We start from the raw sequence: 115343 nt of genomic DNA on the forward strand, positions 1-115343 counted from the left end.
CACAAACGGCGAACGGCAATCCCTTTCAAATTGAAGAGAGCCGTTTAGTGGATAAAGCGGTAGGTGATAATCGAACTAACAAAACTCTACCTCCTAACTGACCGAAATAACGGGACGCTTACAATCATTCAACTAATCCATCTGGACAACTATTTTTAATAAATTCACAGTCTAATGGAGTTATCTTAAATGTAAATGAATTAAAAAGAATAATTTGTAAAACATTTGATAGCATTTTAGCTGAACCTAATATTAATTTTTATAAGAATATGGAAGAGCATTATTTATACATCGAATCAGTATACAATAATGAAGTAGGAATTTTAATTAAAAATGTCAAAGAATCATTGTAAATCCGATATCCCATCACCAATATTATGTACTAAAGCTTATATGAGGATAGGTAAGGGACATTGCGGCTGTGGAGTGAAGAGCATGTCTATATCATCAGAGGAGTTCACTTATCCCGCCCAGCCTTCTCTATCCAGACTTCGATATTGAATGGCTTCTGCCAGGTGCTCTACCTTAATGTTTTCACTGCCGGCAAGGTCGGCAATGGTGCGGCTTACTTTTAAGATTCTGTCATAAGCACGGGCACTTAAGTTCAGGCGTTCCATTGCACGTTTCAGCAACGTTTCACCGGCTTGATTGATGACACATATTTCGCGCAGTTGCTTACTGCTCATTTGTGCATTGGCATACATGCCGGCAGCGCCTTTGTATCGTTCTGTTTGTATTTCCCGCGCTTTGATTACCCGCTCGCGAATGGCAGATGATGGCTCGCCTTTGCTTTGCGAGTTGCTCAGTTCACTAAAAGCAACCGGCGTTACTTCTACGTGCAAATCAATTCGGTCGAGCAGCGGACCGGAGACTTTGTTTAAATATTTCTGTACAGCGCCGGGCGGGCAGGTACATTCCTTTTCGGGGTGGTTGTAAAATCCACATGGGCAAGGATTCATAGAAGCAATCAACATAAAATTGGCTGGAAAATCCAGTGCTACTTTTGCACGCGAAATCGTAACGCGACGCTCTTCCATCGGCTGGCGCATCACCTCCAAAACCGTGCGCTTAAACTCTGGTAATTCATCTAAAAACAACACCCCGTTGTGTGATAAAGATATTTCGCCGGGCTGCGGCACATTGCCACCACCCACCAGCGCTACGTCACTAATCGTATGGTGGGGCGAGCGAAACGGTCGCTTGCTTACCAGCGAGCTGCCTTCGGGCAACTTGCCTGCCACACTGTGTATTTTGGTGGTTTCTAATGCTTCATGCAAACTCAACGGCGGAAGAATCGTGGGCAACCGTTTTGCCAGCATCGTTTTACCGGCGCCGGGCGGGCCAATCAGTATGGCATTATGACCGCCGGCAGCAGCAATCTCCAATGCCCGCTTTATATTTTCCTGACCCTTTACATCATTAAAATCTATATCAAACTCGTATTGCGAGTCATAAAATTCTTCGCGGGTATTTACTACAGTTGGTTCTAAAGAATTTTCATTTTTGAAAAATTCAACTACATCATTCAAATGTTTTACACCATATACTTTCAGGTTATTGACCATGCCTGCTTCACGGGCGTTGGCGGTAGGTACAATCAATCCTTTAAAACCTTCTTTGCGGGCTTGTATGGCAATGGGTAAAGCACCTTTGATGGGTTGTATAGCACCATCTAAACTCAGCTCGCCCATCATCACATACTGGCTTAAACGCTCTGGTTGTTCTATTTGTTCGGTAGCGCCGAGTACGCCCACTGCAATAGGCAGATCGAAAGCGGAGCCGCTCTTCTTAATATCTGCCGGCGCTAAGTTGACTACCAATTTGGAGCGCGGCATGTAATAGTTGTTATTCTTAATCGCACTTTCTATACGCTGCAGGCTTTCTTTTACTGCACTATCAGGTAGTCCAACAATAAAATAATGCAGTCCTGCACTTACATTCACTTCAATGGTTATAGTAATGGCTTCTACGCCGTACACTGCACTGCCAAAAGTTTTTACAAGCATGTTATGTTCCGTTCAGATACTAAGTAAGGGCTCAATCCGCGCAATATACTGATAAATTATAGTACTTATTTATAAACTGTGTAATTGATTTACTTTTAATTAGTTAGTTTTTTATAAAACGCTATCAGCTTTTTTTCTTCACTTTCCCAGTTCAATACTTTCCGTGCTTTGAGGCAATTGGCCTTTAGCTTTTGATATAATGCTTTATCGTTTAATAAAGTGGTGAATGCATCTGCAATCGTTTCGGGCTTTGTGTCTTCTATCATGTATGCCACACCATATATATCGTTGATAGCTTTGTACTCGGGATAATTGATGCACACCTGGGGAACGCCTGCCATGATGTAATCGAAAAAGCGGTTGGCAAGTGAATGGTATTGGTTCAATCCGGTTTGCTCAAAAAGCATAATGGCGATGGTGGCTGTAGGTGTTATCTTTTTCAGTTCATCGGGCGACACCAAGCCTTTCAACTCTACTTTATTGCCCACCATGTATTCTTCTATAAGTGCTTTTGTTTGAGCAAAAAAGTTGCCATCGCCACATATCAACAATTTTGCCTGTACAAATTTCATTGCAGGTATCAGCGTTTCAAAACTGCGCCCTTCATTCACGGCACCCTGATAAATAATAGTATTTTCTTTGGATGATGGTAGTGCCGGGAAAACAGTTTTTACGGGCATATTCTTAATGGTGATGTAGTGTACGCCATAGCGACGGTTGAGTTCTTTTACAATAAAATCATTTACTGTATAGCCATGCTGAAAGTGAGGTACAGCATACTTTTCCAACATCAGCCACAACTTATAAACAAGGGGTCTCGACATGATTTCTTTTTGCTCGGTAAACAGCTCATGTGCATCATATACCCGTTTCCATCTTTTTATCTTTGAAGCAAAATAGCAAGCCAGTATCGTGTCTAAATCTATAGCACATACAATATCAGCTTTTTCTGTTAGCAGCCAGGAAAATAAGCGGATATTGAAGAATGCATAAAATATAATAGACCTATTGACAAGACAGGACAATCTTCTTTGGCGATAGGGCTGTGTAATAATTGGTTTTGAGTTCTTAAGCTTTCTGCCGGCAAGTGTTACTTCAAAGCCATGCTTAGCAAGCGATGTGCAGATGCGTTGCATACGCTGGTCGTAAGTAAGATCGTTGGTAACTGTAAAAATAATACGTGGCAAATGAGAAAGGGTTTAATAATCAGAATAGAATTTGGTCAACTAAAAACGCAATAGTATATAGTATAATGCCGGCTTACTTTTTTTCTTTTTATATTTCAATATTACTGGCGCTACACCTTGCCGTAAAATACCCAGCTTTTGTGCAGCTTTTTTACTTAAATCTATGGTGCGCCCCTGCACAAAAGGACCACGATCGTTAATAACAACTTTTACTGTTTGTCCATTACTTAGATTTTTTACTTTCACCTTTGTGCCGAACGGTAAAGTGCGGTGTGCCGCAGTTAGTTTGTTTTGCCTGAAAACTGCGCCACTGGCAGTTTTGCGGCCATTAAACTTATCGGCATAAAAAGAAGCAACGCCATTTTCTTTTACCGTTTTGCAGGCAGTAAACAACAGGCATACAAGGAGTAATAAATGTACTGTTTTCATGTATCTAATGGTGTTGGTAAAACAGATTTCCAGCCTTCTGTTTCTGCATATTCTTTAATCGTTGCATTGCGCTTTACCAACAATTGTTTCATATAATATTTAAGGAAAAAAGTATCTACAATATTACCAATCACTCCATAAGGAGATTTAAAATTGAACACATCTGTCATTATTGTTTCTTCAGCCTTTTGATCGAAATAATGTTCGTGCCTCATCATTTTAAAATCACCTTTTTGCATTTCATCAATGAATAAAGAGTAGAGTTGCATATGGGTGATTGCTACTGTTAAATATCTTTTCTTCAGCAAATGCCTTGCTTCCCAGGTTACCCATTCTCCTTGTTCAATTAAGCCGTTTGTTTTACCGGCAATTGCACATTCATTAGTATGTGCCATGCTCTCTTTATGCAGGTCTATGCTTCTGCTTAGATTAAATACACGTTGTGCAGGTGCATTAATAATTGTAGTTAAATGAATGACAGGCATACTATTACCTGAAAGGAAACTTTACTACCCTGGCTTTTACCGGATTGTTGCGGATGTCAATAAAAATTTCACTGTCCAATGCCGCATGATTAATATTTACATAACCCAATCCAATTGCTTTATTAAGCGAAGGTGCTTGTGTGCCGCTGGTTACATGACCTATTATATTACCTTCTTTATCTTTTATGTTGTAATGGCTTCTTGGTATGCCGCGCTCTATCATTTCAAAGCCTACAAGTTTTCTTTTAATGCCTTCTTTTTTTTGCTCCGTCAAAATATTTTTAGCAGTAAAATCTTCATTCTTATTCAGCTTGGTTATCCAGCCAAGACCTGCTTCCAATGGTGTTGTAGTATCGTCTATATCGTTGCCGTATAAACAATAACCCATTTCCAAACGCAAGGTGTCACGTGCACCTAACCCAATGGGTTTTATGCCATGCGACTCACCTGCGGCAAAGATGGCATCCCATATCTTATCGGCATGGTTCTCTTTGTCTTCAAAGTATATTTCCACGCCACCCGAACCAGTATAGCCGGTAGCACTGATGAGCACATTGTCCACACCGGCAAAGTTGCCTTTTACAAACGTGTAGTACTTCAGGTTCATAATATCTATGTCAGTTAGGGGTTGCAATATTTTAGTGGCATTAGGGCCTTGCACAGCCAATAAGCATGTTTTTTCGCTAATATTTTGCAGCGTGGTATTATAAGTATTATTCTGCTCCAGCCATGCAAAATCTTTCTCGATATTCGAAGCATTCACCACCATCATATACACTGCGTTTTCTTCTATGCAATACACAATTAAGTCGTCTATAATGCCGCCATCAGGATTGGTAAAGCAAGAGTATTGCGCTTCACCTTTTTTTAGTTTGGATGCATCGTTGGTAGTAGTGCTTTGTATAAGTTCAAGCACGCCATTGCCCTTTATAATAAACTCGCCCATGTGGCTTACATCAAACACACCAGCATTGCTACGCACGGCATTATGCTCATCATTGATGCCGGTATAACTAATAGGCATAGTATAACCTGCAAATGGCGCCATTTTAGCACCCAATGCCAGATGTTTTTGTATAAACGGCGTTTCCTTTATCATGATTTTTACCTGATTTTTATTGGTGAAGGTTATAGTTATATCCGCAATGCAATATCAAACTTTTTGTATAACCCGATTGGTAAAATATTACCGTTGTTGCTGATAAATATGCACACCATCTTTAGTAAGTACATATAATTTGCCAGACTGCCATTTCACCTTTTGAATGTTGGCTACAGCAATATTGCTTTGCATTGTTTGATAGTCTATGTCGTTTTGTGTAGCAAACAAAAAATGGTTATCAGTGCGGCCACTTAGCTTTTTATCATTCACTTCTACATCTTTCCAGTTAGTAAAAGGCAGCCGCTTTTTAAAAGCAGTATAATAGTCAAAAATGAGCCAGCCAAATTGGCTATCGTATAGGTATAATTGGCTACTATTATCGATAATTTTTTCCGGATTTAATGCATCATCAAATACCAGTCGTAAGTCGGCAGATGCTATCAAAACATTGCCGTTTTCGTCTATCTTCTTCAGCTTTCCTTCACCTTCATCATACAGCCAGATGTTGCCATCGTAGCTCAATGCAACAGCTTTTACCTGCGTAATGCCCAGCTTGCGCAGATCAATAGTGGCACGCGTTGCAAGAAAACGATCCAGCAGCACAACCGTTGTAAAATCTTTGTAGTACACCAGTATTTTCAAAGGGTTACTTACATCTAGCAAATATATTCTGCCATAGCGTGTAACATTATTAAAAACCGCTACCGAATCGCCGTTGCTATTAAGCTTTTTTACGCCGTTGTTTTGAGCAGCAACGAGGTAAATATTTTGCAGATTATCTGTATAAAAATTGCTGTAATTGCCCGGTATAGTTTTAATTAACTGTAGCTGCAAAGCCGTATCGCCTGCGGCAAAGGATTGCAGCGATGTAAACAGTATTAAAGCAAAGATTAATCTTTCCATTCTTTCAATTCTACAGTACTACCATCAAATACAGCGTAGGTAAAATAATGCAGCCAATCGCCTAAGTTAATATAATGGCTGGTATCAGTCAGCTTATAATCTATAGGATAATGCCGGTGACCAAAAATGAAGAAGTCGAAGTGCTCTTTTGCCAGTATTTGCCTGCAAAAGATAATGAGCCATTCGCCCTCTTCACCCAAAAAATGCTTGTCTTTATAGCCTGTTTTTGCACGGCTTTTCCGGCTGAAATAATTTGCCAGCCCAATGCCCCATGAAGGATGCACCGCGCCAAACAGCCATTGGCTAAAGCGATTGCGAAAAACAGATTTTATAAACTTATAGCCGTGATCGCCAGGACCTAAACCATCGCCATGCGCAATGAAAAATTTCTTGCCATTCCGTTCAAAAGTCTTTGGATGAAAATAAACGGGAATATTTAATTCCTGCTCAAAATAGCCGCTCATCCACATATCGTGGTTGCCTACAAAAAAATGAATTTTTATGCCTAAATCGGTGAGTTCTGCAAGTTTACCAAGGAGCCGTACATAGCCTTTGGGAACGGTGGTTTTGTATTCAAACCAAAAGTCAAACATATCGCCCACAATAAAAATTTCGGCTGCCTTTGCTTTGATACTTTCAAGGAAAGCCACTACTTTTTTTTCGCGTTGCAGGCTTTCGGTGTAAGAAGGCGTACCTAAATGAAAGTCGGAAAGGAAGTAAATATGCGTGCGGAGGTTATCCATGCTTTAAAATTACCATTTAGCTGAGACTATCGTTCATCTAAACATTTGTAAAAGGCTGCTAAATTAAATCAAGTTAGGTATTTGAACCACAGTGGTACGGAGTTGTGATACAGAGGAGTACAGCGGAACAAAAAGTTTGGAACTTTTAGATGATCTGTAGCCGGGCATATGATCCATTTTATTGCTCTATCAGGTTAATCAGAGCGAATCATCAGGAGTGTCTTTATTCAAAATAAATCAAAACTGCTTCATTGCATGTGTAATTGCCACAAAAGCACTTAATATATAAATGCTTCCACTAAGCATGAGCAATGCTATGGAGTAAGGAAATAAATCGAGGTATTCAAATTCCTTAATAAGCCGGAGCTTCCTGCGTTTTGGAGCAGCAATTCTTCTGTCCATAGCAATGCTGTTTTGTTGTATAAATATAAAATAACAAACCAATACATTGCCAGATTTTATACCAGTGGTAAAAAACTACTCCTGCACCAGTAAACAAAATACTTCTTTCGGTCCATGTATGCCCACTACCAGGGTTTTTTCTATATCAGCAGTGCGGCTTGGGCCTGTTGCCAATGTGATAAGCGACGGCAGTTGCGGATATTTAAGCTGAATATTTTTTAACGCATCACTAATATCGTACACCAACTGACTGGTGTACGCAATGCAAATGTGCACCGGCGCATATACGCTTACGGTGCGGCCACTTTGCTGTGCGGCACTCATTACAATACTACCCGCACGGGCAATCAACTGCTCACAGGTAGTAATAGCCGCATCGCAATTAGCAAGGTCAGCAGTAAAAGTTTGGGCAAAGCCATGCTGCTGTAACGTGCTGATGAGCGCTTCTTCGCGACAGTAAATGGCTGTCCAGCCGCGCGCCCGGATAAGCGTTTGCAATTGCACCACTACTTCGTCCACACTGCCGGCAAAGGAAAAACGCCCTTGCAGCTTGGTGAAGTTTTCGGCAAATTCTACTTCAATATCCTGCTGTGGCGGCGTAAAAACGCTGCTATTTTCGTCTGTTTGCGGAAACGGAACAGGCACTGATTGCTTCAGTGCCTGCCGTATTTTGTTCAATATACTTGTTCTGCTTTGTTGTTGATCCATTATGCAAGGTTTGGCGCTTTTAAACTACTATCATAAGGTGGTACACCTTCGTCTATAGTACCTTTTTCGTGCTCATTGCCATTCAAATCTACATCCAGTAGCTTTTTCTCTTCGTAAGGACGCTTACCTATCAATGCTTCTACATCGCTCTTAAACAATACTTCTTTTGTAAGCAATTCCTTGGCAAGTTTTTCCAACTGCTCTCTTTTTTCTATCAGCAGCGCTTTTGTCCTTTCGTAAGCTATATCAATCATTTTTCTCACTTCCTCATCAATCATTTTACCGGTTTCTTCGCTGAACGGTTTGGTAAATGTATTTTCTGCCTGTGGGTCGTAATAACTGATATTGCCAATTTTATCATTCATACCATAAACGGTAATCATAGAATAGGCAGTTTTTGTAATCTGCTGCAAATCATTGGAGGCGCCGGTAGATATTTTTCCAAAGAAAATTTCCTCTGCTGCACGTCCGCCCAGCGTCATACAAATCTGATCGTTCAACTGGTCGGTATTATATAAATACTGCTCTTTGGGCGTATACTGCGCATAGCCCAAAGCGGCCGTGCCACGTGGTACAATGGTTACTTTCAGTAGTGGATAAGCATGCTCTAAGTACCAGCCGCAAATAGCATGGCCAGCTTCGTGGTAAGCAATAATTTCCTTTTCTTCGGGAGAAATGATTTTGTTCTTTTTCTCCAAACCACCAATCACACGGTCTATCGCGTCCTGAAAATCGCTCATATCCACCGCATCTTTACCCTTACGGGCAGCTATCAAAGCCGCTTCGTTACACACATTAGCAATATCAGCGCCGGCGAAGCCAGGTGTTTGCTCTGCCAGTTTATTAATATCCAGTGTTTGAGAAATTTTGATAGGTTTCAGATGCACTTTAAAAATCTGCTCTCTGCCTTTTACATCCGGGCGGTCAATAGAAATTTGCCTGTCGAACCTGCCGGGGCGGAGCAAGGCGCTATCAAGTACATCGGGACGGTTAGTTGCTGCCAAGATGATAATACCGCTTTCGCCGCCAAAACCATCCATTTCTACCAGCAACTGGTTCAACGTATTCTCACGCTCGTCGTTACTCATCATAGCGTTTCTTCCGCGGGCACGACCAATTGCATCTATTTCATCTATAAAAATAACGCAAGGAGCTTTTTCGCGGGCTTGCTTAAACAGGTCTCTTACACGGCTGGCGCCTACACCTACAAACAACTCCACAAAATCGGAGCCACTCATGCTAAAGAAAGGCACTTGTGCTTCGCCGGCCATTGCTTTTGCCAGCAAGGTTTTACCCGTACCGGGAGGTCCAACCAATAGTGCACCTTTGGGTATTTTACCACCTAAAGCCGTGTATTTTTTAGGGTTTTTAAGGAAATCAACAATTTCCATTACTTCCACTTTGGCTTCATCCAGCCCGGCTACATCGGCAAACGTGATGTTTACTTTTGTGCCTTTTTCAAATAGCTGTGCTTTGGATTTACCGATATTGAAAATGCCGCCGGGACCGCCACCTGCTGGCCCACCAACTTTGCGCATCAGCAAAATCCATAAACCTGCAATAAGCAAGAAAGTAAACATGAAATTAGCCAATGGCCCAAACCATTGTATTTCATCATCCACCGGCTGCGGTACCTGCTCTACGTTAGGATGACTTTTATAAAAATCATTCATCGCATTGTTAAAGCTTTCCCAGTCGGTTACTTTAAATTCAAACAGCGGGTTAGCTGCTTTGGATGCATCAGGAATTTGTCCGCTCCATTTACTTGCATAATAGGGCTTACGCAGGCTGTCTGGTTTTATAAACACCCTTACCTCATCTTTATTTCTTATGAGATAAATTTGTTTTACATCACCCTGCAACAGCATATCCTGCTGAAACTCCTGCATGGTGATAGGCTTTAAGTCGGGGCCGTTTTCTTTTAGTAAGCTATAGCCGAGTATAATAGCAGCAATGATTGCATATAGCCAGTAGATATTTAAACGCGGTCCTTTTTTAAGATTCCGGTCATCCCCACCATTACCGTTCCTGTCATACAAATCGGGACGGTTATTTTTATCTTCTTGTTGTGCCATGTTTTTGTTTCCGCAAAAAATTTATAATGATTGTATTGTACGTTTATTCTTCGTGGCCTTTTACTACTGCATCGCTCCACATGTCTTCGAGCTTGTAAAACTTACGGGTATCCGGCTGCATAATGTGGACTACAATATTTACATAATCAATAAGTACCCATTGCAATGCCTGATAGCCTTCCTGCTTGTAAGGGTTTTCGCCACATTCTTTCTTTACCTGCTCCTCCACATAATCGCTGATGGCTTTTACCTGGGTACTGCTGGTGGCCTGGCAAATGATAAAAAAATCTGCCACTGCCTCAGGTATTTTGCGAAGGTCGAGCGAAATAATGTGCTCGCCCTTCTTTGCCTGGATGGCTTTAATAATGGTTTTATACAATCGGGAATTAGTAGTAAGCTTTACTGCTTTACGCTTTGGACGTGCATCTAAAACAGATAATGGTGCCAATAAAATATCTAATTTTTAATTTTACAATTCTTAATATGCTCCGCTACAATTTTGCCTTCCTTTTAAGCAAGCGCGGGTAATATTAAGCTATCTTAGCAAAAATAAGTAATTCTTTGCCTTCTTCAATTTCTGCTTTAAGTATTGGTAATCCTTTCACAGAATTAGCCGAAGTGGACAGCACCAACAACTATGCCATGGCACAGGCACTGCAAGGCACTGCCAATCACGGTCATGCATGGTTTGCATGGCGGCAAACGGCCGGTAAAGGCAGCCGGGGTAAAAGCTGGAATGCTGCTGATGGACAAAATATCATTTTATCTGTTTTATTGTCGCCATCTCCTTTAATATCAGCCTATTCGTTTTACCTGAGTGCAGCGGTCGCTTTGGCGGTGTACGATTTTTTTAAAAGTTTTGCCGGAGACGAAACAACCATTAAATGGCCAAACGACATTTATTGGCGTGACAGAAAGGCAGCAGGCATACTCGTAGAAAACAATATACGTGGCAATACCTGGCAGTGGGCAGTTGCCGGAATGGGCGTAAATATCAATCAAACAGCATTTAATCCTTCACTTTCTAATCCTGTTTCCTTAAAGCAAATAACCGGCAAAACGTATGATGTTATTGCTATGGCAAAAATACTGTGCGGATGCCTCCAAATTCGCTACCAACAAATGCAGCAGAATAAAGAAAGCATTTTAGAAGATTATAATGCGGCATTGTATAAAAAGGGCGAAATGGTGAAACTAAAAAAGAACAATGCGGTATTTAGTTGCACCATAAAAGGAGTGAATGCTTTTGGCCAGCTCGAAATAGTGGATGCACCACTATCACAAGTTGAATTTGGAGAGGTGGAATGGGTAATTAAATAAACTGAATGTTTTCCAAAATACTCAGATCCTCTTCTTTACTTCGTGCCTCTGCTTCAAAGCGATTGTTGTAATATCCGGTGTGTGCGGTTTCTAACAGGTACAACAAAATAAACCGTATAAAGCCGTATTTTTTATACTGGTACACATGCGCTACTTCGTGCCTTGTCCAGGAGCGGTTTTGCAGAAATGCATCTTTACTAATGCCCCATAAATGAATAACATTGTTGAAAACAATAGCGGCCTGTGTCCCCTTCAACTGCCGCGCCGCTACTCGCGCCCGCCAACTGTTTTCTTTGATGGTAATATTCATAATCAATATACAATTGCAATATAATAATAGCCGGCGAGCATATTTTTGCATTTACTTATAAAAGTGCTGTATGCAAAAGTTGCTTATCCTTGTTGCCTTAATGAACTGCATAGCTGTTTGTGCCCAAAAAAAGCCGGAAGCTTTTAATGCGGCTAACCGCCTCAAAAATTTGTCCGATTCTGCATTGTTAGATTTGGTACAAAAACAAACCTTCCACTATTTCTGGGATTTTGCCCATCCGGTAAGCGGCCTGGCGCGTGAACGAAGTAATGTAGCATATGACTATGGCAATGAAGTGGTAACAACTGGTGGCAGCGGCTTTGGAATTATGTCTATTATTGTAGCAGTTAATCGCCATTGGATTGACCGCGACACAGCCGTAAAGCACCTGCTGAAAACGGTGAAGTTTTTGGCAAAAGCTAATGCCTATCATGGTGTTTTCCCGCATTGGTTGGATGGTGCTACCGGCAAAACCATTCCGTTTGGCAGAAAAGATGATGGCGGCGACCTTGTAGAGACTTCTTTCCTCTTTGAAGGCTTGCTGTGCGCCCGGCAATATTTCGATGCCAATAATCCGCAGGAAGCCGAATTGCGTAGCCGCATTACCTGGCTTTGGAACGAAGTGGAATGGAACTGGCACACCCGTGGCGGACTGGACTTGTTATACTGGCACTGGAGCCCCAACAATGGCTGGGCTATGAATTTTGAGTTGCGTGGCTACAACGAAACACTTATTACTTATATTTTGGCTGCCTCTTCGCCTACGTATGGTATTGACAGAAAAGTATATTCCAACTGCTGGGCACAAAGCAATCATTTTATCAATGGCAAGAAATATTATGGCATCACGCTGCCACTCGGATTTGATTATGGCGGTCCGTTGTTTTTTGAACATTACACCTATCTGGGCTTAGACCCGCATGGGCTTAAAGACCAATATGCCGATTACTGGCAGCAAACCACTGCACACACACATATCAATTACAAGTATTGCGTAGAAAATCCCAAACATTTTAAGGGCTATGGCGAAAACTGCTGGGGCTTAACCGCAAGCGATACTTACGATGGCTACAATGCACATTCGCCTACCAACGACTTTGGCACTATCTCACCAACAGCAGCACTGTCTTCTTTTCCTTATTCACCCGAATATTCAATGGCTGCTTTGAAGCATTTTTATTACGATTTGGGCGATAAGATCTGGGGCGAATATGGCTTTGTGGATGCATTTAATGAAACGAAAGACTGGTATGCAAAATCTTACCTTGCCATTGACCAGGGGCCACAAATTGTAATGATAGAAAATTACCGCACCGGCTTACTGTGGAAATTGTTTATGAACATTCCGGAAATACAAATGGGCTTGCAGAAATTGGGTTTCGAAAGTCCGTATTTAAATGGCAGGTAATAATTTTTTTAGTTATAGATAAACTGTATAATTGGGTAGTTTTCTTCTAATGCGGAGAGGTAAGGAGCGGAGATGACGCAGCATAATATCTTTCTGCAGAATTGCAATTAACCCTTGTTCCCTGCCTGACAGGCAGGCTGTTGGTGGCGAAAATTATCTGTTAGTTGATCGAAACTATAACTTTACAATTGCAGTTATTAAAAACAAGTAATTCATGAAACACCTTTTTCTCTTTCTCCTAACTTTAGTAGCCTTTCCCTTTTCGTACGCACAGCAGGCACCTTTTCAGGATGAAATTAATCAATTCAAACAGCAGGATGAGCAGCATTTTCCGCCAAAGAACGCCATTTTATTTGTAGGCAGTTCTTCTTTTCGTATGTGGAATGATGTGCAAAGTTACTTTCCCGGTTATACCATTATCAACCGCGGCTTTGGCGGCAGCACGCTGCCGGATGTAATTCGGTATGCACCGGATATTATTTTTCCTTATCACCCCAAACAAATTGTCATTTATTGTGGCGACAACGACCTGGCTTCTTCCGATACGGTAACTGCCAAAACGGTATTTGAGCGGTTTAAAACATTATTTACAATGATTCGTCAAAAGCAGCCCAATGTTTCCGTTGTTTTTGTGGCTATAAAGCCCAGTCCCAGCCGCGAGCAACTAATGCCAAAGATGAAACAAGCCAATATTTTAATACAGCAATTTCTTAAAACAAAGCCGCATACCGCCTTTGCAGATGTATTTACGCCCATGCTGAATGACGCCGGCAAACCAAGAAAAGAATTGTTTAGAGAGGATATGCTGCACATGAAACCGGCTGGCTATGCCATCTGGCAAAAAGCATTGCAGCCGTATTTACTGAAGTAGAACGTTGAATAAAACTGGCATATATACAAGCCTGCTTTGAGTTGCAGGTGAGCAATTCTACTTGCAACTCACTCATCCACAATTGACAACTCACCATTCACAAACTTATTTCTGCAACAGCTTAAAGGCATGTCCGGCCCAATCGTTCTTTGTAAAGCCAGGAATGCACCATAAAATGCAAAGTGGCTCAATGGCACGGGCTGCTTCTGCTTTACCCATATCGGCAGTTTCCCAGCCAAAAGCATCTAAAATGTTGGTGACGGTGGCTTTGGCTTCATCATTATTGCCGGCAATAAACATAGTAGGTTTGGTACCTCCAAAATCGGGCTTGTACATTAATAGACTTCCCACACTGCTAAACGCTTTTACAAACCTTGCCTCCGGTGCCAGTTGCTGGAGTTTTTCCATCAAAGAAAAATTGATGTCGGTAAAAAATTTCAGCACGCCATTTACCGGTGCCTCTTTTGCAATTGGGTTAGTTACGTCAATTACTACTTTGTTACTGACGTTTTCCAAACCGGATTCGTTTATGGCTTCTTCGGCTACATTGCCACCAACTGCCAGTACCAGTATGTCGCCAAAGGCGGCTGTTTCTGTAAAAGTACCGGTCTTAATGTTGGAATTCTCTTTTGCAAATTGTACTACTTCGGGCTTGGAGGTGTTTCTGGTGCCGAGCATTACCTCGTAGCCTTCTTGTGCAAATGCTTTTGCCAGTGTTTGTCCAACAATGGCAGAGCCAATGATTCCTGTTTTCATAATATTGGTTTTATAAATGAAGAATACTTGTAGATACAGATGAGCCTGAGTTTATTATCAACAGCAAATTATTTACTAGACAAATCGCAGTAATTTATTTGTACATCGGTAATTCGTAAATTTAGTAATCGGAGCCATTATTCCGCAAGCCTGTGGCGTCTTTAGCGCCATGCGGCGCTTAGAATGTGCAATTATTTACAAATTACGGGCGCTTTCCCGGTAAATAAAGACAAGTAGCACTGAATCTATGAACTGTAATAAGCTAAAGATACATCTATGTGCATACTTACAATCATTTCATAAAATAGTATTTATGTACTGCTTTTGCTAATACATTTAGTAACTTTACACATAGCAAAAATTATGGCAAATCCTAATTTACAAACGGATAAAAACGTACTCACTCCGGCAGAAAAGGAGTTTGAAAATACGATACGTCCAACCGAGATTAACGACTTTAGCGGGCAGCCTGCTTTGATAGAAAATCTGCGGATTTTTATAAAAGCAGCCAAAATCCGCGGCGAGGCACTGGACCATGTTTTATTTCATGGACCTCCGGGATTGGGCAAAACCACGCTTAGCCGTATTGTGGCGAATGAGTTAGGTGTAAATATCAGGGAAACATCGGGGCCGGTAATAGAAAAGCCGGGTGATTTAGCCGGGTTACTTACAAACCTGGAGAAAAATGATGTGTTATTTATTGATGAAATACACCGCCTCAGTACCGTAGTAGAAGAGTATTTGTATGCCGCAATGGAAGATTATAAGATTGATATCATGATTGATAGTGGACCCAACGCGCGTAGCATTCAGCTTACCTTGCAGCCGTTTACGCTCATTGGTGCTACTACCCGCAGCGGCTTGCTTACGGCGCCTTTACTATCACGTTTTGGCATCAAATCGAGACTGCAATATTATAATGCAGAAACCTTGCAAAAGATTGTAATAAGAAGTGCCGGCATCTTGCAGACAAATATTACGGCTGAAGCAGCTATGGAAATAGCTGGCCGCAGTCGTGGCACACCACGTATCGCTAATGGTTTGCTGCGCCGTGTTCGCGATTTTGCACAGGTACTCAACGATGGACAAATAGATATAGGTATTACCCAACATGCTTTACGTGCCTTGAATGTAGATGAATATGGGCTGGATGAAATGGACAACCGCATATTAAGCACCATTATAGAAAAATTCAAAGGAGGCCCGGTAGGTATTACCACCATTGCCACCGCAGTAGGCGAGGAGCCCGGTACGCTGGAAGAGGTGTATGAGCCTTTTTTAATACAGGAAGGATTTATACAACGCACCCCACGCGGCAGAGAAGTAACATACAAAGCATATGAGCACCTAAAGAAAGACGGCTATAAAGGCGGCAGCCAGCAAAATATGCTGTTTGGCGCTTAAACGTGTTAATGGCAGGTAGGGATTATAAAAATGCAGCAGGATTGTCCTGCTGCAAATGGCAAATAGATAAAGCTATCAGATAGAGATGATCAATAAATAATCGAAAGAATTTACTGATAAAATAATTTTAGTCTTTGTATATTGGAATCAGATTCAGGAGGTTTTGGCAAATTTACGGGTCATAGTCAGTTTGGCTGCGGCCCCATAGTGTTGCTCTCTATTTCTCCTCTTATTAGTCCGGTTGCGGCCCTTTTTGAATTAGTTTAGTTACGGCCCCCAACGTCGTGCGATTGTACCTGGGATACAAAGGAATTGTGAAAAAAACCTGTACAAATGTAAAGGGAAAATTTTTGCATTTTATTAAAGATTGTTTAAAGAACCTTAAAATAAAATAAAGAAAAAGTTAATGCAACCCCCTTCTTGAAGCCTTAGATGTTATAAATCAAATGATTAGAAAGAATAATTTATTTGGGTTTTATTTACAGCTATCAAAGCTATTTTGAAGAGAATAAAGTAAACTTTGAGTGGGATTAAAAACGCATATCCAAACAATACCGCTTATCACTATATTAATACGTTAGTGATTTAATATCTTCATCGTCCTCAATATTATTCATCTGGCGCAGTATCCAGTTACTTTTCCAGCTTACAAAGCGGCTTATCGGCTTTACAGTATAAATCTTTGGATTAGGCAGGCAGGCAATAATCATAGCTGCTTCCTTGCGGGTAAGCGATTCGGCATGTTTACCAAAGTAAGCCTCCGCTGCTGCTTCGGCGCCATAAATGCCTTTGCCCATTTCTATTACATTCAGGTACACTTCCAGTATGCGCTGCTTGCCCCATATCCATTCTATCATTTTGGTGAAATAAAACTCGGGTACTTTGCGTACATAGCGCATAAAGCCTTCGCCCTGCCACAAAAAAACATTCTTGGCAACTTGCTGGCTGATAGTACTGGCTGCGCCGCCGCGTATGCGCCCTTTCTTTTTAGGATTGCTGTTTAAGCTTTTTTCTAAAGCTTTCCAGTCAAAGCCATTGTGGTTAGGGAAAAGCTGGTCTTCGCTTGCCATAGCTGCCAGCCGCAGGTTAGGCGAAATGTCTTCCTTACTTACATAATCGCGCTTTAACCCATCACCCTCTATCAGCGAGCTTAGCTGTGTAATGGTAACAGGTGGCATTATCCATTTGCAAATAATAATGTATAAAAAAGAAGAAATAAAGCAGAACAGAAAAATACGCTTGATCCAGCGCCAGATAAAAGCGCCTGCCGAAGTAGCCATTTGCAAAAAAATTAGTTCAATTGTTTACCAGCTATGTGGCCGGTAAAGATACCGTACAGGAGCACAATACCAAATATGGTAAGGATAAGTCCTGAAATGCGGTCAATAATATGAATATTGTGCGGCGTGAGCTTGGTGCGTATTTTGCCGGCAAGAAATACCTTACAGATATCTGCACTTAATACAAACAACAGGCAGGTAAAAAAAACAACAAACCGGTACTGGTCAGGATGAGTAGCTGTTTCGGAATCATCCAATATGGTAGCAGAAGCAGCAAACCAAAACAGGAGTACGCCAGGATTGAGTAAATTCATGAAAAAACCCTGAAAAAAAGAAGCTGCCACATCGCGTTTACGAAATACCTGCACCGCTTTTACTTCGCCGGGCTGAGGTACTTTTTTAAAGAAGATATTATACAAGCCCATGAGAATTAAAAAAATACTGCCCGCAATTCCAATGAATTTTTCATGGCTCATAGCCGCTTTGAATAATTGCGAAAAGATATTGCAGATAAGCACCAGCCCTATATCGCTCGCCGAAACACCGGCTACAAAGGCAAACCCGCCTTTGTGCCCATTGTTAAGACTTTGCCTGATAATAGCAAAAACCACGGGACCCACAGAAATACTAAGTAATACACCCAGTGCCAAACCTTTTAACAGGGCTGCAATCATTCAATCCGATTGAGTAGTGAAATGAATAAACCAAAGAAACGAAAATAAGGATATAGAATTGGTAATGGATAATAAAAATATCTGATAAAAAGCTTTGAGCTATAAGCTGCGAGCTACCGGCTTAAAATAATATACTGCTCATAATTTAAAATGACAAACAACTTTACACCAACTCACCCACCAAAAACTTTTGCCAGTCTTCGAGCATCTTGCCTTTAAGCACGCGGGGAAACTTGTGCTGGCCGCCTACTTTACCTTTCAGTTTCATAAACTGCATAAACTGTTCTTCGGGCAACACATCCAAAAAGACTTCTTTTAAAGCACTGGTGCGCTCTACGCGATAATCATCATTCAGCATTTTCAGCTTTTCATCTATCTTAGTGCGCAGCACTTCCGCATTCACCACATCATCGCAGGCTACATACCAGTGGTGCGCAAAAAACAGACCGTAAGGCTCGCCTGCAACTGTATATTCAGGTATGCAAATGTTCAGGTCTTCGGCTACCAGTTCAATGGCCTTGTTCATATTGTCCACGCTCAGGTGTTCACCCACGAGGCTCAGGAAATGTTTAGTGCGGCCGGTAATTACAATTTCACAGCGCTCTTTGTTGGTAAAGCGAATGGTATCGCCCAGCAGATAACGCCATGCACCGGCGCAGGTGCTTAGCAGCAACGCATAATCTTTCCCTTCTTCCACCTCATGCACCATCAGGGCTTTGTGCCCATTCAACAGATTGCCATCCGCATCAAAATTATGCTGGTCAAAAGGAACAAACTCAAAGAAAATATGTTCGTTGGTAACGAGGTGCATACCAGTAGCATACTGCCGGTCCTGGTAGGCTATAAAGCCTTCGCTGGCTAAGTAAGTTTCTATATAATTAATAGGCTTACCCAGCAATTTTTTGAAACCTTTTTTATAAGGCTCAAAACTTACGCCGCCATGCACAAAAAAAGCAAGGTTAGGCCACAGTTCGTGTATGTTATTCAGCTTGTAGCGCTCAATAATCATTTCCAAACACATTTGTATCCAGGCAGGTACGCCTACAATAAAGCCGATATCCCATTCGGGCGCTTTGGATACAATTTCTTCCAGTTTTTTATTCCAGTCTTTTTCTTTGGCTATTTTTCGTCCCGGCTTGTAAAATGGCTGAAACCAGAAAGGCGATTTTTTGGCAGTAATGCCGCTCAGATCGCCGGCGTAGTAACCAGGGCCTTTTTCCAGGTCGGTACTGCCGCCAAGGGTGAGCCAGCCCTTGCCCAACGATTTTACCGGAATATCCACATAATTGCGCAGACTAAGCAAATGCTTAATCATAGCTGTTTTGTTGCCCTGCAATAAATCGTTGGTGATAGGAATGTATTTGCTGGAAGCTTCGCTGGTACCGCTGCTGAGTGCGTAATATTTTATTTTGCCAGGCCAGCATACATCAGGCTTGCCCTCCAGCGTTTTGTACCACCACTCGTTGTAGATAGTATTATAATTATAAACCGGTACCAGTTCCTGAAACTTTTTGCCAATATGTTTATTCAATAATATCTCGTCAAATCTATATTTCTGTCCAAACTCTGTAAAGCGCGCTTTGCGCAGCAATTTCCGCAATACACGTAGTTGCTGGTTACGTGGATTGTTTTCGGGCAAGCGCAACGCTCTCGCAATACGTTTAGGCAGATGAATATCAAAAATCGCCATTCGCAAGAATAAAGGTTATGTACGAAGCTACACCAATTGTATGATATGTACCAATGTTGGAATGTTGGTTTAAGGAATTTTAAAGGAATTGAGGTGTATAAGTGCTTGGATTATATCATTTTTAATAAGTTGCCCTGTAAAAGCTACAAGCCTCAGAGTGCAAGCGGTGACCCTTAAACTGTAGCAGAAACACAGTAGCTACTTGATTAAAAATAATACAAAGTAAAAGGTGCTGGTGCAAGCCCTGCTGAAGGACGCACAGGTGTTGAAAAGAGTGATCACCGCTGATAGATATGGTACACTAATATAAATCCTTAATGGCTGCCCCGCAGCCAGTTATACAAAAACAAAAGCCTTACTGTGTTTAATGTAAGGCTTTTGTGATTTGGATTTGTATAAGAATGTTATGGCGCTACCAGACGGAAGCCATTGCCATGAATATTTACAATTTCGATGTTGGGATCTTCTTTCAAATACTTGCGCAGCTTGGCTATATACACATCCATGCTACGGCCATTGAAATACGTATCGCTGCCCCATATTTTTTTGAGTGCGCGTTCGCGTGGCAGCAAATCGTTTTTGTGCTCTGCCAGCATTTTCAATAATTCATTTTCCTTAGGCGAAAGCGTTTGTGTTTTGCCTTCGGTAATCAACTGACGGAGTTTGGGATTGAAATGATAACTGCCCAAATCAAACTCTATATTTTCGCTTTCTTTATTCAGCTCTTCGTTGCGCTTGAGGATAGCTTTTATTTTTGCCAGCAACACTTCGCTGTCAAAAGGCTTGGTTATATAATCGTCGGCGCCTAATTTATACCCATTTAAAATATCTTCTTTCATGGTTTTTGCGCTTATGAAAAAGAGCGGAACATCTGGATCTATATCACGGATTTCTTCAGCCAATGTAAAGCCATCTACGTTAGGCATCATTACATCGAGCAGGCAAACATCATAACGCTCACGCTGAAAGGCCGCCAGCCCAAGGCGTCCATCACGCTCCAGTGTTACATCATAATCATGCAGTTCGAGAAAGTTTTTGGTCACCATGCCTAAGTTCGTATCGTCTTCGCATAGCAGAATTTTATACTTTTTATCCATGATATTCAGGTTTTTAAGAAGTTACAAGATGTTAATTCATCCATTTTTATGCCATGGACAAAGTGGCAGGTCTTTTTTTGATGAATGCAGGTCGTAATTTTGATGTAAAATATACAACATGGGAATTTTAAGACAAATTGCCGAGTATCTCTATATTAAAAAGCGCGACCCGAATGCACCACGCAATATAAATATTAAATTGATGCACGGCATGAACCGTATTTCGCTACTAATGTTTATTGTGGCATTATTGATTATGCTCTTCAAGTTTGTAATACTGCCGATGTTTAGATGACAGTTGTTGATGACCGTTGACAGAAAGAAAGTTCAGATAATGATTTTTCTATTCACAATCTACAATTCACCATTCACAAAGTTACAGTCCCGCATAATAATCATACCCTCTTTCTGCCCAATAATCGGGTGGCTTTTGATTGCTGAAATACATAGTGCCAATACATTTAAGATTTTTAATCCCGTATTTTACAGGAATAATCAGTCGTAACGGATAACCGTGTGCTTGTGTGAGCGGCTGTCCGTTCATTTCGTAGCACAGCATCGTTTGCGGATGCAGTGCACTGGGCATATCCAAACCAACATAATATTTTTGATCGGGCGTTTGCAAACCCATGTACTTCATTTTTGTTTCATCCTGCAAGCCGTTTGCCACAATAAAATCTTTTAGTGGAATGCCGCTCCAATATTGAACCTGGCTCCAGCCTTCCACACATTTGAAATCAAAAACAATATCCTTTTCAGGCAGCTTTTTTATATCCTCTAAACTAAACAATAGTGTACTGCCATTGTTCTTTTTTACATTCAACCGCCAGGTATTTACGTCAATATTCTGTCTCGTTCCAATCAGGCTGTTTACACGTACATTCTTGGCTGCTGCCGATTTTGGATACGTTTTTACCAGCCGGTGTTCGCTGAACGCAGACGTCAGTATTTCTTCGTTTGTTTCTAATGTTTTCCGCAGTGGCTGTAAGGCGCCGCCCTGCCGTGGCTGCCGGTTCAGCCATTTCCAGCCTGCAATACCTGTTGCACCTGCCAAAGCAAAAGCCATAAAAGAAAAGAAAGTACGGCGGCGGATTTTTTTATCCGATTCCCACGCAGTACGGTCAAAGAATTCATGCTTTTTCATTGGGATTATTTTGAATGGCAGTATTAGGATACCTATCGTTAGGAATTACTTCAACACCAGTAATCATTGCCTGAAAGTTTTGCCAGCCGGTTTTGATGACTTGTACAATATGGATAATAAAGAAAAGGACATAACCAATTGTTAGTACAAAATGTTCTAAGCGTGCAGCTTCGTAGCCGCCGCAAAACGCACACAGCCAGCCGAACTGTACTGGTTTGTAAATGGATAAACCGGTAATGACCGAACCTATACCCATAATGATGATAGCTGTGTAAGCAATACGTTGCGCTGCATTATATTTATTTGGCGGAAGCTGATATTTGCGGATGTGCAAATCGTGCAGTAAGACTTGCCCCGCTTCTTTAAAAGATTTTTTGTTGGGTAAAAGATACCGCCATTCGCCCGAAAAAATCGTGTATGATACATACAACAATCCATTAAAAATAAACAACCACGCGAAAGCAAAGTGAAAGCTCATGCCTTCTGCCAAGTGATAAGGAATATGTAATGTGTTGTAAAAACTTTTAGGAAAAAAATGAAAATATTCTTTACCGGCAATATTGATTGTATAAGGATCGTACGCCCAATAAATAAGTAGTCCGCTCCATATCATTACTGCCAGCACCGGAAAATTAATCCAATGAAACCAGCGAATGGCAAGCGGATGCTTTTTTAAAATCCTTTTCATGCAGAAAATATACGATAAAAACGATTCCCCAGTATTGGATATAAGCTGACAAATAATTGTTAATCATTACAATAATAAAGGAGAATAAAAAAACGCGGAGACGCAAAGCCGCGGAGCTGATGTATTCAAATACGCTTGGTATCTTAGCGTCTCCGCGATGAAATTGTATTTACACCGCCCCGGTAAACTGCCTCAAAAAGCGTACATCATTTTGCGAGTACAACCGCAGATCATTTATCCTATACTTCAACTGGCATACGCGCTCTACGCCCATACCAAATGCAAAACCGGTATATTTTTCGGGGTCAATATCAAAGTTTTGAAGCACTTTAGGATGCACCATACCACTGCCTAAAATTTCTACCCAGCCCGTATGCTTGCACACGGTACAACCACTGCCACCACAAATAAGACAGCTAATATCCATCTCGGCGCTTGGCTCGGTAAAAGGAAAATAAGAAGGACGAAAACGCACTTTTACCTCTTTCCCAAACATTTCCTGTACAAAGAAATAGAGTGTTTGCTTCAGGTCGGCAAAGGACACATTTTCATCTATATATAAACCTTCTATCTGGTGGAAAAAGCAATGTGCCCGCGCACTGATGGTTTCATTACGATACACACGACCAGGACAGATAACGCGGATAGGCGGACGCTGTGCTTCCATCACGCGCGCCTGCACGCTGCTGGTATGCGTGCGCAACAGCCACGCCGGATGCTGATTGATGTAAAAAGTATCCTGCATGTCGCGCGCCGGGTGGTCTTCGGGCAGGTTCATTGCGCCGAAGTTGTGCCAGTCGTCTTCTATCTCCGGACCTTCGGCTACTGCAAAACCTAATCTTTTAAAAATAGATACAATTTGGTTGCGTACAATGCTGAGCGGGTGACGTGTACCTATTGCTACAGGTGTGCCGGGCAAGCTAATGTCTATGCTATTAACTGTTGACGGTTGACCGTTGACAGTTGACTCTTTAAGCACTTCATACCGTGCTTCAGCAAACTGCTTGAATTCATTTAAGATTTGACCGAATGCTTTTTTCTGATCATTAGGTACATTTTTTATCTCGCCCATCACTGCTTTCACAATGCCTTTTGTGCCCAGGTATTTTATGCGGAATGCCTCTGCAGCTTCGGCGGTCGTTGCTTCAAATGCAGTCATTTCCTGTTTGTAATTGTCTATTTGTTGCATCAGTGCTTCCATGCGGCGAAGATAAATGAAAGATGCGAGTGGCAAGTTATGAGCCGTGAACTGCGTTAAAAGCTAATCTTCCTGAACCATAATTTACTAATAACTGTTAGTTTTGCCTCTGATTATTTTGCCATGCAATAATATTTCCATACTGCTTTACCTATACGTAACTACATTGGCAAAGCATCGAATAAACCGGATAAATTGTAAAGATGAACCCATCATTTCAATATGGCGCTGAAATGCTGAATATACCCGCAGCTATTGCCATCAGCAAAGGCTACGTAAAAGGTATAATAAACAACGAGGCACGCGAAAAAATACACCGCAGCAGCGCGGTTGTAGAAGGGATAGTTGCTGCCGATGTAGCTGTGTATGGCATCAATACCGGCTTTGGTCCGTTGTGCACCACCAGAATTTCTGCAGAAGATACTAAAAAACTACAGGAAAATATATTAAAAAGCCATGCCGTAGGTTTGGGGGCACCTATCAGTGAAGCCCTTTCGCGCCTGATGCTCGTACTCAAGCTGCAGGCGCTGGCGCAAGGCTATTCCGGCATTCGCGAAGCCACATTAGACCGCATCATCTGGCATTTGGAAGAAGGTATTATTCCGGTAGTGCCCAGCCAGGGTTCTGTAGGTGCTTCCGGCGATTTGGCACCGCTTGCACATTTATTCCTGCCGCTTATCGGCTTGGGTAAAGTCTATTATCAAAATAAAATAATGCCTGCTGCCGAAGTGTTGCAGCAAAAAGGAATAGCACCGCTACATTTAGCTGCTAAAGAAGGTTTGGCGTTGATAAACGGAACGCAGTTTATTGCTGCACATGCAGTAGAAATGGTCGCCCGTTTTCAAAATAGGCTTGCCAATGCCGACATTACAAGTGCTTTAATGCTGGAAGGGCTGAAAGGTTCTGCCAAACCATTTCTCCCCCAACTGCACGAATTACGTCCCTTTAAAGGTTGCCAGCATGTAGCTGCTACTATTCACAACCTGTTGAGCGATTCGGAAATTGTACCTTCTCATGCCAATTGTACGCGGGTGCAGGACCCTTATTCGCTGCGTTGCATTCCGCAGGTGCATGGTGCTGCCCGCAATGCCTGGCTGCATCTTAAAGAGCTGGTGGAAATTGAAATCAATGCCGTTACTGATAATCCGGTTATCATTAATGAAAACCTCACCATCAGCGGCGGCAATTTTCATGGCGAGCCGTTGGCTATTCCGCTCGATTATGCCTGTATAGCTGCTTCCGAAATGGGTAATATTGCCGACCGCCGCATTTATCTTTCGCTCGAAGGGGGTGTGCCGGGCGTGCCTAAATTGCTGGTAAAAGAAACCGGCTTAAACTCCGGCTTTATGATTTTGCAATATGCCTCAGCGGCTTTGGTCAGCGAAAATAAAAGCCTTTGTTTTCCGGCAAGCGCCGATAGTATTCCCACCTCGCTGGGGCAGGAAGACCATGTAAGCATGGGTTCCATCAGCGGGCGCAAGGCATTGCAGGTGATGGAGAATGCAGAAAAAATTATAGGTATTGAACTAATGTGTGCAGCCCAGGCATTAGATTTTCTTGCACCGCTCAAACCCGGTAAAATTTTGCAGGCTATTCATGCCTGCGTCCGCCAGCAAATACCGCATATTGAGCAGGATGAAATATTGTATGAATACATGCAAAAAGCAATAGCCATTGTTCAAAGCGGTGAGCTGCCAAAGCTGGCGTATGCCGTTGCAGCAAAAGAAGGCGTGCCTTACACTACATCGTTCACCCAACTGTTTGATTCGTTTTAGCATATAGCATATGAAAGAAAATACTTTCTTATTGATCGGACCTTTCCGGCAATTAATTACCATGGCAGATTTGCCGGATAAAGGTGCGCTTACAGATGACTTGTTGCAACCTGTTATCGAAGCCGGAATATTGATGGAAGATGAAAAAATTTATAAGGTGGGTATTTTTAGTGAATTGATAAAAGAAGCTCAAACGTTACATGCAGCCATTATCCAATTGAATGAAGATGTTGTTGCAATTCCCGGTTTTATTGATGCGCACACGCATATTTGTTTTGCTGGCTCAAGAGCCAATGATTATGCAATGCGCAATGCGGGGAAAAGCTATTTGGAAATAGCAGCCGCCGGCGGTGGCATTTGGGATACGGTGCAGCACACCCGCAAAGCCTCAATGGAGGAATTAGCAGCACTTACTTTACAACATGCAAATCGTCATTTACAGGAAGGTATCACTACAATAGAAGTAAAAAGCGGTTACGGACTTTCGGCAGCAGCAGAATTAAAGATTTTAAAAGCTATTAAAAAAGCGGCTGAGCAAACACCGGCTGACCTGATTCCTACTTGCCTGGCTGCACATATCTTACCCAAAGATTATAACGGCACGCATGAGGATTATTTGCAGGAAATAAGCCATCAATTATTTCCCATGATTATAGAAGAGCAACTTACTACACGCATTGATGCGTTTATAGAAGAAGGTGCATTTGCTGCTGAACAAATTACACCCTATTTTACCAAAGCAAAAGAACTTGGTTTTCATCTTACTGTTCATGCCGACCAGTTTCATCCTTCCGGCAGCGCGGTAGCAGTGCAGTTTGCAGCCGTAAGCGCCGACCACCTGGAAGCAAGTGGAGAAAAAGAAATACAGTTATTAGCCAAAAGCAATGTGGTGCCCATTGCGCTGCCCGGCGCTTCTATTGGGTTGGGCGTTGCTTTTGCACCTGCGCGCCGCCTGCTGGATGCTGGTGCCAGCCTGGCTATCGCCAGCGACTGGAATCCCGGCTCGGCGCCCATGGGCGATTTACTTACACAGGCTGCTATTTTAGGTACTTTTGAAAAGCTTTCCAATGCAGAAGTATTGGCTGGCATTACTTATCGCGCCGCTAATGCTTTGCAATGTAGTGATAGAGGAAAAATACAGCAAGGTTTATTAGCCGATTTTATTGTATTCCCCACCAATAATTACCAGGAAATTTTGTACCAGCAAGGTCGTTTAAAACCAACGCAGGTATGGAAAAGAGGAAAATTAATTAATGATTATTTGAACCCCAGCAGCACAGAGAATAATAGAGCATACTTTGCTTCTTCGCGTCTTAGCGGTAACTATTCTTCTAACAATAACTCACTCATTCAACCATGACCTTCCAGGAAGAAATATTACAAGGCATCCCTGCACAACTACCACCAAAGTTGCCGTATGATGCAGGTGTAAGTCATGCACCCAAACGAAAAGATATTCTTTCACCCGAAGAAAAAAAATTAGCTATCCGCAATGCACTACGCTATTTTCCTGTGAAATGGCACGAAGAACTGGCGCAGGAATTTTTGGAAGAATTGAATAACTACGGACGCATTTACATGTACCGTTTTCGTCCTGCTTATCCTATGTATGCACGGCCGGTAAATGAATATCCGGCAAAGAGCCAACATGCTGCCTGCATTATGCTGATGATACAGAACAACTTAAACCCCGTAGTAGCACAGCATCCGCACGAATTGATTACGTACGGCGGCAACGGAGCCGTATTTCAAAACTGGGCGCAGTACCTGCTCACCATGCAATACTTAGCCACGATGACCGATGAGCAAACATTGCACATGTATAGTGGGCATCCAATGGGTTTGTTTCCTTCTTCGCCTGCTGCACCACGCGTTGTTGTTGCCAATGGCATGATGGTTCCCAACTATTCCAGGCAGGATGATTGGGAGCGGTATAATGCATTGGGCGTAACGCAATATGGACAAATGACTGCCGGCTCGTACATGTATATTGGCCCGCAAGGTATTGTACACGGCACTACCATAACAGTGATGAACGCCTTGCGCAAACAACTGGCAGGAGCAAGCGTGGCTGGTAACCTCTTTCTTACTTCCGGCTTAGGTGGCATGAGCGGTGCGCAGCCCAAAGCAGGTACTATTGCAGGTTGCATTACCGTGTGTGCCGAAGTCAACCCGGCTGCTGCATACAAGCGCCACCAGCAGGGCTGGGTGGATGAGTTGTGGGAAAATTTAGATGCATTGGTTGCACGTGTGAAAAAAGCAGTAGCAGTCAAAGAAATTGTTTCGTTGGCTTATGTGGGCAATGTGGTAGATGTGTGGGAACGCTTTTACGAAGAAGGTTTATTTGTAACCATTGGCTCCGACCAAACCTCGCTGCACAACCCCTGGTCGGGTGGTTATTATCCTGCCGGATTGTCGTTTGAAGAATCGAATGGCTTAATTGCTGATAATCCTGAATTATTCAAAACTAAAGTACAGGAATCGTTGCGCCGCCATGCGGCAGCCATTAATAAGCATACGGCAAAAGGCACTTATTTTTTCGATTATGGCAATGCTTTTTTGCTGGAATGCAGCCGTGCCGGAGCCGATGTGATGGCGGCTAATGGTATTGATTTTAAATATCCTTCTTATGTGCAGGATATTGTGGGACCCATGTGTTTTGATTACGGTTTTGGACCGTTCCGTTGGGTGTGTACTTCCGGCGATGCTAATGATTTGCAACTGACCGATAATATTGCCCTGGAAGTAATGGAAAGCATCAAAATATCAGCGCCGGATGAAATAAAACAGCAATTACAGGATAATATTACCTGGATTGGCGAAGCAGCAAAAAACTGCCTGGTGGTAGGTTCACAAGCGCGTATTTTGTATGCAGATGCGGAAGGCAGAATAAAAATAGCACAGCGTTTCAATGAGGCGGTAAGAAATGGTTCTTTGAAGGCGCCCATTGTTCTGGGACGCGACCACCATGATGTAAGTGGTACGGATTCGCCTTTCAGGGAAACAAGCAATATTTACGATGGTAGCCGTTTTACAGCAGATATGGCAATACAAAATGTAATTGGCGATAGTTTTCGTGGTGCTACCTGGGTTTCTATTCATAACGGTGGTGGCGTAGGCTGGGGCGAAGTAATGAACGGCGGCTTTGGTCTGGTGCTGGATGGAACAGCCGAAGCAGACCGCAAACTGCAAAGCATGTTGTTTTTTGATGTGAACAATGGCATTGCGCGCCGTAGCTGGGCACGCAACAAAGAAGCAAGGTTTGCAATAGAAAGAGAACTGAACCGCACACCAAATCTCAAGGTTACATTACCGAATTTGGTGGATGATGATTTGTTGGATAAGGTTTGTGGGTAGGTGAAAATTGATATTAATGAACTTAAGCAAGGTTAATAGCTGCAGCACGTGTAAAGAATAATAATGCAAAGCTTTAATCTTGTATTAATTAGTTATCATAATGGCTTTTTAAAACAACATATCACCCGGAGGCTAATAGATGTTGTGCTGGTAAAATCCTAAAATCATTTTATCCGCTTTGCGGCTTTAAAGGCCTGGAAGGACTACAGGATTATAGCAGCTAATCAACAACAAAAAGTATCTAAACCCCGAAGGGGAGATATGTTATATTCTAAATATCGCATCGAGGTAAAATTTTAATACAATCTCACGTAGCATATTCATTCCTGATGAAATACTTCCAATTTCATTCTTTATTATTAAAAGAAGGCTGGTTAAGCCCGGCGTTTGTTGGCGTTGATGATAAAGGCATTATTCAATATTTATTAAGTAATAAACCATCAAACATTGAAGCAGTAGAGATGGTGCATGGCACTGCATTGCCGGGTTTTCAAAATGCACATTCACATGCTTTTCAATACAGCATGGCGGGTATGGCAGAGCAACATGCAACAGATGCATCTGATGATTTCTGGAGCTGGCGCGAAGCGATGTATGCTTGTGCCGGTAGTTTTTCACCGGAAGGGATGGAAAAAGTAGCTACTACTTTGTATAGTCATTTGCTGCGCAATGGTTATACCTCGGTAGCGGAATTTCACTACCTGCATCATGATGGGCAAGGCAAACAATATAGTAATCCTGCAGAGATGGGCGAGCGATTAGTAGCTGCCGCAAAAACAGCAGGTATTAAAATAACGCTGATTCCTATATTTTATCAAAGAGGAGATTTTGGAAAGGAACCGCAGCTAAGGCAGCGCCGCTTTATTGCTGCTACTGTTGATGATTACTTTAAACTGCTCGACAAAAGCAAACAAGCAATTACATATTATGAACATGCAAAGCTGGGCTTTGGCGTACATTCTTTGCGGGCAGTGGATGCAAAAAATATTATTACTACTTATGAAGAAGGACCTAAGAAATTACCTTTTCACCTTCATGCTGCCGAGCAGTTGGGCGAAGTAGAACGCTGCATAGAATATTTAGGCAAACGTCCGGTTGAGTGGTTGCTGGACAATTTGCCTTTAAACAGCCGCTTTCACTTAGTGCATTGCACGCACATGACGTCTTTGGAAACAGAGCAATTGGCAAAGAGCGGCGCTAATGCTGTACTTTGTCCCGGCACAGAAGCTAATTTGGGAGACGGTATTTTTCCTTTAAAGTTATTTGCCGGGCATGGTGGCAACTGGTCTATTGGCAGCGACAGTCATATCAGCCTTAATCCTTTGGAAGACCTGCGCTGGCTGGACTATGCACAGCGTTTAACCACATACAAGCGCAATACGTTTGCAGATGGCGCATCGGTGCTTACAGAAAAGGCCTTTTTTTCGGGTATAAAGGCTATGGGCAGCCATGCTCAAAATTACTTTGCCATCGGGCAGCCGTTGGATGCGGTGGTGTATGATATAATGCAACCACTACTTGCCCAGGCAGAAATGAAGCATTTACTTTCTGCTATTGTTTATACCGCTGATACTTCGGCTGTATTGGGTACTTTGGTAAATGGTAATTGGATGTATAAAAAGCAATATTGAACCACAGAGGCACAGAGGACACAAAGGTGCACGAAGGAAAAGAGAATAATACCTGGTGAATCTTCTTCCTTTTGTGTCTTTGTGATTCCTTCTCCGAGAATAGGTAAACAACCGATAAGCTACTATTCCTGCAACAGCAATGGATGCAAAGCAGTGAGTGTTTGTTTTAATAATGTTTGCACCTGAATGGCTCTTTCCTCATCATACATTCGTTCACTATCATCCATGTATAGCTGCTTTGCCATTTCTAATTGCAGCGCATGTTGGTTTTCGTGAGGTTTGCCAAAATGCCTGGTGATGTAACCTCCTTTAAAAGGATAATTATGGCTGAATGAATAATGTGCATTACCCAATAATTTTACTGCTTTGTCAATGATGGCAGGAGATGCCGAAGTGCCGTCTGCACTGCCCAAAATAAGATCGGGAAAAGGTTGCGGATGAATAGCAGGCACAGAGCGGCGGATGGAATGGCAATCCCATAGCAAAGCTTTTCCAAAGTGGTTCTTGGCTGCATTTACCAGTTCCTGTATTTTGTTATGATATGGTTCAAAGTACAATTCCTTTCTCCTTTGTATTTCTCCGGGTGCCACGCTGTGCCTTTCATCTTTATAAATGGCTTGTCCCAAAAAATTAGTAGTGGGACAAAGTGCTGTAATTAACCGTCCATCGTTGTATAAAGATTGTCCATCGGGGTTGCGGTTAAGGTCAATCACCCAGCGGCTGCAGGTGGCAGCAATGATGGTTATGTTGTATTCCGAAGCAAAAGAATAAAGCCGGTCCACAAACCAATCGGTATCATCGGGCGGCAGCATTTCCTGTTTATACTCCTGTACAATATCATCGGGGAAAGCAGTACCACAATGCGGAATGCTGAGGATAAGGGGAGAGGTGCCGCCAACAGGTTGTATTACTCTAAAATTGTCCATGTAGTTGAATATGGTAATCTTCGGTTAGTAATCTTTATAGGAGTTTCAGGGCTTATGCCAAAACCTGAATAATGTAAATATGACGGCGCCTCATTGCGTCTTTCATTATTATACATTCGCTGATTCAATCATCAAACATCAATGCCCCGGCGCAAAAGGAAACTCCAGGCTTTCGTAATACGCGAGCAAATGCTCCGGCTGTTCATACCCTTCAGGTATAGGTTGATGTGAAAATGTTTGGAAGTATAACACACACGCATTGCGCCACCATACTGCTTCTTTATGCTGAATAGCTAACAGCATTTTTACATGCTCAAAACGTTCCTCATCTATCTTGCCTTTCATGTTATTCCATGCGTGCTGCATCCAGCTTACCGAATCTGCGCCGGTATAATATTTATAGCACAATTCTTCCCACAATGTTCTTCCCGAATGCATCTTGTGGTTCCAGCTTACATGATGAAACCATAATAAGTATTTGTCCGGGCAGGTATTTGAATCTTTATACATTGCCTGCACTTCCGGCGCATATTGTGCCAGCGCATTGCTGCCAGTAGCCGTTCTGTTAAAGCCAATACCCATAGCGTCTGCACGGTGAAAATATACCGGGTTCCAGTCGGCACGTGCTCCTTTATCGTACCACGGCGCAGGCCCATAATGATGACCATAGCCCATAATATGATGCAACCCAAGCGGCGTCATATAATCCACTAAAATTTCGTGCGAAAGAAGCATCATTGTTTTTACTGTGTCCAAAAAAGCAGGGTTGTTAGTGAATGTTTGTTGTATCCATTCATCTGCAATTTGAGCAGAATTTAACTCATGGTTCCATGCCAGTCTTCCAAACGCATACCAGTTGGCCTGCCCAAACGGATGACCTGTCCAATTAATACTGTTGCCAATATTGGCTACGCCTGCCATTCCCGAAAGTGCATGATTTTCCACAGAACCATCTACTATTGTAGCCACTGTAGAGCCGGCACCTTTTTCGTAGGTATCTGCTGTAAGACATTCTTTGAATAGAGTAGAAAGAAATACAAGATGCGTAGCAAACCCAAGATATTCCTGTGTTAGCTGAAACTCGAGCATCAAAGGCGTTTGCGGCATGGCACCGAACAGGGGATGGAAGGGTTCGCGCGGCTGAAAATCTATAGGTCCATTTTTTACCTGCACCAATACATTGCTCCTGAATTTTCCGTCTAATGGTTTAAACTCGTTATATGCCTGCTTAAAACGGTCTTCATCGCTTTCGCTATATACAAAAGCCCGCCACATTACCACACCGTTATGCGGCGTTAAGGCATCGGCGAGCATATTGGCACCATCGGCATGGGTGCGGCCATAATTCTGCGGGCCGGGCTGCCCTTCGGAATTGGCTTTTACCAAAAAACCACCAAAATCAGGAATGTACTGGTAAATCGTATCTGCCTTTTTCTTCCACCATTCCTGCACCGCTTTGTCCAGCGGATCGGCGGTTTTAAGTCCGCCGGTTTCAATAGGTGAACTGAACTTTATGGAGAGATACACCTTTATGCCATACGGACGAAATACATTGGCCAGTGCCGCTGCTTTTTCCAGGTAAGCAGGTGTAAGAATGAGCGCACTGGCATTTACATTATTCAATACCGAACCATTGATGCCGATAGATGCATTGGCGCGGGCATAATCGGTATAGTGTTTATCCAGATAATCGGGCAAAGTTTGCCAGTCGAAAATAGAAATGCCGGCATAGCCACGTTCTACAGTCCTGTTCAAATTATCCCAGTGGTCCAGCACCCGCAATTTTACTTTTGGAACACTTGTAATATTGAGATCCTGTATATGTTGATGTGTTTGCAGCAACCGTAAAAAATGATAGCCACCATACAAAACCGCTACATCGGTATTACCGGCAATAACAATGATATTTTTGTTATTAAAATGCACTGTTTTTATTATAAAACCTTCGCTGCCACATGTGTTAAGTGCATCAGCACCAACCATTGCTTTTATGTCTTTCATAGTAGCAGGTGTGCCGGCAACAATACTGTTATTTGCAGGCTGAGAAATATTAGAAATACTTTCTCCCAATAAACCTTGCAGTCCGGTGTTCAATTCTTTTTGCAATGCAGCAACCGTTGAAGTGTTTCCGTTTATATTAATTGCCTGAATGGAAGAACGATATTGTTTTAATAAAGCATTGTCGTTTACTAAATCGTAGCGAAGCCACAATCTGTATCCGTCTTCAGCCTTAGCCAATGAAATAACGAATAGGAAATACAGCAAAAAATAGCCTGTTTTTTTATAGGGCAATAGCCTGTTTAGCAATAACAGTTTCGGTTGCTTGTACAGCAGGTAATTTTTCTTGAGCAATTTGCCGTTGCATATATTCATGCCTTTCCTTTTTGTTTTTTCAAGTAGTTACGCAGGAAGTAAAGCTATTTAAATATTCATTCAAAATAAATAATGAGAGCAGTTTCATTATCCTGTTTTTCTTTATACTTTAGTCTTCTGTAGCATTGTTTGCCTTTACAATTATATAGCAGTTTGTATAGATGAAAACAACAGTAAAAAAGATGCTGTAAAATGTTTATGATAAAATCGTGTTATCGGAAATTGATATGCCTGCTGCTGATGGCAGGAATTGTTGGTGTAAACGCTATTGCGCAGAACACTACTACCTGGCAGGGCAGGCAATGCGCCGTGGTGCTTACTTATGACGATGCTTTGAATGTGGATTTGGATAATGCTATTCCTGCTTTGGATTCCTTAGGGTTAAAAGCCACCTTTTACTTATCCGGTTATTCAGGTACACTTGATACAAGATTGAAAGACTGGCGGGCTGCTGCAGCAAATGGCCACGAGCTGGCCAATCATACGTTATTTCATCCCTGTACAGGCAGCTTGCCAGGCAGAGGCTTTGTTACATCAGATTATGATTTAGATAATTATTCTGTTAGAAAAATAACGGATGAAATAAGAATGACTAATGCCTTTTTGAAAGCTATGGATGGTAAAACGGAACGCACATTTGCCTACCCATGCGGCGATACAAAAATTCATGATACTGCTTACATTGAATGGGTAAAAAATGATTTTGTAGCAGCAAGAGGCACACAACCCGAAATGCCTGCTATTGATACAATTGATTTATACAATATAGGTTGTTATGCCATCAATGGACAAACAGGTGCTGAACTGATTGCCCTGGTAAAACAAGCAATGGAAAAGCATACTTTATTGGTGTTTCTTTTTCATGGTGTGGGCGGAGGGCATTCTTTAAATGTGTCACTGCCGGCACACAGTGAGTTGCTGCATTTTTTGAAGCAAAATGAAAAGAACATCTGGATTGCACCCATGCTACAGGTAGCTGAATATATAAAGCAATTTCAAACCGGTTTGAAGTAAGAACAGAAAACAAAGTGTTTGTTTTTATGCAATACTAATCCGGATTTTTATATCTCCTCAACAGTAATCTGATATGATATTAACCGGCTGAATAATTAATTTTAAAAGGTAAAAAGAAATGCCGCAGGGAAACATTATTTTATATTTCCCCTTACTGCTCATATTCCCCTTGCAATACCCAACTCCAATCCTCTTAATTCTGCCAGGCCCCTTAATCTTCCTATTGCCGAATAGCCAGGGTAGGTTCTTTTATCCAAATCATCCAGCATCTGATGTCCATGATCGGGGCGCACAGGAATGGAAGTATTTTTTCGCTTCATTAATAAAGTAATTTCTTTTACAATAGCATACATATCTGCATCGCCGGCTAAATGATCTGCTTCATAAAAGTTGCCATCTGCATCACGCTTCGTATTGCGCAGGTGCAGGAAGTGTATGTGATCGCCCAACCGTTGTATCATGCCTACCAAATCATTGTCTTTTCTTACACCATAAGAGCCGGTGCAAAAGCATAAACCATTAGCTGGCGAAGGTACTGCCTGTAGCAACTCTTTAGCATCTTGCTCGGTGCTTACAATGCGTGGTAAGCCCAATATATTATATGGCGGATCATCGGGATGAATAGCCATTTGCAAGCCCGCTTCTTCTGCTACCGGAACTATTTGTTGTAAAAAGTAAAACAGGTGTTCTTTTAATTTTTGAGCATCAATATTTTCATAGGTTTTTAGTGCTGCTAAAATTTGTTCGGTTGTAAACCGTTCCTCACTGCCAGGCAAGCCAAGTAAAGCATTGGTGTATAATACTTCCTTTTCTCTGTCTGTCATTACTTCCAATCGTTGCCTTGCTTTTTGTATCTCTTCCGCATTGTAATCTTTTTCGGCACCGGGACGTTGCAGTAAAAACAAATCAAATGCAATAAATGCACTTTTTTCAAAGTATAATGCTTTACTGCCATCAGGTAATGTATAAGCTATATCAGTACGCATCCAATCGAGTATTGGCATAAAGTTGTACGTCACTACTTTCAATCCACATGCCGCTACATTGCGCAGGCTTTGCTTGTAATTTTCGATGTAGTGTTTATAGTTGCCGGTTTGTTTTTTGATGTCTTCATGCACGGGCAGGCTTTCAATTACAGTCCAGGTCATACCTGCATCTTCCACTTCTTTTTTACGTTTGTTTATCTCATCAATTTCCCAAATATCACCTACGGGAATGTGGTGCAATGCGGTAACCACACCTGTGCAGCCTGCCTGGCGTATATCTGCTAAACTCACCGGATCGGCAGGTCCAAACCAGCGCATCGTTTGTTCCATCAATTTCATAATCTTCTATATTTCTGTTTATATGTATGTATATGTTTGCTGCAAAGATGATTATTCTGAAGTGAAAGGTGATTTATAAGTTTAAATTGGAAGTAGTAAGATGTTGTTATTTGCATAGATTGTGTTTAAGTAAATGGGCAAATTAATTTGATGTTTATGTAGCAAATGCAACGCTGCCTGTTATTCCGGAATTGCCGCCGATTAGGACTTGCATTCAATTCGATGCATCGGGAAAACCTCTGCCACCTACAGGTAAGGCAAATTTGCATCGGGCCACAATTCCGGAATAATGTGGCAAAATGCATTTTCGGTATTGGTATTGGCATAAGCTCATTCGTACTAACTTTTTCACTGCGGCTTCTTTTCATAATTCAACATTTTATTTGCCCATGGTATAAAGTATTTAAAATTAGGTGCATCGGTATGTCCGCCTTCATGCTGCCGCCAGGCAAGTTCGCCGTTGAGTAAGCTGGTTAATGCAGGCGGCATTTTTTCCTTCATATAATCATTAGAAATACCTAAATCTTTTGAACCTAACAATTTATACGCTGCTCCCGCGGCTACAGTCGCCATATAACTGCCTTCCTGGTCCAGCCACTTTGCATCACCCTTTTCCGGTATGCCATAACTGATAAATGTTGGACGTGGAGCAGCCAATGCAATTAGTTCGTGCGAATCTACCGGCAGGTCGCAGCCGGTTTTACTGCCAAAGCTTGCTTCCGATGCGCCGTATCTCATAAAGTTACCCGCCATCCAGTAATACTCACCACCGGTTAAACTTTCCACTGCTTCTCCAAAATTGCGGCGAAGCAACGTAGTGCCGCCTTTACCGGATGAACCAATTAATCCAACTGCAAAACGCGGCTCAAAAGCAAGGGTAATCAATGCTGCCTTGCCATATCGTGATACGCCTTCAATACCTACTTTTTTGGCAGCTACAAGGTTGTCCGTTTCTAAATAATCCAATGCGCATGCGGCACCCCACGACCAGGCACGTAAAGCGCCCCAATCCTCCGGTTTGCGTGGCTGCCCTTTATTCACCAGGCCAATAATACCTCTTGTTATGCCTGCACCATTATCTGCCTGTATGCTGTTTGGGTCAATGGTAGCATAGCCCCAACCCGCTGCCAGCAACTGTTCGGCAGGTGGAGGATCGCCTGCCGGTGGTGCTGCAAAAAAGTTGAAGCCGGGCAGCCTTGTAATGGGTGTATAAGCAGGATATTTATTAAAAATATCTTTTATTGCAGGGTTGGTTTTTATCAGCAGCTCTTTAAAGGTGGCGTTTAGCTTTTCCATATCATCGGGCGACGGTTGGGCAGGTGCGGGAAACTGAGGCGTACCAAACATCATCAGTACTGGCACCGGACCTTTTACATTCATTGGCACCACCAGTATCATTTTAATATCTACATTAATCAACGGGTATTCGCTATTATCCACGTGGCCAATCAGTTGCTTTGCAATAACGGGTATAAAGCCAACAAATTCACGGTCGGTTACCTTTACCGACCATGTTACTTTAGGTATATTTTTAGGTAATCTTCCATATACCTCCCTTTCTAAATCTTCCACAATCTCAGGGCGGCGTTGCTGCCACCACATAGCTGGCGTAGTTACTTTTTTGCCACTTTTTGTTGTTAATATATCCGGTAGGTGTGGGCAAGGGTTGGCTAATGCAATATCGTAATTGGCATGATTAGGAGCAGATTCATTGCCGCTGGGACCAGGACGCAAAGCTTTAATGCCTAATTGCTGCATCATATTATCATGGTCCTGATCGGCAGTAAAGATTACAGGATGTGGATATTTGTTGCTATCTATCTCAGCAGATTGTGCCGTTGCCATGTATGAAATACCCGTAGCCAATAAGAAACAAACAAATGTTTTCATCCATTTGGGTTTTATGTGGTTAAAATTTCTAAAGCATGGTTGATGATAAGGGGGAACCCGGCTTGCGGCAAGTGATTATTAGTCCCGCATCTGTGATTAATAGTAAAATCAATAGTCATGGTTGAGAATTACACTTTTTACAAATAATTTCAGCCCACAGATTCCATACTACTTGTCCCGATGCATCGGGAAAGCCGCCGCTGATTACATCTATGTATTAGTCTCTGTTGGCGGCAATTCCGGAATGGCGAGGCGACTTGCATCTTTTACACGAACGGAAGCTAAATCACCCAATTTGCTTACTTATACCTATACAATTTCACCTTCTGAATATCCCATTCATTTAGCGGAATACGCAAGTGCCTGCCTTGATGGTCTTCGTCCCCGTTTAATCTTAAATTTGGCTGCCAGTTGCCGTTATTAAAAGTTCCGTTTTCTATAGCCAGAATACCGGTATTGTAAGCAGTATCAGTATAATAAAAATTGATGATAATGCCGGTGCCGCCTACTATGAATTCATCCGGTGCAGTTTGTATAATGATAGCGCCGGTGGCATCCCAAAGTGAATCGCCTTTATGCCCATTCCAACCAATTGTATTATCGTGCGATATTTTGAAAATGTAATTGCCAAAAGAGAGGGTGTCTGTTTCATTTTGTTTATCCAATAAAACACCGTCCATTTGCGAAGGGGTGCTTTGCATTATAAAAGGAGTCAGTTGTTGTAAAACGGAATAGCTTTTTTGCAAATTTTGAACAGCCTCTTCACTGCCTCTTTCAACAGCAAAAGGAGAGAAGCCAAGCGAATGATAATGACCAATGGTAAAGAATGCTTTTGCGGCATCCGAAGAATCGAAGCGTATCTCGGGAATGAATAAAGTATTGTTGCGCCTTGTGTACAAATCGCACCAGTATTTCGTATCGGGGTTATAAAAATCGGGCGATAAAAAATCAATATGCGGTGCTGCCATTTTCCAGATATCCATTACCTGTGGCAACGGACCAGCACTCGGATAATCGCCAGGTAACACGCCCGGGCGATTGAGTGCTGCATTTACATACATGGGAATATTGTATTCCTGCTTGCCTGCAGCGGCAACTTTATCTACATACGAAGCGTATAAGTATGCCTGGAATATTTCATCTGTTGCTAAGCCGTTTCCAAATACTTCTTTCCAGGTGCCTTTAGTTTTATAACTGCCTTTACTCCATCTTTCTTTTAACTCCGGAACAATGTTGTTTTGATGGTGCTGTAAATATTGCATAAGTGCTGCAGGTACTTGTCTATTAAATAACTGCAGGGCATCTTGCTGCGTTTCTTTTGCGGTGCTAAGCATGCCTACTTCGTTTTCTACTTGCACCATAATGACGGTTTGCCTGCCGCCATCTGTTGCCTTGATGTGTTTCATTAATGTAGCAAATGCTTTGCAATCCGCATCCAATGCTTCTTTGCTTAAGGCAGAAATAATCTCCATGCTTCTGCTTTCTTTACTAATGGTACGCTTAAAGCGTTTTGTATCTTTTTTCACCCATTCAGGAACATACACGCTCATGCTGTTTTTCCACGTACCAAACCAGAGTAAAACAAGGTGTATATTGTTGTTTGCAGCATCTGAAACCAGGCTATCTATCAGGGTAAAGTCAAATTTATTTTCTTCCGGTTCTATCAGCTCCCAATATACCGGCATTAGTACTGTATTTATATGCATTGCCTGCAGCTTACCCCATACCGGTTGCATAAATGCACGGCTGGAAGCACTGGAATTGCCTAACTCTCCACCGAGCATAAGAAAGGGCTTGTTATTTACAATCAATTGCCTGGTATTGCCATTCATTTGCAGGTGCGGTATGGAGGATTGCGCAATAGATGTAAGCGATAATCCAAAGGCAAAACATAGGAGTGATGACATCTTCCATTGGTGAAAAAGCACCCTTTTATAACAAGGTAATTTCCTGTTGATTATTGTATTTACTGCCATTGAAATCATAACAATGATTAAGGAATACCGGAGAAATTAAAACCACTTTTATTTGACGGATGCTTCAAATGGTGATGCAGGCAACCCTTCTTTATTATATAAATTGGCACCTTCAGGATTATCTGCCCATGCATACCTCACATATACAGGGTTAGTTACCAAATCATTCCATACCACTACTTTATCACCTTGAATAATAGCTTTTGCCCACACAAAATGTTTGTCTTTACCTGCAATGGAAAAATAGTGCAGTGAATCGCTTCCTTTTGCCATTAAACCACTGCCCATATTAGTAAAAGAAAGTATTAATTTATTGCCTTCCGTCTTTGCAGATTGCAACACAGGTCCTGAATAAACAATGTGCTTTTCACCATACGCAAGATGTGCTGCCTGCAACGCCAACCGCTTGCCTGCATCCTGCTTATCGAGTGGATGAATATCATTCCATTCTCCCAGATCTATTGCTACTGCCATGCCGGTGCCAGGTACAGCTAAAGTGTTGAGTTGTGCCTGCCGCAATGCAGCCCAGTTACTTTCTGCAGGTGTTCTTTTTGCTTCCATAAAGTTGGGAAGCTGTACATAAATAAATGGAATGTTGGCTTTGTTCCAATGTGTACGCCAGTCTGCAATCAGTGTTTTCATCAAAGCTTCATAATCGGCTGGATGACCTGCATTGGACTCGCCCTGGTACCACAATATACCTTTGATGGTGTACTTGGTTAATGGGGCTATCATCGCATTGTACAAGCCTTCCGGCTTCCAGCGAATAAAAGTTTGCGAAGGCAGTGCATTCATCGTAGCACCTAATTTATATTTCCATGTACCATCTATATCAAGGGTATCTTTACCGGCAATCAGTGCATACGTTTTATCCGGCACAAAGCCACCTTTGTCGGCATTGCTGATAACCCTTACTACTATTTCATTCCTGCCTTCTTTCAACACACCTGCCGGTATTACATAACGGCGTGGTGGATATTGATAACTCGTTGTACCTGCAAATTGTCCATTTACAAAAACAGAATCGGCATCTACAATTCTACCTACAATCAATCGCACAGGTTCACCAATAAAAGCGGCAGGCACTTCCTCTGCTTTTCTAAACCATACAACCCCATTTACATTGCCTAAAGGTCCATCTGCCCAATAGCCGGGAATATTCATTGTTTGCCAGTCAGCATCATTCATATCAGGACTTTGCCAGTTGTTTTTGATGCCTTCATCTTTTTGATGCAGTGTGTTATACCAATTGCTGCTTACGCTTCTATCATGTGCTTCTATTTTATGAATTAAGCTGCTATCTTTAAATTTTTGCGCTTCGTTGTAATAGGCAGGGAATTTTTTCAATCCTTCTTCACTTATCCACGCTTCGGCTGGCGAGCCACCAAGTGCTGTGTTAACGATGCCTACAGGTACCTTGTATTTGTTATAAATATCCCTGGCAAAAAAATAAGCAACGGCAGAAAATTTTAAAATGTTCTCCTTAGTTGCCGGAAGCCATTGTCCGTATGCTACATCCTCGTTGGGATGATTAAAGTTGTATTGGTCGGGGACTTCAAATTGGCGGATATTGGTATTATTGGCGTTCTCTATCACATCAGGATATTTATCTTTTACCCGCTCCATCGTTAGTTCCATATTAGACTGGCCGGAGCATACCCATACATCTCCAAACAGCACATTTTTTATGGTAACGGAGTTATTGCCATTGAATGTAATATCGTACGGGCCGCCGGCTTGCTGTGGCGGCAATTGCAGCAGCCATTTGCTATCTTTACCGGCAGTAGTTTGGTATTGTTTTCCATTAAAATTAACTGTTACCTTTTCATTTGGCGAAGCCCGGCCCCACAGCTTTATTTTGATATCCCGTTGCAATATCATGCCATCACTTATAAGTTTTGGCAATTTTATTTGGCTATAAGTGAATGAGTAACCGCTAACAAGCAACAATAAGAGCAAGTACAAACGTTGGTAATACATACAATCCGTTAGTAGTTTGAGGAACTAAAGTAAAGAAAATTTATAGATTGTAACCGATTGCAAATCTTTTCCAAAAAAAAGCTATTTTCGTTTACCACAATTGTATTGCTACGCCAACATGCTGCAAAAAGAAGTTACGATATACGATATTGCTCAAAAGCTCAATATTTCCAGTGCCACCGTAAGCCGGGCATTGAACGATGACCCGGTAGTGAGTAAAAAAACAAGGAAACGTATTTTTGATGCAGCAGATGAAATGGGCTACCGCCTCAACCATTTTGCCCGTAATCTCCGTAGTCAAAAAACAAATATCATTGGCGTAATTGTGCCGCGGCTCAACAGTTATTTTATGTCTGCTGTCATTTCGGGTATAGAGCAGGTGGCTAATAGTGAAGGGTATAATATCATCATCAGCCAATCGGCAGAACAGTGGGATAAAGAAATTGCTAATGCTAAGACGATGTTCAACAACCGCGTGGATGGTTTATTGGTTTCATTAGCATACGATACTAAAAATATTGCGCACTTTGAGCCGTTTTTCAAACGAAATATCCCGGTGATATTTTTCGATCGTGTGGAAGAACATAATAGCAGCACCAATGTGCTGATTGATAATAAACGCGCAGCTTACGAAGCTACTAAGCATTTAATTGAGGAAGGCTGTAAACGCATTGTACACATTACTGCAATACCCAAACGAAATGTATATACCGACCGGCTTGCCGGCTACAAACTGGCGCTTGCGGAACATAAGATAAAGTTTAAAGAAGAATACGTAGTTATCAGCAACCTGGGGCAGGAAGATGGCGCGAAAGCCGCAGAAAAAATACTTCATATGCAGCCACTGCCCGATGGTGTTTTTGTTGCGAATGACAACTGTGCAGTTGGGTGTATGGTAGCATTGAAAAAAGCAGGCATCCGCATACCGCAAGACATTGCTTTTGTTGGGTTTAATAACGATCCGGTGGCTACGGTGGTAGAACCTAACCTTACCACGGTTAATTATCCCGGCTACCAGATAGGCGCAGTGGCTGCCCGCAATTTAATTAATCATTTAAAAGGAGCGCCTATGTACACCACCGATAGTATTATTCTTAAATCGGAACTGATTATAAGGAATTCTTCTAAGAAAAGTGCTTCATAAAACATTTACAATAAAAAACCAAATACAACATGCTGGCTTCTTCCATTGGTAAATGCTTCTTTTATCCGGCTTTATTCATTGCTGCCGTTGCATCAACGGGTTGCAATGGTAACAATGCTGTAACTAATAGTAGTGATACTGCGCAGGCAAAAAGTGCTGCTGATTCTACCACTTATTTATCACAGCCGTTAGTCACCAATATGTACATCGCAGATCCGTCGGCGCATGTGTTTAACGGTACCGTTTACATTTATCCATCGCACGATACCGATACTGGTGCGCCCGAAAAAGATGATGGTTCACACTTCGACATGCGGGATTATCATATCTACTCTATGGATAGTATTCCCGGACCGGCAATTGACCATGGTGTTGCTTTGGATATAAAAAATATTCCCTGGGCAAAAAGGCAACTGTGGGCACCTGATGCTGCCTTTAAAGAAGGCACCTATTATTTGTACTTCCCGGTAAAGGATAAGCAGGATGTGTTTCGCATTGGCGTGGCAACGGGTAGTTCGCCGATTAGTCCTTTCAAAGCGCAGCCCAACCCTATTGAAGGGAGCTTTAGTATAGACCCTGCTGTGTTTATGGATGATGACAACAATGCGTATATGTATTTTGGTGGTATCTGGGGCGGGCAATTGCAGCGCTGGCAAAGTGGCAAATACGACTCCACTGCAGGGCAGGAACCAACAGACACAAACGCTGATGCATTAACTGCAAAAGTGGCAAAAATGAGCAAAGACATGCTGCATTTTGATGGTCCGGTGCGCGATGTGGTGATTGTAGATGAAAACGGCAAGCCTTTGAAAGCCGGCGACCACAACCGCCGCTTTTTCGAAGCTTCCTGGATGCATAAATACAACGGTAAATATTACTTCTCTTACTCCACCGGCGATACACATAATATCTGCTATGCTATTGGTGATAATCCATATGGTCCATTTACTTACAAAGGCATTATTTTATATCCCGTGCAAGGCTGGACCAACCATGAATCTATTATATCCTTTAAAGGCAAATGGTACATCTTTTATCATGATACGCAGCTTTCGGGCAAAACGCACCTGCGCAATGTGAAAGTGGCAGAGTTGCACTACAATCCGGATGGAACAATTGTGCCGGTAAGGACTTATACGGGTGGAAAATAGTGGATGAATAGCACACGCCTGCCTGTCGGCAGACAGAGAGGACAGGGATTGAAAGTATGGAAAGGATTTATTTTATGTAAAGCCTGTTGGATTATTAAGCCTGCATAGACTACACATACTTACTCACAGGAAAGCACATAAAAGTTATTATCAGCAGCATCAGTTTTTATCAGGTAATACATTGTTTCAGTTTTATATTGTAACCGATTGTAATAATTATCCTGCTTTTAAAATAAATAAACATGGCAGCGAATGAGAATAAAATAGCTATTGTAACGGGCGGTGGCTCGGGTATTGGGCTGGCAATTGCAGAAAAATTTGTGGCAAATAACATTACCACCGTCGTTATTGGAAGAGATGAACAAAAGTTACACGCTGCCAGGGAAAAACTCGGTGATTTATGCGTGCCAATGCCGTGCGATTTAAATGATTTAACTGCTATACTTCCTTTGGTAAAAAAGATTGTTGAACAATTTGGCAGGATTGATATTCTGGTAAACAATGCCGGCATCAACCAGAAAAAAGATTTTACTGAAGTAACGAACGAAGAGTTTCAGCGCATTTTATTAACGAATGTAACGGCTGTGTTTGTCCTTTCAAGAGAAGTAGTGAAATGTATGTTGGAAAAGGGGAGTGGCGTTATCATCAACATCAGTTCCATGGCATCGCAATACGGCATACCTAAAGTGATTGCTTACACCGCTTCTAAATCTGCTATTGAAGGCATGACGAAAGCTATGGCAACAGAGTTATCGCCCAAAGGCATCCGCGTAAATTGCATTGCACCCGGTTTTATTGCTACCGCCATGTCGGCTAAAGCCTTAAATACCGACCCAGAAAGAAGAGACAAGGCACTGGGAAGAACACCGATAGGCTTTTTAGGCGAGCCATCCGACATTGGCGATGCAGCCCTTTTTTTAGCAACCGATGCCTCCAGATATATTACCGGAACCGTGTTGCGCGTGGATGGTGGCAATGCCATTGGTTTTTGATACTCTTTCAACTTAAAACATCACAAAATGCTGCTTATTTCACATTGATTTTAAACACCTGCAAATAATCATTATTCACAGCAACCAATACCATTTTTTCGTTTTTGGCATTTATAATCATCTTCATATCTTTTACATCGCCATTAATGATAAAGCCGCTTTGCGCAGGTGGTACATAAGTAAAAGTTTTATCCTTGTTGCCTTTTAAAAAACAGCCGTAAGAAGCATCGTATCTGCCGGTCATTACTTCTGTCTGGTATTCGTTGCCGGCAAGCAACAGATCATTGATGCCATCGCCATCTGCATCGGTACATACAATAGCGTTCACCGGTGCAAACTGTGCTTCTATGGGCAGTGCGTGCATCACAAATTTGCCATTACCGGTATTCTCTATCCAGCAGCTTCGCGCTTCGGTACAAGTATAGGTTTGCAGGTCTTTTTTATCATTAAAAAGGTTATCTACTGTTGCTGCTGCATAGTCTTTATTCAGCAAAAAAGCTTTCTTTACACCAGGCACCTGCTCGGCAAGCTGGTCGCGGCTGAGCGATGGAAACAAAGCTCTTTTGCCTTCTTCATTTTTGATGTAGTAAAAGAGCACCGGGTCAATGCTGCCATTGTTATCTATATCTTTTGCATACAATTGCATCGGGTATTGCGGTGTGATATGATAATGATTGTTTAACCCTAAATTACCGGCAACAAAATCTATGTCGCCATCCTTATCTATATCCGTGGCCATAAGACTTCGCCACATACCATCCATATTTTGCAAGCTGCTTTTGTCTGTTACTTCTGTGAGTTTTGCACCCACATTTTTAAAGAAGCGTACCGGCATATATTCGCCTGCAATCACCAGGTCTGGGCGCTTATCATTATCAAAGTCGGCCCATGTTGCGGCTGTTATCATTCCAGCTTGTTGCAATGCAGGGCAAACACTGCTGGTAACATTGGTAAAGATGCCTTTGTTGTTTTGTAAAATATAACTGTGCGGCGATAATGGATATTTTTTAGACACTCTGCCACCAATAAAAATGTCTTCATCACCATCGCCGTCGTAATCGCCGGCAGTAATGCATCCGGCTATCGTTCTTACAGCATCAGGAATGGCATGGGGATTAAAACTGTAATTCCCTTTACCATCATTCAAATATAAGCGTGGCTTGTAATACACCGATGTATCGGCATACCGCATATCGCCATAAGTAACTAATAAATCGAGGTCGTCATCACCATCTGCGTCAAACAATATACTGCCTTCATCTTCCTGCATTTTGATGCTGTCGGTTAATTTCTTTGCAGCAAAAGTGCCATTGCCTTGCTGTGTAAATAATTGTCCTGAAAAATTGAAAGCGCCACCAATGTAAAAGTCTGTTGCACCATCCTTATTAATATCGCCGGTGGAGATAAAAGGTCCTAATTGTGAAAACTTTTGTGGCAACAAACGCTGGTTGCCATAATCGTAATAAGATACATCGGTATGCTTGTATTGAATGTTTGCTGCGGTTGTAGCGCTGGTAAATAATAAGTTTGCTGGTTTTGGAGTAACGGGCTGCGGCTGCATAGCATTGCGCTGGTATAATGTATACACCGAATCGGCTTTTACCTGGCGTATTACCTGTTGCAGGTTATTGGACCAGACAACTATTACGGAATCGGGCATTGCATTTTTGCCTGTTCCAAACAACAGTTTTTTATCTACAGAAGATAGATAGCCCCGCACCGGAAATGCTTCCTGCACCTGCGCCTTACCTCCTGCATACACATATACTTTTGCCCCAAAACCGTCTTTGTTTAAGCTATCGCCCTGTAGCATAAAACTGATGCTATGGTTAGTAAGCGGTTTGTTTTTTTCAATCGTATGATTAATAAAAACAAATGCTTCTTTATTAATATTGTTTACTACCATATCGAGATCGCCATCATTATCCAGATCGGCATACGCTGCACCGTTGGAAATAGAAGACTCGTTGATGCCTGCTGAGTCAGAAATATCTGTAAAAGTGTAATTGCCATTGTTGAGATATAAATAATTGGGCAACGCCACATGCTTCAGCGATACTAACTTTTCTTTCATCAGCCTTTTTGCTTCCTCCATATTGGAGGTACTGTTGCCCAGGTTTTGGTTGAACTGCACAAAATCGGCATTAATGAAATCGCGGCCAATGCCATTGGTGATGTGTATGTCTTTATAGCCATCGTTATTAAAATCTGCCAATAGCACACTCCAGCTCCAGTCGGTTTCGCTGATGCCGGCTAGTTGCCCTATCTCACTAAAAAAGGGTATTATGGTATCGCTTGCAGTGTAAGTGCCATTGTTAAGCTGCAACATATTGCGGGCAAACTCCGGCGAATATCCTAAATTTCTTTCTGCCTCGTAGCGGTCATAATTCATGAACGAAAAGGTCAGTTTTTTGCGCGTATTGTCTTCCGGCATCATATCCAGCGTAGCAAAATCAATGAGGCTATCGTTGTTAATATCTGCCGCATCGCAGCCCATGCTGCTGTAGCTCTGGTGTTTGGTAGAGAGGTCAAGGGTGTTGGTAAAAGTGCCGTTTTTGTTATTCAGCCATAGCTCATCATTCGATACAAAATCGTTGGCTATATACATATCGGGCCATCCATCGTTATTAAAATCACTTACCGTAACACCCAATCCATATCCGTCTTCTTTAATGCCGGCTGCCATAGAAACATCTGTAAAAGTAGGATGTCTCCCACCTTTTGCATCGCCATCGTTGCGGTACAATTTATCGTTGGCAGGCGAGCGGCCGCTTAAGTTTTTGGGTAAAATATAATTAGCAGAATACGAGGCATTCAGGAGGTAGTTCACCAAAAACATATCCAGATCGCCATCCTTATCATAATCAAAAAATACCGCCTGCGTTGAATAACTGGTATCTGCCAATCCATAAGCGGCAGCCTCTTCTTTAAACGTGTTGTTGTGTTGATTAATAAAGAGCAGGTTGGCGGTACGCACACTTAAATTTTTACCATACGTGCATACATACATATCTTCGTAGCCATCGTTGTTAATGTCGGCTACACTTACGCCGGTTGCCCATGTGTTGGTAGCTACGCCTGCTTGTTGTGTAATGTCTTCAAAATGGTTGTTGCCTTTATTCATATACAACTTGCTGCTCACCTGGTTGCCGCAAAAGAAAATATCTTTCAAGCCATCATTGTTTATATCAATGATTCCCACGCCACCGCCCATGTAGGCAAACTCATTCAATGCCTCACCGGGCATTTTAGCTTCATTAATAGTGTTGTTGAAGGTGATACCGCTTTCACTGCTCGGTAGCGCAGTAAACATTTCAGCAGTACGATGTTGACGGCAGGCGCACAGCACAATCAACATAATACATATCAGAAAGGGGTAGGCAACACTTGTTTTCATCAGATCGTGTTCTATAAAATGGCTGTTTAACCCTTTCCTTTTTTTAAAGAAGAGGCTCTTATAATGAGTTCCGATTTAAGGGTAATCGTGCTGGTGATATTCAGGTCTGTAACGCCATTCAGGTGGTCAATCAATTTTTGCCCGGCTACTTCACCCATTGTAAAACCATTATAATTAATGGTAGTTAGCTTAGGATCGGTTACACGGCTTACCGCATCGTTGTTAAACCCGGCCACTGCTATGTCTTGCGGTATGCGTATGCCGGCATCTTTAAGTGTTTGCATACAAAGGGCAGCACTGATGTCTTTTGCTACAAAGATTCCATCCGGCAACGGATGCATATGTAGTATCTTTTTTGCTGCCTGTACGCTTGCTTCTTCGCTCAGGTCGTTGGTGATAACATAATCCTCATGTAAAGTTATGTTGTTGTCAGCCAATGCCTGCTGGTAGCCGGCAAGCCGCTCGGCATATACATTTCTGATAAGATTGCCGGTAACATGCACAATGCGTTTGCAGCCCTGCTCTATTAAATGCTGGGTAGCGGTGTAGCCGGCTTTGTAGTTATTAATAATCACCTTGGTGCTATTGCTTCTTTCATCTACGCGGTCAAAGAAAATAACAGGGATATTCTTTTCGATGAATGAATTGAAATGTGATAAATCGGTAGTATCGTACGCCAATGAGGCGATGAGCCCATCCACTCTCTTATGGAAGAGGTTCTTGGCTGCGGCTACTTCTTTTACTGCCGATTCGGAAGAGTGTCCGATAATGATGGTGTAGTTGGCTTTAGTAGCGGCTTTTTCTATGCCTGCAATCGCCGATGTAATGAAATTACTGTTCAGTTCATGCACAATCACACCAATGATATTCGTGCGCTGCGTTCTTAAATTAGAAGCAAAAGTGTTATGCCGGTAGCCAAGTTCTGCTGCAAGATTCACCACCTTACTTCTGGTAAAAGCACTGATGGAAGGATTGTTCTTGAGTGCCCGGCTAACGGTAGCAGGAGAGACACCCAACTGCCCTGCAATGTCGTAAATAGTAATTTCTCTGTCTTGGTTCAAACAATTGAATTGAGGTAATAAAAGTAATAAAAAACTTTTTTGAAAAAAATGACGTAATCGGTTGTTATAAACGGAAAGCTTTTCTACACTAGCAAAATAGGTAGATAAATATTGAATATTGCTTGCTTAAGGATGGATCAGGTGTGGAATTACGGCTGTGTTTGCCTGTTGAATATTTTGCAGTACTGCTAATACCATTTAGGTTACATTTTGCGAGATGTTGTATCTTATTCTTTATATGTATGGATGAGTAAAAGCAGTTAATAAAACCCCGGTAACTTTTCTCCAAATTATTTCTATTCCCATTCCTGCGAAAGCCTGTACTGTCAGATTAAATACTGACTATTATATATAAACAGCAATCAAACAAGTAATCAATCATTCCTCACTGTAGCCATTATTTCCTGTTTTTCTTTTCACTCAAACTAAACTCCGCCAAAGATGTACAAAGGCTACAAATATTTTTAAAACAACAGCGGCTATGAAAATAGCCGCTGTTGTTTAGAATAAGATCTGGCTATTACTTAAGCAACGGATTAGCTGCAATTTCGCTCGCCGGAATCGGGAAAAAATCAACCTGACTTGGTTTGGGATCAGGCCTGATAGATGGATAATAGCCTCTTTTCCTCCATCTTAAAATATCAATATTATTAATTTCTTCACCAGCCAACTCTACTGCACGTTCATGCATTACAGCGGCTATTGCCTGCTCTTTAGTATTCAGTGTAACAGGCGGCATATTCACATCGGGGCGTGCACGCACTTCGTCAATATATTTTGCTGCATTCGCCGGCGTGCCAACTTCAGCTTCACACTCTGCAAGCATCAGTAACACATCGGCATAGCGAATCACTCGCTGGTTGATGCCACTACCAAGGTTAGAAGGGTCATTAATCCAATCTAATTTTGAATATTTGCGATATACTCTTCGCTTAGATATGCCATTCTTTGTACTGGGTGCAACATTCATATCGGTTTCGGTAAGTATATGTCCTGGTACTGTGCCTTCCATAGTTAAAATAGCATCTCCCGATTCATAAAAAGTATATTTATATCGCGGATCGTTCGCTTCAAATTCATTGAGTGTTTGATCCGAAGGAATTACATTACCCCAAACTATGCCATACTCCTGGCTACGCACGGTGCTCGCATCTGCTGTAGGGCCTTCGCCGGTATAACCCCAATTAAAACCGCCGGTTCCTTTATCATAAAAAGCAACTTCAAAAACAGATTCTGAATTAAACTCATGTCCAGTAGTTGCTTGTACTCCACCAACCATAATATCCCCATCAAAATTGTCGGAAAAATGAGGTGCCAGGCTATATTTACCATACACTTGCATAAGCGCAGTTTTGGCAGCCGCATAATCGCCATTCTGCATCTGTACCCTCCCCAGCAGCGCATTGGCTGCACCTTTGGTGGCACGTCCTTGTTGTGCCTGAGTATCGGGTAGTTTTGCAACAGCGTCAGTGAGATCGCTAATGATTAATGTATACACATCAGCAGCAGGTGATTGGGCTTTATAGCCATCGGCAGTGGAGATAGGTTCTGTGTACACTGGCACATCGCCCCACTGGGATACCAGTTCAAAATATGCCCATGCTCTTAAGAACTCAGCCTCTCCAAGCGTTACATCTCTTAAAGCCGTATTATCGGTTACGTTGGGTGCCTGGGAAATAACAAGATTAGCACGGTTAATCATTTGATAACAGCCGTTCCAAACACTCGTCATCACTGAATTGGACGGGGCAGGAGAGGCTTGTTTCAACAACTCGGCTCTTGGTGCTTCTAATTGAGCGCCACCGGGTGCGGTTTCGCTCCCTCTCATATCGTGGGTAAAAAACCATTCGCGTCCCATCAGGTTGCCGCCACGCAGGCTGGAATATACTGCATTAACGCCCTGTTGTAATTCTGTAGCCGTCTTAAAATAGCTGTCAGTAGTCGGATTGTTTTGATCCGTTACTTCCAGCTTTTTATTACAGGCAACAATAACCGCTACCGCCAGTGTTGTTCCGGCAAGCATCAGGCTTATATTTCGCTTTATACTATTTGGTTTCATCTGTTTAATTTTTATTTGTTATGTTTAAATGGAATTCACCAATAAACATCTATTCCTATAAATAGAGGTTTATTTTCTTTTCATAACATTATTAGCTTTCGTTTTTAAAAATTTACATTAATACCTACCTGATAGCCTTTTGGCTGTGGATACACCGCATAATCGATACCGTTGGTTAAATTTGACCCGGTGCTGAATGTTCTGTTACCTACTTCCGGATCGTAGCCAGAGTATTTGGTGAATGTAAGTATATTCTGAGCCGATACATAAATGTTGAGGTTCTTTACCGTTCCTTTTGTAAGCGATTGTAAAGCGCTGTTTGGCACATTATAGCTAAGTATCACATTCTTCAGGCGCAGATACGAGCCGTCTTCAATAAAACGTGTGGATGGGCGCGCGTTGTGGTTCGGGTCCGAAGATGCTGCACGTGGAATATTCGTATTTGTATTATCAGGCGTCCATGCATTCAGCACCTGTGTGCCGGCATTAAAGAAACGGATCATACCTTCCGTAGCAGTGCGGGTGGCATTATAAATCTTATTGCCTTGCACGCCCTGAAAGAATACAGTAAGGCCAAAACCCTTATAGTTTGCGCCCAGGTTAAGAGAATAGGAAAACTTAGGGATAAAGCTGCCTAAAAACACACGATCTTTTGAGTCGATAACTCCATCTGCATTCTGATCTTTGAATTTAAGATCACCGGGAGAGGTTTGTGGTTTAGTAGGGTCCGGATCATAAACCTGTGTTGCATGTTTCTGAATTTCCTCCTGGCTCTGGAAAATACCCTCTACCTCCCAGCCGTAAAATGATTGAACCGCATATCCTGGCGCCGTGTTGGTAGCATTCTCTCCTTCTGTAAAATCAGCATCCGATCCGGCTTCAATATTAGAAACACCCGGTGCTAAGCTTAATACTTTGTTCCTGATAATGCTGAGGTTACCCATCGCATTCCATGTAAAATCGCCCTGCCTGTCGTTATAACCTAATTGCATTTCAAATCCATTGTTTCTCATGGAGCCGGCATTGGTGATTACACTACTGTTTATATAACCCATTGACGGAGGCAACGGTACTGCCAATATCAGGTTATCTGTTTTACGTTGGTAATATTCTAAAGAAAGTGTAATCGCATTCTTGAGCAATCCAAGGTCCAATCCAATATTTAACTGTTTGGTCGTTTCCCATTCCAGGTCTTTGTTTCCCAGGCTTTGTATAGAAGAAGCCGGACCACTGGTTATCACATTGCCAAATGGGTAATAGGCACTGTTGGCACTTACACTTGCCAGCCACGGCGTAGCACCTAACACCGCTCCGTTAAGACCCGTAATTCCGTAGCCTGCGCGCACTTTCAACTCGGAAATTTTGGATTGGTTTTTCATGAAATCTTCCTGGTCTATCCTCCAGCCTACAGAAGCCGATGGAAAGGTCTGCCATTTGTTGCCCGGTGCCCAGTATGAACCACCATCACGACGAACAGCGCCGTTCAACAGATATTTGCCTTTATAATCGTAAGTTAAGCGACCAATATAAGATACAATGTTGAGGTTTGTTACCAGTGTTTGAACAGATACATTACTTGCATTGTTCAACGTCTTCAAATCATTGGAAGCCTGGTTTCCGCTTGCGTTCTCGGTTTTTATTTTTTGTCCCTGATATTCATATACAGCAGTCGCGTTCAAATGATGATCGCCAAACGTCTTATCAAAAGTAAGTTGCTCGGTGTACAACTGTACAGCAGAAATGCTCCTGTTATTGGTGATGGTAGCCAGTATGGAACTGGAACCGGCAACAGTACCGCTGTCATTGAATATGGGTGCAAAGCGATAGTCTAATCCGTTGGAATAATCCATACCGAAGGTGGAGCGGAAACGTAACCATTTTGTGAAATTAATATCTAAATAAGCCGTTCCCAATACTTTAACGGTGGTTCTGTTTCCTGCATTTTTTACAACTGCATCTTCTACCGGGTTGGTGGGGTCGCCGCCATCCAGCACAGAGTTTACGCCCCTGAACCCATCAGAAGTAGTAGGATCATATACCGGCATGTAAGGCATCATCCTGATGACATTTAATAAGTTCGTCCGTGAGCCGGTTGCATTATTGTCGTAATCCTGGTCTCCGTAAGCAATGTAGAGGTTTTCTCCAAAGGTGAATGCCTTGCTGATATTGTGTTCTGAATTAATACGGAAATTATAACGCTTGTATCCTACAGTAGGCGCCGTACCTGTTTGATCTAAAAATCCGGCAGAGGCATAGAAATGGGAAATATCATTTCCGCCGCTCACGCCTATGTTTGTTTGGGTCATATTGCCTTGTTTAAAATAGGCATCCTGCCAATCGGTTACATTGTTGCCATAGGTAGTAGCAGCGCCCTGGTATATAGGTGTGTTAACCCACGGAACATCGCGCCTGCCTACTTTGCTTCCACGGTAAGCGATTGCATACTGATCGAATTGTTCGGGATTTAACAGGCTTAATCGCTCATTAACATTCTGAATACCATAATAAGAGCTTAAGCTGACATTCATTTTTCCATCTCTTCTGCCTTTTTTGGTAGTAATCATGATTACACCATTGGTCGCCCTTGAACCATAAATAGCGGCAGTAGAAGCATCTTTCAAAACATCTACCGATTCTATATCCCTGGTATCAATGGCTGAAAGATCACCAGTAGGAAATCCATCTACAACATATAACGGATTGGAGGCATAAGAGATAGAACTGATACCTCTGATGGTAACAATCGGTTCTGTTCCAGGGCTGCCGTTGTTAGTTACCTGCAAGCCTGCCACACGACCTTGCAATGCCTGCTGTACACTTACAGAAGGAAGCTCATTCAGGGTTTTGTTGTTAACAGACGAAACGGCACCGGTAACAGCTGTACGTTTTTGCGTACCATAACCTACCACAATTACCTGGTCAAGCTGGGAGTTGGAGGCAGCTAACGTAACCGTTATGTTGCTCTCGTTGCCTACCGTAACTTCTTTATTTACATAACCTACATAGCTGATAACCAATACCTTTCCTGATGAAACAGAAATACTGAACAGACCGTTTTCATCGGTAGTCGTTCCTGTATTTGTTCCTTTTATAGTTACGGAAGCAGCGGAAATCGGTTTCCCTGCTTCATCTGTGACCTTTCCGCGTACCATGGAAGTTTGGGCATTGGCAACCATTACCCATAAAAGCAGTAAGCAGCAAATAGCCAGTTTTTGTATGGTGGCCATATACCTGGCTTTTCGTTTTTTAGTTTTTTCGATCATTATAATCATAAGATTGGTTTTTGAGGTTTTTATTGAGATAAACGGGAAAATATTAGCGGAAAAGGCTGTACGCACTTCTCCGTAAAGCAGTGATTTTAGGATGTATTCATGTGGTTGTTTTGGGATTGTGTATCAATTTTATTTTACTAATGCTTTTTGCCCTGCATCTTCAGGCACGGTTTGCTACGGATATATTCCCGGTAAATACAGTAAAAACCAAGTGCTATTCAAACAAATCAAATAAAACAATGCAGAACCAAATTCCTAAGCAGCTATATTCTTAAAAAACAGTAGCAATCGCACAAGCAACAATTGTCAATCGGATGCTAAAGATAGAAAACTATTTAACATTTATGCAATCGGTTACGAAATTTTTTAAAACTCCATCTGTTTCGGAAAATAAACAGTTGGAAGTTTTTAAAAAAGGAATGAACAAGTAATGGTGGTACTTTCCCCGGAAGTAAAAAAGGGTAGCGGGAAATATAAACAGGCAGATAGATGTATAAAGGCGCCGCCCGCAAACAATTATTATCGCCCCGTAGCCTGGTGTAATCGAATGCTGCTGATTGTTTCATGTTTGAATTGCAAATGCAGCTTCCGATCAACAAAAACAGGTAAGCGGCTATTTTATCAGGGTTATGGAGCGGGTACATTTTATTGATGTCAGCCCGCTTTATCATAATCATACTTTCTTTATCAACCGCTGGAAGCCCAGGCGTTAGAGAATAAAAGTCTTTCTCTTGTAAAGCAAAAATGAATTATAACTGCAACGTATTTGCCTGATAGTAAATGCAGGGAAAAGGGAAATAGTCCTGCTCTATCTGAAAGAATAACTATCCCATTAAACTAAGCCAATGCCGGATGTCGTGCTTGCTTTTATTCACTTTTGCTTGCAAGCGCTCCAACCATTCTTCTTCCTTGCCTGCTTCATAATATAAATCTTCGGCAGTGAGGTGCGGGTATTCTTTTTTCAGGTGTTCTTTGGCTGCCTGCCAATTAATTTGTTTATTATTGTCTTCCATAATTTTTGCTTTTATAAGTAGATGAAACAATCTTTATTCAAGTGTATTAAGCTTCATTTATACTTTAATAGTTTATATTGTTTTGTTTTAGTTCTGCATACGTTACGCTATTATTATTTGCAGTTTTCAAACCAATATCTTGCCTGTTTTTAGCTTTATAATATGTTCAAAAATAAAAGGGAAGCACAGCTTCCCTTTTATTTATACTAATGCTTCTGCTTTAAATCCTGCTTTTTGCACTGCTTTTATTACTTCCTCCTGTCCTGCTTTATCTATATATACAGTAAGTATTTTCTTTGGGCTAGCAGTATCCACCTGCCAGTTGCCTTCACCAACGGCGGCATTCAATGCCGGTGTAACTTTTGCCACACAGCCGCCGCAATTGATATTTGTCTTTAGTGCTATCGTACTCATCTTTTCTATGTTTTACTTGTTATAAAATGTCTTTAATAAATGACTCGTTTTCACTATTATTTATGCTCCTTCGTGTTCTTTGTGCCTCCGTAGTTCATCAAAGAACCTTACAACTTCTTTGTTCTTAACCGCAAACTGTTGGTGACCACACTTACAGAGCTCAATGCCATTGCGGCTCCTGCAATCATAGGATTTAATAAGAAGCCATTTACCGGATATAATACACCTGCTGCAATGGGTATGCCGATGAGGTTGTAAATAAATGCCCAGAACAGGTTTTGCCGGATGGCAGCAACGGTATATCTGGATAATTGTATCGCTTTTGGAATCTTGGTAAGATCGGAAGAAATGATGGTCATTTTTGCTACATCCATGGCTATATCGCTGCCCTTACCCATCGCGATGCTAATGTCGGCCTGCGCCAGTGCATTGCTATCGTTAATGCCATCACCCACCATCGCTACTACTTTTCCTTGCTGCTGTAGTTCCTTTACAAAATCGGCTTTATGTGCCGGCAACACTTCTGCTTTGTAATGTGGAATGCCTGCTTTAGCTGCAACCGCTTTGGCAGTGCGCTCGTTATCGCCGGTAAGCATATACACTTCAATACCTGCGTGTTGCAACTGTTGTACGGCTTGTATAGAAGTATCTTTAATGGTATCTGCAATGGCTATGGCAGCCAGCGCATTTTCTTTATCGGCAAACCATACAACCGTATATGCTTCTTCCAGCCATTGTGCTGCCTGCTGTTTTAATTCATCCTGAATGTGAATATGGTGCGACTGCATCATTTTAGGACTGCCTACAAAATAATTGTTGCCCTGGTATTGTACCGCTACGCCTTCTCCGGTGATGCTTTCAAAAGCATCCAGCGTTACTTTTTGGGGTGCGGCGGTAGCCAAATATTTCACTATTGCTTCTGCCAGCGGATGCTCTGATGGAGATTCTATACTGTACAACAGGTGCGATAATTCTTTTTGTGCAGCATCTTTTTTCCATGCAACGTCCGCTACAGCAGGTTTTCCTTCAGTAATAGTACCGGTTTTATCGAGCACAATGGCATTTACCTTTTTTGCCAGTTCCAGACTTTCCGCATCTTTTATCAAAATACCATTTTCGGCACCTTTGCCCACGCCCGCCATGATGGCTGTTGGTGTAGCCAGCCCCAAAGCACACGGACAAGCTATTACCAACACCGTAACCATTGCCAGCAAGCCTTGTGTGAAGCCACTTTCGCCACCCAGTATCACCCATGCAATAAGGCTGGCAACTGCAATTAAGATGACTATCGGAACAAAAACAGCGGCAATTTTATCAACCAGCTTTTGTACCGGTGCTTTGCTGCCTTGCGCCTGTTGTACCATTTTGATGATTTGGGCTAACACGGTATCGCCGCCTACTTTATCGGCTGTAAACTGAAAGCTGCCTTTTTGGTTGATAGTGCCTGCAAATACTTTATTACCCTTTGCTTTTTCTACGGGTATCGGCTCGCCGCTGATCATGCTTTCATCTACAAAGGAATTGCCGGTTGTTACTGTCCCGTCCACGGCTATTTTTTCACCTGGTTTTACTAAAATCGTATCGCCGATTTTTACGCTGGCTATCGGCATCTCCATTTGATGACCACCGGCATGAACAATCGTTACTGTTTTAGGCTGCAAACCCATCAGTTTTTTAATGGCCGATGAGGTATTGCCTTTTGCTTTTTCTTCCAGCATTTTGCCCAATAATATAAAAGCAATCACTACTGCCGATGCTTCGAAATATACATGCGCATGTAAGCCTTTGCTTTGCCAATAGTCGGGGAAAAGTGTATTAAAAACACTAAATAAATAAGCCACGCCGGTACTTAATGCCACCAGTGTATCCATGTTGGCAGAGCGATGTTTTAACTGCTTCCAGGCGCCTGTAAAAAATTGCTGTCCAAATAGTAATACTACAGGTGTAGCCAATGCCCACATGATGTAATTGGCATAAGGCATGTTCATTAAAAACATACCGATAATAACAAGCGGCACTGATAATATGATGGAACTAACAGTTCGCTTTCTTAACTGTTCATACTTTTTGCGATGCAGTGCTTCCAGTGTGTCTTTCGCAGCTTCGCTTTCATCAATCATCAGGTCGTAGCCTATGCTTTGCAAGGCTTCCTTTAGTTTTTGTGCATTGATAATAGTAGGAATATATTCCACCTGTGCCGTAGCATTGGCATAGTTAACGGCTACGTTTACTACGCCGGGCTGATTCTCCAGAATGCTTTGTGAAGAAGAGGCGCACGATGCACAACTCATATTGAGTACCGGAAAAATTTTCTTTACCGTATCTACATCATAGCCTACATCGCGGATGGCTTTTACTGCCTTTGGGAGCACTTGGGCAGCATCATCTGTGCTGATGACTGCACGGTTATTATTCAGTTCTACTGTATGCTTTTTAATGCCTTTTATCTTACCTAATTCCTTATCCACAATCAGGGCGCAATGCTCGCTTTCCACACCCTCTAAAGGGATAGTAACGGCGTTATCATATTCATTCGCCATAACCATTCTATTTAATAACGCAAAGCTACGATTGTGCTAGTCCGTTATTATTACACAATTATGGATAAGATTTACAGATGTTTTGGATTATTTTATAGCACATGCCGGCAGATACAGGAATTATACGGCTTGTATGAACGTATAAACAGGAGGTGGGGAATAAAAGCTTTAATTAACAGCTGGTATGCAAAACTGTTCACGCTTTTAGAATGAGGGCTATTAGGATTGTAAGGAAAAGAAGTATAAATAGGTTACTGTTCTTCTTTGTGTCTTTGTGCCGCCGGGTTCAACATCTATTCAGATTTTATCCAGCGGCCTGCGGCGTACGCCACCCATCTTCTTGAAGTGGCTTGGCGTAAGCCCGGTTATTTTTTTAAACTGCCCCGATAAATGGGCTACGCTGCTGTAGCCTGATTGATATGCAATTTCGCTCAGGCTCAATTCATCATACACCAGCAGTTCTTTTACTCTTTCTATCTTTTGGTTAATAACATATTTTTCAATCGTAATACTTTCTACTTCGGAGAATAAAGCGCTCAGGTAACTGTAATCTTTATGCAGTGCTTTGGAGAGTATGTCGGAGAAGTTGTGTTTATTATCCGCATCATCATGATGAACATGTTCAATGATAATGGTTTTCATTTTTTCAATGATTTTTTTCCTGTTGTCGTCTAATAATTCAAAGCCTACGCCGGCCAGGTTTTTATGTAGCTCTTGCAACTGTATTGCTGTTGTATCATCGGGAATTTCTGCTTCGCCCAGCACTACAAAAGAAGGTACAATATGTAGTTTTTCCAGCTCTTGCTTTACCACCAGAATACAACGGTCGCAAACCATATTTTTTATAAAGAGATGCATATAACAAAGGTAGGCTGAACGGAGATTGTATGTGATGGGGTAGAGGAGATGGAACGGGAAATATAATATTGTTCCATTTTAAATGGCGTTGAACCAATTATTGTAATAATATGTTTTGAGAATGCCCGGATGCTTCTCTTAACCTAAGCCATTGCGCAGCGAATAGCACAATAAGTACAACACTTTTTGCTGTGGCAACCTGTGAATAGCGGAGGTTAAAGTATGCCGGCAATAAAACATTTGCTTGCCTACATTTTGCCCTGTTCATCCCGCCAATACCATACAATCCCGGTTCGGATTATGTGCTTCTGATAAACGCCTCTGCCAGTGCGTGCCACTGCAATTTTGATAAACCATGCTTGGCGCTTAATCCAACCACTGCATTGCGTGCTTTATCAATCAGCGATGCTGCTGCTTCGTTAGGTTCAATATTACGGTCGTACACCGAAGCGGTTACCGTTGTTCCTTCGCGTGTTATTACAAAGGTGCTGGTAGATTGGGCTGAATAAAAGTGAGCAGTATGGTCGTTAGCCGTTTTCGGATTAGCAGCCGGGCGTACCCTCAGGGCAATACTGTCCACATCGTTTTCATGTACTTCTTTTATGGCTTCCACACTTGCCCAGTCGTAACCTTCACCAGCACTGCTGCCCGGGCCGGTGATATCAATTCTAAAATGGTCGCCAGGTTGTGCAAAACGGTCCACTTCATTGCCGTTTTCATCCGTAAGTTGAAAATCGGTGCTCAGCTTGCCGGTTATGTTGCCCCAGTTATGCACATACAGCAGCCGCTCGCGGGCTATAGTGTACAATGCACGGGCTTCCTGCACGTTATTCATTACGGCCACTGCTTCGGCAGTAATGGCTTTGCCGTCGGTATTATCTGGTATCAGTCCGGTGTAGTTCTTTTCTTGCATAGGCTATCTGCCGTAAAGTTTGTGCCACTATTAGCCGGGCAGCAGTTTTTTTGTAAAAAGCAACAGGTGGCTTCTTCAGAAATTGTACATCTACAAGGCGTTAATAGCTGTGCGATTAGAATTTTTTTCAAATGCTGAACAAACCGGGTAAGTGTACGAGTTTCAATTCCTTCATGGTACAATTAAAAGCAATTAGACTACGCAAATACACTCGTTGGCAGTCATGGCAGCGTGAATTTATAAGATTTGTAACTTCAGACTCTATGGCAACAGCAAACATTATACGTGAACTTGAACGGTTGCCACTGACAGACAGACTTCTGGTTATTGAGCGGACAGTAAAATCAATCCGAACTGAAAAGGAAAAAGTACTAAAACATGCAGTTGACAGCCTCTATGACGACTACAAGACAGACAAAGGGCTAACTGCATTTACTCAACTTGACACAGAACCATTCTATGAAACAAGGTGAAATCTGGCTTGTTTCGCTTGCCCGACGGTTGGTGCAGAAATAAAAAAGACCAGACCTGCTATTGTTGTAAACGACAATACACTTGGCAGACTACCTCTGAAAATTATTGTTCCGGTAACGGATTGGAAAGACAGATATGCTGTTGCGCCTTGGATGGTAAAAATAATTCCTGACCGACAGAACAAGCCTACGAAGGACTCATCAGCGGACTGTTTTCAAATCCATTCAGTTGCTGAAGAAAGATGCGTAAAAAGGCTTGGTCAGGTGGCAATGACACTATGGACAAAATTCGTAAAGCCTTAACCACAGTTCTCAATATTGAATAGCCACGAACTGCCACTAACATGAACTGTGTAAAAAACGAAATTAATTTGATGGTTTAGCAGAGCAATAATTTGGTTGATACAAGGTATTGGTTTTTACAACGGCAAATACCTGTTTGAGCAGTTTGTTACATACTGCTATTAAAGCTGGTTTACCCGGCTTTCCTTTTGCTCTCCATCACTCATACAAGGCTTTACAAGCTACATTGGTTTTGATAGCGCTCATGGCACACATGTACAGAATATCACACATAGGCTTGCCTCCCTTTTTACAGATTTTAGTTCTACCGTTTATGCTGGTGCCACTGCTGTATTCTCCTGGACTTAAACCGGCAAAACTTATCAACTGCCTATAGTTATGGCTATAGCGAAAGCCTTGTGTAAAGATGATGAGCATGGCGGCAGCTCTTTTTCTAATGGCAGGATGGTTTCAAAGCCTTTGTTGTTATTGCCCACCCGGACATGGAAGATATTACCCGGATTATTCTGACAGGCAACATCAAGTGTGTTTTGTGATACATCAATGCCACAGCATAGTTTTTCGTTTTTCATACCAGTTAGATTTTAATTGATGAAAAGTTGTAGTTTTAAAGTACAGGAATAAAGGAAGAACAAGCTCTTATACTGTGCTATCTATCCTGATACACACTTTTGAACAAAGTATAGTGAACTGTTCAGCATCGGGTAAGAAAAGGAGCGGTGGTAATCATGTTGTGAAGGCTTACATGCCTATAAGGGTTGAGCATCTTATTCCGCTCCCTTGTTCTTTCAATTATCTCTTCACTTTCTATTATTGACTTTACTGAAATGTAAACATAGGATAGGGTTTGCTGCCATAGCAGGGCGACGAACTTGTGCTGAACAATAGAATATTATTAAACAACATATCTTTATCCAAGCTGACGTGCAAGCCTGCCGCTCCGGCAGCAAGCCCTCAACGTTGGCGGTATTTTTTCAGCAACACACCTCAATTCAAAGTTTTGACCTACTTTTTGGAAGTTTTTGATTTTTGTAATTACTTTGTAATAACAATTGAATATTTATGGAACTTTCGGTTATAAACATTGGAAACTCAAAAGGAATTCGACTTTCTAAGACAATCCTTGAAAAATATAGCATCGGCGACAAAGTTGAATTAATCCTGGAAAAAGGTTATATCATCCTTAAACCTAAAGCTGAACCGAGAAAAGGTTGGGACAAAGCATTCAAAAAAATGCACGAAAATGGTGACGACCAACTTTTAATGGATGATGTTTTTGAAGATGAAAATTTTGAGGAATGGAGCAAGTAAACCAGTACGACATTGTGTTGGTTAACCTTGACCCAACGATTGGGAGTGAAATGAAAAAGACGAGGCCTTGTGTTGTCTTGTCGCCAAATGAAATGAATACATATCTGCAGACAATTGTCATTGCACCAATGACAAGCAGTTCAAAACCTTATCCGACAAGGATAGAAGTAAGACATAAAACAACAAAAGGTTGGATTGCAATTGACCAGATACGAACAATTGACAGGATGCGGATTGTGAAACGTTTTGAGACACTGACCGACAAAGAGATTGAAAAAGTAAAAAACATAATTCAAGAAACGTTCGTGGACTAATCTGCCGCCAACAAAGGGTTTGGCAAAAAGCTGGCTGACGAAACGCTACATCAACTTTTGTTTCGCTATTTAGCTTCAGTAATCGGCACGACATTATAAATTTGGCAACAGTAATAACAATGTTCAACATAGTAACGTCGCGTGCGTTTCAATTCCATTATGGTACAATTAAAAGCCAAAGGTGGCTTCCCGATAAGTTTCAATAACCCCCGTTTCAATTCCATCATGGTACAATTAAAAGCTATCCATAAGATTTTTCCAACCAAACCAAAACATGTTTCAATTCCATCATGGTACAATTAAAAGTGGCTGCCAGTGCAGTCGTATTACTGCTTACATTACTATGTTTCAATTCCATCATGGTACAATTAAAAGTTCGATAAAGGAACGGAGTTTGACCGCCGCCCCGCTGTTTCAATTCCATCATGGTACAATTAAAAGATAATTTCAGCATCGGCTTTGATTTTATCTGGGATAGTTTCAATTCCATCATGGTACAATTAAAAGTTTGTTGAGTGGTTGGCATCGTATGATTAAAATAAGTTTCAATTCCATCATGGTACAATTAAAAGCAGGGAAGTAAACAGGGTGCGGTGACCTCTCATATGTTTCAATTCCATCATGGTACAATTAAAAGTAACCCATTTGCGTGCATCCACTACATTTTCCACGAGTTTCAATTCCATCATGGTACAATTAAAAGTTCACTAATGGAGCCAGCACAGCTACCGGAACTGCATGTTTCAATTCCATCATGGTACAATTAAAAGCATCATATCCGGAATAACCTGCATTGCCGCTTTGGTGTTTCAATTCCATCATGGTACAATTAAAAGTGCTGTACTCATATTTGAAGATGATGCTGTACTGCAGTTTCAATTCCATCATGGTACAATTAAAAGTACGAACAACAGCACGTATCGTTATGTGTTTTATAAGTTTCAATTCCATCATGGTACAATTAAAAGAAGAATAGCATGAGAACGCCTTATAAGTTCAACATGGTTTCAATTCCATCATGGTACAATTAAAAGACATGCAAGAACAACTACACCTGCTGCTGTAGATGTGTTTCAATTCCATCATGGTACAATTAAAAGCAGCTTGCATTATTTTAGAAATTACAGCATCACTAATGTTTCAATTCCATCATGGTACAATTAAAAGTATGCCTGCGGGAAGGACGATGGCGCCTACAAGGATGTTTCAATTCCATCATGGTACAATTAAAAGTAAGTCCGATGGCTTATTTACGAATACCGCCCACGTGTTTCAATTCCATCATGGTACAATTAAAAGAGTTTCTAATCTCCACGCCATCGCTGGACAATATGGTTTCAATTCCATCATGGTACAATTAAAAGCGAACGGGTTTTTTATTCTCTTCCCACCCATATTGTTTCAATTCCATCATGGTACAATTAAAAGGGAAAGCTGAAGTAGCAAATCTTACCAGGAACATTGGTTTCAATTCCATCATGGTACAATTAAAAGTCTGTAAAGGGTTGTTCCGTGAAGTACGATCATGAGCGTTTCAATTCCATCATGGTACAATTAAAAGACTTTATAGCAGTCAATAAGCCCCTGTTACCCAATGGTTTCAATTCCATCATGGTACAATTAAAAGAGTAGCTATAATAGCCGGTATTGTTTACGGCATTATGGTTTCAATTCCATCATGGTACAATTAAAAGAAATCAGAAACAGGACTAAAGCAGTCCGCAATTCGTTTCAATTCCATCATGGTACAATTAAAAGAAAATCAGAAACAGGACTAAAGCAGTCCGCAATTCGTTTCAATTCCATCATGGTACAATTAAAAGAGAAACCCGATAGAAGCGGCACGCATGAAAGCCACGTTTCAATTCCATCATGGTACAATTAAAAGTTGCTGTACCCATGCTATTCTGTTCCACCAATCGAGGTAGTTTCAATTCCATCATGGTACAATTAAAAGAACAAAAGCTGCATGAAGCACATGCAGTGCAGTTGAGTTTCAATTCCATCATGGTACAATTAAAAGTCTTTCAGCAGGGTAAAGAACTGTTCGCTTTCCTTATGTTTCAATTCCATCATGGTACAATTAAAAGGAATTGGCGCTGGACAGGAACTTGTCAGGCTGTTCAGTTTCAATTCCATCATGGTACAATTAAAAGTATTTAGGCATAGATAATATTACGACCTTTAATAAAGTTTCAATTCCATCATGGTACAATTAAAAGTCCCACACTGACAGCAACACCCGTCCGTTGTGTGCAGTTTCAATTCCATCATGGTACAATTAAAAGACCCAAAGATGCAACTTGGATTTGAAGTAATGAAAGCAGTTTCAATTCCATCATGGTACAATTAAAAGGGTCGTGGCGGTGCTGTCAAAACCATCGAACTGTACAGTTTCAATTCCATCATGGTACAATTAAAAGCTTCGCCCTTTAGCCGTATATCCATCTCAAAAGCTAGTTTCAATTCCATCATGGTACAATTAAAAGTCGCCTTTAGCCGTCAGTTGCGACACCATATTGATAAGTTTCAATTCCATCATGGTACAATTAAAAGCTGTACGGTGTCGGTAGCTGTACCCGTAGCGGTAATAGGTTTCAATTCCATCATGGTACAATTAAAAGGCACTGACCGCTACCGCGTTGGGTGGTTCACTCAAGTTTCAATTCCATCATGGTACAATTAAAAGATTTAATGACGGTGAGTAAGCCGCGATTGCCTACCGAGTTTCAATTCCATCATGGTACAATTAAAAGGCTGTTGCAAAATTGCCGGTAGCACGTTTAACCACGTTTCAATTCCATCATGGTACAATTAAAAGGTTTCGTTGGCTACGTCGTTCCAGTTAATCGTATTGGGTTTCAATTCCATCATGGTACAATTAAAAGACCAGACCTCTTATTTTAAGGTCAGAAGTGAAGTGTTTCAATTCCATCATGGTACAATTAAAAGCCCGGCACTTCAAACGTACCGTCAAAATGGAAGGCTTGTTTCAATTCAATCATGGTACAATTAAAAGGATGATATGCGGATGTGAAAGGGCAAGTATAAGTATGTTTCAATTCAATCATGGTACAATTAAAAGCCGTTTATGCACGGCATGTATTTCCGCTGATTATCAGTGTAATAATTTCAGTTCAAAGCTACATTTTTTCGCTTAGTAGCAGTCCACCTGTAATGCTACGATTGCAAGTGGGCACCGACGACTACACTAACGGTAAGAAAATCAGCTAGTTAGCTGTTAACAGCATTAACACACTGTTGATTTTTGTATTCTTATTCCTTCTCCGACAACTTACAACATATTATCTAACTCATTTTTTTCTTTTCCTACCACCATCTTCTCCAGCCATTTTTCCTGCCGGCTTTTAAACACAATAATGCTATCCTTTTCTATCTGCATGATCGCTTTTGCTTCGTGCAATAACTCCTGTAGCTTTACATCGGTCAGTTCGCCTTCAAATACACTGTTCTGTACCCGGTTCAAATAGCGTCTGCACAGCTTCAGCATCTTGCCCACGCGCTTTTCTTCTATATCATATACCAGTATTACATACATACGCTACTCCTTACCATCTGTTTGCTATTAACTTTTCTCACCACCAGGCTTTAAACGCATTATACGCTTCCATGCCCAGCACGTGCTTTGCCAGCTTGTAGCACTCCAGCTTTACCAGGTGTTTATAGCTTACGCTGCGTTTAAGCGAGCGGTGCTTAATGGTTTCATTCAGCTTTTCATCCCATGCCCTTACTACTGTTTTCCTGCCATTTTCTTTCAACAGGCAACTATTCAGCCCGGTATCGAAGTCCTGGGCGCTGATTTGTTTTTTATTCAGTAAAGAAAAGATAAGCCGGTCGGCAAGCATAGGCTTAAACACCTCCGCAATATCGAGTGCCAAGGAATAACGCCGTTCGCCGGGCTGATGTAAAAAAGAAATGGTGGGATTGAGCTGCGTATGATAGATGGCATCTAAACACAGCGTATAACACAGGCTGTTTACAAACGAAATCATGCAGTTTACTTCATTGCTTGGCGGCTGTTTGGTGCGTCCGTTCATTTCAAAATCGTTGATGATAGTGGCAAACGCTTCGTAATAGCACATTCGGATGTTGCCTTCTATGCCCATCAGTTCGTCAATATCAATAGCATTGCCAATGGAGGCTCTAAGTACCTCTATACGTTCAATATACCCTGAGGTATCTTTGTCCCGGTTGTTGTAATACCGCAGGTTCTTGAGCATGTTAAAAGCAGCACCATCCACCAGTTGTTGGGCAATAAGGATACGCTTCCTGGGTTTGCCGTACGCATCTGCCTGCGCTATGAGCATTCTGCCTGCCAGCAGGTAATCTTTGGGCATGAACGATCCGGTGTAATGCTCATAATAATCAAAGAAATGCACGCTCACCTGCTCCTTACCTAAAAAGTTGTACAAAGCGCTGTTGGCATCCAGGCTGCCAAAAGTGTAGAGGTTATCTACCGTTTCAATGGGGATATATTTGGGCGTGCCCTCGTTTCCGGCTTCGTCAACAGGCGTAAACTTCAGGGTATTGTCTTTGCGGCTCATACGCCCGGGATTGAACAGATAGTAACTCTTTTTCATAGCAGTAGTAAGTAATAAGGAAGTGTTGTTTTAAGCAGGTTGAATGGATTACTAAGGTTATATACTTCCAAATGATCGAAAATAATAAACGCATTTTAATAAAAGAATTAGACTATTGTTGCTATATGTTAGTTGCTTATACAACAAAACACAATCAGGATAATTCGTTTGCTTTTTGAAGAGCGAGTCGATAGATATGTTCTGACAACCTGAATTGAAGATTTTTGATTAAATCATCTAATAAGGGCTTTAATAATGGTATCAGTCCTTTTTGTTTGGCCTCAATCAGTACACCTACAACGCCCTTGCAGGTAATATGTTCCTGCCCTGCAAACTGTTTTCCTATTCTCTCATCAATCAGCAGCAGATCTGCTTTTAGTTCTTTAGCAAGTGTGCAATAGCTTCTACTTCGCCTGCATCTAAATACCTGCTCAATGCCTGCATAAGCGATTGGTCTGTTGCTTTACGGATAATGTACGTTTCTGTATTTTTCAAGAAAGAAATATCATATCCAAATTGTACAAGAGTTTGTAATTCTTCAGCCACTGTAGCAGGGATGTAGATTTGTCCATACAGGCTTTCCAGCAGCAACAATTTATTTAAATGCAGCAATGCGGTTAGTGGAGAAGTATCAGCTACAACAATCATGAATGGCAGGGATTACAAAAGTGACTCATCATAATGCAAAGCAATCTCTCGTTTGTCCAGTTCCTTCATAAAGTAGAGCCAGTGCATGCCGGCCAGTGCTGCCGCTTTGCGGAGCGATAACTTTTCCTTTTCAAACAGCATTACTGCAATTTCCAGCTTTAGTTCCTGCTCCGTGTAACCACTTGCAGTAATAAAACTATCTTCAATGACCAGCATAATAGAATGTTTTGAATAAAGGTAAAAATAAGAACATACAATAGCTAAATAAATAACCACCAGTAAAACGATGCAGCAATTTTATTTCATTGTTGTTTTATTGGCTGATAAGCACACTCCGTGCATGCAAATCCCATGCAACGCTTTGTTTCTTATTCATGTAACTGTCTTACAATGTAACTGGCATGTTTCGCATTCAACAGCCTGCCTGTACTTACAACTCTTCTACATAACAAAATTCAAAGTACGAGCAGCTTTTACATATTTTACTGTTGATACGTGGTGGACAGCGTTCATCTTCCACGAGTGCTTTTATATCCTTTATAATTTGTTGCAGGTGTTCGCTATCCTTTTCTGTCAACTCCACTATACTGGTATGTTTTATTTTCGGATATTCCAGTATGCCGGTCACCCCCTCGATGCCGTTTTGCTGCAACAGCCAGATATAGTATTTTACCTGCCACTCATGCGCTGCTTCTATGCTGTCGCTTTTCTTTATTTCATGAATCACCTTATTACGCGCATCATAGAAATCTATTTTACTGCCACCTATTTCAATTTCGGTGTATTTTGCTGCCCGTTGCGGATAAGTAGTTTCACCAATGAGTTTGCCTTCTGCCACCGTATCGCTGGTATGCTCCATAGTGATGCCGTTGGCAAACAACCATAGCTTGCGATGACAGATAAAATAATAGTTGATATGGGTGGCAGTGAGTTGCATAATAAGCGTATAGGAAAATGGATTAACTTAGTTAGTCGCTAACGATCCTATTGTGCAAACAGGTATGGGCAAGTAAGAGGTTACAGTTACAGGATTTGGTGGATGTTATTGACTTAAGAACCTGCCTTTACAAACCACTTTTCTGCGTCAGCAGCATAAGCCAAACAAGCCTGAATATCCTTACGGGTAAGCATCGGAAAATCTTCCAATATTTCTTCAGTAGTTTCACCTGCAGCAAAATAGATAGCTCAGCATATCATACACCATTATCCGTATGCCGTTGATGCAAGGCTGCCCGCTATGCTTACCCGGCGCTATGGTGATGTATTGCGTGTAATCAGTCACGTTATAAGGTTAAATAATTAATTGCTGTGCACTCTTGAAAAAGGTTGCTGCCGGTGTTATTTTTCATCTTTAGAAATTACACTTCGTGCACCTTACTCACACACAACGAACTGCCCATTATTATTCTTATCCTGTTTATCTGTTCAAAAAATACGTTCTGAATTGCTGCATTTCTTCCAGTTCCGCTTCTATATATTTCCGGAATATCACATCGCTTACCTGCGAGCGCAAAGCAGAAATACCTACATCAATCAAGCGCAAACCGGCAGTGGTGAGCAGCACATTGTCGAAGTATTGTCCTTCCAGTCCCGATGGACGTTTTAGATCCCGATGTACAAAACCCTGGCTATGCAGTTGTCTCAGTTCATCTTCAAATACTTCCAGCCATAATTCGCGCTTTTCTATTTCATACGCCCGGTAGTCTATCGGGTACAGCCGTTCCATCACCAGCATTTCTGCCTCCAGTTCCTCATTATAGTCAAGGCGGATAAATTGCACTACCAGCCCGTTGATGCTATTGGCATATTGCATTTTTGCTGCTTCGGAGCCAATATCGCTGCGGGTATCTCCGGTAAACAACTTGGCAGCCTCTGTTTCAGACAGTGCAATTACTTTGTTGTTGGCACCGGCGGATAGTTGGCGGGGATATTTCATTTAGGCTTTTGTTTAAGTTGCTCGATGATACAATCAAATGCATATTATGATTTGCTATTTAAGCAAGGGTCTTGGTCTTTCAATTCCTTCATGGTACAATTAAAAGCAACCAGTACAATCAAATTTGGCCTGGCAATCCGCAGTTTCAATTCCTTCATGGTACAATTAAGCTTTCTTAAAGGTATGTGTACACCAATTCAAATATTATTGTTGTTTTTCCGATTTTCATAATCAAACGCTTTCATCATTTCAATCAACTTTTGTTCTGCTTTGTCTAAGGCATCTGCTTTTTCTCCTGCTGTTTGAATGTATCCGCCTGCATTAAGTGTAATGAATATTTCTACTCCTTTTAAAGTTTCATCAATTATCGGATTTGCTTTGTTTGAATCTTCTTCTGAAAGTTTTGCACGAATACTACCAGCTATAAGATTGGCGTTACCACTAATAGCAAGTGCCAAAGTATCCATTAAGCTAAATGTCCTTGCCTGATTTGATGTAATTTTCCAATTAACAATAGCTTTCGCTAATGCTTTTATCCAACTTTCCCGAAGCTCTACAGGTGCTACCAGACATGGTCCAAAGACATTTTTACCTGCTACCCAACCTTCTGCTTTTAGCTTCTCGATTGTTGCATCTGTCATTTCTGGCTCAAGAGAATTAAGGCTTACTGTAAACAATCTTCTCAGGTCTATTGCAATATCCATTACAAAAAGTCCTGTTGCTCTATCTGCGGGATTCAACCATTTTCTTGTTAAACTTCTGTCTGCATTTCCTTCAATTTGAAGCAAAGTTTCTATTTCAGTTTCATTTAGCTGTTTGCCGCTTGCATCTCTTATTATTACTTTATTATTAGGTCTATCACTCCTATCAAAAGATCCAGCTTCTCCTTTGTTAGAATCCATACCTGCTAAAAGTGGATGTAATGCTCTCATTGCCGAAATAGATAAAGGGCTTCTTCTTTTTAATGTTCTTTCTTTACCGCCTTTACCGGCTTTCATCCAGCCGCCGAACAATTGGTCAGGATAAGAAGGATCACAAGTACCAAATACTTCAGCTTCCTTTATATTTTTTTTGTTTTCTACATCAAAAATAAAAGTAGTAGGAGAAGGTATTAGATTCAGCTCTTCACACAAACTTTCAAGCAAAGACCTCTTAACTTGTTGACCACTTGAAAAAGGAATTCTTCGGTTAAACTGTGCGTCATAGTAAGATTTCTGGCCATCTGCTACACAGAAGACAGTATGCTCTGCTCTTTTTAAAGTACGAACATAAATTGTGTTGTTCATGTTGATTTAGTTTTGCCGTTTTAAGTAAGAATAATCGAATTTTAATAATGTACAGAAGTAAGTAAATTCCTCATTTGTCATCAAGTGTATTTCGTCTTTAAGATTTTTAAAATAAACCAAGTCTTCCTGATCAACATCATCAATCATTGTAGTCAATGACTGAATAAAATCCTTTTTTGACTTGGATTCAAAAAGCTCTTTTTCAACAAGTGTTATACGAGAATTCCCTTTACCAGTATTTCTATACTTTAATACTGCTCTTGCAAGCTCAATAGTATAATCTTTTATTTCTTCTTTGTTTTTTGATAACATAGTTACTAACCAGGTTTTGAAGGCGTGATATAATAAAGTATCTTCTTCTTTTTTGAAGCTTAGATTAGATGAGTTTCCGAAAAAACTTTTTAGCCTTTCCGGCCTTAATGCCTGTAAACCAATGCTGCCTAATTCACAAGCTCGTTTTATATGGATTCCAAAAAGTGACTCAAAGTCAGAAGCTTTGATCTGGTGATCGGAGCTAAATATTTTTCGATAAACATATTTTAGCTCTGTACCAGACTTAAACTGAAAAGGTACAAAACCAATTGTTTTATTAGTTTGGCCCAATGAATAAATGTACCCTGTAAATGATTCATTAGGGAACTTTTGAGAGATGCTGAAAAAAAGCTTAGCCCAGTTAACCGTGTTTACTTCAACCCCATCGCCATCCGACTGAAAAATTCTAAGTCCTTGTAAACGAGCAAAGTCAAAGTTTTCTCTAAAATCATTTCCATAGGCGAAAGTTAACCATTGTCCATTCCAGGTATTTATTTGATTGCCACGCAGTTTATCTAAAGTTGGTTCATTTAGATATTCTCTATAGACAGACCAGCCGTCAAAAATTCTAAGTAATATATCTGGCTGATCGAAGAAAATAGAATAACCTCCTGCCACACCAATTCCTAACCCACTTCCAATCCAAGATAAATAAATATCTTCTTCGTCTGAAGGAATAACGATATCGGAAACCAAACCGGAAGTGCTAGCAAACTCACTTTCTTCGGAAGCCGGGAAACCAATAGCAATACTTGCTTCTGGCTTTCCGGAAATTACTTTATTATGAAGATTTAAAAGCTTTTCATATCGTTCTTCCGTGTTAAGCAAATGCGGTTTTTGACCTGCTTTCATTTGTACAAAAGGAGAATTAGTTATCCATTGCATGTATTTGGAATGATTAAAAAACATTTTGAAATAATGTTCATTAAAAAACTCTTTTGCAGTAAGCGCCAAGTCATATTTCTCATTAAAAGCCTCCAAGAAAGTTCGTCCTATTACAGATGCAATCATGGCTTATAAAATTTGATAATTAACATCCAAATTTTGTTGTTTTATTTTTTCTACAATCAAACCTAGATCAGGATTGTAAGCTTTATCTGGTACAATAAAAGGCTTATTCCCTTTATCTTTCAATTGCGGCATATCTTTTACAGACCAGTATCTTACAGGTATTTCCATGTTCATACGCTCTTCGTAATTGGCATTTATATATGCATCTTTACCAACTTCTGTAATACACACCACAGAATCTATTTCTAGTAAATCGAGCAGGTAAGATTTCTTTCTATGCGTAAGCATATCAATGGTTATGCTTCCATCTTTCTTAAATACAGCATGTTCTTCTATCCTTAAGAACTCTATTTCAGGAAAAACAAAATCAATTTTCGCCTGTAGCTCCCTTTCATGTAAAACAGCTTTTTCTGGCAATATTTCAAAAGTTCGTTTTAGTATTGCCAAGTCATAAGGCTTGGCATCAGATTCTTTTTCTGGTGGCTGAATTACATAAACACATTTTAAAGTTTTATTGGCAGTTCGTTTACGGTTGATGCGTCCAAACCGTTGAATAAGTGCATCTATCGGTGCGCATTCAGTAATCATTAAATCAAAGCTTATATCAAGACTTACTTCTACAATTTGCGTAGATACTACTATACAAGCTTTGTTAGAAGTATTAAATGCATTTATGGAATTACCGTTTTCATCAAGCCCAATTAAAAGTTTTTCCTTGTTATTTCTTTCGCCCCTTTTAAATCGACTATGAATCAAAAGTTTGTCAACATCAATATAAATTTCCTGTAAACGTTCAAAAGTTTTTTGAGCTTTCTCTACTTGGTTACATACAATCAACACTTTCTCTTTTTTCGCAATTGCTTCATCAATAATTTGCCAGCTATCTTCCAAATTCTTGAGTTTGTAAACAATGTGCCGATCATAAGAGTCTAATTCATCCTTATTTAAATTAGTCTCCTGCACATTGTTTTCACCTAAAATTTCTTTTATACGACTGTACAAGACAGACGGCATAGTAGCTGTTCCTATATGCACACTACAATTTAATTGGACCAATATTTCAATCAGCTTTAAAACAATAGCCTGAGATACTCCTGTATAAGTATGAATTTCGTCGAGAATAACATCGCATCCCTTAATGTCAAGTAGAATTGCTTCATATCCCTTTATACCAAAAGCAATAGCTGCCAGTTGATGTGGGGTAAGCACCTTAATTGCAGAACCAAATAATGGCTGCAATACAGTTTCCTGTTCATCTTTCCCTAATTTAACTAACGAGGATGATGCATGTAGAACTCTTATGTCTAGTTCAGGATTATCGTTTGATAAATCCTTGAACAATCTTTTAAACATTGCATTGATAGATGCCTGAAATGGTAATGTATAAAATACTCGCCCCTTACATTTACGAAATAAAAAGTCAGTTTTACCGGCTCCTGTACAAGCTACAACTATACTATGCTTCCTTTCTGATGCAGCATTTATTTCAGATAATGGATAAAGTTTATTTCGCCTGTTAAAAAAATTTAAATTAGGAGGAATAAAGGTGTGAGATAATTGACTATCAGTTTGATTTATAAGAGCTGAAGCGTAATGGTCTGCTCCCATTAAAAGTCCCCGCCAAATAGAATAGCCATTCCTTTTTACTGCAACTTTACAATAATCAGTTACTTTATCAAAGTTTGATAATGCTTCTTTTCGGCTAATTGTTTTGGTCAAAATTCCAAACTCATCCAGAATAGCTAAAGCTTTAGGTGACCAATTTTCCCATTCTCCTAAATGATAATCTTCGATGTCGTCATCACTTATTAAATCTAAAAGTCCTTTATTACCAGCATCATACTTTACTGATTTATGATGCCCAATCACCATCTCAATTAATTGAGGATGTATATTCTGCTCAAAGATGGAAAGAAAGAAAATTGAACCAATTTCATGGCGATAAATTCGCTTACTACCTCTGCCAAGTAAAGTTGCTTGAAATGCATGATGGGCTTTCCCTAAATCATGTAATATGGCACCTTTACGAGCAGTTTCTATATCTAATTGCAAATAATCTGCAAAACGCATAGTTGCTGCAACTACATGTTCTGTATGCTTTATTAGCGGTGTCCAATCAGGAGCTGACTTTGCAAATAGCTTTTCCATTTTAAAATTCTTTTACTGGAGTGCCAACTATCTTAAGCCAGCCGTACATTGGATTGTTATTATCAAATCTGTTATAACCTACTAAAAAAGATTTGTCTGTCTTTTCAAATACAAGTTCAAAACCTGCAAATTTTTCATCGTCAGAATTAAATGCTCGCTTGTCAGTTTCTATTATTTCCTCTGGATAAAGTATGTCTTCATTACGACATAAACATATATGCTGCTTGAAAGCTGCTTCAGCAAATTGTTGTTCTTCAAAAGCTAAAAGCAGAGTTGGGTTAATTAATATTCCTCTGATTATTATTGCAGTGTTCCTTTCAAAAAGAATCGTTTTATTGCCCTTTTGCTTAGTAGAGTTCCAACCCCTTGTTTGTATCTGCTCTTGTTGTGAACTTACCTGTTCATATGATAATCTGTTAGATTTAATTCTATATATTCCGAAAGGCTCGTTGAGCAGTTCGGGGAATAGCTTTCGTTCAATACCAGCTAATATACTTTGAGTTAGAAATTGCTGGCTAAAAGTTTCGCTATCTCTTACCGCCGTCCAAGGTTTGATAAAACCAAACGGACCTGAATATTTTACTACATAATAGTTCATAAACAATTATTTTAAAGCGCCAAAGCCAATTCCCGTGCTATTCCCAATGCCTACGTTCCATGCAAAGGCAATTTGTTCGGGTGTTCCCTTAACAATGACCGGACATATATTCACCCGATTGCCAACGTTGTTATAATGGATGATTTTTATTTGAGGATTAGAATAGCTTTCATCAAATCTTATACTGATACCTTCGGTCGGCAGAGAGCTTGCACTCAATTTCTTCTTTATCGTCTCTGTAAGGAACTTATTGGATTCGCTGCTATCGTAAGTGAAATGCTTTTCCTTATTATTCAATCTTCTCTTTATAAAAACCGGACTTGCAACCGTAAACCTTTCTTCATTTCCAAAAGCCCTATTTTCAGCAATTTGTATATCATATATACTCGCTCCAAAGCAAACACTTGGATCGTCTAAAATGCCTTTGACAATTTGTTTAATTAGAGATTCGTCATAAGCACTTACAAAAAAATAAGAATCTCTTGTCAGATTAATGCCTTTTGGTTTAGCTTCCACATTTTGTAGCCACGAAAAAGAATAAAGGCTTAAAGCCTCATGTTCATCATTATTTGCACCTATCCATTTATGTAATGCACCTGTTAGAAAAGGCTGGTAGTTGAACGGAATAAGCTCTTTGTTTCTCGTTAGTTTTAAATATAATCTCATATTATCGGTTATTAAGCCAGTTGTTCCTTATTTCTTAAGTTAGAGTTGCTATCTGTGTATGCGCCGAATCGCATGGACAGGTAGGTTGGTTCCTATAAAAATTTTATCTTCGTTTTCAAATATATGCCAATATTAAAAATAGTAAAAGAACTTGCCCGATTATGGAATTGAAAAATATTTAAAATCGTTAAGCTTCAATTGACCCATTTTCGGGCATTTTATAATTCCGACTGTATATGAATCAACCTTTTTACACCTTTTATTCTTCCAATCAAGCTTTACTGTTCGACTTTTCAAGTATTGGTAAAAACATTATTTCCAAAGCCGTAATTTATACAAGGACAGATATACCAGACCTTTATACTCTTGCCTTAGTTGATGTTTATAATGATGGCACATTTGATGATATTGTCGTTAGTGATAATGGCGATATGGTGAAAATTTTAGTTACAGTTTTTAAAACACTTTCTGTTTTCTTCACTCATTATCCAAATGCGGCTGTTGCTTTTTCAGGAAGCACACCTGCCAGAACGCGCTTATATCGTATAGCTATCTCGCATGAATTAGATAACATAACTAAAGTATATGATATTTGGGGAATTAACAATAATAGCTTTCAGCCTTTTCGAAGAAATACGCCCTATACGGGTTTCCTGATTTCACTCAAAAACATTAATATTGCATAAAGCAGCATAAGTATGTCTAACTTGATTAAATCAAACAAAAAAACATCACCCAAAACCTCTGGCCGTTTCTCTACGGCGGAAGAAGCTGCATTGGCAAAAAATAAAGAGTTGGTGGAGCATATAAAAAAGATTGGTTTACAAATTAAAAGAGCTGACTCCTCAGCTAAATAAATTCATTTAATTCCATTATCTCCTGAGATTTTGATTTATAATTATCAAAAGGCATTTGTATATCCGAAAAAGTAAACAGTTTAAAATGCTTATTGCCAGTAGTATAGCCTTCATTGTGCAGGAAATGCGCAAACTGGCTATCCGCACGCTCAATAATTTTATAAATAGCTGCTGACAGTGGATAGCTATAATTGAAAGTGAGCAACGGTCTTTTTTCCAGTGTATGTAGTGCAAGCTTAAAACACATTAGGGTTGTGCTTTGGTTTTCTGATTCGCTAATATAGTTAGTAAATGAATATAGCCAACTTTTTTTCTTTTTTATAAACAACATCGAGTCGTTCATCTGCGCCTTATTAAACCCGTAGGTCTGTTTCAAAGGCGCTGCTGCAAATAGATTAGTTAGCATGCTCCTGTTGCTACCACCCGCATGCCCGTAGCTTTAAACTGTTCAATTGTATTACCACCTTTCCCTGCCTGCATCTTGAGCAATAGTAAATAGCTCGATGCCCATGTAGGTGGGGTGTATAGCAGTTCAAAGCTGAAAGCATCACCGTTTAAAGGTATCCACTCAGTTGCCTGTGAAGCGGTTTCCTGTCGGTTGCCGTCCTTGTTTAGCCATATTGCCGTCAGTTCCATAAAATAGCTGTCTGCATGGAGGCTGTCAGTAAATTGTACGGTTGCTGCGGTTTGCAAAACAACCATTAATTGCCTCCTTTTAAAGGTGGTAGTGAACAACGGTATGGTAGTTAGTTGCTGTAGCGGGTAAGCGGCATTCATCTCCAGCCCGTTTAAGCACGCTATTAGATAGGGGATCGTCATAACTTCCGCCTTGAACATCCTGCTCAGCATTACCTGCCACAAATCTTTTTGCTTAAAAGGTCCGCATAGCTTTTTAAACGCCTGGTGCAGGCAGCGGGCTGTTTGAGTTACCGTAGCGGCATTGGCCGCATTTTGTTTCAGAATATTATTGATGGTAGCTTTGGTATGTGTACCTCTGGGCAGTCGTACATGCGTGCCGTAAGTCTTACTGTTTACAAACACGAGGTTGCCGATTTTACCCTGCAGTTCTACAAGATTAAATTTAATTTTTGCCATACACGGCAGTATTTATTATTTATTGTATCTTAATGCCGCTAATACAAGCAGTGCCTGCACTTCGCCACAAATTACAACTTTTATAACCGCTGCAATCAGGCATATAGCTACCTTATAGGAACCTTACAGGCACCTTACAGGAATGTTACGCTGTAGTACATGCAATAAGAAGCCGGCTAATAAGTAAGAAGCTCTTTAGGATGTTAAGAACAGGATGCCATTACATGATGAAGAGCTAAGCGATGTAAGGTTTACCCGGTGCGCTGTATTCTTCTGTGACTAACGCTAATGATGCTGTGGTTCCGTTATTTATTTTTTAATCAGCCTGTGGCTAAAACGTATATAGACATGCTGATACAGCAGCAATCTTTAAATAGTGAAAGGTTTTACCTGTTTAAGCAAAATGGCTTACTCCTGCTCCCACGAGGTGAGTTGATAGTAAGTGGGCCGTGCTTTTCTCTTGCTGCCAAAGACCTTCTCTGTGAGTAGGTTGAAGGCTAAAACGGTTAATACCACCACGAAGAATATAGGCAGCAGGATTAAATAGAGTAACGATTTGCCGTATCGGTTAACATAAAGCTGCATAGGAGTAGTGTATATCGTTTAATAGCAATCCGTTGTTATACAATTGTATTATACTATAGGTAAAAAGAGTTTAATAAAACAATACATAAACCAATAATAGTGTGAAGAAAGAAAGCTAAAGTACTAAATAATTTAATACAACTGCAACATTATCGTGAGGTTGCATAACCCTATAAATGCTGGTGTTTGAGTAGAAGAAAAAAAGAGAGGTCCAGTATCAATATACTCATCCCCGTTATCCAATATCAAGTCGGTTATGGATTTACCAACTATAATGCCAGTTTTGGCAACGCCGGTTTTTACTTTAATCAATTATTGAAATGCAACGGTTGCTTACTTACATTTGGCTACGCTAAATATTGCCGCATGAAATATATTATAACCCTTATTGTGCTTGCATTTGTACTGCTCCATACGGCCAAAGCACAACGCAGCGAAACGTTGTTTGATGAGGATTGGAAATTTAACAAAGGGGACGTTGCCAACGCTGAGGAGGACACTTTTAACGATGCCGGCTGGCGTACCATACGCCTGCCGCACGATTGGAGTGTGGAAGATTTACCCAATTCAGTTTCCGACAGCGTAACGGTAACGGGGCCTTTTTTGCAGAGTAGTGTTGGTGCTACAGCTACCGGTTATACCGTGGGCGGCACTGCCTGGTATCGCAGGCATTTTACGGTAAACAACAGCGGCGGCAGGCAGGTATCTGTCCTCTTTGATGGTGTATATATGAACAGCGACGTGTGGGTGAACGGGCATTTTTTGGGCAACCATCCGTATGGCTATACGCCCTTTTATTATAATATTACCTCTTACCTGAAGCCTTCCGGTAAACAAAACACCATTGCGGTACGCGTTCGCAACGAAGGACGCAACAGCCGCTGGTACAGCGGTTCGGGTATTTATCGGCATGTATGGCTCATTACCACCCATCCTGCACACATTCAGCAATGGGGTGTTTATATTACTACACCTGAAGTATCGGCTAAGGCTGCAACGGCCAGTATCCAAACAACTGTTGAAAACGGGCAGAATAATATGCCGCTCACTATTAAAACATACATCGTTGATGCTGCCGGCAAAACGGTAGCTGCAGCACAGCAGCAGGCAGGTAATAGCAGTGAAGTAAAAACTACTATACAGCTTAATAAGCCGCACCTTTGGTCGCCCGAAACGCCTTACCTCTACACTGCTAACACCGAACTGTGGCAAAACAATCATTTGGTGGATAAAGTAGCAACACAATTTGGGGTGCGCTCTATAGAGTGGAGTGCAGTGAAAGGTTTTTTACTGAATGGGCAAAAGGTATTGCTGCGCGGCGGCTGCGTGCACCACGATAATGGCCCGTTAGGTGCTGCAACGATTGACAGGGCGGAAGAGCGTAAAATAGAACTCCTGAAATCGGTTGGTTACAATGCGGTGCGCACCAGCCACAACCCGCCATCGCGCCAGTTTTTAGATGCCTGCGACCGGCTTGGAATGATAGTGATAGACGAAGCATTTGACCAATGGGAACGTCCCAAAAACCCGCAGGATTATCACCTTTATTTTGATACAAGCTGGCAAAAAGATATAGCTGCAATGGTGCTGCGCGATCGTAATCATCCATCCGTTATTTTCTGGAGTATTGGTAATGAAGTGAACGAACGTGCAGATTCATCGGGCTTACGGATTGCTAAGCAACTACGCGATGCGGTAAAACGCCTCGATGCTACGCGTCCCGTTACCGAAGCTATTTGCGCTTTCTGGGATCATCCGGGCTATAAATGGGATACTACCGCTGCCGCCTTTGCACTGTTGGATGTGGGCGGCTACAACTATCAATGGAAAGAATATGAAAGCGACCATGCCAAATATCCTGAACGCATTATGATGGGCACAGAATCCTTTCCTGCAGAAGCGTACGAAAACTGGCAGCAGGTACAAAAGCATCCGTATGTGATTGGCGATTTTGTGTGGACCGCTATGGATTATATAGGTGAGACCGGCATTGGTCATACAGCATTGGACAGTTTGGATGCTTTTGCTAAAGCATGGCCGTGGTTTAATGCATGGTGCGGTGATATTGACCTGATCGGTGGCAAAAAACCGCAGTCCTATTACCGCGATATAGTATGGGGCAGAAGCAAAATAGAAATGCTGGTGCATGCACCTGTGCCCGAAGGACACAAGGAAGTTATCAGTTATTGGGGCTGGCCCGATGAATATCCTGCTTACACATTTACCGGCAGGGAGGGCAAGCCATTGCAGGTGCACGTATATACCCAATATCCCGCAGTACGTTTAGCGCTTAATGGTAAAATCATTGGTGAACAAACGGTTGCTACGCAAGCCCGGCATTCCGGTATATCATCATCTTCTTTTCAGCCGCCATTGACTGCCACCTTTACTATTCCGTATCAGCCGGGCACACTAATAGCGTATGGCTTGGTAAACGGCAAAATAGCCGATTCTGTTATTTTAAAGACCGCCGGTAAGCCCGCGCAAATACAATTAACGGCCGATAGAAAACAAATTGGTGCAAATAAGAACGATGTAAGTTATATAACTGCAACAGTGCTGGATGCAGATGGCAATGTTGTTCCCGACACCACTTTCACGCTGCATTTTAGTGTTGCGGGCAATGGCTCCATCATAGCAACTGCCAATGCCAACCCTGCCGGTATGGAAAGTTTTCAGCAGCCGGTGCACCGTACATTCCGGGGCAAATGCCTGGCTATTGTGCAGCCTGCCAACGCAAAAGGAAATATAGTAGTAAAAGCCGGGGCGGCAGGCTTAAAGAGCGGAGCAATAACCATTGAAGTGCAGTGATTGATTGTATTGTCATTTTTAATGGTTTTTTCTCCCCGGTACGTGTCTCAGCCAATACTGTTTGGAAGCTTACCTGATAGAGAAATGATTATCTAAGCATTAGAAATCCATCCTGGAGTAAGTGGTAGCGTAGGCCTGGACGAACTTTCTCACTGGGACCTGTAAAAAACATTATTCACGAAGTAATGCACGGAGCGATCATGCCGTCCTTGAACCCACAAAGTGGCTCATTGAGGCAAAAGAAGATAATAGTTTCCGAAATAATTAAGCGAAGCGTTCTCATGAATACCATTGAAAAAACATCAATACATTCATAACTTTTTGTTCCTTTTTTCTTTCAGGAGAAAAAAGGAAGAGTGAATATATAGGTAAGTAATCAGACTCCAACACTCTACTCATTTAATCAGCACCTTCGCCCCGGTGCGTGTCCCCACGCACCGGTATAGCATGAGTTGAACAGCCGCAGCGCATAAAGACATGCACCACGATAGCAAGCAATAAATGGATAAATCTATTACAAAGTAAACCTGTTCTTTATAGCCTACGGTTTAAACCGCGAGCTATTAGCATTAGTAATAAACTGATTAACCGTTTAACGTTAAACCTTCTCTGTGCGTTGCTCCGATGGTTCCGTAGTACTCTTCGCCCCGGTGCGTGTCCCCACGCACCGGTATAGCCGGTGGTTCCGTAGTGCAAACAAATTTGTCATAAAACCGTTATTATTATATCCGGCACATATTTAGACAATGCTAATCATAGTAAAAGTGCTATTTTTGATGTCTTGAATATCAATTGCTGGTACCAGTTTCTTTCTGCAGCAATAATACTTGGCCGGCACACTTCCGGTGCAGTATTTAGCAATCAGCAGTTTTTTTCAATTATTAATTAATCAATCAGTTCCTGATGTCAAAAGTAGCCGTTTGTAGGGTAGAGCATTTTAATGCGGCGCATCGCTTGCATGTGCCCGAATGGTCAGACGCCGTTAATACAACGGTGTTTGGCAAATGCAACAATCCCAACTATCACGGCCATAATTACCAGTTGATTGTAAGAGTAACGGGCGAACCCAATGCAACAACCGGTTATGTGATGGATATGAAAGTGCTGAGCGATATAATAAAAGCGGAAGTATTGCAACGGTTTGACCATAAGAATTTAAACCTTGATACACAGGAATTTAAAAATCTGAACCCAACGGCAGAAAACATAGCTATCACTATTTATAATTTATTGAGAGCACGTATAGAGCCGGCATTGGAACTTAAAATAACCTTGTATGAAACAGAACGAAACTTCGTGGAATATCCAGCATCCTGAGGATAACGACAATATAGAATGGAGCAATGTATTGATTGACGAAATAGGCGACAACCACATAGCGGCATCCACCGATACGCCTATGAAAGCCGATGCGTTCAAACTAACGGATGATGAAAAGATAGCTATAATAGAAAAGCATTTTGCCGCTATTATGGATACGCTGGGTTTAAACCTTGCCGATGACAGTCTGCGTGGCACACCCAAGCGGGTGGCAAAAATGTATGTGCAGGAGATCTTCAGCGGCTTGAACCCGGCAAACCGCCCGGCTGTAACGCTGTTTGAAAACAAGTATAAGTACAACCAGATGCTGGTGGAAAAAAATATTACCTTTTACAGCAACTGCGAGCACCATTTTGTACCTATTTATGGCAAAGCACACATAGCTTATATCAGCAGCGGCAAAGTGATTGGATTGAGCAAACTCAACCGTTTTGTACAATACTTTGCCAGGCGCCCGCAGGTGCAGGAGCGCCTGAGTATGCAGATAGGTAAAGAGTTGCAGCAGATATTGCAGACCGAAGACGTAGCGGTGGTAATAGATGCTTTGCATTTGTGCGTATCCAGCCGCGGTGTAAACGATACAAGCGCCTCTACCGTTACTGCTTTTTACGGTGGTAAGTTTAAGGAAGAAACTACCAGGCAGGAATTTTTAAGATATTTAGAGTTAAAACCCGATGCTTAAAGTGCGGGTGCCATATAAGCTGCTCCTTTTTTTGCTGTAGTACTGTTTACGCTATTTTATTTAGGCTTTTGCTGTTGCAAAAGCCTTTTGTTTTGTATTGTTATTTCTTTAAAAAAGGTGGTCGCCTTTACCGCTGTGGCACAATTATTGGCAAGGTGCAGGCCTTATTTCACAACTTAATTTTTTACCTATGAGCAAGATCATCATTGCAGCCGCTTTATTGTTGTCGGTAGCAGTTATTAGTGCCACCAGCGGCGACAGAACAAAACAGTTTAGCGACATGGCTTATGTATCGCCCACACACTACGATACAGTGCCTGGAGACACTACCAAGCCAGATACTACCAGCAGCTTTGGTTTACTGAGCTACAATGTGTTGGATACAGTTCCGTCTGATACTACCAAGCCAGATACTACGTCTTCTATGTTGGCGTACAATATTGTAAGAGATACTGTACCTACAGATACCAGCAAAAAAGACACTTCTGCTTTTCAGTACATGGCCCGTATCATAAGGGATACAGTGCCTACAGATACTTCAAAGAAGGATACTTCTTCTTTCCAGTACATGGCGCTGGTAAGATAAGCCACTTTACTTAGCTTTTGCCACAATTTGTTGTGGCAAAAGCTTGTATTTTTTATCAGCTTTTATCAGGCTACAGGCGCAAAGTCCTCATTTTTTCCACCCTTAATTATAAGAATAGTTGGGTAGCAAGCCTATCTTTGCGCTCCGATGAGCAAACCTTCGATTACTACTATTCTCTCTCCGCGTTTATTACAACTCTACGATATTTCCAATAGTATTGTTGTTATTATAGATGTTTTCAGGGCTACTTCTACCATTGCTACGGCATTATACAACGGCGCTGCCAAAGTAATTCCGGTGGATAGCGTGGAGCAGTGTATTGCCACCGGCAGAAACCTCAATGCCATTACTGCCGGCGAGCGTGATGGAAAAATTATTCCTGGATTGCAATACGGCAATTCTCCGGCAGAGTATTACCGCGATTTTATACATGGCAAAACGCTGGTGCTTACTACTACCAATGGCACACGGCTGCTGCATATGGCATTATCTAAAGGAGCATCGGAAGTTGTTACCGGCTCTTTTCCTAATATTTCGGCTGTTTGCAATCATTTACTGCAAATGAATAAAAATGTGATACTGGGCTGCTCGGGCTGGAAAGACCGTTTTAACCTGGAAGATACCTTGTTTGCAGGCGCCATTATTCAGCGGTTGCAGGAGCATTTTACCATTAATGGTTGCGACAGCAGCCTGATGGCTGAAAATATGTACGGTTTGCATAAGCACCACCTGTATAGCTTTATACAAAAAACCTCGCACTGGCACCGGCTGGCAGCTTATGGGCTGGAGAAAGATTTGGAATATTGCATTACCGAAGATGGCGCCAATGTATTGCCGGTATATACCAATAATGCGCTGATAGCGGCTAAGTAAGCACAAACTAAAAACGCTTTCATTTTGCAATGAAAGCGTTTTTAGTTTATATGTTTAATAGCCGATTATTTTTCTGAAAGTGTCTTTTTGCCTTCCAGCAGTTTTTGCTGTACAGCTTCGAGCCTTCTTTTTTTCGTATCAGCTCTTTTTGCATCCTCTATCCAGTTTACATATTCTTTCTGGCTTATCTCGGGCAACGATTTAAAGAAATCCTTTGCTTTTTTATACTTAATAAAAAATATCTCCAGCTCTGCCGGCAACTTAATCAATCGTTTATCAAAATCATCATTGGCTCTTTCCTCTTCTGCCGAAACCTGATCCTGTGCAACATCCAGCTTCTTAAAACAGATAGCCGACCATACATGATCCAATACCGTCTGGTCGCCTGTTTCGTAATCATGATCCTGCAACACCTGCCAACTGCAATCCCGGTTAAGGTCGCTTGCAATCTTGCTTGCTGCTTTTGGATAAGCAATCCACAATTTGCTGTCGACATGTAAAGCAGGAAAAACGTCGTTGAGTATAGTACACATCTGGTTTTGATTAATGGCAAATACCAGTGCGAAATCTATTTTTCTGCTTCTCAGCAGCGGCGTAACGTTTTTAGCGTAAGAAAGCTTGGCAAACTGTTTTTCTATGGAAGAAGGAAGGCCTTGAATAAGAATATTTTTTTCATCTTTTAGGTTTAGCTTTTCTAACATGCTTTGCATAAACGTGCCTTATTCATTAAAAGTTTATAAAAAAAATGAGAATGCAAAGTTATATAAATGATTTTTAATAGAAAGCCAACTATTTTATTTTTTATCGAAAAGAAACCCTAAAAAATACAGTAATTACCTGCTTTTTACCGGTTTATAGTACTTTAAAGCTTCAGGCATCCACTCCTGTAAATGCTGTATGCGGTCTGCTTCGGCAGGGTGATCGCTCAAAAATACAGGGGTGGAAGAGCCGCCCGCAAGGCTTTGCATCCTTTGCCAAAACGGAATAGCCTCCTCTGGGTTGTAACCTGCCAAGGCTGCGAATATCAAACCATAATGGTCAGCTTCCAGTTCCTGATTGCGCGAATTGGGCAGTAATACACCAATCTGTGCGGTAGGTGCATATACCGCATTAAAAATGTTCAGCGCCTTGGAATTGCCCAAAAGGCCTTGTCCAAGCTGCTGTATTCCGGCTGCCAGCAACCCCTGGCTCATCCGTTCTCTGCCATGTCCTGCTACCGCATGGGTTATTTCGTGACCAAGCACAATAGCTAAAGCGGCTTCATTCTGCGTTACCGGCAAAATGCCTGTATATACCACTACTTTGCCGCCCGGCATGCACCACGCGTTGATCTCATTGCTTTGAACAAGATTAAATTCCCATTTATAGCCCTTTAATGCATCCCCCTGTCCTTTCGACCTGTAATACTCCGTAATAGCGCTGGCAATACGGGAACCAACGCGCTTTACCATTTCGGCATCTTTATTATTGCTGGCACTTACTACATTATGTTGTGCCAAAAATTGCCTGTACTGTGTTTTGGCAGTAGTCTGCAGTTCGCTTTCAGACACAAGAGATAACTGGTTCCTGCCCGTAATGGCATTGCGGGTACAGGCATACGCAAACAGAGCTGTTAAGGCAATAAGTACATAATATTTCCACTTCATAATAACGGTTTAATTTCATTTCAATCAGTCAATATCTATACCAATTGTAATATGATAGGTATTGACGGGCTATGGACTATAAGATTAAAAACGTGTTTTTGAGTTTAACAAAAGCATTCTTAAAACAGCATTGGATAGTACATTTTTACTGGCTGCAAAGTAATGTTAAGTCTTGTTTGCGGGTTAATCCTGGTACACGAGTTTGGGTCTATATACGTTGTTATTAATAAAAGGTGAGTTATGAAAAAGATACTATTGATTGGCATTCCGCTGCTGATGCTGCTATTTGCAGGCTGCAGCACTTCTAAGATTACAGACAGCTACACTACACAGCAAGGCATTAGTACAAGTACTTCCAAAAAGATTTTGGTGTTAGGCTTATTCAGTGATAAAAACCGCAACGCCAAACGTGCCATGGAAGAGCAGCTGGCTGTTGACCTGCAAAAGTTTGGCTACAATGCAGTTGCTGCTACCGATGAGTTTGGTCCTACCGCTTTCCGCGGCATGACCGAAAAGGAGGCGCTTCAAAAGCTGAACGATGAAGGTATTGAGCAGGTAGTGACTATTACGCTGGTAGATAAAAATCAGGAAAAACGCCATGTGTCTGGCAACTATGGTTATCGTCCGGGTTTCTGGGGGTATTATTCGTATTATTCTCCCTGGGCGCACCGCCCTTATTACCGTCCGGGCTATACAACAACAAGCACTAAATACATGTTTGAGACCAACCTGTACGATGTGACCAGCAACCAGTTGCTGTATTCGGCACAATCGCAAACTGTAGATGCCAGCACCATGGGCTCTTTGGCAAACGATTATGCAAGGGATATAGTAAAGGATATGCGCAAGAAAAATGTGTTAGGATAAGTGTCTGTGAGTGTGAAGGTTTGAGAGCTGCCCTTTGTGGGCAGCTTTTTTGTTTTGTGTACAGTCTGTTTTGTGTACAGTCTGTTTTTCTACAGCTTTTTTACAGACAGCAATAAATTCTTAAAATATTTTTTCTAAAAGTTTTGTTAATTGAAAACTCACTCTATCTTTGCACCCGCAAATAAATAATTAGCTATGCAACTTAACATATTTACACCTATAAAAAGCCGGGGAGGCGTACTGCCACTACATTCGGGCTGCGGGGCATGCAACATTTATAACTAAGTTCAATCAACTTGTTTTATACAGTAGCCCCGCAATTTGCGGGGCTTTTTATTTGTGTTTTAAAGGAAAGAAAATGCCGGAACAACAAAACATATCATCAGCATATCATCAACGGATACATAGCTGTGAGTGGCAGCTACGAGGTAATAGTATGCCCGGCCAAAGTGTAATTTGTTTTGATGTGTTTAGAGGAAAATTATATCCCTACCTACGACCGCGATGTTGTAAGCAATATTGATTGTACAATCAGTATATAAGCAAGCCCGGTCAGGATATAATACCAGACCGGGTTTTTTATTTGGACATATTTTGAAGAACAGGAGGTAGGTATGATACCATTTGTAATAATAGCTGTTGTAATTGTAAGAGTCATTATTTCGGCTTGTAAAATTGCAGAAAGCAATAAAACGGTAGCCAGGCGCTTTCGTAAACTCCGCATCAGCAGCGGAAAGAGCTTGATAGCAAACAACTTTGTTGATAGCAAGCATTTGTTTATAAAGCTTAACAAGCAGTTACCAAATGTGATGCTGATCAATGGTATTGACGTTAGCCAGGCAGTAAAGCTGCTGGAAGCAAAATTGAATAGCAGCATTAAAACAGTTTACAAGCACAAGCAGTTTGACTTTGACGAACAGCAAATTGTATTCAACATGATGATTATAGTAACCAGCGATAACCGGATTATAGAAGTTGGCAACAGCTATGTTGAATTGCTATATACTGCTGAACATGCATTATGGGCTGATTATTTAGCAAATGAACTGGCTGCTTTTCAGTTATGTAGTACTGCAACCTCTTTTTCTAAGACAGTTTGTGTAAGAGGTTTGCCGGCCGGACGAACTAAAAATTGAGAACGGTTTGTTGTCTTATAATTATGGGCCATTCAGTTAACAGAAATAAAATATAGAGATTGTATCAACAGCTCTTTCCCTAAAACTAAAAGGTGTTGCTGCCAAAAGCAACACCTTTCAACAACATTAAAAACTTACTGATGAATGAGTAATAAATAAGTTTTACCATACTATATGCCCCTTGGTGCTTTGGCAGAGGTGGTCTATGCACCGGACTGAAAATCCGGCTAATGAGGTTCAATTCCTCAAGGCACCACATGTATTCATATATAAAAACAAAATTGATGAAAAAGAATAACCGGTTCATATCCATCCGATTTAAATCCGCATCCAGCGGCGGTTTACCGCTGCAACGAAAATGTAAACGATATGAACCTCCATTATGTAAACAGCTCAACTGCATTATTGCAGTTCCGGCTTCGTTCAGCACACCATAAAAAAAGAGCGCAGTATGAAGATTGGGATAAGCAGTTATTAGCACTTCAGCGGGAAAGAAATGTCTTGTATAAACAGCAGCGTAACTTAGGTTGGGTAGAATTGAATTCACCCATCGTGCGGGGCTGGAAGCGTTATTTTGTGCTGCGCGATGATGTAGCCAAAAGTAAACAAGCGTCCTTCTTTGAAAGTATTTTAAGCAAAATAAATACCACGCAATACAGCTACCGCAAAGACTTTAGAGTAAAGAAGCGTAAATGGGGCAAAAAAGTATATGTAGTAAAAGAGCTGCATTTATTACGACCACAGGCATTTTGCTTCAATAAAATGAAATTTACGGAAGCAGAAAAACAATTCTTTGAAGAGCGGCTGGTGCAGGATAAATGGACAAGTAAACCCTTTAAAATATATGTCTTTAAAGAATCATGGCGCTTTGTATTGCGCGTGCGTCCCAATATTATTACCAAAACACGTGCAAGAGATGAAGTAATTGAAAGCCGTATTCAGCAGATTAACAATTACCTGGAAAATGGAGCGCTGATTGGAAGACTGGCACATCTTTCAAACGGACGTCGCAACTCCTGGTACGACGAAGAAAAAAGGAAAGAGAAGAATCCATTAAAAAACAAGCCGCTCGCCACCACTTTGGATGAATATTATGTAAAAGAGCATGATACTTGAGCATTGTATGGGAGGCTATTAACAATAACACAGCATGGCAAAACTACATTTAACCGGCAAAGAATTAAGAGCCATCGGCTACCCCGAAGGCCCGGTAATAAGCGTGGCAATGAATGTGATGGAAAAGCAATATAAACACCGTAGAAAAGAAGAAGCATTAACGGCATTGAAAAACATCCTTGCCGAGCCTGCTATGTTTATAGAAGACGAAACATTAAGTCCCATTGCAAAACTGTTATTGCCCAAAGAAAAAACAGCAGGCGATGAAATAGCACTCTTAAACAATGGCGTGCATTTTAATGTGTTTGGTGCCGAATATATAGAAGAGAGTGCTTTGCAGCAAATGCATGCTGCCGCAAAGCTGCCGGTAAGCATCGCCGGTGCCTTAATGCCCGATGCCCACAGCGGCTACGGCTTACCTATTGGCGGCGTACTGGCAACCGAAAATTCGGTCATTCCTTACGGCGTAGGCGTGGACATTGGCTGCCGTATGTGCCTCAGTGTGTTTGACATTAACCCCAAAGAATTAACTAACCGTGAGGCTTACTTTACAAGAGAATTAAATGAAGCTACATTGTTTGGTGCCGGTAAGGAGTTTTCCAAAACATCTTATGATGAAGTGCTGGACAGCCCCGTGTTTAACGAAATACCTTTCGTAAAGGGGCTGCAAAGCAAGGCAGAAAAGCAATTAGGCTCGTCGGGCTCCGGTAATCATTTTGTAGAGTTTGGCATAGTGGAAATACCGCATAAAGATGAGGCACTAGGTTTGGAAGCGGGTGTGTATCTTGGCTTACTGTCGCACTCCGGTTCACGCGGATTAGGTGCAAACATTGCTAACCATTTTACAAAAATGGCTAAGGAAAAACGTAAACTGCCTAAGGAGGCTGTTAATCTTTCGTGGTTCGATTTAAACGAGGAAGAAGGCATTCAATACTGGATGGCAATGAACCTTGCAGGTGATTATGCTTCTGCCAATCATCACGTAATTCATACAAAAATTGCAAAACAATTGGGACGTCAGCCACTGGCAATGGTAGAGAACCACCACAACTTTGCATGGAAAGAGCGGTATGAAGGTAAAGAAGTAATTGTGCACCGCAAGGGTGCTACCCCTGCCGGTAAAGATGTGCTGGGTATTATTCCCGGCAGTATGACTGCACCCGGATTTATCGTAAAAGGCTTGGGCGAAGCGGCTGCTATCAACTCGGCATCGCATGGTGCAGGCAGAAGAATGAGCCGTACGGCAGCCATCAAAAGCATTACGCAAAATGCTTTGAAAGAAGAGTTGCAAAAGCAGGGTGTAAAGCTCATTGGTGGCGGACTGGACGAAGCGCCTTTTGCCTATAAAAACATTTACGATGTAATGAATGCGCAGCAAAACCTGGTGCAAACTGTAGGGTTGTTTTACCCCAAAATAGTAAAGATGGATGGCGCTCCGCACAAAGGAAAAAATAAGCTGCAACCTGAAAAAGGGGATACGTATGTAGAGGGTGAATAGGAAAAATACTGTTCTTTACCGGGGCGGGACTTTTGTTTTGCTAAGCTGTAGTATTATTTAAAACCCTATTACGCATCACCTATCTTGTGTATGCCTGGCAATGCAACTGCCATAATAGATTGTAAAAATTAAGCCTTTTCTTATCCTTCTAATATTATTATAAGCCATTGTTGCCTCTATTTCTGCAAAAAGACGTTTATTTTGCCCGGAATTTTTGCGCAGCAAGAACAAAAAGCATTTACCCAATGTCTAAAAAAATCATTATTACCGGCGGCGCCGGCTTTATCGGCTCGCATGTAGTCAGGTTGTTTGTTAATAAATACCCCGATTACACTATTATCAACCTCGATGCGCTTACTTATGCAGGCAATCTCGAAAATCTGAAAGATATTGAAGACAAACCCAATTATTATTTTGAAAAAGTAAACATTCTGGATGCGGAAGCGGTTAAGGGTGTTTTTGAAAAATATAATGTTACTGATGTGATCCATTTGGCTGCCGAAAGCCATGTAGACAGATCCATTGTAGCGCCCCTCGATTTTATTTATACCAATGTAATCGGCACTGTAAACCTGCTGCATACTGCCAAAGAATACTGGAAGCCCGACTATTCCGGTCATCGTTTCTACCATATCTCTACCGATGAAGTATATGGTACATTGGGCGATGAGGGTATGTTTACCGAAACAACACCGTATGCGCCCAACTCGCCTTACTCAGCCAGCAAGGCTTCCTCCGACCACTTTGTGCGTGCTTACGCCGAAACCTATGGCTTACCGGTGGTGGTTACCAATTGCAGCAATAATTATGGTCCTAATCATTTTCCCGAAAAACTTATTCCATTATTCATCAATAATATCATCAATAAAAAGCCTTTGCCGGTGTATGGTAAAGGTGAAAATACACGCGACTGGTTGTTTGTAAAAGACCACGCCCGCGCCATTGATCTTGTTTTTCATGAGGGCAAAAACCGCGAGACCTATAATATTGGTGGTTTTAATGAATGGAAAAATATTGATTTGGTAAAACTGTTGTGCAAGCTGATGGATGAAAAGCTTGGACGCCAGCCGGGCGCAAGCGAGCAGTTGATAACATATGTAAAAGATCGTCCGGGGCACGACCTGCGCTATGCAATAGATGCTACTAAAATCAATAAAGAACTGGGTTGGAAGCCAAGCGTAACCTTTGAAGAAGGTTTAAGCCAAACCATAGATTGGTACCTGGATAATACGGAATGGCTAAAGCATGTAACTTCAGGCAATTACCAGCATTACTACGAAGAACAATATAGTCACAGGTAAGCTGCAAGGATTAAGAGAAGTAACAAGGTTCAGGAAGCAAGCGGCGAGTTGTTAGCTACGGGCTGTGAGCTTTTCTGAAAATATTAGAATTACAGGAATTAATAAAGAATACAAAGCTGTATGCTTAAATATGCCCGCAGCTAAATATAATTTCATGAGAGTAGAACAAACGCCGCTTAAGGATTGTTATATCATTCATAACACTGTTTTTAAAGACAACCGCGGCTATTTCTTTGAAAGTTTTAACCAGCAAAAATTTGCAGAATTAACAGGCTTGGATGTTCATTTTATACAGGATAATCAGTCTTCTTCGGTAAAAGGTGTGTTGCGCGGGTTGCATTTTCAAAAAGGCGATGCAGCACAGGCAAAGCTGGTGCGCGTGCTGCAGGGCAGCGTGCTGGATGTAGCTGTTGATTTGCGCAAAGATTCACTTACTTACGGGCAGCATTTTAGCATCGAACTGAGTGATGAATCCAATACGCAGTTGTTTATTCCGCGCGGTTTTGCGCATGGCTTTGTAGTGCTGAGCGATGTCGCTGTTTTCTTTTATAAATGCGATAATTTTTATAACAAAGCAGCCGAAGGCGGATTGATGTACAACGACCCGCAATTAGATATAGATTGGAAATTGCCGGCAGAAGAATTGATATTATCCGAAAAAGATTTAGTGAATCCATTACTCAAAGACATTTCATAAAACCCAATTGTACATGAAAGGTATTATACTCGCCGGCGGCTCCGGCACCCGGTTGTATCCTATTACCAAAGGCATCAGTAAGCAGATAATGCCGGTGTATGATAAGCCGATGATCTATTATCCCTTATCCGTATTAATGCTGGCAGGCATCAACGAGGTACTTATCATTACCACACCCGAAGACTCCGCACAATTCCATCGTTTGCTGGGCGATGGCTCGGCTGTTGGCTGTTCTTTTTCGTATGCGGTGCAGGAAAAGCCCAACGGACTGGCGCAGGCGTTTGTAATAGGGGAACAGTTTGTAGGTAATGATAAAGTAGCATTGGTATTGGGCGATAATATTTTTCATGGTGCAGGATTAAGTCAGCTTTTGCAGTCTTTTAATGATGTAAACGGCGCGGCTATTTTTGCGTATGAAGTAAGCGACCCTGAGCGTTATGGCGTAGTAGATTTTGATGAAAATTTCACAGCTTTGTCTATCGAAGAGAAACCTGCCAAGCCCAAGAGCCGCTATGCAGTGCCGGGTTTGTATTTTTATGATAATGAAGTAGTGGATATTGCTAAAAATATTGCGCCTTCTCTACGTGGCGAATACGAGATAACTGATGTAAATAAGGTGTACTTAGAGCGTGGCAGTCTGCATGTAGGGGTGATGAACCGTGGGTATGCTTGGCTCGATACCGGTACTTTCGATTCGCTGAGCGATGCTACCGAATATGTGCGCGTGATAGAAAAAAGACAAGGCACTAAGATTGGCTGTATTGAAGAAGTAGCTTATCGCATGGGCTTTATTAATTACGATCAGTTGATGCAACAGGCAGAGTTGTATGCTAAAAGCGGCTATGGTACTTACCTGAAACAGATAGGAAAATAATTTTGCTGCTCACAGATGGCACGGATAAGCACAGAAAAAGAAAGCCTTACTTTATAAGTTATTCCGTGTCTTTGCCATATTTAAAAAATAATCAAATGTGAGTGTAATATAATCAACATCATCCGCTATTTCTCTTCATTGCTTTTCCATTCCAATCCATTTCCAATATCGGTCAAATAAACACAGCGTGAGCAAAAAAGTTCTACTCCTTGTATGGATGGCTGCACTATGCATCCATCAGCAATTACTTGCACAGAAAAAGAACAGCTTCTGGTCGGCAGTGAGTAACAGTGCATGGCAACGAAGTGAGATGACTGATAATCAGCCGGTTTTTGTTCCGCAAGCGCATAAAACATTCCGATTGGCAGAGGATGCATTAAGACAATCCCTGATGACTGCACCTGCAGCTAAAAATGTTGCAATTAAAAATTCTCCTTTTATTATTAGCATACCTAATGCAAAAGGCGAAACAGAGCGTTTTAAAATAGTGGAATCCCCGGTAATGTCGGCTGCGCTGGCTGCCAAGTATCCGCAGTTGAAATCATACGCCGGGCAAGGTATAGACGATCCTTCTGCTACCATCCGCTTTGATATTACGCCCAAAGGCTTTCATGCCATGATATTATCCGGCACACGCAAAGCCATTTACATCAATCCTGCAGATAAAAGTAAAGGTTTGTACGTAGTATTTGACCGGGATACGCTGGCTGAGCATACAACTGCTTTTACCTGTGCAGTAAAAAAGGGTGCTACTGCGCAAAAACAAAACACTGTTACCGGCAAAAATGCCGATGATAATATCTTAAGGACTTACCGTTTTGCAGTAACCGTGGGCGGACAGTTTTCTCAGCTTTGCCTTAATGGAACAGAAACAACGGATGCAGAGAAAAAGTTAAGCGTATTAAGCACATTGGTAACTGACCTCACCCGCATCAATGGCATTTTTGAAAGGGATTTTAACGTGCACCTGAACTATGTGGACAACGAAGACACGATTATTTTTTTAGACAGCAAGAGCGATCCTTTTGATGATAATACTGCTACCGGATACGACAATGGCAAGTGGAATATACAATGTAAAAAAACATTAGATAAATACATTGGCAACAGCAACTACGATTGCGGGCACCTGCTGATGGGCATGAATACCGGTGGCAATGCCGGCTGCATTGGCTGCGTGTGCGATTCGGCTACCAAAGGCACTGCTGTTACCGGCTACAACCAGGTAGCCGGTGATCCGTTTGTAGTGGACTTTTGGGCGCATGAGATTGGTCATCAGTTTGGAGCCACCCATACATTTGATTATGAGGATGAAGGCACCGGTGCGCAAGTAGAACCGGGTAGCGGCTCTACCATTATGGGCTATGCAGGCACCACGGGCGCTACCGATGTGCAGCCGAACAGCGATGATTATTTTCATGCCGTTAGCATACAGCAGGTGACTGATTATATTAAAAGTATTGATGGACAGCCGGGACCGGTATTACAGCGTACCAACAACCATACGCCAACCGCTGATGCAGCTGCTGATTATGTTATTCCTGCTGCTACACCGTTTATACTTACCGGCAATGCGGCAGACATGGATGCAGCAGATGTACTCAGCTATACCTGGGAGCAAATGGATGCCTTAACTAAGGGCTATAATGAGTATCCCAAGCCTACTTCTACTGCCGGTCCTGTGTTCCGGTCGTTTGCTTATTCTTCTTCAAAAAGCCGCACATTCCCGGTAATAGACACCATACTGTCTGGCAAAACAAAGTGGAAGTGGGAAGCTTTACCTGCTGTAAGCAGAGATTTACATTTCAGGTTTACGGTGCGGGATAACCACGCAGGTGGCGGCAGCAACAACAGCGATGATATGAAGGTAACAGTAGATAGCACTGCCGGCCCGTTTGTAGTAACTGGTCTTGATAGTGCTACATCCTGGAAGGGCAACAGCCAGGTAGCCATTACCTGGAATGTAGCGAATACTACTAACGTCCGCATCAAATGCAGTAGCGTTAGCATCCAGCTTTCAACCGATGGCGGCTACACTTTCCCGATAACACTTGCAGCTAATACACCCAACGATGGCAGTGAAACGGTGCTGGTGCCCAACCAAGCTATTAGCAAAGGACGCATCCGCGTAAAAGCAGCAAACAATATTTTCTTCGACATTTCCAATGCCGACCTTAGCGTTACTCCAATAGTTATACCCATTGCCTGGTTGTCTTTTTCGGCCAATAAAAGCCCTGGTGGCGTGTTGCTGCAATGGACCACGGCTAATGAAACAAACAGCAGCTTTGCAGTGGAAAGAAGCAGTGATAGCATTCATTATACTACTATTGGCACAGTGGCTGCAGGCAATCAATTATACAGCTTTGAAGATGTAATGCCGGTTGCGGGCGTTAATTATTACCGCATCAGGCAGGTAGATGATAACAATAATAGCCATTACTCGAGTATTGCTGCGATTGACATAAGCAACGTACTTGCAGTTGCGGTATATCCCAACCCTGTGAGAAATGTAGTAAATATCAGGCTGAATCAAAATGCTGTCCATGCTGCTATTGTGCTTACGGATGCAGCAGGTAGAATTGTTTATACTACCACGGCTGCTTTAGTAACGGCAGGAGAAGTAATACAGGTACCTGCTGCCAGACTTGCCGCAGGTGTATATATAATAAAGGTGAAATGGGACAAAGGCTCATTTACGCAGCAATTGTTGGTTAATTAATTTTACGGTTTATTATTTGCAATAGTTTTCTAAACAGCAAAAGCACTAAGAACACTAAGTTGCACAAAGGATTTAAGATAAATAAAGTAGTATTTGATATCTTGCGTAGCTTTTATATAGCGCAATGGAAGCTGAATTGTATGCTGTAGGTTGTTCCATAAAAATATAAAGCACGAAAGTATTTTCACATTATTTTAAACGCTAAGGATAAATGAATATCACGTCACCTACATGTGATTTTACATGCCCGAAAGCAGGTGTGGTACTGCCTTTATATCATTTAAAATATAAAATGCTAATAGTTGTATAGAGAATAATGTTACCCGTATCTTTACTTTTTGAAAACAGGAATCCAATAATAAAAAATACTAAAAATCATGATGTTATTTATTGCCGGTTTATCTACCGACTTTGACGAAGTTGATCTCAAAGAGATGTTTGAATTGTATGGCGAAGTAGCTTCCGCCAGAGTTATTACCGACCGCAACACCGGCAAGAGCAAAGGCTTTGGTTTTGTGGATATGCCAAATAAAGAAGAAGCAAAAGAAACAATTGCTACCCTCGATAATGTGGTGCTTGGTAAAAAAAGAATTTCGGTGAAAGAGGCCGAGCCGCAACAGAGCCGTCCATCTACGGGTGGTTATAACAGCGCTCCCCGGAGTGGTGGGTTTAATAACTCTCCACGCAGTGGTGGCTACAACCCGCGTGGCAACAGCGGCGGCGGTTATAACAATCCGCGTGGTGGCGATGACCGTGGTGGCGACAGAGGAGGCTACAACAGAAGAGATAACGACGATCGGTATAATAAACGCTATTAATTTTACCTGCAACTTACTTAGTATGCAAAAACCCACGCCTGATGCGAGGGTTTTTTATTTAATAGGCAACGCTTATTGCTCAAAAGCTTGCCGATGTACCAGCATTAGTATTTTCCGTCTGCCTGGTAAGTTAGTCAAATGTTGATTAAGAATAAATATCAAACTATTCTTAGTTTGCCGCTTTTGGGCAAGTACTCATTAGTGCCTGTTCTCTATTCTTTTATATAAGATATTAGAACCGCTATCAAGCGGAAAGTAGCCGGAAAGAAAAGTCAGCTTATTGTTTGAAACATCAATGAATGTTTTACGGGATGTGAAATCACTATCAAAAATTATTCTGTTAGTAAATTGTCCGGGCGGGATTAGCAAACCTACTTCGGTTTCAACAGAAGTATCCCTGATTAGTATATAATGCCCGCTTGCAATTAAACTTCCACTCGAATATTTTTCATATGTTGAATCTGAAAACTTAAAAGTGTTCCCATTTCCGGCTGGGTATGTTACGGTTGGAATCATTCCATTCTGTGCTTGTCTTAACTCCCAGGTGCCAATAATAGAAGTGGCGCTGATAACAGCATTTGTGCCTACATCTTTTTTGCAGCTACCCCAAAAAATGCTGATGGCTCCAAGACAAATTATTACAATAAAATATTTCATGACACACCTTTAAATTATGTTTCCTACAACTTAAAAACCGTTGCATCGGATAGTTGCCAATCTCACATATTTATGCTATTTCCTTCGCCTGCTGCTGCTTATATTTTTGCATCATAAACAAACAAAAAAACAAACATAAGCAGACATGAAAAAGACAACCCTATTCCGTGTATTGACATTCGTATTATTAATTGGTTTGCTCGCATCGTGCAGCAAGCATACCGATAAACCTGCTAACCCTGGCGGTGGCAACAATGGTGGTGGTGATAATGGTGGCGGAACGCCTCCGCCTACAGAGAGCTATTATGTAAAAACGAAAATGGATGGTGCAGCATTAAATTATACAGGCAGCGTTAAAGCAATGCGTGTTGTAGATGAAGGCACACACATGCTTCAGATTCAAGGTATAAAAGGTGGTGGATCAACCGATGAAGTGGATTTGTTGGTTTATTCTGCAGAAGATGCAACTGCCGGCGAATACACCGAAGGCGAGCACGATACATACTTTATTTTGGGCGTATATGCACCACAAAACCGTGCTGATGATTTAGGCATTTTTTATGGCGGCGTGCATTTGGATGAAACTGCACCATTTACAATCAAAATCACGGAGATGACAGATAAGTATGTAAAAGGTACTTTCAGCGGTACATTCTACGACAATGAAGGCAATGGCGACAACAAAAAAGTATTTACCGAAGGCGAATTTAAAGCGCCAATTCAATAATGATTTAACCCCTGCATTTCAACCCTGTTCACCCTGTTTTTTCACCCTATTCCTTACACCCGTTAAAGGCACTCCATTTTGGTGTGCCTTTATTATTTTTTGCAAAAGAATAAAATAATTGCAGTCAACGGAACCGACCACACGATGATGCGGAATATCCACAGGTAAACACGCTGCTTATTGGCAATAGATTGCAGGTGGGCAAAGGACTTCGTAAATTCGGATAGATCTATGCTGGTGCTTGAATTGCTGAGTTCGGATTTGAATTGTAACACTTCCCGCTCTACATAATGCAACACGCCAAACTGGTTTTTTAATAGTACTTCGAGCAGGATGCTAAAAAGCAATGCGCCAATGGCAATAAGAATATTTTTAATGCTCCATGTGTCAACAAAATCAAACTGTGCCAATACCAGCAGAAATGCTGCGGGCACTGCAATCATTCTCGATTGTATATCGTTGACCGTAGCATAAATTTTCTTCGTGTACTCCAGCTTGTCTTTATCTACTTTCGATTTTAAATCGTGGTAAGAAAATTTTTCTACATATAGCAAATGACTTTTCAGATAATTGTCATATACGGCATCCAGCGAAGACAATAACTTGCTAAAGCGTTCGTATGGAGGAAAAGGGAATAAAAACGAAATTACTTCTGTTGTAAAAATACTTTTGCGCTCTTCTTTGTCGTGCGCTTCGTACAGTTGTGTATGGAGTTGATATAAATAAGCAATGCGCCGCAAATCGTTTTGGTTGTATTGTATTACAATATTCAGCTTTCTTTTTGCAAATAACACTATTTCTTTCGGCTCGCCAATGTTGTCTATCACATAATCGGAGATGAAAACCAGCAGCTCAATAAATTTCAAAACATCCTTATATTGTTCTATTACTGCCGGGTCGGCTTGGTCAGCAGATAAGAAATGCAACTCCTGAATGTAAAAAAGAAAGGCTGGATATTGATAAGAATTGTCTTCCAAAAATTCATTTACTGTTTCGTAATAGCAGCAGTGTTGCAGGTTTTTGGTGTACAGAACAACCGGAATTTTTGTTGTAGTGGCAGATTGTGGCTCGTCTCCGCCATCCAGTTTATCCAGCGGAATATATTCTCCATTAAGCAATACAAAGTCATCAGTAAGCCCCGATGCAGCCAACATTTTCAGCTCTTCTATAGCCTTGGAAGCAGGCATAAGATGCCCGCTCAGCTCGCCCTCATCGTAGCGAGGCTGCACTAATTGTTGCCTGATATGGATAAGAAGGTCTAAGTCCTTGTTACGATTCATCGCTTTCCGATATTGGAAGCTTTTTGGTTAACTGATGTTTTAAATGGTCTGGTATATTTTTAATCAATAAATTGTTTTTTATATCATCATACACCACCGTATTGCCCAGCAATTTGCTGTCAAAAATAATGGTCAGTTCTTTACTATTGTACGAATAATATTTAAGGCTCTTCAACGTGTTGTGTCCTTTGAAGAAAGCACTCACCTGGTATTTTTCTGCCTGGGCAAAAGCAGTAAAGTTTTCAGGTGCATGCTGATTAATTAAATACGCCACAAAGCTCAGTTGTATATCTTCCCTGGCTTTCATTTGCTGCTCGCAATAAGCAAATACCAATTCTTTTATTTGCTCTGTTTGCTCAATGGTGTAGCCGTTTTGGTACAAATAATCATTGATTGCCCGCTTCAAATTCAGCGACGATTCTCTTGCCGAAGCATAATCGGTACAGCCAATAAAACGCCTGAAATAGTTGGAGATTTCTTTTTTACCCCGCGTAAAAGAAAGATATATTTCTTCGCCGCTGTTCCATTTGCAGCAGTTGGTAAAGTTAGCTACATCCAGCTTTTCTATATCGAGGCGCGCATTGGCATTCACATCCAGGTTGTCGTTGATGATATAGCTTTCCTTATCGTTCAGCACAATTACGGCAACAAAGTCTTCGCCCATTTCAAAATGGCAAAACAGTACATAGCCGCCGGTTGCCAGAGCCACTTCGTTGATGATATTTTCAAAATGTATAACGGCTTTGATGGTAAAATCGTAAAAGCTGATGTTGCCACTTAAATAATTGCACAAAAACGTTTGGTACGGATAGCTGTCGCGCGCCGCATCGAACGAGCCATAAATGGGATTGGACTTGTTGTAATACACCTGTTTTACCTCGCTCATAAAATGCTGGTGCACCCAGGTAATAGGCAGTTGTTTGGCGGCTGTGGTGAGGTTAGCTTGTTCGCCTTGTTTCTTTTCCAGTTTGTGGATCACCATATTCTTCACTTTCATAAGGCAGATATTGTTTGCTAACAAATTTAGCAAAATTATTGCCACAAATGAAATTTTTTCTTGTGAGTTAATAATTTATGAAGGCAGTAGTGCTAATAGGTGCAGAAGAAAACATTAAAATTATAATCTATGCTAATCTTGTGTTTTCAATATTTGCACTGTTTTTTCATCTTTTTGGCCGTTGAAAAACTTGTTTAAGACAGCCTGGAAAACCGGATCTGCATTGGGTAAAGCGGCAAATAAAGTCATAGATGATTTTAATTTTACATCATCGGGGTAGCCAAATATGTTTGTTGCATTATTGCCCTTGAGCCAAAGTAGTTCCTGGCAAATATTAATTAATCTGGTACCTAATAAGGGATGTTTTAAAAAGGATATTGCTTCTGTTTTGTCTTTAATGGCATAATACTGTGATGTTTCGCTAAAGCCCAGTCCTTGTATTTGTGGAAAAATATACCACATCCAGTGGCTTCTTTTTCTCCCATTTTTAATTTCTGCTAAAGCAATGTCGTAGTCTCTTCGCTGTGCATCTATAAAACGTTGCAGGTTGGGATTTCTTGTCATGGTTTAGTTATTTCATAGGGTGTTGGGTAGCATAAAAAATACCAACATGAAGTTACTGCATTCTTTTAAAATGCAGTGAAGTTGCAAGCAATAGGTGTTTTAAGACTATACATTACGGATGAAAGTAAATCAATTTTTATTATTAGGGGAATAAAGCATTTTTTAAAATACTACTTATCGGCGTATATTCATTGTCTTAAAAATAAGCAATCTTAACTATTTAAATGAAAATCACATTCGGTATGGAGAAGTATGTTCTATATTAGTAAGCTACGACTGTTGGACGAGCTTATAGTACCATACATACAGCAATGCAAAAGCCTAATGGTTAGTTAAGTCGCATTTGGTTGGCAGTATAAGGCGATAATAAAGACTACCTTTCGTTCCTTCTGTTATTTTAAAATGTATTCATGATTTTTATTCTGTTATTTTTCTTTTTGCATTGGTTTCTATCGCTCTTCTTTCATTCTTTTTTCCTTCACCGTTATGCTTCTCATCAAATGTACACCATCAGCAAAGGATGGGAAAAAACCTTTTATTTTCTTACCTGGTTTGTACAGGGTTCCTCTTATCTGGTACCAAGAGCGTATGGTGTAATGCACCGTATGCATCACGAGTACAGCGATACGGAGAAAGACCCACACTCGCCACATTTTTTTAACGATATATGGCAAATGATGTGGAATACCGCTAAAATATTCAGAGCTTTTAATACCGGCAAAAAACTGCCGGAGCAACAATTCACATCTGAGTACCTACCTGTTTGGCATAAACTCGACCGCTTTGGCCACCATATACTTACAAGGGGCGTATTTGGCGCGGCTTATATTACTTTTTATATCCTTTTTGCTCCAAGTGCATGGTGGTTTTTGTTGTTGCCGATACATTTTTTAATGGGGCCAATCCAGGGTGCTATAGTTAACTGGTGTGGTCATAAATATGGTTATAGCAATTATAAGAATGGCGATCATTCCAAAAACTCAACACCTTTTGGTGTACTGCTGATGGGCGAACTTTTTCAGAACAATCACCACTACGATAAAGACAACGCCAACTTTGCGCGTAAATGGTATGAGTTTGATACTACCTACCTTATTATGCGTGCGTTGAACAAGATAGGTGTTATCAAATTAATACCAGTAATACCGGTTCCGGTCAGGCATTAATTTATCAGCTGCAATCATTTTTGGTTATACTTTAAAGACATGCGCTTTACTAATTCTGGCGCCTGGCAAACTGCATCGATAAAATAAATCAGCCTAAATCAATCATAAATAGTACCTTTAGAGCAATCATTTGAGCACTGCACATCGTAATTAAATAATTCTAATACAGGCTTTTGCCCCTATAAGTTACTTTCTTTACTTCGTACCTTTCTCAAATTCTTATTCATTACCAATCAAATACAAGATGAACATCTTTGTTTCCAACTTAAGCTTTCAGGTAGAAAGCAATGACCTGAAAGATTTTTTTACGCCCTACGGAGAAGTAACTTCTTCAAAAGTGATTACGGACCGTGAAACCGGCAGAAGCCGTGGTTTTGGCTTTGTAGAAATGTCCAGCGATGATGCCGGCAACGAAGCTATCAGCAAGCTCAATGGGGCTATGGTAGATGGCAGGGCTTTATCAGTAACAGTAGCAAGGCCAAAAGAAAATTCCGGCAGCGGAACATTCAATAAGCGGAAATTCTATTAAAAGCAGGAATGTGAAAAAGAGTAAACTTACTCTTTTTCACATTCCTTAATAGCGCCATGCTATGGCTTTCAGTTATGTAACTGTCGGCTGCAATCAATCAGGATATTATGCTGCTAACTATGTAAAAATTTTAAAACACCAGTTGTATGCGGATTATTAAAGAACACCTGTTGGCGGGCGATTATGTTTGGGGCAATGATAGTAATAACCTGCTGTCGGATGGTCCCACACGTAAGCGTTTCGACCGCTTTAGCGGTAATTGCATGTTGCATATCATCAATCTTTTTGATTGTTGTATAGATAAACTCACTATTGCGCAGGCACAAAAAATTGAATGCCTGATTCAAAAAGAATTACCGCTGGAGGCGAAAAGCGAGATATCGGTATTGCAATGGCTAAGGGGAAAGCATTTGCAGATTTTTAACCTCGAAGCTGTTTGATTGTTTTAAACAAAGTAGTATGTATAAAGCTACGATTGAGTATATAAGAAATACTTTGTAATAAAACTATACTGTGAAATTCTCCATAAATTATAAAGGAAAAGAAGTGATGATAGATGTTACTTCGTGGAAAAGTACAATAAATAACCGGATAGAATTTTATGTAGTTTTTGCAGACCAGCAGGAAACCTTCATCAATTTTGTAAAGCGCACGGGGCAAACGGATATTACGGAAGTATCTTCTTCGGCAGATTTAACTGCAGCCATCAAAGCGGTCATTAAAGACAAGCTGATTTATTTTACACAATACCCTAATAAATTATAAATAACAGTACGAAAAGCTGCCCGACACGGAGTGGCAGGAAATAAGGTACAAAAACGTTATACCATATATTTTATCAAAATTATTATATGACAAACGAGCAAATAGAACAATTTCTTACTTCAAAAACATTATCGAAAGTAATTGACATTAACTTTAAAAAACGAAATGCAATACGAGGCATGTTCGTGAATACGAGCGATTTTGAAGACCTGAAGTCGAAAAATCTATGGCGTATTATTACCGAAGCCAGAATAGAAGACTGGAAAAAAACGAAAGACATGGGACTGTCGCGTATTTACAACGGGTCTGATTTTACCAGACTGAAAGCCGAATAACTATAGCTTTTATTATTGGTTTACTATATGCCTTTTTCAGTGTGCCGGTGTCCTTCACCGGCAAATATTTATCTGTTGGTGAAGAGCACCAACAGAGGCGCGAAAAGACAAAAAAGAACCGCTATTAAGTAGTTGTTTTCTTAATGCCGGGCATGAGCAAAAGCGCATTTATCAACCCTAATCATTTGTTATGTATTCCAATTATTTTCTTCATTTTGAAAATAAAAAGCGACCTTTATAGCTAATCAAACATAGAAAGAAACGATGGGTAGATCTCAGCAAACACACCAGAAGAGAGAAAAAGAAAAGCAAAGAATACGGCAGCGCGAGGATAAAGCAGAGAAAATGCAGGAGCGAAAAGCAAATGCACAAAAAGGAAAAAGCCTGGATGATATGCTGGCGTACGTGGATGAAAACGGAAATCTTTCCTCTTCTCCGCCCGACCCTAAAAAGAAAAAACTATTTAATGCGGAAGATATGCAGATTGGCGTGCCCAAGCATGAGGAAACAGAAGCTGAAAACCCCGAGCGAACAGGCATCGTTACATTTTTCAATGGTTCCAAAGGCTTTGGCTTTGTAAAAGACGGGCAAACAGGCGAGAGTGCTTTTGTACATATAAACCAGCTATCCGGCCCGTTAAAGGAGAATGATAAGGTAACTTACGAAGTGGAAATGGGGCACAGAGGGCTAAATGCAATTAATGTGAAAAAGATAGTATAGTCTGCACTTGGCTTGCTATGCTTTATCCCAACAAACACGAAAGTCTGTTTTCATTCTTTCCTCTTTTCCATGCTTCAGGTGTGGGCTTTTGTAACACTTTAATACAATTGTTACTACAAAAAAATTCTTGTCAGCCTCATGTTCAGGACAGTAATTACCGGTACCGGAAGTTATATTCCAGGTGAAATAATAACGAATGCACACTTCGTTCAGCAACCTTTTTATACAGAAGATAATCAACCGATAAAGATTGAGCCGGAGATAATCATCGAAAAGTTTAGAAAAATAACAGGCATTGCAGAAAGACGCTATGTTGCGAAAGATTTAAACACCTCAGATATTGCTGCCATAGCAGCAAAAGAAGCTATAGCAGATAGCGGTGTTGATGCGGAAACGTTGGACATGATTATTGTTGCACAAAACTTTGGCGACGTAGATGCCTGTGGTATTCAGTCGGATGCCGTACCGGCAATTGCCAGCAGGGTAAAGCATTTGCTGAACATTGCTAATCCCCGTTGCATTGCGTATGATATACTGTTTGGCTGTCCTGGCTGGGTGCAGGGCATTATTCAGGCAGATGCTTTTTTTAAAGCAGGTATAGCAACGAAAGCGCTGGTGATAGGAGCTGAAACGCTATCGCGCATAATAGATAATTATGACCGTGATAGTATGATATTTAGTGATGGTGCCGGTGCTACTGTTGTCGAGTATAAAGAAGCAAATGAAAGCGGCGTTCTTTCGGGCAGCGCACTAAGCCACTGCACCGGTGAAGCCGGCTATATTTATATGGGAAAATCCAATGCGCCGGATGCAGATGCCACCATAAAGTACATGAAGATGAAAGGCAGAAAAGTGTATGAATATGCTTTGAAATATGTACCGCAGGCTATAAAGGAGTGTATAGATAAAAGTGGTGTGGCAATAGAAGATATCAAGAAAGTGTTTATACACCAGGCAAATGAAAAAATGGACGAAGCTATCATACAGGCGCTGTACAAACTGTACGGCTACAATGAAGCACCTGAAGCTATTATGCCAATGTCCATTCATTACCTCGGCAATAGTTCTGTTGCCACTGTACCTACTTTATACGACCTGGTGTTGAAAGGAAAAGATAAAAATCATGCTGTACAACAAGGCGATGCAGTTGTTTTTGCATCAGTTGGCGCCGGTATGAACATTAATGCTGTATGTTACAGAATGTAACACCGTTGCGTTGATAAGCTAACCTTATAAAAACAACCTCTTATTCAATATAGTTGTCCAAAAGCTGGTTGGCAAAAGCATAGTCCACCTTTCGCTGGTAGGTAGCTATTTTATTTTCTTTACTGCTTACCATCATTATACTATCTGTTAATATCTCTATACGGTACACTCCGTTCTTTTTGCCTTCCGTACTCCATATTTGCAAATACCATTGATCATCAAAAGTAATAGTTAAGTTGTAAGTTGCTTTGGTAGATTTGCCATTAAGCCGCGTCAGCAGGTCAGCTTCCTCTGTTAAGTTGTCCAGAAATGAAAATGTTAGTATCTCATCAGGAATCCTGTTGTACCAGGTGCCTACTATTTTATTGGCGTATTCTTTATGTTGGTCGCTTACCGGTTTATCATACATAGTGCTGTTTTGTATTGTTTTAAGGGTAATTAAGTAAAGACGGCATTAATTAAGCCGAAAACAGGGAAAATGAATAATTAACATCCGAACGCCGTATCTGTGCCATTTATTGCAAGAGCGGGTGGTGAAAAGAGAGGAGCTGGCTACACTGCTCTTGGCCTTTGCATTTGGAAATGAACTGTACCAGCATGCAGACAAATTGTTATTGTACATTTTAGCTTGCAAAAAGTATTCTTTTACAAAATGTTACCATATAATAGCTTACATTCGCATGGTTATTACTCAACCACTCCTACTCGATTATCTTCTTCTCCAGCTTCATCAGGTAACAGGAATGACGAGCATATACAAAATAATCACAACGCTTTCTTTGGAACCAATTCACACAAGATTGCCGTTGGTATTTATTACATTTAATTTTTTATCATTTTGACATTTGAACAATTAGGTCTTATTGAACCAATATTAAAGGCGCTTAAGACAGAAGGTTACACTTCACCAACTCCCATACAGCAGCAAGCAATACCGGTTGCCCTGCAGGGAAAAGATATTTTGGGCTGTGCCCAAACCGGTACCGGAAAAACAGCCGCTTTTGCAATACCCATGTTGCAAACACTTTCTAAAGAAAAAATAACTAAAGGCTACCGTTACACACGCGGACTTATACTCACCCCTACCAGGGAACTGGCGGTACAGATAGACGAAAGCTTTACAGCGTATGGCAGGCATACCGGTTTGCAGCACGAAGTAATATTTGGCGGCGTGCCCCAAACACAGCAGGTACTCTCTATAAGAAACGGAGTGGATATATTAATTGCCACGCCTGGCCGCCTGCTCGACCTGATAGACCAGGGGCATGTGCACTTAGACTACCTTGAAATGTTTGTGCTGGATGAAGCAGACCGTATGCTGGACATGGGCTTTATCAACGATGTAAAAAAGGTGATCCGGCTGCTACCGAAGCAAAAGCAAACTTTATTTTTCTCTGCCACCATGCCACCGCAGATACAAAACCTGGCGAATGCACTGCTGCAACAGCCGGAGCAGATAGAAGTAACGCCTGTTTCTTCTACAGTAGAAACGATAGACCAAGCGGTGTATATGGTTGATAAAAAGGACAAACAATCTTTGCTGGTGCATTTGCTTAAGGAAAAAAACATTGCGCGTTCGCTGGTGTTTGCCCGCACCAAGCATGGCGCCGATCGCATAGCCAAAGCACTGAACAATGCTAATATAAAAGCTGATGCCATCCACGGCGATAAAGCACAGAGCGCAAGGCAACGGGCTTTGCTTAACTTTAAAACAGGAAGGCTAAAAGTATTGGTAGCCACCGATATTGCAGCCCGCGGCATTGATGTGGACAATCTTACACATGTTATCAATTTCGATTTGCCCAATGTTCCCGAAACGTACGTACACCGTATAGGACGTACCGGACGTGCTGGTGCAAGCGGCGTGGCATTTTCGTTTTGCGACAGGGAAGAGAGGGTTTATTTAAAAGATATTGTTCGTCTTACTGCGCAAACTATACCCGTAGCAGAAGAGCACCCATACAAGCCGGTGCGCTCCGAAGGGTTTAGACCTTCTGCAGTTAATAATGGTAATTCAAACAACCGTTCAAACAATTCTTACAGGCAAAAGCAGGGTACTTTTAACAGAAGAAGAGGACCGCTTGTGAATATTTAAAAAGAAACAGCTTTTATAACCAAAAGGCAGTTATATGAGTAACTGCCTTTTGTATTAAGGGTTGTTTAAGGCGTTAAGGGGGCAGGAGCCACTAAAGTTCCAAAAAAAATAAGTTACACGAAGTATGCTTTATTTGCTGCAATCAGGTGGTGTTTTATCATTCGAGGCGTATTTGCATAAGCCAAATAAGTTTACCTGACAGTATTGTATGTTGTATTTGTTTATCTGCAATCTTTGTTTGTCATCTTAATATTGTTTTACCTATGAGTAATCTTTTAAAACGGAATAATGTAACTGTTATTGGTGCCGGCAGGGAAGTAATGCTGTTTGCTCATGGTTTTGGCTGCGACCAAAATGCCTGGCGGTGTATCCTCGATGCTTTTACATCTGATTATAAAGTTGTCTTGTTTGACTATGTAGGTGCCGGCAAGAGCGACCTCTCGGCTTACGATAAAACGCGTTACAGCACACTACAAGGTTACGCACAGGATATACTGGACATTTGCGAAGCATTGAACTTAAAAGATGTCATTTTTGTGGGGCATTCCGTGAGCAGTATGATAGGTTTGCTGGCAGCTAAGGAAAAACCGGCATATTTTAAGAAACTGGTGTTTGTAGGCCCATCGCCAAGATATTTGAATGATGAAAACTATACCGGTGGTTTTGAAAAAGAAGATTTGGAGAAACTCTTTGAAATAATGGATAGTAATTACCTTGGCTGGAGCAGAACATTGGCACCAGCCATTATGGGCAGCAGCAACGGTCCTGCACTGGGTGAAGAATTGGCCAACAGCTTTTGTGCTACTGATCCAGAGATTGCCAAACAATTTGCTCGTGTTACTTTTTTGTCGGATAACCGCAAAGACTTGTCTGGCTTAAAAGTTGAGAGTTTAACCTTACAATGCGCTGATGATATTATTGCTCCGCAAGAAGTTGGCTATTATATGAAAGAGCATACGCCGGGTAATACATTGGTTTTAATGAAAGCAAAAGGACATTGCCCACATATGAGCGCCCCCGGCGAAACCATTAATGCCATCAAATCTTTTATTTAAACACTTTTGAAGAATCAATTAGATAGCAGTTCGCTCGAGTTAAACAAAGAGTTTTTAGCATCGCTGATTAACACGGACGATCTGTATATGAACGCACCATGCGGCTACTTATCTTTTCATCCTGATGGCACTATTATAAAGATTAACCGCACGCTCTGCAATTGGCTGCGCTATGATGAGTTTGATATTTTATATAAGAAAAGCTTTACCGATCTGCTCTCCAAAGGCGGCGCTATTTACTACGAAATGGTGTATATACCCTTGCTTAAAATGCAGGGTTATGCCAATGAAATTAACTTTGATATCGAACGGGCTGATCACTCTTCTTTTCCTGCCTTGGTGAATGCAGTTTTACTAAAGGACAAGCATGAAAACATAAGGGCAATTAACGTTACTATTTTCGATATTACTGATCGTAAGAAGTACGAAGCGGAACTGTTGAATGCAAAGAAGGAAGCTGATAACGAAAAGAAACGGTTTGAACTGCTGGCCGATCTTACGCCGGATATAATTTTTACCGCTACGCCCGAAGGAGTAATTGAATATGCTAACCAGCGCTTTTACGAATACTTCAATCTTTCTTCAAAAAACTTTAATCAACGTCTGGTATTAAAGAGAATTCATCCGTCGGATAAAATAAGATGCTTTAAACAATGGATGAATGCCATTATGGGAGGCAGCACTTTTGAAACGGAAATACGGCTTAAAAATGCTTTTGGCAATTACATCTGGCATTTGGTAAGGGCGGTGCCTTATACCAATGATGCTACTTCCGTTTTAAAATTCTTTGGCTCGTGCACCAATATACAGGAACAAAAAGAACTGCAAAGCAAAAAAGATGAGTTTATCAGCGTAGCCAGTCACGAACTAAAAACGCCCTTATCAAGCCTTAAAGGGTACATTCAAATTATAAAAAAGGAAAGAACCGATCCACTTTTTTCCAACATTCTTAACCGTTGTATTAAGGCTGTTAATAACATGCAGTACCTCGTAAGCAGCTTACTCGATGTATCGCGCATACAGGCAGGACAACTAAGCCTGCAAATAGCGCCAGCATCTTTGTACAACCTCATTTTAGAGTGCATAGAGCTTACAGACATGAATTATTCATCGCACCACATCCACCTTATTTTTGATGTGGATATGGATATAAAGGTGTGGATGGATGCGCAACGCATACAGCAGGTGATTATTAATTTGCTAAGTAATGGTATTAAATATTCGCCCGGAGCAAAAGAAGTTGTTTTGCGCGTAGAAAAGCAACCACATAAGCGGGCCGTTAAGATAAGTGTACAAGACTTTGGTATTGGTATTCCTGCCGAAGAAGTAAAGCATGTATTTGAAAAATACTACCGCGTAAAAGATGCCGCCAACCAAATATCCGGCTTAGGCATTGGCTTGTATTTAATCAAAGAAATTATTCAACTGCACAAGGGCAACATTTTTATTGAGAGTGAGATTAACAAAGGTTCTACGTTTTATTTTTATTTGCCGGTGGCGGAGTAAAAAGTTTATGTTATTGGATTGTAAGTATTTCATCACAAATACATGGGCATAATGCTGCTGTCACTCCGAAAGCCTTCTGCATTTGCAGCGCCATACCGCCAATTAAATGTTAGTGTACGAACAAACATAGCGCCTTCTCTATGCGGAACCTGCAAGTGGAAATATACTTAACCTGATGCCGGTAATTATATTTATTCTCAAACATATAATGACGATAAAACGCGTGACCGCTTTTAAAATTACAGTTTCCATCTTTTTAGTGCATCCAAATACTTTAAGTCATTTGCTATTCCGCCCAAACTGTGCTTGTTTACTTCATATTTAAAAAAATATTTAAGCGAAGGCTGATTGAAAGATGACTTATGCTATTACTTGTAGTAAAAATATAAAGTATAAATAGTACAGTTTAAAGTAGTGTTTTTCAAAAATGTATTATGTAAAAAATATATTAATTAATATTTTAATAAATTAATAGAATTAGCTATTTTTGTTCTTAAAAAACCCACAATTAATGAAAAAAACTATGGTTATTTGCTGCATACTATTATGTAGCCTTATGGGACTTTTTGCATGTACGAAAAGCAGTGATAATGTTCAGCCGGTGCCTCCTCCAGGCAATACCGACACCACGTTGCCAACAGATGGTGACTCGTCAAATCCTCCAAAGTATACTGTCGGAGATACCTTAATATTAAGAGGTGATACCAGCAACAATGATCAAACGGTACTGTTATATTCGGGCAATAGAGGTGTAAGCACGCCTGACTTTCCCTCTTTCACTGCACTTGGAAAAGGATTTAGTGCAACTAGTGACAGAACGCGCTCAATAATGAAGTTTAGAATAAGGAACCTTGACGATTCTTCAAGAGACAACCCACCGCCGGTTCAAAAAGCTGTATTGTACCTGTATCAGTACACCGACCCTGCTGGTCTGAACCCTTATGCAGCGCAACAACATACAGATAATAGTGCGGAACTGCACCGTATAATTGGTGACTGGCAAGATAGTACGATAAGCTGGTACACCCAACCAGCATTAGCGGAGGGTTCTTCTAACCCGTTAGAAGATGTAGTAATAATACCTGCTGTTATCACACCTCTCCAGGCTGGTGCAAATGACAATCAGGTGATAGATGTAACAGATATGATGCGGAAGATCTTTGCAGACCGCAGTAATAAAGGGTTTTTACTTAAGCTTACTAACGAAGACGCTAAGGTGGGAAGATCGTTTGGCTCATTTGCCTGCCCGAACGTGAACAAACGTCCAAAGCTGGTGGTGTACTTTTAATAAGCCTGCTGCACGCTAATTTGTTTGTCCTTATATAAGTAAATGTCCGGAGCTGGTGTTGAAATTGAAAGAATATAATCCAGCACTTTCCAGGAGCTTAAATGAATATATCTATGGCTATAGTCCAAGCAGTAGCTTGGGCTATAGCCAATTTTATTTTCTTTTATCTCAAAGCTGGAAGTATGGGTTAGCACCGTCCATCTGTACTAATCAGGTCTGTTACTAATATTTCATTAACCTACTAAACTAATTATCGTACTTTTAATTTCTGCATTAATTGCTAACCGCGGGTGCAAGTGTTTTTCTTTGTAGTAGCGCATGTTTACAAAGATTTATACCTCTTAACGATCAATAATAAGCGCGATTGTCTTATCATCTAAACCATACACATTATGAAAAATGTTGCTCCCGTTTACTGCATATTAGTATGCAGCTTATTTGCTCTTTTCTCCTGTACAAAAAACACTGAAGATGTTAATGCTGCGCTTATTCAGAATAAAGCAGGCAGTAGATTGCTTAACGCAAGTAACGTAGCCATTATTGATTATATGCCTGGCGATAGCCTGGTAGTAAAAGGTGATACCAGCAATGGCGATGAAACTGTTTTGCTGCACTCTGGCTACGGAGGTATAAGCAGGCCCGATTTTCCATCGTTCACAGCACTTTCCAATGGCTTTGGTGGGATAGATGGTAGAGACCGGTCCATCATGAAGTTTAAGCTAAGAGGTATTAATGACTCTTTACGCAATAACCCGCCGCAGATTCAGAAAGCTGTGTTGTACTTGTATCAATATCACCGTCCGGCAGATAAAGACCCTTATACAATAGCCCAGAATGGCGATAATAGTGTAGAACTGCATCGTGTAGTTGGAGATTGGGAGCCTGGTACAATAAACTGGAGCAATCAGCCTACGCTCGCAAGGGGCTCCGCCAACCCGTTAGAAGATGTGGTAATCATACCTCCTGTTGTAACGCCTTTACCAGCCGGCACAAACGATGACCAGGTAGTAGATGTAACGGATATGGTGCGTAAAATCATTACTGCAGGCAACTATAAAGGCTTTTTGCTTAAGCTCACCAGGCAGGGCGAATTTAGTTATTTTGGACGTGCTTATGGCTCATTTACATGCCCTATAGAAAGCAAGCGTCCTAAGCTTATCTTGTACTTTTAATAGCTGCTGATTAAAACAGGTAGTATCGAAAATAATTGTAAATAACCCAGGCTCATGCCGGGGTTATTTTTTGGTAGTATATTATACTTGCTGCAGCTTATGGTAAAGCAGTACAATGCCGCAGGCAAATGCTTTTGCCTTAGTTAGGGTAAAGGGTTTGCTTGTGTTAAGCTATTTAAAATATACAACTCATTACCAATAGCATGCACAGGTCCATGCTGGAATAAAATCTTCTGCCAGCAGGCGGCCAGGTAAGATAGTTTCTATCGGCTCTGCCAAGTCATTTACTCTTCATCCCAGTTCCATTGTATCCAGTCTATTTCACTATTAGCCTTGGCAACCTACCCATTGATGGTGACTTGCATTTATAGTTTTAGTTTTCGCATGCTGATTTGGTTGATTGTTTGGGTACATACCAGTAGTGGCGCATCGTTTGTTTGTATAAATAAAAACATACACGCTATGGCAGTAAATCAAGCTTTGCAAAGCAATGCAGAAAAAACAGAAAAAAAAGGTGCTACCGAAGACCCGCCATCTGATTTAGTAAAGCAAAATGAGCCTGGTAAAGAAAAAACCAGTGAAATAAAGGTGCCTAAAGAAGCCCTGGAGAACTATAAGCAAAGCGGAAGAGAAGGAGAGGAGTAGAGGTGTTTACATACAAAGCACCTGTAGTAAAACCGACAGGTGCTTTGTATGTAAACACAACAATATTCCTAAATATCCGAATAATCGGTCGGGCGCAAAAAGATAATGTCTGCCTTCGATACATTATGCTGGTACTCTGGCATAGTTAGCAGCTTTTTGAAAGTTGAATCTTCATTAAATGCCTTCCAGTGCGTTTCGCGGTCGGCCATATTCTCAAAGGTAGTCATGTACATCAGGTTGGGCATGTGGCTGCCAGCCAGCACTTCGGCATAAAATACGGCATTAAAATTCAGATTTTTAAAAATACCTACTTCATTACCGGTATTAAACATTTTTACTTTGCTGGCGTGCAGTTTTTCGGTAGCGCCTTCGTAGCTCCGCAGTTCATATACGCGGTCTTTGTGTGCACTTTTTAGCTGCGGAACCTGTAGTTGCGGCGCCATAAAGAAAGCCTGCAACAAAATATTTTCCATTCTTGTATAAGGCGCGGCATTGTACGGTGCATTGAGGTAGCGGGCGCCGGCGGTATTGTAGGTAGCATTGGCTGCAAGTTTAGCAGTAATATCTGCAATATCTTTTATCGAGTGTACCGGCATTAATACATACA

General features: G+C 41.2%; 107 protein-coding genes, 1 tRNA gene and 1 CRISPR repeat array (1 of these 109 running past the window's edge). Of the genes, 47 read left to right on the top strand and 61 right to left on the bottom strand.

Annotated features, from left to right (window positions below; all coding sequences use genetic code 11):
• Positions 1-461: 461 nt before the first annotated feature.
• The 11 genes from FC093_RS16185 to rsfS all read right to left on the bottom strand — a co-directional run bounded on the left by FC093_RS16185 (position 462) and on the right by rsfS (position 10488).
• Entirely contained in the window at positions 462-2006 is a 1545-nt protein-coding gene (locus tag FC093_RS16185; RefSeq protein ID WP_137262854.1) for a YifB family Mg chelatase-like AAA ATPase, read from the bottom strand.
• Positions 2007-2101: 95 nt separating this feature from the next.
• A complete protein-coding gene (locus tag FC093_RS16190; RefSeq protein WP_240743332.1) occupies positions 2102-3193 on the bottom strand; it encodes a glycosyltransferase in 1092 nt (363 codons plus the stop codon).
• 39 nt (positions 3194-3232) lie between these two features.
• Positions 3233-3622, bottom strand: coding sequence for a septal ring lytic transglycosylase RlpA family protein (locus FC093_RS16195; protein ID WP_137262855.1), 390 nt, complete (start codon positions 3620-3622; stop codon positions 3233-3235).
• Complete coding sequence (locus tag FC093_RS16200) at positions 3619-4107, bottom strand: SRPBCC family protein (RefSeq protein ID WP_137262856.1); 489 nt, start codon at positions 4105-4107, stop codon at positions 3619-3621. Before FC093_RS16200 ends, FC093_RS16195 begins: the two co-directional genes overlap by 4 nt.
• A gap of 4 nt (positions 4108-4111) precedes the next feature.
• Entirely contained in the window at positions 4112-5206 is a 1095-nt protein-coding gene (gene gcvT / locus FC093_RS16205) for a glycine cleavage system aminomethyltransferase GcvT (protein ID WP_137262857.1), read from the bottom strand.
• A gap of 87 nt (positions 5207-5293) precedes the next feature.
• Complete coding sequence (locus FC093_RS16210; RefSeq protein WP_137262858.1) at positions 5294-6112, bottom strand: hypothetical protein; 819 nt, start codon at positions 6110-6112, stop codon at positions 5294-5296.
• Positions 6100-6855 carry a UDP-2,3-diacylglucosamine diphosphatase gene (locus tag FC093_RS16215; protein WP_137262859.1) on the bottom strand — a complete coding sequence of 252 codons (756 nt, stop codon included), beginning with the start codon at positions 6853-6855 and terminating at the stop codon, positions 6100-6102. The genes FC093_RS16210 and FC093_RS16215 overlap by 13 nt, the downstream gene beginning before the upstream one ends.
• Positions 6856-7092: 237 nt before the next feature.
• The gene (locus FC093_RS23805) at positions 7093-7257 is read right to left on the bottom strand and encodes a hypothetical protein (RefSeq protein ID WP_170971119.1); all 165 of its coding nucleotides are present in this window, start codon (positions 7255-7257) and stop codon (positions 7093-7095) included.
• A 75-nt stretch (positions 7258-7332) separates the two neighbouring features.
• Positions 7333-7965 (bottom strand): LutC/YkgG family protein, encoded by a 633-nt coding sequence (locus FC093_RS16220; RefSeq protein WP_137262860.1) that lies wholly within the window; start codon positions 7963-7965, stop codon positions 7333-7335.
• Positions 7965-10040 (bottom strand): ATP-dependent zinc metalloprotease FtsH, encoded by a 2076-nt coding sequence (ftsH, locus tag FC093_RS16225; protein WP_137262861.1) that lies wholly within the window; start codon positions 10038-10040, stop codon positions 7965-7967. The genes FC093_RS16220 and ftsH overlap by 1 nt, the downstream gene beginning before the upstream one ends.
• A gap of 43 nt (positions 10041-10083) precedes the next feature.
• Positions 10084-10488 carry a ribosome silencing factor gene (gene rsfS, locus FC093_RS16230; RefSeq protein WP_137262862.1) on the bottom strand — a complete coding sequence of 135 codons (405 nt, stop codon included), beginning with the start codon at positions 10486-10488 and terminating at the stop codon, positions 10084-10086.
• A 113-nt stretch (positions 10489-10601) separates the two neighbouring features.
• Between rsfS and FC093_RS16235 the strand changes: the two genes are divergently transcribed.
• Complete coding sequence (locus tag FC093_RS16235) at positions 10602-11360, top strand: biotin--[acetyl-CoA-carboxylase] ligase (protein ID WP_240743333.1); 759 nt, start codon at positions 10602-10604, stop codon at positions 11358-11360.
• Here FC093_RS16235 and FC093_RS16240 read toward each other — a convergent pair.
• Entirely contained in the window at positions 11353-11670 is a 318-nt protein-coding gene (locus tag FC093_RS16240; protein ID WP_240743334.1) for a DUF4157 domain-containing protein, read from the bottom strand. The genes FC093_RS16235 and FC093_RS16240 overlap by 8 nt on opposite strands.
• A 70-nt stretch (positions 11671-11740) precedes the next feature.
• On the opposite strand from FC093_RS16240, the gene FC093_RS16245 reads away from it, so the two are divergent.
• Together FC093_RS16245 and FC093_RS16250 are read left to right on the top strand one after the other, a co-directional pair.
• Complete coding sequence (locus FC093_RS16245; RefSeq protein ID WP_137262863.1) at positions 11741-13078, top strand: glucoamylase family protein; 1338 nt, start codon at positions 11741-11743, stop codon at positions 13076-13078.
• A gap of 214 nt (positions 13079-13292) precedes the next feature.
• A complete protein-coding gene (locus FC093_RS16250) occupies positions 13293-13949 on the top strand; it encodes an SGNH/GDSL hydrolase family protein (RefSeq protein WP_137262864.1) in 657 nt (218 codons plus the stop codon).
• A gap of 105 nt (positions 13950-14054) precedes the next feature.
• On the opposite strand, the gene FC093_RS16255 is transcribed toward FC093_RS16250, so the two are convergent.
• The gene (locus FC093_RS16255) at positions 14055-14705 is read right to left on the bottom strand and encodes an NADPH-dependent F420 reductase (protein ID WP_137262865.1); all 651 of its coding nucleotides are present in this window, start codon (positions 14703-14705) and stop codon (positions 14055-14057) included.
• Between the two features lie 363 nt (positions 14706-15068).
• On the opposite strand from FC093_RS16255, the gene ruvB reads away from it, so the two are divergent.
• Complete coding sequence (ruvB, locus tag FC093_RS16260) at positions 15069-16109, top strand: Holliday junction branch migration DNA helicase RuvB (protein ID WP_137262866.1); 1041 nt, start codon at positions 15069-15071, stop codon at positions 16107-16109.
• Between the two features lie 569 nt (positions 16110-16678).
• Here ruvB and mtgA read toward each other — a convergent pair.
• From mtgA to FC093_RS16280, 4 genes are all read right to left on the bottom strand, one after another.
• Complete coding sequence (mtgA, locus tag FC093_RS16265; RefSeq protein ID WP_137262867.1) at positions 16679-17389, bottom strand: monofunctional biosynthetic peptidoglycan transglycosylase; 711 nt, start codon at positions 17387-17389, stop codon at positions 16679-16681.
• Positions 17390-17400: 11 nt separating this feature from the next.
• The gene (locus FC093_RS16270; RefSeq protein ID WP_137262868.1) at positions 17401-18063 is read right to left on the bottom strand and encodes a LysE family translocator; all 663 of its coding nucleotides are present in this window, start codon (positions 18061-18063) and stop codon (positions 17401-17403) included.
• Positions 18064-18226: 163 nt separating this feature from the next.
• A complete protein-coding gene (locus FC093_RS16275) occupies positions 18227-19753 on the bottom strand; it encodes a GH3 family domain-containing protein (protein WP_137262869.1) in 1527 nt (508 codons plus the stop codon).
• A 404-nt stretch (positions 19754-20157) separates the two neighbouring features.
• The gene (locus tag FC093_RS16280; protein WP_240743335.1) at positions 20158-20850 is read right to left on the bottom strand and encodes a response regulator transcription factor; all 693 of its coding nucleotides are present in this window, start codon (positions 20848-20850) and stop codon (positions 20158-20160) included.
• A gap of 118 nt (positions 20851-20968) precedes the next feature.
• Here FC093_RS16280 and FC093_RS23810 point away from each other — a divergent pair, with 118 nt between their 5' ends.
• A complete protein-coding gene (locus FC093_RS23810) occupies positions 20969-21145 on the top strand; it encodes a DUF6728 family protein (RefSeq protein ID WP_170971120.1) in 177 nt (58 codons plus the stop codon).
• 81 nt (positions 21146-21226) lie between these two features.
• Here FC093_RS23810 and FC093_RS16285 read toward each other — a convergent pair whose 3' ends face one another.
• The 3 genes from FC093_RS16285 to pheS form a co-directional block, all read right to left on the bottom strand.
• Positions 21227-21994, bottom strand: coding sequence for a molybdopterin-dependent oxidoreductase (locus FC093_RS16285; RefSeq protein ID WP_137262871.1), 768 nt, complete (start codon positions 21992-21994; stop codon positions 21227-21229).
• Positions 21981-22682 (bottom strand): cytochrome b/b6 domain-containing protein, encoded by a 702-nt coding sequence (locus tag FC093_RS16290; protein ID WP_137262872.1) that lies wholly within the window; start codon positions 22680-22682, stop codon positions 21981-21983. The genes FC093_RS16285 and FC093_RS16290 overlap by 14 nt, the downstream gene beginning before the upstream one ends.
• Before the next feature lie 169 nt (positions 22683-22851).
• Positions 22852-23883, bottom strand: coding sequence for a phenylalanine--tRNA ligase subunit alpha (gene pheS, locus FC093_RS16295; RefSeq protein ID WP_170971121.1), 1032 nt, complete (start codon positions 23881-23883; stop codon positions 22852-22854).
• A gap of 200 nt (positions 23884-24083) precedes the next feature.
• Between pheS and hutH the strand changes: the two genes are divergently transcribed.
• The 4 genes from hutH (at position 24084) to hutF (ending at position 30643) form a co-directional block, all read left to right on the top strand.
• A complete protein-coding gene (hutH, locus tag FC093_RS16300) occupies positions 24084-25655 on the top strand; it encodes a histidine ammonia-lyase (RefSeq protein ID WP_137262873.1) in 1572 nt (523 codons plus the stop codon).
• Between the two features lie 10 nt (positions 25656-25665).
• On the top strand, positions 25666-27015 hold the full coding sequence (hutI, locus tag FC093_RS16305) for an imidazolonepropionase (RefSeq protein ID WP_137262874.1): 1350 nt from the start codon (positions 25666-25668) through the stop codon (positions 27013-27015).
• The gene (locus FC093_RS16310) at positions 27012-29012 is read left to right on the top strand and encodes a urocanate hydratase (RefSeq protein ID WP_137262875.1); all 2001 of its coding nucleotides are present in this window, start codon (positions 27012-27014) and stop codon (positions 29010-29012) included. Before hutI ends, FC093_RS16310 begins: the two co-directional genes overlap by 4 nt.
• Positions 29013-29341: 329 nt before the next feature.
• Entirely contained in the window at positions 29342-30643 is a 1302-nt protein-coding gene (gene hutF / locus FC093_RS16315; protein ID WP_137262876.1) for a formimidoylglutamate deiminase, read from the top strand.
• Positions 30644-30765: 122 nt separating this feature from the next.
• On the opposite strand, the gene FC093_RS16320 is transcribed toward hutF, so the two are convergent.
• Both FC093_RS16320 and FC093_RS16325 read right to left on the bottom strand, forming a co-directional pair.
• The gene (locus FC093_RS16320) at positions 30766-31569 is read right to left on the bottom strand and encodes an N-formylglutamate amidohydrolase (protein ID WP_137262877.1); all 804 of its coding nucleotides are present in this window, start codon (positions 31567-31569) and stop codon (positions 30766-30768) included.
• Positions 31570-31707: 138 nt separating this feature from the next.
• Positions 31708-33942, bottom strand: a complete 2235-nt coding sequence (locus FC093_RS16325) for an alpha-glucuronidase family glycosyl hydrolase (protein ID WP_137262878.1) — start codon at positions 33940-33942, stop codon at positions 31708-31710.
• 198 nt (positions 33943-34140) lie between these two features.
• Here FC093_RS16325 and FC093_RS16330 point away from each other — a divergent pair, with 198 nt between their 5' ends.
• Positions 34141-34956, top strand: a complete 816-nt coding sequence (locus tag FC093_RS16330; protein ID WP_240743336.1) for a polysaccharide deacetylase family protein — start codon at positions 34141-34143, stop codon at positions 34954-34956.
• Between the two features lie 158 nt (positions 34957-35114).
• On the opposite strand, the gene uxuA is transcribed toward FC093_RS16330, so the two are convergent.
• From uxuA to FC093_RS16350, 4 genes are all read right to left on the bottom strand, one after another.
• Positions 35115-36281, bottom strand: a complete 1167-nt coding sequence (gene uxuA / locus FC093_RS16335; RefSeq protein WP_137262879.1) for a mannonate dehydratase — start codon at positions 36279-36281, stop codon at positions 35115-35117.
• Positions 36282-36629: 348 nt separating this feature from the next.
• Positions 36630-38171: a glucuronyl esterase domain-containing protein gene (locus FC093_RS16340; protein ID WP_137262880.1), complete on the bottom strand. Its 1542-nt coding sequence runs from the start codon at positions 38169-38171 to the stop codon at positions 36630-36632.
• Between the two features lie 299 nt (positions 38172-38470).
• Positions 38471-40078, bottom strand: a complete 1608-nt coding sequence (locus FC093_RS16345) for a GH35 family beta-galactosidase (protein WP_206106596.1) — start codon at positions 40076-40078, stop codon at positions 38471-38473.
• Between the two features lie 117 nt (positions 40079-40195).
• Positions 40196-42052 (bottom strand): sialate O-acetylesterase, encoded by a 1857-nt coding sequence (locus FC093_RS16350; RefSeq protein ID WP_240743337.1) that lies wholly within the window; start codon positions 42050-42052, stop codon positions 40196-40198.
• Between the two features lie 193 nt (positions 42053-42245).
• Between FC093_RS16350 and FC093_RS16355 the strand changes: the two genes are divergently transcribed.
• The 3 genes from FC093_RS16355 (at position 42246) to FC093_RS16365 (ending at position 45414) form a co-directional block, all read left to right on the top strand.
• The gene (locus FC093_RS16355) at positions 42246-43271 is read left to right on the top strand and encodes a LacI family DNA-binding transcriptional regulator (RefSeq protein ID WP_137262882.1); all 1026 of its coding nucleotides are present in this window, start codon (positions 42246-42248) and stop codon (positions 43269-43271) included.
• Between the two features lie 29 nt (positions 43272-43300).
• Entirely contained in the window at positions 43301-44422 is a 1122-nt protein-coding gene (locus FC093_RS16360; RefSeq protein ID WP_137262883.1) for a glycoside hydrolase family 43 protein, read from the top strand.
• 242 nt (positions 44423-44664) lie between these two features.
• Positions 44665-45414, top strand: a complete 750-nt coding sequence (locus FC093_RS16365; protein WP_137262884.1) for an SDR family NAD(P)-dependent oxidoreductase — start codon at positions 44665-44667, stop codon at positions 45412-45414.
• Between the two features lie 34 nt (positions 45415-45448).
• Here the strand turns inward: FC093_RS16365 and FC093_RS16370 are convergent, their stop codons facing one another.
• The 9 genes from FC093_RS16370 to FC093_RS16410 all read right to left on the bottom strand — a co-directional run bounded on the left by FC093_RS16370 (position 45449) and on the right by FC093_RS16410 (position 60941).
• Positions 45449-48727, bottom strand: coding sequence for a VCBS repeat-containing protein (locus FC093_RS16370; RefSeq protein ID WP_170971122.1), 3279 nt, complete (start codon positions 48725-48727; stop codon positions 45449-45451).
• Positions 48728-48837: 110 nt separating this feature from the next.
• Positions 48838-49872, bottom strand: a complete 1035-nt coding sequence (locus FC093_RS16375; protein ID WP_137262886.1) for a LacI family DNA-binding transcriptional regulator — start codon at positions 49870-49872, stop codon at positions 48838-48840.
• 520 nt (positions 49873-50392) lie between these two features.
• Positions 50393-51931 carry a RagB/SusD family nutrient uptake outer membrane protein gene (locus FC093_RS16380; RefSeq protein ID WP_137262887.1) on the bottom strand — a complete coding sequence of 513 codons (1539 nt, stop codon included), beginning with the start codon at positions 51929-51931 and terminating at the stop codon, positions 50393-50395.
• Positions 51932-52035: 104 nt separating this feature from the next.
• Positions 52036-55203: a SusC/RagA family TonB-linked outer membrane protein gene (locus FC093_RS16385; RefSeq protein WP_137262888.1), complete on the bottom strand. Its 3168-nt coding sequence runs from the start codon at positions 55201-55203 to the stop codon at positions 52036-52038.
• A gap of 824 nt (positions 55204-56027) precedes the next feature.
• Complete coding sequence (locus tag FC093_RS16390) at positions 56028-56216, bottom strand: CsbD family protein (RefSeq protein ID WP_137262889.1); 189 nt, start codon at positions 56214-56216, stop codon at positions 56028-56030.
• 201 nt (positions 56217-56417) lie between these two features.
• Positions 56418-56630, bottom strand: a complete 213-nt coding sequence (locus tag FC093_RS16395; RefSeq protein WP_137262890.1) for a heavy-metal-associated domain-containing protein — start codon at positions 56628-56630, stop codon at positions 56418-56420.
• A gap of 107 nt (positions 56631-56737) precedes the next feature.
• The gene (locus tag FC093_RS16400; RefSeq protein WP_137262891.1) at positions 56738-59170 is read right to left on the bottom strand and encodes a heavy metal translocating P-type ATPase; all 2433 of its coding nucleotides are present in this window, start codon (positions 59168-59170) and stop codon (positions 56738-56740) included.
• Positions 59171-59467: 297 nt separating this feature from the next.
• Positions 59468-60028, bottom strand: coding sequence for a helix-turn-helix domain-containing protein (locus tag FC093_RS16405; protein WP_170971123.1), 561 nt, complete (start codon positions 60026-60028; stop codon positions 59468-59470).
• Positions 60029-60326: 298 nt separating this feature from the next.
• The gene (locus tag FC093_RS16410; protein WP_137262892.1) at positions 60327-60941 is read right to left on the bottom strand and encodes a hypothetical protein; all 615 of its coding nucleotides are present in this window, start codon (positions 60939-60941) and stop codon (positions 60327-60329) included.
• 476 nt (positions 60942-61417) lie between these two features.
• Between FC093_RS16410 and FC093_RS24620 the strand changes: the two genes are divergently transcribed.
• Entirely contained in the window at positions 61418-61717 is a 300-nt protein-coding gene (locus FC093_RS24620; RefSeq protein ID WP_206106603.1) for a type II toxin-antitoxin system PemK/MazF family toxin, read from the top strand.
• Positions 61718-61915: 198 nt separating this feature from the next.
• Here the strand turns inward: FC093_RS24620 and FC093_RS24625 are convergent, their stop codons facing one another.
• Both FC093_RS24625 and FC093_RS23815 read right to left on the bottom strand, forming a co-directional pair.
• The gene (locus FC093_RS24625) at positions 61916-62134 is read right to left on the bottom strand and encodes a transposase (protein ID WP_137262894.1); all 219 of its coding nucleotides are present in this window, start codon (positions 62132-62134) and stop codon (positions 61916-61918) included.
• A complete protein-coding gene (locus FC093_RS23815) occupies positions 62080-62289 on the bottom strand; it encodes a hypothetical protein (protein WP_170971124.1) in 210 nt (69 codons plus the stop codon). The genes FC093_RS24625 and FC093_RS23815 overlap by 55 nt, the downstream gene beginning before the upstream one ends.
• Before the next feature lie 490 nt (positions 62290-62779).
• On the opposite strand from FC093_RS23815, the gene FC093_RS16430 reads away from it, so the two are divergent.
• Positions 62780-63028, top strand: coding sequence for an AbrB/MazE/SpoVT family DNA-binding domain-containing protein (locus FC093_RS16430; RefSeq protein WP_137262895.1), 249 nt, complete (start codon positions 62780-62782; stop codon positions 63026-63028).
• A complete protein-coding gene (locus FC093_RS16435; RefSeq protein WP_137262896.1) occupies positions 63016-63342 on the top strand; it encodes a type II toxin-antitoxin system PemK/MazF family toxin in 327 nt (108 codons plus the stop codon). Before FC093_RS16430 ends, FC093_RS16435 begins: the two co-directional genes overlap by 13 nt.
• Before the next feature lie 145 nt (positions 63343-63487).
• Positions 63488-66427: a CRISPR direct-repeat array (repeat unit 30 nt; unit sequence GTTTCAATTCCATCATGGTACAATTAAAAG).
• 210 nt (positions 66428-66637) lie between these two features.
• Here FC093_RS16435 and cas2 read toward each other — a convergent pair.
• From cas2 to cas6, 14 genes are all read right to left on the bottom strand, one after another.
• Entirely contained in the window at positions 66638-66901 is a 264-nt protein-coding gene (gene cas2, locus FC093_RS16440) for a CRISPR-associated endonuclease Cas2 (protein WP_137262897.1), read from the bottom strand.
• 37 nt (positions 66902-66938) lie between these two features.
• The gene (gene cas1b / locus FC093_RS16445; RefSeq protein WP_137262898.1) at positions 66939-67943 is read right to left on the bottom strand and encodes a type I-B CRISPR-associated endonuclease Cas1b; all 1005 of its coding nucleotides are present in this window, start codon (positions 67941-67943) and stop codon (positions 66939-66941) included.
• A 154-nt stretch (positions 67944-68097) separates the two neighbouring features.
• Entirely contained in the window at positions 68098-68394 is a 297-nt protein-coding gene (locus FC093_RS24630) for a DUF3368 domain-containing protein (protein WP_137263010.1), read from the bottom strand.
• Positions 68319-68591 (bottom strand): hypothetical protein, encoded by a 273-nt coding sequence (locus FC093_RS16455; protein WP_137262899.1) that lies wholly within the window; start codon positions 68589-68591, stop codon positions 68319-68321. Before FC093_RS16455 ends, FC093_RS24630 begins: the two co-directional genes overlap by 76 nt.
• 12 nt (positions 68592-68603) lie before the next feature.
• The gene (locus FC093_RS16460; protein ID WP_206106597.1) at positions 68604-68807 is read right to left on the bottom strand and encodes a UPF0175 family protein; all 204 of its coding nucleotides are present in this window, start codon (positions 68805-68807) and stop codon (positions 68604-68606) included.
• Between the two features lie 214 nt (positions 68808-69021).
• Positions 69022-69528 carry a CRISPR-associated protein Cas4 gene (gene cas4, locus FC093_RS16465; protein ID WP_137262900.1) on the bottom strand — a complete coding sequence of 169 codons (507 nt, stop codon included), beginning with the start codon at positions 69526-69528 and terminating at the stop codon, positions 69022-69024.
• A gap of 113 nt (positions 69529-69641) precedes the next feature.
• Positions 69642-69773: a DUF433 domain-containing protein gene (locus FC093_RS24635; protein WP_394347974.1), complete on the bottom strand. Its 132-nt coding sequence runs from the start codon at positions 69771-69773 to the stop codon at positions 69642-69644.
• Complete coding sequence (locus tag FC093_RS24640) at positions 69754-69873, bottom strand: DUF433 domain-containing protein (RefSeq protein WP_206106599.1); 120 nt, start codon at positions 69871-69873, stop codon at positions 69754-69756. The genes FC093_RS24635 and FC093_RS24640 overlap by 20 nt, the downstream gene beginning before the upstream one ends.
• Before the next feature lie 135 nt (positions 69874-70008).
• Positions 70009-70527, bottom strand: a complete 519-nt coding sequence (locus FC093_RS16475) for a protein kinase family protein (RefSeq protein ID WP_137262901.1) — start codon at positions 70525-70527, stop codon at positions 70009-70011.
• Positions 70528-70724: 197 nt separating this feature from the next.
• Entirely contained in the window at positions 70725-71813 is a 1089-nt protein-coding gene (locus FC093_RS16480) for a CRISPR-associated protein Cas7 (RefSeq protein ID WP_137262902.1), read from the bottom strand.
• 6 nt (positions 71814-71819) lie between these two features.
• The gene (locus FC093_RS16485) at positions 71820-73136 is read right to left on the bottom strand and encodes a hypothetical protein (RefSeq protein WP_137262903.1); all 1317 of its coding nucleotides are present in this window, start codon (positions 73134-73136) and stop codon (positions 71820-71822) included.
• Between the two features lie 3 nt (positions 73137-73139).
• A complete protein-coding gene (gene cas3 / locus FC093_RS16490; protein ID WP_137262904.1) occupies positions 73140-75284 on the bottom strand; it encodes a CRISPR-associated helicase Cas3' in 2145 nt (714 codons plus the stop codon).
• Between the two features lies 1 nt (position 75285).
• The gene (locus FC093_RS16495; protein WP_137262905.1) at positions 75286-75882 is read right to left on the bottom strand and encodes a hypothetical protein; all 597 of its coding nucleotides are present in this window, start codon (positions 75880-75882) and stop codon (positions 75286-75288) included.
• A 6-nt stretch (positions 75883-75888) separates the two neighbouring features.
• Positions 75889-76548, bottom strand: coding sequence for a CRISPR-associated endoribonuclease Cas6 (gene cas6, locus FC093_RS16500; protein WP_137262906.1), 660 nt, complete (start codon positions 76546-76548; stop codon positions 75889-75891).
• Between the two features lie 236 nt (positions 76549-76784).
• Here cas6 and FC093_RS16505 point away from each other — a divergent pair, with 236 nt between their 5' ends.
• Together FC093_RS16505 and FC093_RS23820 are read left to right on the top strand one after the other, a co-directional pair.
• Positions 76785-77234, top strand: coding sequence for a DUF6934 family protein (locus FC093_RS16505; RefSeq protein ID WP_137262907.1), 450 nt, complete (start codon positions 76785-76787; stop codon positions 77232-77234).
• A gap of 12 nt (positions 77235-77246) precedes the next feature.
• Positions 77247-77405, top strand: a complete 159-nt coding sequence (locus tag FC093_RS23820; RefSeq protein WP_170971125.1) for a hypothetical protein — start codon at positions 77247-77249, stop codon at positions 77403-77405.
• Here the strand turns inward: FC093_RS23820 and FC093_RS16510 are convergent.
• Both FC093_RS16510 and FC093_RS16515 read right to left on the bottom strand, forming a co-directional pair.
• Positions 77398-77652: a hypothetical protein gene (locus FC093_RS16510; protein ID WP_137262908.1), complete on the bottom strand. Its 255-nt coding sequence runs from the start codon at positions 77650-77652 to the stop codon at positions 77398-77400. The genes FC093_RS23820 and FC093_RS16510 overlap by 8 nt on opposite strands.
• Positions 77653-77804: 152 nt before the next feature.
• On the bottom strand, positions 77805-78500 hold the full coding sequence (locus FC093_RS16515; protein WP_137262909.1) for a hypothetical protein: 696 nt from the start codon (positions 78498-78500) through the stop codon (positions 77805-77807).
• 951 nt (positions 78501-79451) lie between these two features.
• Between FC093_RS16515 and FC093_RS16520 the strand changes: the two genes are divergently transcribed.
• The 5 genes from FC093_RS16520 (at position 79452) to FC093_RS16540 (ending at position 85357) form a co-directional block, all read left to right on the top strand.
• Positions 79452-81896, top strand: a complete 2445-nt coding sequence (locus FC093_RS16520) for a glycoside hydrolase family 2 TIM barrel-domain containing protein (RefSeq protein WP_137262910.1) — start codon at positions 79452-79454, stop codon at positions 81894-81896.
• A gap of 903 nt (positions 81897-82799) precedes the next feature.
• A complete protein-coding gene (locus FC093_RS16525; protein ID WP_137262911.1) occupies positions 82800-83213 on the top strand; it encodes a 6-pyruvoyl trahydropterin synthase family protein in 414 nt (137 codons plus the stop codon).
• Positions 83173-83898: a GTP cyclohydrolase I FolE gene (folE, locus tag FC093_RS16530; RefSeq protein ID WP_137262912.1), complete on the top strand. Its 726-nt coding sequence runs from the start codon at positions 83173-83175 to the stop codon at positions 83896-83898. Before FC093_RS16525 ends, folE begins: the two co-directional genes overlap by 41 nt.
• Positions 83899-84088: 190 nt before the next feature.
• On the top strand, positions 84089-84484 hold the full coding sequence (locus tag FC093_RS16535; RefSeq protein WP_137262913.1) for a hypothetical protein: 396 nt from the start codon (positions 84089-84091) through the stop codon (positions 84482-84484).
• A 147-nt stretch (positions 84485-84631) separates the two neighbouring features.
• Positions 84632-85357 carry a 2-phosphosulfolactate phosphatase gene (locus FC093_RS16540; RefSeq protein ID WP_137262914.1) on the top strand — a complete coding sequence of 242 codons (726 nt, stop codon included), beginning with the start codon at positions 84632-84634 and terminating at the stop codon, positions 85355-85357.
• Between the two features lie 65 nt (positions 85358-85422).
• On the opposite strand, the gene FC093_RS16545 is transcribed toward FC093_RS16540, so the two are convergent.
• The gene (locus tag FC093_RS16545; protein WP_137262915.1) at positions 85423-86067 is read right to left on the bottom strand and encodes a YdeI/OmpD-associated family protein; all 645 of its coding nucleotides are present in this window, start codon (positions 86065-86067) and stop codon (positions 85423-85425) included.
• A 123-nt stretch (positions 86068-86190) separates the two neighbouring features.
• The gene (locus FC093_RS16550; RefSeq protein ID WP_137262916.1) at positions 86191-87003 is read right to left on the bottom strand and encodes a M48 family metallopeptidase; all 813 of its coding nucleotides are present in this window, start codon (positions 87001-87003) and stop codon (positions 86191-86193) included.
• A 240-nt stretch (positions 87004-87243) separates the two neighbouring features.
• Here FC093_RS16550 and FC093_RS16555 point away from each other — a divergent pair, with 240 nt between their 5' ends.
• From FC093_RS16555 to FC093_RS16600, 10 genes are all read left to right on the top strand, one after another.
• The gene (locus FC093_RS16555) at positions 87244-87870 is read left to right on the top strand and encodes a hypothetical protein (RefSeq protein WP_137262917.1); all 627 of its coding nucleotides are present in this window, start codon (positions 87244-87246) and stop codon (positions 87868-87870) included.
• Positions 87871-88484: 614 nt separating this feature from the next.
• Positions 88485-89006, top strand: coding sequence for a hypothetical protein (locus tag FC093_RS16560; RefSeq protein WP_137262918.1), 522 nt, complete (start codon positions 88485-88487; stop codon positions 89004-89006).
• A gap of 183 nt (positions 89007-89189) precedes the next feature.
• Positions 89190-89262, top strand: a tRNA-Phe gene (locus FC093_RS16565).
• A 113-nt stretch (positions 89263-89375) separates the two neighbouring features.
• Positions 89376-90122 (top strand): hypothetical protein, encoded by a 747-nt coding sequence (locus FC093_RS16570; RefSeq protein ID WP_137262919.1) that lies wholly within the window; start codon positions 89376-89378, stop codon positions 90120-90122.
• A gap of 34 nt (positions 90123-90156) precedes the next feature.
• Positions 90157-91620 (top strand): RtcB family protein, encoded by a 1464-nt coding sequence (locus FC093_RS16575; protein WP_137262920.1) that lies wholly within the window; start codon positions 90157-90159, stop codon positions 91618-91620.
• 245 nt (positions 91621-91865) lie between these two features.
• Positions 91866-92921, top strand: a complete 1056-nt coding sequence (gene rfbB, locus FC093_RS16580) for a dTDP-glucose 4,6-dehydratase (RefSeq protein WP_137262921.1) — start codon at positions 91866-91868, stop codon at positions 92919-92921.
• Positions 92922-93075: 154 nt separating this feature from the next.
• On the top strand, positions 93076-93618 hold the full coding sequence (rfbC, locus tag FC093_RS16585; RefSeq protein ID WP_137262922.1) for a dTDP-4-dehydrorhamnose 3,5-epimerase: 543 nt from the start codon (positions 93076-93078) through the stop codon (positions 93616-93618).
• A 13-nt stretch (positions 93619-93631) separates the two neighbouring features.
• Positions 93632-94492, top strand: a complete 861-nt coding sequence (rfbA, locus tag FC093_RS16590) for a glucose-1-phosphate thymidylyltransferase RfbA (RefSeq protein WP_137262923.1) — start codon at positions 93632-93634, stop codon at positions 94490-94492.
• A 187-nt stretch (positions 94493-94679) separates the two neighbouring features.
• Entirely contained in the window at positions 94680-97211 is a 2532-nt protein-coding gene (locus FC093_RS16595; RefSeq protein WP_137262924.1) for a zinc-dependent metalloprotease, read from the top strand.
• 377 nt (positions 97212-97588) lie between these two features.
• Positions 97589-98029 carry an RNA recognition motif domain-containing protein gene (locus FC093_RS16600; protein ID WP_137262925.1) on the top strand — a complete coding sequence of 147 codons (441 nt, stop codon included), beginning with the start codon at positions 97589-97591 and terminating at the stop codon, positions 98027-98029.
• A gap of 198 nt (positions 98030-98227) precedes the next feature.
• Here the strand turns inward: FC093_RS16600 and FC093_RS16605 are convergent, their stop codons facing one another.
• Positions 98228-98686 (bottom strand): hypothetical protein, encoded by a 459-nt coding sequence (locus tag FC093_RS16605; RefSeq protein ID WP_137262926.1) that lies wholly within the window; start codon positions 98684-98686, stop codon positions 98228-98230.
• Positions 98687-98831: 145 nt separating this feature from the next.
• On the opposite strand from FC093_RS16605, the gene FC093_RS16610 reads away from it, so the two are divergent.
• A complete protein-coding gene (locus FC093_RS16610; RefSeq protein WP_137262927.1) occupies positions 98832-99413 on the top strand; it encodes a hypothetical protein in 582 nt (193 codons plus the stop codon).
• A 92-nt stretch (positions 99414-99505) separates the two neighbouring features.
• Here FC093_RS16610 and FC093_RS16615 read toward each other — a convergent pair whose 3' ends face one another.
• The 3 genes from FC093_RS16615 to FC093_RS16625 form a co-directional block, all read right to left on the bottom strand.
• On the bottom strand, positions 99506-100693 hold the full coding sequence (locus FC093_RS16615; protein WP_137262928.1) for a hypothetical protein: 1188 nt from the start codon (positions 100691-100693) through the stop codon (positions 99506-99508).
• Complete coding sequence (locus FC093_RS16620; protein ID WP_137262929.1) at positions 100683-101690, bottom strand: nucleoid-associated protein; 1008 nt, start codon at positions 101688-101690, stop codon at positions 100683-100685. The genes FC093_RS16615 and FC093_RS16620 overlap by 11 nt, the downstream gene beginning before the upstream one ends.
• Before the next feature lie 132 nt (positions 101691-101822).
• Entirely contained in the window at positions 101823-102254 is a 432-nt protein-coding gene (locus FC093_RS16625; RefSeq protein ID WP_137262930.1) for a DUF1810 domain-containing protein, read from the bottom strand.
• Positions 102255-102664: 410 nt separating this feature from the next.
• Here FC093_RS16625 and FC093_RS16630 point away from each other — a divergent pair, with 410 nt between their 5' ends.
• The 7 genes from FC093_RS16630 to FC093_RS16660 all read left to right on the top strand — a co-directional run bounded on the left by FC093_RS16630 (position 102665) and on the right by FC093_RS16660 (position 106975).
• Entirely contained in the window at positions 102665-103420 is a 756-nt protein-coding gene (locus FC093_RS16630) for a fatty acid desaturase family protein (RefSeq protein WP_137262931.1), read from the top strand.
• Between the two features lie 244 nt (positions 103421-103664).
• Positions 103665-103949 carry an RNA recognition motif domain-containing protein gene (locus FC093_RS16635; protein WP_137262932.1) on the top strand — a complete coding sequence of 95 codons (285 nt, stop codon included), beginning with the start codon at positions 103665-103667 and terminating at the stop codon, positions 103947-103949.
• 146 nt (positions 103950-104095) lie between these two features.
• Positions 104096-104389, top strand: a complete 294-nt coding sequence (locus FC093_RS16640; RefSeq protein ID WP_137262933.1) for a hypothetical protein — start codon at positions 104096-104098, stop codon at positions 104387-104389.
• 73 nt (positions 104390-104462) lie between these two features.
• A complete protein-coding gene (locus tag FC093_RS16645) occupies positions 104463-104714 on the top strand; it encodes a hypothetical protein (RefSeq protein ID WP_137262934.1) in 252 nt (83 codons plus the stop codon).
• 86 nt (positions 104715-104800) lie between these two features.
• Positions 104801-105049 (top strand): short-chain dehydrogenase, encoded by a 249-nt coding sequence (locus FC093_RS16650; protein WP_137262935.1) that lies wholly within the window; start codon positions 104801-104803, stop codon positions 105047-105049.
• A 264-nt stretch (positions 105050-105313) separates the two neighbouring features.
• The gene (locus tag FC093_RS16655; protein ID WP_137262936.1) at positions 105314-105769 is read left to right on the top strand and encodes a cold-shock protein; all 456 of its coding nucleotides are present in this window, start codon (positions 105314-105316) and stop codon (positions 105767-105769) included.
• Between the two features lie 138 nt (positions 105770-105907).
• Positions 105908-106975 carry a 3-oxoacyl-ACP synthase III family protein gene (locus FC093_RS16660; protein WP_137262937.1) on the top strand — a complete coding sequence of 356 codons (1068 nt, stop codon included), beginning with the start codon at positions 105908-105910 and terminating at the stop codon, positions 106973-106975.
• 40 nt (positions 106976-107015) lie between these two features.
• Here the strand turns inward: FC093_RS16660 and FC093_RS16665 are convergent, their stop codons facing one another.
• Positions 107016-107384, bottom strand: coding sequence for a hypothetical protein (locus FC093_RS16665; protein WP_137262938.1), 369 nt, complete (start codon positions 107382-107384; stop codon positions 107016-107018).
• Positions 107385-107813: 429 nt separating this feature from the next.
• Here FC093_RS16665 and FC093_RS16670 point away from each other — a divergent pair, with 429 nt between their 5' ends.
• The 6 genes from FC093_RS16670 to FC093_RS16695 all read left to right on the top strand — a co-directional run bounded on the left by FC093_RS16670 (position 107814) and on the right by FC093_RS16695 (position 114736).
• Positions 107814-109070 carry a DEAD/DEAH box helicase gene (locus tag FC093_RS16670; RefSeq protein ID WP_137262939.1) on the top strand — a complete coding sequence of 419 codons (1257 nt, stop codon included), beginning with the start codon at positions 107814-107816 and terminating at the stop codon, positions 109068-109070.
• Between the two features lie 263 nt (positions 109071-109333).
• Complete coding sequence (locus FC093_RS16675; RefSeq protein WP_137262940.1) at positions 109334-110125, top strand: alpha/beta fold hydrolase; 792 nt, start codon at positions 109334-109336, stop codon at positions 110123-110125.
• Positions 110126-110131: 6 nt separating this feature from the next.
• Positions 110132-111631 (top strand): sensor histidine kinase, encoded by a 1500-nt coding sequence (locus FC093_RS16680; RefSeq protein ID WP_137262941.1) that lies wholly within the window; start codon positions 110132-110134, stop codon positions 111629-111631.
• A gap of 511 nt (positions 111632-112142) precedes the next feature.
• Positions 112143-112919: a DNRLRE domain-containing protein gene (locus tag FC093_RS16685; protein ID WP_137262942.1), complete on the top strand. Its 777-nt coding sequence runs from the start codon at positions 112143-112145 to the stop codon at positions 112917-112919.
• A 392-nt stretch (positions 112920-113311) separates the two neighbouring features.
• On the top strand, positions 113312-114091 hold the full coding sequence (locus FC093_RS16690) for a DNRLRE domain-containing protein (protein ID WP_137262943.1): 780 nt from the start codon (positions 113312-113314) through the stop codon (positions 114089-114091).
• A gap of 462 nt (positions 114092-114553) precedes the next feature.
• Positions 114554-114736 carry a hypothetical protein gene (locus FC093_RS16695; protein ID WP_137262944.1) on the top strand — a complete coding sequence of 61 codons (183 nt, stop codon included), beginning with the start codon at positions 114554-114556 and terminating at the stop codon, positions 114734-114736.
• A gap of 68 nt (positions 114737-114804) precedes the next feature.
• Here the strand turns inward: FC093_RS16695 and FC093_RS16700 are convergent, their stop codons facing one another.
• Positions 114805-115343: the 3' portion of an NIPSNAP family protein gene (locus FC093_RS16700; protein ID WP_137262945.1), read on the bottom strand. The gene runs 241 nt beyond the window's last position; the window shows 539 of its 780 coding nt (coding positions 242-780); the start codon falls outside the window, past its right edge; it ends in the stop codon at positions 114805-114807.

Source organism: Ilyomonas limi (assembly GCF_005233845.1).
GTDB lineage: Bacteria > Bacteroidota > Bacteroidia > Chitinophagales > Chitinophagaceae > Ilyomonas > Ilyomonas limi.

Excerpts from the sequence above, each read along its gene's own strand:
- FC093_RS16535 (WP_137262913.1), top strand. The coding sequence starts at position 84,089 with ATGAGCAAGATCATCATTGCAGCCGCTTTATTGTTGTCGGTAGCAGTT.
- FC093_RS16310 (WP_137262875.1), top strand. The coding sequence starts at position 27,012 with ATGACCTTCCAGGAAGAAATATTACAAGGCATCCCTGCACAACTACCA.
- FC093_RS16525 (WP_137262911.1), top strand. The coding sequence starts at position 82,800 with ATGTCAAAAGTAGCCGTTTGTAGGGTAGAGCATTTTAATGCGGCGCAT.
- FC093_RS16610 (WP_137262927.1), top strand. The coding sequence starts at position 98,832 with ATGAAAAAGACAACCCTATTCCGTGTATTGACATTCGTATTATTAATT.
- FC093_RS16250 (WP_137262864.1), top strand. The coding sequence starts at position 13,293 with ATGAAACACCTTTTTCTCTTTCTCCTAACTTTAGTAGCCTTTCCCTTT.
- FC093_RS16695 (WP_137262944.1), top strand. The coding sequence starts at position 114,554 with ATGGCAGTAAATCAAGCTTTGCAAAGCAATGCAGAAAAAACAGAAAAA.
- cas4 (WP_137262900.1), bottom strand. The coding sequence starts at position 69,528 with ATGCAACTCACTGCCACCCATATCAACTATTATTTTATCTGTCATCGC.
- ftsH (WP_137262861.1), bottom strand. The coding sequence starts at position 10,040 with ATGGCACAACAAGAAGATAAAAATAACCGTCCCGATTTGTATGACAGG.
- FC093_RS16480 (WP_137262902.1), bottom strand. The coding sequence starts at position 71,813 with ATGAACAACACAATTTATGTTCGTACTTTAAAAAGAGCAGAGCATACT.
- FC093_RS16325 (WP_137262878.1), bottom strand. The coding sequence starts at position 33,942 with ATGAATATATGCAACGGCAAATTGCTCAAGAAAAATTACCTGCTGTAC.
- FC093_RS16280 (WP_240743335.1), bottom strand. The coding sequence starts at position 20,850 with ATGGATAAAAAGTATAAAATTCTGCTATGCGAAGACGATACGAACTTA.
- FC093_RS16400 (WP_137262891.1), bottom strand. The coding sequence starts at position 59,170 with ATGGCGAATGAATATGATAACGCCGTTACTATCCCTTTAGAGGGTGTG.
- FC093_RS16390 (WP_137262889.1), bottom strand. The coding sequence starts at position 56,216 with ATGGAAGACAATAATAAACAAATTAATTGGCAGGCAGCCAAAGAACAC.
- FC093_RS16665 (WP_137262938.1), bottom strand. The coding sequence starts at position 107,384 with ATGTATGATAAACCGGTAAGCGACCAACATAAAGAATACGCCAATAAA.
- FC093_RS16510 (WP_137262908.1), bottom strand. The coding sequence starts at position 77,652 with ATGTGTTTTAAGCTTGCACTACATACACTGGAAAAAAGACCGTTGCTC.
- cas2 (WP_137262897.1), bottom strand. The coding sequence starts at position 66,901 with ATGTATGTAATACTGGTATATGATATAGAAGAAAAGCGCGTGGGCAAG.
- FC093_RS16605 (WP_137262926.1), bottom strand. The coding sequence starts at position 98,686 with ATGAAATATTTTATTGTAATAATTTGTCTTGGAGCCATCAGCATTTTT.
- pheS (WP_170971121.1), bottom strand. The coding sequence starts at position 23,883 with ATGGAAGCACTGATGCAACAAATAGACAATTACAAACAGGAAATGACT.
- FC093_RS16360 (WP_137262883.1), top strand. The coding sequence starts at position 43,301 with ATGCTGGCTTCTTCCATTGGTAAATGCTTCTTTTATCCGGCTTTATTC.
- FC093_RS16220 (WP_137262860.1), bottom strand. The coding sequence starts at position 7,965 with ATGGATCAACAACAAAGCAGAACAAGTATATTGAACAAAATACGGCAG.
- FC093_RS23805 (WP_170971119.1), bottom strand. The coding sequence starts at position 7,257 with ATGGACAGAAGAATTGCTGCTCCAAAACGCAGGAAGCTCCGGCTTATT.
- gcvT (WP_137262857.1), bottom strand. The coding sequence starts at position 5,206 with ATGATAAAGGAAACGCCGTTTATACAAAAACATCTGGCATTGGGTGCT.
- FC093_RS16275 (WP_137262869.1), bottom strand. The coding sequence starts at position 19,753 with ATGGCGATTTTTGATATTCATCTGCCTAAACGTATTGCGAGAGCGTTG.
- rfbA (WP_137262923.1), top strand. The coding sequence starts at position 93,632 with ATGAAAGGTATTATACTCGCCGGCGGCTCCGGCACCCGGTTGTATCCT.
- FC093_RS16195 (WP_137262855.1), bottom strand. The coding sequence starts at position 3,622 with ATGAAAACAGTACATTTATTACTCCTTGTATGCCTGTTGTTTACTGCC.
- FC093_RS16550 (WP_137262916.1), bottom strand. The coding sequence starts at position 87,003 with ATGAAGTGGAAATATTATGTACTTATTGCCTTAACAGCTCTGTTTGCG.
- FC093_RS16570 (WP_137262919.1), top strand. The coding sequence starts at position 89,376 with ATGAACCTCCATTATGTAAACAGCTCAACTGCATTATTGCAGTTCCGG.
- folE (WP_137262912.1), top strand. The coding sequence starts at position 83,173 with ATGAAACAGAACGAAACTTCGTGGAATATCCAGCATCCTGAGGATAAC.
- FC093_RS16395 (WP_137262890.1), bottom strand. The coding sequence starts at position 56,630 with ATGAGTACGATAGCACTAAAGACAAATATCAATTGCGGCGGCTGTGTG.
- FC093_RS16330 (WP_240743336.1), top strand. The coding sequence starts at position 34,141 with ATGATAAAATCGTGTTATCGGAAATTGATATGCCTGCTGCTGATGGCA.
- FC093_RS16485 (WP_137262903.1), bottom strand. The coding sequence starts at position 73,136 with ATGATTGCATCTGTAATAGGACGAACTTTCTTGGAGGCTTTTAATGAG.
- FC093_RS16475 (WP_137262901.1), bottom strand. The coding sequence starts at position 70,527 with ATGAAATATCCCCGCCAACTATCCGCCGGTGCCAACAACAAAGTAATT.
- hutH (WP_137262873.1), top strand. The coding sequence starts at position 24,084 with ATGAACCCATCATTTCAATATGGCGCTGAAATGCTGAATATACCCGCA.
- mtgA (WP_137262867.1), bottom strand. The coding sequence starts at position 17,389 with ATGGCTACTTCGGCAGGCGCTTTTATCTGGCGCTGGATCAAGCGTATT.
- FC093_RS16270 (WP_137262868.1), bottom strand. The coding sequence starts at position 18,063 with ATGATTGCAGCCCTGTTAAAAGGTTTGGCACTGGGTGTATTACTTAGT.
- FC093_RS16635 (WP_137262932.1), top strand. The coding sequence starts at position 103,665 with ATGAACATCTTTGTTTCCAACTTAAGCTTTCAGGTAGAAAGCAATGAC.
- FC093_RS16655 (WP_137262936.1), top strand. The coding sequence starts at position 105,314 with ATGGGTAGATCTCAGCAAACACACCAGAAGAGAGAAAAAGAAAAGCAA.
- FC093_RS16650 (WP_137262935.1), top strand. The coding sequence starts at position 104,801 with ATGACAAACGAGCAAATAGAACAATTTCTTACTTCAAAAACATTATCG.
- FC093_RS16675 (WP_137262940.1), top strand. The coding sequence starts at position 109,334 with ATGAGTAATCTTTTAAAACGGAATAATGTAACTGTTATTGGTGCCGGC.
- FC093_RS16435 (WP_137262896.1), top strand. The coding sequence starts at position 63,016 with ATGGAGCAAGTAAACCAGTACGACATTGTGTTGGTTAACCTTGACCCA.
- FC093_RS16380 (WP_137262887.1), bottom strand. The coding sequence starts at position 51,931 with ATGAAACCAAATAGTATAAAGCGAAATATAAGCCTGATGCTTGCCGGA.
- FC093_RS16200 (WP_137262856.1), bottom strand. The coding sequence starts at position 4,107 with ATGCCTGTCATTCATTTAACTACAATTATTAATGCACCTGCACAACGT.
- FC093_RS16660 (WP_137262937.1), top strand. The coding sequence starts at position 105,908 with ATGTTCAGGACAGTAATTACCGGTACCGGAAGTTATATTCCAGGTGAA.
- FC093_RS16640 (WP_137262933.1), top strand. The coding sequence starts at position 104,096 with ATGCGGATTATTAAAGAACACCTGTTGGCGGGCGATTATGTTTGGGGC.
- FC093_RS16555 (WP_137262917.1), top strand. The coding sequence starts at position 87,244 with ATGAAAAAGATACTATTGATTGGCATTCCGCTGCTGATGCTGCTATTT.
- FC093_RS16690 (WP_137262943.1), top strand. The coding sequence starts at position 113,312 with ATGAAAAATGTTGCTCCCGTTTACTGCATATTAGTATGCAGCTTATTT.
- FC093_RS16625 (WP_137262930.1), bottom strand. The coding sequence starts at position 102,254 with ATGACAAGAAATCCCAACCTGCAACGTTTTATAGATGCACAGCGAAGA.
- FC093_RS16345 (WP_206106596.1), bottom strand. The coding sequence starts at position 40,078 with ATGTCATCACTCCTATGTTTTGCCTTTGGATTATCGCTTACATCTATT.
- FC093_RS16210 (WP_137262858.1), bottom strand. The coding sequence starts at position 6,112 with ATGGAAAGATTAATCTTTGCTTTAATACTGTTTACATCGCTGCAATCC.
- FC093_RS16520 (WP_137262910.1), top strand. The coding sequence starts at position 79,452 with ATGAAATATATTATAACCCTTATTGTGCTTGCATTTGTACTGCTCCAT.
- FC093_RS16620 (WP_137262929.1), bottom strand. The coding sequence starts at position 101,690 with ATGAAAGTGAAGAATATGGTGATCCACAAACTGGAAAAGAAACAAGGC.
- FC093_RS16495 (WP_137262905.1), bottom strand. The coding sequence starts at position 75,882 with ATGAACTATTATGTAGTAAAATATTCAGGTCCGTTTGGTTTTATCAAA.
- FC093_RS16355 (WP_137262882.1), top strand. The coding sequence starts at position 42,246 with ATGCTGCAAAAAGAAGTTACGATATACGATATTGCTCAAAAGCTCAAT.
- FC093_RS24625 (WP_137262894.1), bottom strand. The coding sequence starts at position 62,134 with ATGCTCATCATCTTTACACAAGGCTTTCGCTATAGCCATAACTATAGG.
- FC093_RS16540 (WP_137262914.1), top strand. The coding sequence starts at position 84,632 with ATGAGCAAACCTTCGATTACTACTATTCTCTCTCCGCGTTTATTACAA.
- FC093_RS16405 (WP_170971123.1), bottom strand. The coding sequence starts at position 60,028 with ATGCATCTCTTTATAAAAAATATGGTTTGCGACCGTTGTATTCTGGTG.
- FC093_RS16575 (WP_137262920.1), top strand. The coding sequence starts at position 90,157 with ATGGCAAAACTACATTTAACCGGCAAAGAATTAAGAGCCATCGGCTAC.
- FC093_RS23810 (WP_170971120.1), top strand. The coding sequence starts at position 20,969 with ATGGGAATTTTAAGACAAATTGCCGAGTATCTCTATATTAAAAAGCGC.
- FC093_RS16615 (WP_137262928.1), bottom strand. The coding sequence starts at position 100,693 with ATGAATCGTAACAAGGACTTAGACCTTCTTATCCATATCAGGCAACAA.
- FC093_RS16505 (WP_137262907.1), top strand. The coding sequence starts at position 76,785 with ATGAATCAACCTTTTTACACCTTTTATTCTTCCAATCAAGCTTTACTG.
- FC093_RS16560 (WP_137262918.1), top strand. The coding sequence starts at position 88,485 with ATGATACCATTTGTAATAATAGCTGTTGTAATTGTAAGAGTCATTATT.
- cas6 (WP_137262906.1), bottom strand. The coding sequence starts at position 76,548 with ATGAGATTATATTTAAAACTAACGAGAAACAAAGAGCTTATTCCGTTC.
- FC093_RS16185 (WP_137262854.1), bottom strand. The coding sequence starts at position 2,006 with ATGCTTGTAAAAACTTTTGGCAGTGCAGTGTACGGCGTAGAAGCCATT.
- cas1b (WP_137262898.1), bottom strand. The coding sequence starts at position 67,943 with ATGAAAAAGAGTTACTATCTGTTCAATCCCGGGCGTATGAGCCGCAAA.
- FC093_RS16365 (WP_137262884.1), top strand. The coding sequence starts at position 44,665 with ATGGCAGCGAATGAGAATAAAATAGCTATTGTAACGGGCGGTGGCTCG.
- FC093_RS16240 (WP_240743334.1), bottom strand. The coding sequence starts at position 11,670 with ATGAATATTACCATCAAAGAAAACAGTTGGCGGGCGCGAGTAGCGGCG.
- FC093_RS16215 (WP_137262859.1), bottom strand. The coding sequence starts at position 6,855 with ATGGATAACCTCCGCACGCATATTTACTTCCTTTCCGACTTTCATTTA.
- FC093_RS16320 (WP_137262877.1), bottom strand. The coding sequence starts at position 31,569 with ATGGACAATTTTAGAGTAATACAACCTGTTGGCGGCACCTCTCCCCTT.
- FC093_RS16515 (WP_137262909.1), bottom strand. The coding sequence starts at position 78,500 with ATGGCAAAAATTAAATTTAATCTTGTAGAACTGCAGGGTAAAATCGGC.
- hutF (WP_137262876.1), top strand. The coding sequence starts at position 29,342 with ATGAAATACTTCCAATTTCATTCTTTATTATTAAAAGAAGGCTGGTTA.
- FC093_RS16290 (WP_137262872.1), bottom strand. The coding sequence starts at position 22,682 with ATGAAAAGGATTTTAAAAAAGCATCCGCTTGCCATTCGCTGGTTTCAT.
- ruvB (WP_137262866.1), top strand. The coding sequence starts at position 15,069 with ATGGCAAATCCTAATTTACAAACGGATAAAAACGTACTCACTCCGGCA.
- FC093_RS16385 (WP_137262888.1), bottom strand. The coding sequence starts at position 55,203 with ATGATTATAATGATCGAAAAAACTAAAAAACGAAAAGCCAGGTATATG.
- hutI (WP_137262874.1), top strand. The coding sequence starts at position 25,666 with ATGAAAGAAAATACTTTCTTATTGATCGGACCTTTCCGGCAATTAATT.
- FC093_RS16410 (WP_137262892.1), bottom strand. The coding sequence starts at position 60,941 with ATGCAAGAAAAGAACTACACCGGACTGATACCAGATAATACCGACGGC.
- FC093_RS16685 (WP_137262942.1), top strand. The coding sequence starts at position 112,143 with ATGAAAAAAACTATGGTTATTTGCTGCATACTATTATGTAGCCTTATG.
- FC093_RS16285 (WP_137262871.1), bottom strand. The coding sequence starts at position 21,994 with ATGAAAAAGCATGAATTCTTTGACCGTACTGCGTGGGAATCGGATAAA.
- FC093_RS16630 (WP_137262931.1), top strand. The coding sequence starts at position 102,665 with ATGATTTTTATTCTGTTATTTTTCTTTTTGCATTGGTTTCTATCGCTC.
- uxuA (WP_137262879.1), bottom strand. The coding sequence starts at position 36,281 with ATGAAATTGATGGAACAAACGATGCGCTGGTTTGGACCTGCCGATCCG.
- FC093_RS23815 (WP_170971124.1), bottom strand. The coding sequence starts at position 62,289 with ATGAAAAACGAAAAACTATGCTGTGGCATTGATGTATCACAAAACACA.
- FC093_RS16460 (WP_206106597.1), bottom strand. The coding sequence starts at position 68,807 with ATGCTGGTCATTGAAGATAGTTTTATTACTGCAAGTGGTTACACGGAG.
- FC093_RS16255 (WP_137262865.1), bottom strand. The coding sequence starts at position 14,705 with ATGAAAACAGGAATCATTGGCTCTGCCATTGTTGGACAAACACTGGCA.
- FC093_RS16455 (WP_137262899.1), bottom strand. The coding sequence starts at position 68,591 with ATGATTGTTGTAGCTGATACTTCTCCACTAACCGCATTGCTGCATTTA.
- cas3 (WP_137262904.1), bottom strand. The coding sequence starts at position 75,284 with ATGGAAAAGCTATTTGCAAAGTCAGCTCCTGATTGGACACCGCTAATA.
- rfbB (WP_137262921.1), top strand. The coding sequence starts at position 91,866 with ATGTCTAAAAAAATCATTATTACCGGCGGCGCCGGCTTTATCGGCTCG.
- FC093_RS16600 (WP_137262925.1), top strand. The coding sequence starts at position 97,589 with ATGATGTTATTTATTGCCGGTTTATCTACCGACTTTGACGAAGTTGAT.
- FC093_RS23820 (WP_170971125.1), top strand. The coding sequence starts at position 77,247 with ATGTCTAACTTGATTAAATCAAACAAAAAAACATCACCCAAAACCTCT.
- FC093_RS16245 (WP_137262863.1), top strand. The coding sequence starts at position 11,741 with ATGCAAAAGTTGCTTATCCTTGTTGCCTTAATGAACTGCATAGCTGTT.
- rfbC (WP_137262922.1), top strand. The coding sequence starts at position 93,076 with ATGAGAGTAGAACAAACGCCGCTTAAGGATTGTTATATCATTCATAAC.
- FC093_RS16545 (WP_137262915.1), bottom strand. The coding sequence starts at position 86,067 with ATGCAAAGCATGTTAGAAAAGCTAAACCTAAAAGATGAAAAAAATATT.
- FC093_RS16430 (WP_137262895.1), top strand. The coding sequence starts at position 62,780 with ATGGAACTTTCGGTTATAAACATTGGAAACTCAAAAGGAATTCGACTT.
- FC093_RS16370 (WP_170971122.1), bottom strand. The coding sequence starts at position 48,727 with ATGTTTACTGCGCTACCGAGCAGTGAAAGCGGTATCACCTTCAACAAC.
- FC093_RS16340 (WP_137262880.1), bottom strand. The coding sequence starts at position 38,171 with ATGAAAACATTTGTTTGTTTCTTATTGGCTACGGGTATTTCATACATG.